Here is a 98,422-nt window from a genome sequence, read left to right on the forward strand (position 1 = left end):
CATCCGTGCGCAGATGCGCAACGACCGCCCACTCAAGCGCGAGGGCACCGTCGAAGACGTCGCCGAGGCCGCGTTGTACTTCGCAACTGACCGGTCCCGCTACGTCACCGGGACGGTGTTGCCAATCGACGGCGGGACCGTCGCGGGCAAGGTAATCGTCCGCAAACCGAAGAACTGACGGGCTGATCCCGCGTTCAGGGCGACCATTTGCGGGTAGCGATGACCCTCGGCGCAGGTTCAACACGAAGCGCACATCAGGCGCAGCAGATTAAATCAAGCACTTGACTTAAAGGGATTAAAGCGGTTGACTGACATGGTGACAGCAGTTCGCCCGCTCCGTACTGAGCGGGCCAGTAGTACACGTGAGGCGATTCTCGTTGCCGCCGAACGCCTTTACGCCGAGCACGGTGTGTTCGCGGTATCCAACCGGCAGGTCAGCGAGGCCGCCGGGCAGGGTAACAACGCGGCCGTCGGGTACCACTTCGGTACCAAGACCGACCTCGTCCGTGCCATCGAGCAGAAGCACCGCACGCCGGTGGAACTGCTGCGTGAGCAAATGGTCGAGCAGCTCGGCCGCGATGCCGGCCTGCGGGACTGGGTGGCCTGCCTGGTGCAGCCGCTCACCGAGCACCTGGCCCAACTCGGCAACCCGACCTGGTATGCCCGGTTCGCCGCGCAGGTGATGACCGATCCGGCCTACTACAACATCGTCGTGCGGGACGCGCTGAGCAGCCCGTCACTGGTCCAGGTCATCAACGGCATCAACAACAGCCTGCCGGATCTGCCCATCGAGGTGCGGATGGAGCGCAACATCATGGCCCGGAACCTGTTGATGCACAGCAGTGCCGATCGTGAGCGCGCCCTGGCACAGGGCGCGCCGGTGGCCCGCAAGACCTGGCAGGCCAGCGCCACCGGCCTGATCGACGCCATAGTCGGGCTGTGGCTGGCACCCGCCACCGCGTGAGGTTCAGCATGAAAGTGACTGTCGATCAAGACAAATGCGTGTCCTCGGGACAATGCGTACTCAACGCCGCCGAGGTTTTTGACCAGCGTGACGAGGACGGCGTGGTCGTCCTGTTGATCGCGGAGCCAACGCCCGACCAAGCCGACAACACCCGCCGGGCCGCAGCCGCCTGCCCGGCTCTGGCCATCCACATCGAGGAGTGAGCACATGACCCAGGCCCCTGAGGTGTCCACCGAGATCCCCGAGTACCCGATGGAGCGCGATCTGCGCTGCCCATTCGCGCCGCCGCCGCAGATGCTGGGCAATGCCAAAGGCCTGTTCCGGGTGAAGATCTGGAACGGCAGCACGCCATGGCTGATCACCGGCCACGCCGAAGCTCGCGAACTGTTCGCCGATTCGCGAATCAGCGTGGACGACCGCAAGCCGGGCTTCCCGCACTGGAACGAGCACATGCTGTCCACCGTCGACAAGCGGCCGCGCTCGGTGTTCACCTCCGACGCTGAGGAGCACACCCGATTCCGCCGGATGCTGTCCAAGCCGTTCACCTTCAAGCGCGTCGAGGGCCTGCGTCAGGCCATCCAGCAGGTTACCGACCAGTGCATCGACGAGATCCTGGCCGGACCACAACCTGCCGACCTGGTAGCCAAGCTGGCGCTGCCGGTGCCGACTGTGGTGATCAGCGAAATGCTCGGTGTCCCATACGAAGACCACGAGTTCTTTCAGGAGCACGCCAACGCCGGCCTGGCCCGCTACGCAGCTGCGGACGCCATGCAGAAGGGCGCGATGAGCCTGCATCAGTACCTCATCAACCTGGTGAAGGAAAAGCAGGCCAACCCGTCCGAGGATGCGGTGTCGGACCTGGCCGAGCGGGTCACCGCCGGTGAGATCGACGTCAAGGAGGCTGCCCAACTGGGCACCGGGCTGCTGATCGCCGGCCACGAGACCACTGCCAACATGATCGGCATCGGCATCCTGGCGTTGCTGGAAAACCCGGAGCAGGCCGACTTCCTGCGCGACACCGATGACCCGAAGGCAGTCGCCAACGCGGTCGAGGAGCTGATGCGCTACCTGTCGATCATCCAGAACGGCCAGCGTCGCATCGCCACCGAGGACATCGAGATCAGTGGCGAGACCATCAAGGCCGGCGACGGCGTGATCATCGACCTGGCTCCGGCCAACTGGGACGCCAACGCGTACCCGGAGCCGGAAAAGTTGGACCTTCGCCGAGATGCCGGGCAGCAGTTGGGCTTTGGTTACGGTCGGCACCAGTGCGTCGGGCAGCAGTTGGCCCGCGCGGAACTGCAGATTGTCTTCCAGACGCTGCTGCGCCGCATCCCGACCATGAAGCTGGCCATCCCGTTCGACGAGGTGCCGTTCAAGCACGACCGCCTCGCCTACGGGGTCTACGAACTTCCCGTTACCTGGTGATCCTCACCCCTGACTTTCTCAGCCCCCACAGCCCGATTGGAGTGTCGAAGTGACCACCGCGACAACAACGCTCTACCCGCCCGAAGGTTTCGGTGCCCCCAAGGACCGGCGCGGCCACGCGCACGGCATCCCCGGGTTGCCGGCCGGTACCACCATCTTCTCGGCTGACAACCACATCTCGGTAGCCGAGGACATCTTCTTCGACAAGTTCCCCGAGGACCTCAAGGGCGCGGCCCCGCGCATCTGGTACGAGGACGGTGCCTACATGGTGGGCATGAAGGGGAAGACCTGGGTCGGCGGCGATTTCGGCCGCGTGCTCATGCAGTACGACGACCTCGCCGGCGCGGCCACCAACAACATCGAAGCCCGAATCCGACAGCTCGCGGAAGACGGCATCGACAAGGAGCTGGCCTTCCCGAACGCGGTGCTGGCCCTGTTCCACTACCCGGACAAGGGTATTCGCGAGCGGGTGTTCCGGATTTACAACGAGGTCATGGCCGACCTGCAGGAACAGTCCAAGGGCCACTTCTACGGTGTCGGCCTGATCAACTGGTGGGACCCCAAGGGCTGCCGGAGCACGCTGGAAGAGCTGAAGTCGTTGGGCCTCAAGACGTTCCTGTTGCCGCTGAACCCGGGCAAGGACGACGAGGGCAACATCTACGACTACGGCAGCGCCGAAATGGACGCGGTCTGGGATGTGATCGAGGAGGTCGGCCTGCCGGTCACCCATCACATCGGCGAGACCCCGCCGAAGACCCCCTGCGAGAACAACAGCGTGGTGGTCGGCATGATGGTCAACGTCGACTCGTTCCGTGAGCAGTTCGCCAAGTACGTTTTCTCCGGCATCCTGGACCGCCACCCGTCGCTGCAGGTCGGCTGGTTCGAGGGCGGAATCGCCTGGGTGCCAACGGCACTGCAGGACGCCCAGCACCTGCTGGCTTCCTACCGGCACATGTTCAACCACGAGCTGGCCCACCCGGTGCGGCATTACTGGGACAACCACATGATGGCTTCGTTCATGGTGGACCCGCTGGGCCTGAAGCTGATCGACGAGATCGGCGTCGACCGGGTCATGTGGTCCAGCGACTACCCGCACAACGAATCCACCTACGGCTACTCGGAGAAGTCGCTGGCGACTGTGGTCGAAGCGGTCGGCCCGGAGGACGCGGTGAAGATCGTGAGCACTAACGTGCAGCGGTTCCTGGGGCTGCCCACGCGAGGAGCAATTGGGGAAAAGGAGTGACCACGTCGACGGATGCGGGCGTCACCCAGATCGCCCGGACCGGGTATACGTGGCTTGACATTCCTGCCGAGCCCGACCTCGGCCGGATGCGTCGGGAAGTCAGTGCGCGCTTGCGCGCCGCGATGGCCGATCAGTGCGTGGATGCCCTTGTGCTGCTGGGCAACAGCAACGTCATGTACGCCACGGGCATCGCCTGGCCGCTGGCGGATGCAGGACTGTCGCACGTGGAACGGCCCATCGCGATTGTGCTTGCCGACGACGAGCATCCGCATCTGTTCCTGCCGTTCCGTGAGGGCGCGGCTATGGAGTCGGACCTGCCGGACGATCACCTGCACGGGCCCGTCTACCTCGAATTCGACGAGGGCGTCACTGAATTCGCCAAGATCCTGGCCGGCTTGGTGCCGGCCGGTGCGACCATCGCGACCGACGAATTGACCGGGGCGATGCGGCGGGCCGGCAGTGCGCTGTTCCCCATCGCGCCGGTGGATGCCGCCCCGGTGATCGGTGCGGCGAAACTGGTCAAGACCATCGACCAGATCGCCTGCATCCGACGGGCCTGCCAGATCACCGAGCAGGCCATTGCCGAGATTCAGAAGTCGTTGGCACCAGGCGTGCGGCAGATCGATCTGTCTGCCGAATTCGTCCGCCGCACTTTCGAACTCGGCGCGACGACCAATATGTTCGACTCGATCTGGCAGGTCATGCCCGCCTCGCGGGCGGAGGGCACCTGGACCACCACCGGGGATTTGGCGCTTCCGCTGCTGACCTCCGAGCGTGAGCTCCAACAGGGCGATGTGCTGTGGACCGACGTGTCCATCGCCTATAACGGCTACTGCTCCGACCACGGGCGTACCTGGATTGTCGGGCAAGACCCGACGGCGGTTCAGCAACGGCAGTTCGACAAGTGGAGTCGGGTCGTCGACGGGGTGCTCGCGGTGACCAAGGCCGGTGCGACCTGTGGTGACCTGGGTCGCGCCGCGACCGCGGCCGCCGGCGGAGAGAAGCCGTGGCTGCCGCACTTCTATCTGGGTCACGGCATCGGCACCAGCGCGGCCGAAATGCCGATGATCGGAACGGATCTCGGTCAGGACTGGGATGACAACTTCGTCTTCCCGGCCGGCATGTTGTTGGTGTTCGAGCCGGTGGTATGGGAGGACGGCACCGGCGGCTATCGCGGCGAGGAAATCGTGGTGGTCACCGAGGGCGGCTGGATGCCGCTGACCTCATATCCGTACGACCCCTACGAGGTATCCAATGGGAATTGATATCGAGGCCGACGGCCGGGCACTGCGCTTCAGCCGCCGGGAGCGTGCGCTGGCGCAGATGGAGGAACACGACCTCGACCTGCTGGTTCTCGGCAGGCAGGCCAACGTCCGTTACGTCTCCGGTGCCCCGCAGCTGTGGGTGGTGGGTACGCGACCGTTCGGGCCGATCTGTACGTTCGTCCGGGCGACCGGTGAGATACACCTGAACAGCACATGGGACGAGGGCATTCCCGAGGAGATCCCGCACGAGAATCTCTACGGCTTTGCCTGGAACCCGATGACTCTGGTGGGCATACTGCAGAACATCAAGGGTGCCGATACGGCGAAACGAGTCGGAACCGATGCTCTGACACCGACTTTCGCCAAGCTGCTGGCCATGGCCTTCCCGAATGCCGAGTTGGTCGACGGTGAGCTGGCGATGCGCGCGGCCCGCCGGATCAAGACCCCGGAAGAGATCTCGGCGCTGCGGCGGGCGCTGGCGGTTGCCGAGCAGGGGCTGGCAAAGGGCGTCGCCGAGCTGACTCCGGGAACAACCGAGAAGAACCTCGCCGGTGCGATCCTCGAGGCCGAAGCTGCTGGAGGGGTGAGCACCCCGGCGACGCAGGACGCCGCCTGGGTTACCTCGAAGGACCATCCTTGGCGGCGAGCCGAAGGCGACGGCCGAGTGCAGGAGGGCGACCTGGTGGCTCTCTCGGCGGGTGTGCTTGCCGACGGTTATGTCGCAGAGGTCGTGCGCACGGTCTATGTCGGCGAGCCGACGGACGCCGTTCGGTCGTTGTACCGACGCCGGGATGACCTGTGGGACAGGCTGGTTGACGCCTGCCGCCCCGGCAAACCGACCAGTGCGCTGCTGGACGCATACGAGCAGGCGGGTGAACGGTTGCCGGCGATGCCGGTGGCGCACGGCCTCGGACTCGGATTCGACCCGCCGGTGGTGTCGCAGAACCTGCGGGCCACCGCAGAAGCGGAGACCCTCGAGGAGGGCATGGTCCTGGCCGTCACCGGCTACGTCTGGGAGCAGGGCGTTGGCGCGGTGTTCACCCGAGATGCCGTCGTCATCGGTGCGAGTGGTCCCGAAGTGCTGACCCAGGCCCCAGCGGGCAGTGGTGTCGTCGCTGCCGCCGGTTGACCATTCCTTTCGAGAACGCCACTGCTGCAAAGGAGCTGATTGATGGCGGACCGTCCGACCCCGGAAGAGATCATTCTCTACGAGAAGGACCCCAAGACCAAGATCGCGACCATCACGTTCAATCGGCCGGATTTCCTCAACGCGCCGACTTCGATGGCCCGGTTGCGGTATGCCGATATATTGCGCGCGGCAAATGCTGACAACGACGTCAAGGTGGTGATCATCCGCGGCGTCGGGGACAACCTGGGCAGCGGCGCGGATCTGCCGGAGTTCATGGAGGGCAACGACAATCCGGCGGTGCGACTGGCCGAGCTGCGACTGGAGGATGACGGCGTTGGCGAGGTTAGTTACCCCCCTAAGGGCACCTTCCGTAACGGCGCGACCATCAGCGCGTGGTACGCCAACTCCCAGGCCGGAAACCGGGCGCTGCAGGACTTCAAGAAGATCAGCATCGTGGAGGCCAAGGGCTACTGCTACGGCTGGCACTTCTACCAGTGCGCGGACGCTGATCTGGTGATCTCGTCGGACGACGCGCTGTTCGGGCATCCGTCGTTCCGGTATCACGGCTGGGGGCCACGGATGTGGACCTGGGTTCAGATGATGGGGCTGCGCAAGTTCCAGGAGATGGTCTTCACCGGCCGGCCATTCACCGCTGCCGAGATGTACGACAGCAACTTCCTGAACAAGGTCGTGGCCCGGGATCAACTGGAGGCCGAGGTGCAGAAGTACGCTTTGGCTTGTGCCCGGAACCGACCGGTGGACACCGTCTTTCAGCAGAAGATGTTCTTCGAGATCTTCAAACAGCAGCAGGGCGAGTACATGGGCAGCCTGCTCACCGCGTTCTTCGAGTCGATGGGCAACGGTGTTGCCAACGACAGCGACGACGACCTGGATATGTTCGAGTCGATCGATTCCGGGCTGTCGGCCGCAGTCAACGACAACGACAGCAAGTTCCCACCCGACTTCCGGTTGTCCAAGAAGAACCGGGCGAAACCTGAATAGGGATATGACAGCACCACTTGACGGCTACACCGTCATCGACTTGTCCAGCGGAATCGCTGGCGGCTACTGCACCAAGATTCTGGCCGACGGCGGCGCCGACGTGATCAAAGTCGAGGCACCGGAAGGTGATCCGCTGCGGCGGTGGTCGGCCTCGGGTGCCGATTTCGACGGTGACGGTGCGCTGTTCAATTTTCTGGCCGGCGGTAAGAAGTCGGTGGTGGCACCTGGCGGCCAGTCACTCGATCAACTGATCGCCGGTGCTGACGCGGTGGTGTGGTCCCCGGAATCTGCTGTCGCCCAGCAGGTATCGCCGACCGAGCTGTTCGAGCGCCATCCCCACCTGATCGTCACCGCCATCACCCCGTTCGGCCTGGACGGGCCGTGGCATGACCGGGCGGCCACCGAGTTGACCCTGCAGGCCTGGTCCGGCGGCGTGATCGGCATCGGCCGGGGCTGCCAGGACCGGGCCCCGGTATCCATCGGCGGGCAGGTGGGCAACTGGGTGACCGGTGCCTATGCGGCGGCGTTGACGCTGGCGTTCCGGACCCGCGCCCTGCGCGACGGACACGGCGAGCTGATCGACCTGTCCATGCTGGAAGCCGACGTCCTCGGTCTGACCTACTACCCGGTGACCTACTTCGAGATGCTGGGTCGGCCGTGGCGTACCGAACGCAAGCCCACCGTGCCCGGCGTCGCGGAGGCCGCCGACGGTCTGGTCGCATTGGGTTGCGGCACCGCGCAGCAGTGGTGGGACCTGTGTGCCATGTCGGGCCATGACGAGTGGATCGACGAGACCTCCGAGCTCACCATCACCGAGCAGGCCAATCTGCACGCCGAGGAACTCTACGAGTGGGTGCGGGCCCAGAATGTCGACGACGTCCGGGATCTGGCCTCGGCGTTCCGGATTCCCAACTCGCCGGTCGGCAACGGTGAAAACGTCACGACGATGGATCATTTCGTCGAGCGCGGTGCCTTCGTCACAAATCCGCATTACGGGTTCACCCAGCCGACCTACCCGTACCGACTGAGCGGTGTCACCCTTCGGGAACCGGCACCTGCGCCCCAGCTCGGCGAGCACACAGACGGCCTCGCGGTATCGCAGCCGCGCCCAGAGCCTGAGGGCAAGCCGGACCAGGATCGGTTGCCGTTCACGGGCCTTCGGGTGCTGGACATGACGACGTTCTGGGCCGGCCCGTCCGGCACCCATCTGCTGGGCATGCTCGGTGCCGATGTGATCCACCTCGAGTCGACCCCACGCCCCGACGGCACCCGGCTGATCGCTGGAATTCCGGCTTCGGTCGAGCAGTGGTGGGAACGCTCGCCGATCTTCAGCGCGCTCAACACCAACAAGCGTGGGCTGACCGTCGACTTCCAGACCGACGAGGGACGGGATGTGTTGCGGCGCCTGGTCGCAACCAGTGACGTGGTGGTGGAGAATTTCACCCCGCGGGTTATCGATCAGATCGGTATGGACTTCGCCTCACTGCGCGAGATCCGCGACGACATCATCATGCTGCGGATGCCCGGTTTCGGGTTGGACGGGCCGTGGCGGGACAACCCGGCATTCGCCTATGTCATCGAGGATGCATCCGGATTGAGCTGGCTCACCGGGTTTCCAGACCGCACACCCTTCGAGCCGTACTCGGTGGGTGACCCCAACGCCGGCATCCACGCGGTCAGTGGTCTGTTGCTGGCGCTGGAACACCGGCGCCGGACCGGTGAGGGGGTGCTGGTGGAGGCCTCGATGGTCGATGCGGCGCTCAACATCGCCGCCGAACAGGTCATCGAGCACTCCGCGTACGGCGCTCTGCTGCAGCGCGACGGCAACCGCGGACCGACCGCGGCACCGCAGAACATCTACCGCACCAACGAGATCGACGAGTTCGGCCGCGATGACAGCTGGGTGGCCATTGCTGTGCAGACCGACGCGCAGTGGCACGCGCTCTGCGGTGCGCTCGGTGATCCAGCGTGGGCGGTCACATCATGGGACGCCGCAAGCCGGCGGGCCAATCACGACCTGATCGATGAGAACTTGGCAGCCTGGTGCCGCGCGCGCTCTGGCGACGAGATCGTCGAAACTCTCTGGCCGGCAGGCGTTCCGGTGGCCAAGGTGATGCAGCCGCACCGCCAGACCGAACTGGCTCAGCTGGAGCACCGTGGATTCTTCGAGCACGTCGGCCACCCGGTCAACAGCCCCGCGTCGCACAGCACGCTTCCGGTGAACCTGGCCAACGGCCCGAGTGCCTTCCACCGGACGGCCGCACCGTTGCTCGGCGAGCACAACCACGAGCTGCTGGCCGAACTGGGCCTGTCTGACGACGAGATCGCCGTGCTGGCCGAAAAGGGCGTGATCGGCACCCAACCCAGGCGCTGATGCCGCTAGCGAACCGGCGGTAGCACGGCGCCGACCAGGGTGTGCTGCCACCGGTGAATTCTTCGAAATGTGTGACGGCGTAGACAGATTGGTTGGAGCGCAACGTGCCCCCGGGGCGGAAGGCCTGAGTTACAAAGCCTGAACCCCCGCGGAAAAGTTCCGCGGGGGTTCAGGGATATCCAATTGAATTACTTCAGGCAGCTACCTGCGTCGACCGGCAGCGTGACGCCGGTGACGTAGCGGGCCTCGTCCGAGGCCAGGAACAGCACCGCATTGCTGATGTCGATGGCGTCCACCCACGGGATGGGCAGGGTGTGGAACATCTGGCAGATGGGGGCCATGTCGTCCGGACCCGGGTTCTCCAGGTCGGGGCGGAACATCTTGAAGGTGCCCTCGTTGTGCAGCATCTGGGTGCTCACGTGCGTCGGGTGCACGCTGTTGCAGCGAATGTTGTGGTGGCCCAGCTCAACTGCGAAACCGCGCATCAGGCCGACGACGCCGTGCTTGGCCGCTACATAGTTGCCGCAGTGCGGGTAGGCCTTGAGGCCGCCGACCGAGCTGGTCAGGATGATGGAGCCGCCGCGGCCGCCGGCGATCACGTGGGGGACAGCGGCCTTGACGGACTTCCAGACGCCCGACAGGTTGATGTCGATCATCTCGTCCCAGTCCAGCTCGCTGGTCTCGTGCAGGACGTCGCCACCGTTGCCGATGCCGGCGTTGGCAACGATGATGTCAAGCCGTCCAAGCTGTTCCACGCCGCCGTCGACGGCGGCCTTCACGGCTTCGGCGTCGCGGACGTCGACCTCGGCGGTGACGATACGACGGCCCAGGTTCTTGACCAGGCTGGCGGTCTCGGCGAGATCATCGGGGGTGGAAGCCGGAATGGCGGTCTCCGTACCCGGGCGGATGGGCCCACAGATGTCGATCGCGATGATGTCGGCGCCTTCTTCTGCCAACCGCACCGCGTGGCTGCGACCCTGTCCGCGGGCCGCGCCCGTGACAAATGCAACCTTTCCTTCTACGCGTCCTGCCATCGTGGACTCCCTTGCTCCCTGCTGGTGATGGATGTGGCTGTTGCACACGCTTACGCACGTGCCGCTGAGCACATGCTCAGCACTCTGTCATCGGTGGTCCATTGTGTCAATGCCGACCGTCGATTGGGGTGGTTTGTACTGTTCGCTTAGAAATCGGGTGAGTGCCTGCGGTCTGGGCTGGTCCGCTGACTTTTATCGAAAGATGCACCGCGAGTGCAATTTTGAGCGAGCGTCACACGGTCGCCGCAATTAGAGAAGGTGAGGGACGAACGGCGGCAGATCCATGGTGGTGACGATTCCCGGGGCCGCCACACATACGTACGGCACCGCGTTGACCGCCCGGTTGGCCGTGTAGGCCGGGGATATCTCGGCCATCCGGTCCAACGGGATGGGCATGTGCAGGTCGACTTCCAGAGGTGCGTCTCCGGCCACCGAGATGTGCCAACCGGTGTCGTGCAGGTCCCAGTCCTGCTCTAGGTCGCGGGTGCAGCACCAGGTCGCGCGGAACCGCATCAGGGTGCGTCCGTCGCGTATACCGGAGATGGTTATCCGTTGTGCAGCAACAGTTCCAGCGGCTAGGGTTCCGGCGGCAATGGTGGTGTCGCGGGCTGCGGTGCCCAGCTCGCCGCCGGCCTGAACCGAATCCAGCGGCAGCCCAACGGCATCGGCGACCAGTTGCAGCGACGGTCCGAAGCTGCCTCGCAGATAGTCGGCCCGGAACTGCTCGAATGGACCGGCGGGCTTGCCGAATCCCATCAAGTCGAACAGTAGCTCGGGCGAATTACGTTGGGACAGATCGGCGTACTCGTCGATGAACAGGGCGTCCAGGCGCCGCTGTACGGAGGTGAGTACCAGCGGCACGGCCTCGGTGATGAAGCCAGGGCTGCTGCCGGTGCTGTGCACCGAGGTGCCCCCGGCCCGGCAGGCCGCCTCGACCCGATCGCGTACTGACGGGTCCATCGAAGCGGGATGGTGGAACAGTCCACAGGTGGTCACGACGTTGCTGCCGGACTGCAAGAACGCGCAAATCTGGTCGATGTCCGGGGCAGCCGGCATGTACAGGATGCAGTCTGCGGCCGCAGCCAGGATGCCTTCGACGCGGTTGGTGGCGAGGGTGCCCGTGTCGGCGACGTCGCAGATCGAACCGGCATCGCGGCCGACCTTTGCGTCTCCGTGTACGTACACACCGGCCAGCTGCAGCGCTGAATTCTCGATGACGGCACGTAGCGAGCGGGTGCCGATGGTTCCGGTGGACCACTGGACGACGCGCAGCGGTCGGACTTGTTCGACGGGTATGAGACCGGTCACTCGCCCAGTGTAATTAAAATTCTCGCTGACGAGAACGCGATTCTCGAGTTAGCTGTCGGCAAATCCGTGGGCACAGAAGTCCCACACTTCGTCCGAGGTGATCGGCTTGACAGTGGCGTCATCAGAGCTGCTGGACTGCGCGACGAACATGACTGTCTGCATGGTCATGGCTGCCATGCGCTTTGCGTTGATGCCAGGCCGCAGCACGCCGGCCTCGGAAGCCTCCTCCATCAGCTCGGTCAGCAGCGCCAGTAGCGGCGCGTGAGCCACCTTGACCTCGGAGGGGTGCGAAACCAGCAGACGGGGTGCGAAATCGGTGAACAGCGGCCGGCGGGCCATCGGATCTGGTCGCGACGACTCGAACAGCAACTGGATAGCCACCTTCAGCCGTTCGATCGGGTCGGTCTGGCTGGCGGTGGCCGCACGAATCTGGTCGGCCGAGCGACTGAGCGCATCCTCGAACAGCGCGAGCAGGAGCTCGTGTTTGCCGTCGAACTGCAGATAGAAGCTCCGCAGTGACTGCCGGGAGCGGTCGACGACCTCCTGGACAGTGAAATCCGTGCTGCCCTTCTCGATGATGATGGCCTGCGCCGCATCGAGGAATCGCTGCACCCGCTGCGCGGCGCGCAGCTTGGCGGTCTTGATGGAGCGTTCGACCGCGCGCTGCTTCCAGGCGGGCTCTTCGCTGGCGTTGCTCACCAGCGGCTCAGCTGCAGGTTGGTCGGGTAAAGCATGGATGAACTGTACCGGAGGACGCCTTGCCATAGGTGTGCCAGACCCCCTCGCGACCAACGTGTCTGAGATTGTAACTTTCTCATGCTGAGAATAGTATTCTCATTCACGTCATAACAGAAGGTTTGCGCGAATAAGGAAACTTCCGCATCGGGACGGTCTGACCGCTTGCCTGTCTGGGTAGGGCGACCGCACGTACGCGCGTCCCACGGGAGGATTCTGTGCAACTCACCTTCGATGCGGACGTTGAAGCCTTCCGGGCCGAGTTCGTGGACTTCCTGGACGAGCACCTGCCCGCTGACGCCGAGGCGGTGGAACGTTCCAAATCGACCGCCCACATCCCCGGCTGGGCCCGGCAGTGGCAGCGCACATTGTTCGACCACGGTTGGCTGCTGCCGGGATACCCGCCCGAGTTCGGCGGTCGCAACGCAAACATCCTGCAGCAATACGTGTATCAGGTGGAGTTGGCCAACCGGCGGATCAGCCACAGCTTCAACCCACAGGGCGTCGGCATCATCGCCGCCTCGCTGATCACGTTCGGAACACCTGAGCAACAACAGAAGTGGGCGGTGCCGATTCTGCGTGCAGAGTTGACCGCCAGCCTCGGCATGAGTGAACCGAGTGCCGGTTCGGACCTGGCATCGCTGCGCACGCGAGCGGTGCGGGATGGAGGCCACTTCGTGGTCAACGGTCAGAAAGTGTGGACCTCCGGCGCTAACGACGCCGATGTGATCCTGACCTTCGTGCGTACCGACCCAGACGCGCCGAAACACAAGGGAATCAGTGTGCTGCTGATCCCGACCGATCTGCCTGGCGTGGTACGACGGCCTTTTGCGATGGCATCAGACCGTGACGACCTTGACTTCAATGAGGTCTTCTTCACCGATGTCCGGGTGCCTGTAGAGAACCTGGTAGGCCCGCTCAACGGTGGGTGGACGGTGGCCAGCGGGTCGCTCGGACATGAGCGAAACATGTTGTGGCTCAGCTACGCCGACCGGCTGGACGACCTGCTCGCCGACTGGACACCGGAGACGGTGACGCACCTGGATCAGTACGCGACCTTGGTGATGGACGCCTACGCGCTGCGAGCGTTGGGTTCGTCTGTACTGGCCGCTGCCGCCCGTGGTGAAGAGGACACGGGCACGGTATCGGTGCTGAAATTGATGGGCTCAGAGGCCGGTCAAGCCGCCACCGAGCACGCGCTGGACGCTGCCGGTCTTGACGGCCTGACACATCCGGCACTGACGTCGCCCTACGTGCCGTTGAGCTTCGACGGGTACATGGGCAGTTGGTTCGACCGGTACGTCCGGACTTTCGCCGGGACCATCGCGGGCGGGACGTCTGAGATTCAGCGAAACATCATCGCCCAGCGGGTACTGGGGTTGCCGCGCTGAAGCTGCCAGTAGATGGCGCCGACTCCGCGGCTACGGCGCCATCCATTCGGAAGTGTGCACCGTAGCCGCAGAGTCAACAGGGTTTACAGCTGGACCAACCGTGGGGCTGAGCCGCGGGCCCGCAGGCCGGCGCCGGCCTTGCGAGTGAGTTCCTTTGAGCTGCCCAGCAATCCGTCGAGCACCAGGGCCCGCTTCACATGGACGTGCAGTTCATGCTCATCGGTGAACCCGATGCCGCCGAGCACCTGCTGGCAATGTTTGGCTGCGGTCAGCGCGGCCTTACCGGCGGCAGCCTTGGCCAGCATGGCAGTCAGGTCCGGGCTCTCATCACCGGGCAGCTGGAGCGTCGCCTCGGCGCCCTCGATGGCTACCAGGGTCTCGGCCAAGCGGTGCCGGATGGCCTGGAACGACGCGATGGGCTTACCGAACTGCACCCGGTCCAGCGCATGTTGCCGTGCCAGCGCCAGCATCGCCCGCGCCGACCCGACCAGCCACCAGCCCAGTGCGCGACGGGCCTCGCCCATCCGCATCAACTCGCCGTCAGGCACCTGCCGCAGCGGTAGCCCGCCCAGTACGGCGCTTGACTGAGTAGTGCTGCGTTCCCAAATGACCCAGCCACCACCGGCATACGGCATCGGGGGAGTGCCACCGGGCAGACCACCGATGGTCTCCAGCAACACGTCGTTTATGACCGAAGCGTGCGAACCGGTTTCGCCCAACAACCGGAACACCATTGGGATGGCGACGTCGGGCAGCTCGGACAGCATGTCGGCCCAGCCGAGGTCGGCCAGTGCCGCTTCGAGTTCGGCACCCGACGTCGACAGCATGGTCTTGCGCAGCGTGTCCTCGAGCAACTCGAGTGACTGGTTGTCCAGCGCCTCCATGGTCACTCCTTCCCCAGATCGAGCAGTCGACGGGCGATGATGTTGCGCTGTACCTCCGCGGTGCCGCCGTAGATGGTGGCCGCCCGCGAATACAGGAACTCGGTTCGCCAGTCGCCGTCTTCGAATTCGATGATGGCGGGCAACAGATCTCGAGCAGTGTCGTACAGCCGTTGCTCGGCGGTAGCCAGCAGCACTTTGTCGATCGAGGTATCCGGACCCAGCTTCTGGCCTTCAGCGAGCCGATTCTGGGTGATCCGGGACCGGCAGCGCAGGGTGTGCAGAGCCAGGAACGCCTCGCCCAGTTCATCGTCGATCACCTGGCCGTCGCCGCGCACCTCGCCGATCAGCGCGTCGAAACGGGAATACAGGTAGGCGATGCGCTGCCAGAAGCACGTGGACCGCTCGTAGGGCAGCAGGTCCATGGCCAATTTCCAGCCGTCGCCGGGCTTTCCGAGCATTCTGGAGGAATCGACCTCGACGTTGTCGAAGTACACCTCGCAGAACTCATCGACGTCGTGCATGGTGTGCAGCGGCCGCACGGTGATGCCGGGCGAGTCCATATCGACGAAGAAGGCGGTGATCGCCTCGTGGTTCGGCGTCGACGAGTCACCGGTACGCGTCAGCAGGATGCACCGGTGGGAGAACTGGGCGAAGCTGGTCCACACCTTCTGGCCGTTGATGATCCACTTGTCGCCCTGCTGAACCGCGCGCGTGGTGATGGACGCCAGGTCGCTACCCGAGCCGGGTTCGGAAAACCCTTGGCACCACTGCTCTTCGCCGCTCAGCAGTTTGGGCACCATCTCGGCAGCCAGTTCGGGACTGGCGTAGTCGATCATGGTGGGCGCCAGCACCTCGAGCATCGAGTAGGGCCCCGGCTCAGCCAGCCTGCGGCCCACCACTTCCTCGCCGACGATGGCCCGAAGCACGTCCGGGCCACCGAGTCCGCCGGCGTGCTCAGGCCAGCCGTAGCGGCTCCAGCCGGCGTCGTATAACGCCTTCTGTGCCCGCGCGAACTGACGCATGTGCCCTTCCAACGAATGATCTTCCGGGGGCGTCAGATCATTTTCGGCGAGCCAATCCCGAAGCGCGGTACGGAAGGTGGCGGGGTCATGCAGGTCGGTCATTTGTCTGCGGCTGCCTGGCCGGCAGGCCGGCCGATTGCATGCGGCTTGCCGTGATCGTGCGCTCCGCTGCGCCGGATGAACGTCATGGCGCGGGTTTTCAGCCGCCAGCCCGCCTCTGTGCGCAGGTAGGTGTCGCGGTAGTAGCCGATCCGCATGTCATGTGCCGAGTGCTCGATGAAGCACAGCGTCTGGGTGCCGGTGGCGGCATTCGGATCGTCGGCGTCGAACTCGACCAGCGGAGTGCCGGTCATGAACAGACCCTTGGGTGCGGCGTCGACCAATACCGGAAAGCGATCCAGAACGTAGGTATCGCCGAAGGCGCTGTAGGTACCGTCCGGGGTGAAAACACTGACCAGACCGTCGATGTCGCCCTGGGTGATGGTCACCGCATATTTGGCGAGCAGTTGCTGGATCTCGACCAGATCGTCAGTTCTTGTTGGCGTACTCATTCTTGTAGACCTTACCGCCCTTCATTACAAAATTCACGTGTTGTGTAACGGTTATGTCCTGTAGTGGGTCACCTGGGACCGCGATGATGTCGGCCAGCAGTCCCTCGGCCAACCGTCCTCGGTCCGTCGCGTTGATCAGATCAGCCGCGATGGTGGTGGCCGATCGCAGCACTGCGGCCGGCGGCATACCCCACTCGACCAGGGTGACCAACTCGTCGGCGTTCTTGCCGTGCGGGATGGCCGGCGCATCGGTGCCTACCGCGATCTTCACGCCCGCCTCGTACGCCGCCTTGATAGACGTCTCGGCCTTCGGGAACATCTCAGCGGCCTTGTCCTGCAACACCTTCGGTGCGTGTGAGACGTCCATGGCCTGAGCCAGCCGGCGAGTGGTGACCAGGAAGCGGTCGCCCGCGACCAATGCCTGGATGGCCTCGTCGTCCATCAGGAAGCCGTGCTCGATGCAGTCGATCCCGCAGGCCACGGCATGCTTGACGGCCTCGGCGCCATGGGTGTGGGCCGCTACTCGCAGTCCGCGCCGGTGTGCCTCGTCGACGATGACACGCAGTTCCTCGTCCGAATAGTGTTGCGCGCCGGCCTCACCCGTGAGTGACATGACGCCGCCCGAGCAGCACACCTTGATCAGCTGGGCACCGTGTTTGATCTGGTAGCGCACCGCCTTGCGGATCTCGTCGACCCCGTTGGCGATGCCTTCTTCGATGGTCAGCTCCAGCACGCCGGGCATGAATGCTGCGAACATGGTCGGGTCCAGATGTCCGCCGGTGGGCGTAATGGCGTGGCCCGCAGGCACTATGCGCGGGCCCTCGATCCAGCCCGAATCGATGGCCTTGCCCAGCGCCACGTCGAGCAGATAACCACCGGTCTTGACGAACAGACCGAGGTTTCGCACCGTGGTGAACCCCGCACGCAGGGTGCGCCGGGCATTGCCCACCGCGCGCAAGACGCGGGTCGGGGGATCGTCCTGCACCTGGGACAGCCCCGGGTTCTCACCGCGGCCACCCATGAGCAGGTTGACTTCCATGTCCATCAGGCCGGGCAGCAGGATCGAATCGCCGAGATCTATGACCTCAGAATCGTCAGGAATCGGGCCGCCTATGCCGACTATGCGGTCTCCGTCGATACGGACAATGCCGGGACGAATGATCGTCCCGGCATCGACATCGACCAGACCCGCGGCTTTGAGGGTCAGCACGATCAGACCACCGGCTCCTTGATGAGGTTGATGTAGGCCGCCCCACTGTCGAGGACCCGCGGTTGCTTCCACACCTCGACCGGGAAGCTGACCTGGACGATCGACTGACCCAGGTGCACAAGCGCTTTGGCGTCATCCGGCATGCTGGCGAGCGGGAAACGGGCGTCGACGTAGACCATGATGTCCTCGAGGCGCGCCAAGCCGGCGTCGTAGAGTGCCTGCATCTCGTCCATCGTCGAGCTGAGTCGCTTCTGGTAACGCTCTTCCTCGGTGGGCAGGCACCAGTCGCTGAACCGCTCCAGGTCGGCGAATTCTTCGGGCAGCTTAGACATTGACTTCATCCTTCGTTGCGGCCTGCTTGCGGTTGGTCGAACCGTTGCCGTTGGCCTGGGCTTCCTTGTACCGGTCCACGTACTTGTGCGCGGTGTGGTGCAGGTGGCGCAGCAAGATTTCCTGGTCGCAGAGCGGGAAGTCGAGCACGGCCCGGGTGCCGATCTGCGTCTGCGTGGCCTCCAACGTGTTGGCGTCCTGGAACGCGTACTCCTTGAACGTGACGGCGGCCAGTTCCTGCGAGAGGCGTTCACGCAGGTTCTTCGGCGGCACGAAGTACAGGTCGGCCTCAAATATATGGCTGTCCACACCGGTAGGCCAGTAGTTGTACGTCAGGTACCAACCCGGCGCCCAGAACAGCAGGGTGAAGTTCGGGAAGAACTCGAACGAGTCCTGGCCCCAAGTGCTGTGGCGACCAGGGTTGATGGCCGGTGGCAGCTCGTCGGGCAGGATGCCCTTGATATCGGGGCGGTCCCACGGCCCGAACAGGCCGCTGTGCAGGATGCGCTCGATGGGCTTGACCATCTTCAGGTCCTTCGGCGGGCTCATGCCACCCCAGGACGAGATCATCGAATGGTCGCCCTTGATGTCGTAGTGCAGCGCCTCGAAGCCGAACTTGGCCAGCTTCTCGGCCTCTTCCTTCTCCGCCTGCTTCATGTGCAGGATCGGCGCGTGGTAGAACTCGACAAACGCGTCGATGAACAGCTTCCAGTTCGAACCGACTTCCGAGCGGTAGCTGTAGTGCTCGGTCATCTCGTGGAAGGGATAACCCTTCAGGCCCTGGCCGAACTCGCCCAGATACTCCTCCAGCGAGACCGCGTCGTTGTCGAAGTTGACGAAGATGAAGCCTTCCCAGACCTCGCAGCGCACCGGCTTGAGCGGGTAGTCGGCCTTGTCGACGTCGAAGAACTCCTGCTCCTGCTGGATGAAGGTCAGGTCGCCCTGGAGGTTGTAGCGCCAGGCGTGGTACTTGCAGACGAACTGGCGGCAGGTGCCGGAAACTTCTTCGCCGGGGTAGTCGCTCCACACCAGCTTGTTGCCGCGATGGCGGCACAGGTTATAGAAGGCGCGGATCTGCTCGCCGTCGTTGACGATGACGATCGACGTGCCCGGGCCGACCGACGGCAGCTCACGGGTGATGTAGCTGCCCTTCTTCGGAATCAACTCCACGCGGCCCATTTGCAACCAGGTCTTGCGGAAAATGGCCTGCTGCTCCAGCTTCCAGTGCTCCGGATCAATCGAGTCCTCGTAGTTGACCGGTGCAGTGCCCAATTCGGGCCAGTTCTCGGTCCAGCTGCCCACGTCGGGCTTTTTGAAAAACGCCATCTGTCAGTTCTCCTGTTCCGGTACGACGCCAAAAGTGTTGAATGCCATGGCCAGAAGGCCGTAGCAACCGATCGTGAAGACGAGGTCCATCCGCTGTTGCTCGTCTAGGTGCTCCGACAGTGCCGCCCAGGTGGCGTCGGAGACGTTGGAATCCGTCTCGAGTTCGTCGACGGCCGCGATGATGGCGCGTCCCAATGCGTCGTCGGCCTCGCCGCGTTGCACCTGCTCGATGGCCTCGAGGGTGATGCCCTCGCGCTGCGCCATCTCCACGTGGTGCACCCACTCGTACTCGCAACCCCGACGGTGGGCCACTCGGAGGATGGCGAGTTCGCGCACGTCTGCCGGCAGCGTGGAGCTGAACAGCAGATAGCCGTTGAACCGCAAGAAGGATCGGGTCAACTTGGGGTTGCGGGCCATCGTGGCAAGTGCGGTGCCGGCTTCTCTGCGCTCCATCCGTTCCGGGGCAACGAAGCCAGACAGCGCCTTGATCACGTTGTCGTCCCACTCTTCTGGGAGTAGCGGCGCTACCCGCATCGGGCGATCCCCTCTCTTGACTCTCACTTGCGAGAATCACATTCTCATATTTGACCAATAGATTTCCACCTTTTACCCAAAACGTCAACGTTGCGGTGGTCTTCTGGTTCGATGAGATTGCCCGGTAGGGGCCCAAAACTGCAGGTATCGGGTTGGGGTTCCAGGGTTGGGATGTTGATTCTCGTCTGGTGAGAGTCTAGTTTCCTAAAGTAGAGAACCGGTTGTGGAGAAGGAGCTGTTGTGAACAAAGACGACATGATCCTGGTCAGCGTGGACGACCACATCGTCGAACCGCCTGACATGTTCAGGAACCATTTGGCCAAGAAGTACCTGGACGAGGCGCCGCGACTGGTGCACAACCCGGACGGCAGCGATACCTGGCAGTTCCGCGATGTGGTCATCCCCAACGTCGCGCTGAACGCGGTCGCCGGCCGGCCCAAGGAGGAGTACGGCCTCGAACCCCAGGGCCTCGATGAGATCCGCCCCGGCTGTTACAACGTCGATGAGCGGATCAAGGACATGAACGCCGGCGGCATCCTCGGCTCGATGTGCTTCCCGTCGTTCCCCGGCTTCGCCGGCCGCCTCTTCGCCACCGAAGACCACGACTTCTCGCTGGCCCTGGTGCAGGCCTACAACGACTGGCACGTTGAGGAATGGTGTGGCGCCTACCCGGCCCGCTTCATCCCGATGACCCTCCCGGTGATCTGGGACCCGGTGGCCTGCGCCGCCGAAATCCGTCGGAACGCCGCCCGCGGTGTGCACTCGTTGACCTTCACCGAGAACCCGGCCGCCATGGGCTACCCCAGCTTCCACGACTTCGACTACTGGAAGCCCGTGTGGGATGCCCTGGTTGACACCGAGACCGTGCTGAACGTGCACATCGGCTCGTCGGGCCGGCTGGCCATCACCGCCCCGGACGCCCCGATGGACGTAATGATCACCCTGCAGCCCATGAACATCGTGCAGGCCGCCGCGGACCTGCTGTGGTCGCGGCCGATCAAGGAGTACCCGACGCTGAAGATCGCCCTGTCCGAGGGTGGCACCGGCTGGATTCCGTATTTCCTTGAGCGCGTTGACCGTACCTACGAGATGCACTCGACCTGGACCGGACAGGACTTCAAGGGCAAGCTGCCCAGCGAGGTGTTCCGCGAGCACTTCCTGACCTGCTTCATCGCCGACCCGGTCGGCGTGGCCACCCGCGGTCACATCGGTGTGGACAACATCTGCTGGGAAGCGGACTACCCACACAGCGACTCGATGTGGCCCGGTGCCCCCGAGCAGCTCGACGAGGTGCTCAAGGCCAACAATGTGCCCGACGACGAGATCAACAAGATGACCTACGAGAACGCCTTGAAGTGGTACCACTTCGACCCGTTCAGCCACATGTCCAAGGAGCAGGCCACAGTCGGTGCGCTGCGCAAGGCTGCCGAAGGACACGACGTGTCGATTCAGGCGCTGAGCAAGCACGTGCACGGCCACGCCGACCTGGCGTCGTTCGCGGCCAACGCGAAGGAATTGACCGGCAACAAGGACTAGCCGTCCGACCAGACCGATGCGCCGGTGCGGCGATGCCCGCACCGGCGCCCTCGGTTGTGCATGAGATGAAATGAAGGAGCGCATCGTGTCCAACGCGTCCAGCGGCATGAACTTCGAACTGACCGAAGACCAGCAGCTGATCCGCAAATCCGTGGCCGAGCTTGCCGCCAAGTTCGACGACCACTACTGGATGCAGAAGGATCAGGCACACGAATTCCCGCAGGAGTTCTACGACGCCATCGCCGGCGGTGGTTGGCTGGGCATGACCATCCCCGAGGAGTACGGCGGTCATGGTCTGGGCATCACCGAAGCCACCATCCTGGCTGAAGAGGTCGCCCGCTCCGGTGGTGGCATGAACGCTGCCAGCTCCATTCACATGTCGATCTTCGGCATGCAGCCTGTCGTGGTCTTCGGCTCCGACGAGATGAAGGCCGAGACCCTGCCGCGGATCGTCAACGGCGACCTGCACGTGTGTTTCGGTGTCACCGAACCGACTGCGGGCCTGGATACTTCGCGGATAACCACGTTCGCCAAGCGAGACGGTGACCATTACGTCGTCAACGGCCGCAAGGTGTGGATCTCCAAAGCTCTTGAGTCCGAGAAGATCCTGCTGCTGACCCGCACCGAGAGCCGCGAGGACGTAGAAAAACGGGGCGGCAAGCCCACCGAAGGACTCACCCTCTTCCTCACCGACCTGGACCGCAACCACGTCGACATCCGGCCCATCACCAAGATGGGTCGAAATGCGGTGTCCTCCAACGAATTGTTCATCGATGACCTGCGGGTGCCGGCGGAACACCGCATTGGCGAGGAGGGCAAGGGTTTCTCCTACATCCTGCACGGACTCAACCCGGAGCGGATGCTGATCGCCGCCGAGGCCCTGGGCATCGGCCGCGTGGCGCTGGACCGAGCGGTCAAGTACGCCAACGAGCGGGTGGTGTTCGACCGGCCGATCGGCATGAACCAGGGCATCCAGTTCCCACTGGCCGACTCGTTGGCCCGGCTGGACGCCGCCGAACTGATCCTGCGCAAGGCAACCTGGCTGTACGACAGCGGCAAGCCCTGCGGCCGGGAGGCCAACATGGCCAAATACCTGTGTGCCGATGCCGGTTTCGATGCTGCGGACCGCGCGCTGCAGACCCATGGCGGCATGGGCTACTCGGAGGAGTACAACATCTCGCGGTTCTTCCGCGAGTCTCGACTGATGAAGATCGCCCCGGTGAGCCAGGAGATGATCCTGAACTTCCTGGGCGCCAACGTTCTCGGCTTGCCGAAGAGCTACTGAGGGGAATGACGTGACAACCGCTTCAACTTCACTGTTCGATCTGACCGGCCGCTCGGCGCTGGTGACTGGTGCCGGTTGCGGTATCGGCGCGGCGGTGGCAACGGCCCTGGCGCAGGCCGGGGCCGCAGTGCTGGTGACCGACATCAAGCCGGAATCGGCTGCCGCAGTGGCAGAACGCATTGTCGCCGCCGGCGGGAAGGCCGACAGCATGGCGCTGGATGTCAGTTCCCGCGACGCCGCCAACGCCGCGGCCTTGCGGGCCTCCGGGCTGGCCGACGGTGCCCTGCACATCCTGGTCAACAACGCCGGCGTCACCGCGCCGGCCATGTTCCCCAAGCTGACCGACGAAACCTTCCGGCTGACGTTCGACGTCCACGTGATGGGCACCTTCCACTGCGCCCAGGCCGCGCTGCCGTACATGCCGACCGACGGCACCGGCCGCATCATCAACGTGACCTCCTCGGCGGGTATCACCGGAACCCTCGGGCAGGTCAACTACTCGGCGGCCAAGGCCGGCATCATCGGCATCACCAAATCACTGGCCCGGGAGATGGCCAGCAAGAACATCCTGGTGAACGCGCTGGCGCCGTTGGCCGCCACCCCGATGACCGAAACCATTCGCACCAACGAGAAATTCGCGGCCAACATGATGAACCGTATTCCGTTGAAGCGCTGGGCCGAGGCCGAGGAAGTCGCCGGGCCGTTCGTGTTCCTGGCCTCTGATGCCGCGTCGTACATCACCGGGCAGGTACTGCCGGTCGATGGCGGCATGGTTATGTGACCTTGTGAGCGAAGTTTACGAGCGAACCATGGACCCGAGCAGCTCATCGTGTCTGCCGCTGGCCGGGATCACCGTCGTTGCCATGGAGCAGGCGGTGTCCGCGCCGATGTGCACCCGCGTGCTGGCCGATTTCGGTGCCCGGGTGATAAAGATCGAGAACCCCAACGGTGGTGATTTCGCCCGCGACTACGACGATGTGGTGCTGGGGCAGGCCGCGCACTTCGTCTGGGCCAACCGGGGCAAGCAGTCGGTCACGCTGAACCTCAAGTCCGACAAGGGCATGGAGGTGCTGCACCGGATGTTGGACGACGCCGACGCGTTCGTCTCGAACCTGGCGCCGGGCGCAACTGCCCGGCTGGGGCTCTCGTCGGCAGATCTGCGCGAACGTCATCCGCAGGTGATCCCGCTGGAAATCGACGGTTACGGACCGGGTGGACCCTTGTCGGCCAAGCGGGCGTACGACCTGCTGGTGCAGGCCGAATCAGGTTCGTGCGCGTCCACCGGCTACCCGGGTATGCCGGCCAAACCGGGTGCACCCGTTGCTGACATCACCACAGGGCTGTACTCGGCGCTGTCGATCATGGCACTGCTGTTGGGGCGTGCCCGTGGGGTATCCTCCGGCGCCATGCCCTCGGTGGCCGTCAGCCTGTTCGACACCATGACCGACATCATGGGTTACCAACTGACCTACACCCAGCATTCCGGCGTTGACCAGCAGCCCCTCGGCATGAGCTCACCCGCGGTCGCGCCCTACGGTGCCTTCGCCACCCGGGACGGGCAGACCGTGGTGCTGGGCACCACCAACGACCGGGAATGGCAGCGGCTGGCCCGGGAGATCATCGAGCGTCCCGACCTGGCTGACGATGCGCGGTTCGCCACCAACCCGGACCGCTGTGCGCACCGTGACGAGCTCAATGCAGCGATTGAATCCTGGTGCGCCCTACATGATCTCGATGAGATTCAAAAGGTGGCCGATGAGGCCGGCATCGGCAACTCCCGGTACAACCTGCCCAGTGAAGTCGTCGCTCATCCACACCTGAAGGCCCGCGACCGGTGGCGGCAGATCGGTACGCCTGCGGGCCCCATCGACGCGTTGTTGCCGCCGCCGGTGATCAGCGATTTCGAGATGGGCATGGGCGCGGTACCGGGGCTGGGCGAGCACACCGATGCGGTTCTGGCCGAATTGGGTTACAAGACTTTGGAAATCGCCGGGCTGCGAGCCGACGGCGTCATTGGATAGGAGTGCACATGCGCGAAGTTGTCATCGTCGAAGCTGTACGTACCGCCGTCGGCAAGCGCAATGGTGGGTTGTCCGGGCAGCACGCCGCCGACCTGTCGGCGGTAGTGCTCAATGAGCTGATGGAACGGGCCGGGGTGGCACCGGATCTGGTCGACGACGTGGTGTGGGGTTGCGTGTCCCAGGTGGGCGACCAGTCGAGCAACATCGGCCGCTATTCGGTGCTGGCCGCGGGCTGGCCGGAACACATCCCGGGCACCACGATCAACCGCGCCTGCGGATCGTCACAGCAGGCTTTGGATTTCGCGGTGCAGGCGGTCATGTCGGGCCAGCAGGACGTCGTGGTCGCCGGTGGCGTCGAGGTGATGAGCCGGGTACCGCTCGGTGCGGCCAGGTCCACTGGTGAACCGTACGGGCCGAAAGCCCTTGCCCGCTATGACGGTTTCGGGTTCAACCAGGGAATCTCGGCCGAGCTGATCTCGCAGAAGTGGAACCTGTCGCGCACCCGACTGGACGAGTACTCGGCGCGCTCGCATGAACTTGCCGCGGCAGCCCAGGACGCCGGGGCATTCACCACGCAGATCGTCCCGGTGTTCACCGAAGACGGTGGGGTGGTGCACGAAGACGAGGGCATCCGCCGCGGCACCACGCCCGAGAAACTGGCGGGGCTCAAGCCGGCGTTCCAAGAGGACGGCGTGATCCACGCCGGCAACTCGTCGCAGATATCCGATGGTGCCGCAGCACTTTTGGTGATGACCACCGAGAACGCGGTGCAACTCGGGCTGACCCCGCTGGTGCGCTACGTCGCCGGCGTAGTCACCGGCGCCGACCCGGTGCTGATGCTGACCGGCCCCATCCCGGCTACCGAGAAAGTGCTGCACAAGGCCGGTGTCGGCATCGACGAGGTCGGCGTGTTCGAGATCAACGAGGCGTTCGCCCCGGTGCCGCTGGCTTGGCTGGCCGAGACCGGTGCCGACGAGGCCCGGCTGAATCCGCTGGGCGGCGCCATCGCGCTGGGGCACCCGCTCGGTGCGTCGGGCGCGGTGCTGATGACCCGCATGATCAATCACATGCGGGACAACGGAATTCGTTATGGCCTGCAGTCCATGTGCGAGGGCGGCGGCACTGCCAACGCCACGTTGGTCGAGCTGGTCGCGTAGGAGTGTCGATGCAACGCAATCTGTTTGACGAGGACCACGAGGCCTTCCGGTCGCTGGCCCGGGATTTCGTCGAGAAGGAGGTCGTTCCGGCCTACCCCTCCTGGGAAAAGGGCGGGCGGATGCCTCGCGAGGTATTCGAGAAGATGGGCTCGCTCGGCATGCTCGGCATGGCCATCCCGGAGGAGTACGGCGGCGGGGGACAGCCCGACTACCGGTACAACGTGGTGCTGCAGGAGGAGGCGGCGCGGGCGCTGGTGACCCTGTCGACGGTGCGCACGCAACTGGAAGTGATCCTGCCGTACTTCCTGCACTACGCGAACGCCGAGCAGCGTGATCGCTGGTTCCCGGGCATGGTATCGGGCAAGTTGCTGACTGCTGTGGCGATGACCGAACCGGGCACCGGCTCAGACCTGGCGGGCATGAAGACCACTGCGGTGCGCGACGGCGACGACTGGATTATCAACGGCGCCAAGACTTTTATCACCGGGGGCATGCAGGCCGACCTGGTGATCGTGGTGGCCCGCACCTCGACCGACCCGTCCAATCGCCGTCGCGGTCTGACCCTTTTCGTGGTGGAGGCGGGCATGCCGGGCTTCACTCGCGGCCGCGAGCTGGAGAAGATGGGCTGCAAGGTGCAGGACACCGCCGAGCTGTCGTTCGTCGATGTGCGGGTGCCGGCCCGAAATGTGCTGGGGGAGGTCGACGAGGCGTTCGGCTATCTCGGCCACAATCTGCCGCAGGAGCGGCTCACCGTCGCTGTCGGTTCGGTAGCCCAGGCCCGCTCCGCAATTGGCGCGGCCATCGACTACACCCGGGACCGCAAGGCGTTCGGCACGCCGGTGGCGTCCTTTCAGAACACCAAGTTCGAATTGGCCGCCTGCTCAACGGAAGTCGAAGCGGCCCAGATGATGCTGGACCGGGCGGTCGCACTGCACGTCGACGGTGAGTTGTCCGCGCCGGATGCCGCCCGGGTCAAGCTGTTCTGCACCGAGATGCAGGCCCGGGTGATCGACCGCTGCCTGCAGCTGTTCGGCGGGTACGGCTACATGATGGAGTACCCGATCGCCCGGTTGTACACCGACGCCCGGGTCGCCCGCATCTACGCCGGGACCAGCGAAGTGATGAAGGTGATCATCGCCAAAGACCTGGGGTTGTAGCGGGCATTGGCGTCGCTGCCTCAAGAGTCACATCAGTCCCTCGTCCGGGGCCTGTACGTTGTGCCCGCCTCTATGCGACAACGTGGTTGGTGGTCGGTAGGTGCGGATGAATCTGCGGATTTGTCGCACAGAGGCGGGCAAAGTGCGATTCATCTGGGGGAGGGGCCATAGTGACGGGTGAGGTGCTCCGAACCGATGCTGCCCGAACCGATGATGGCGACGGGCCAATCGGTTCCCGTCATTCGCTGTTCCCAGCGATCATTCGGAGCGCCGTGTCATACACCGCCAGTGCGTGAATCTCGAACAGCGCCAACAGATCCACTGAGTCACCGCCGATTTCCTTGGCGATGAAAAGTCCGTCGGCACCGGCGATCGCATAGGTCACCAGCTGCTTGACCTGCGCGGCGTCAAGCCCAACGGTCATATCTGCAAGCGCCTCGTGCAAGGACTCCGCCGCCTGTTCGCGCGTCGACAGAAACATCTCGCGGGCCCGGGGCTCGACCGGTCGGCGCTCCAACGCCAGCATGAGGCCGAGACGCAAGAAGTCGGGGTTGTCCAGCAACGCTTTCGCGAGCTGCATGGCGAGAGTGATGACGCGTTCGCGTGGCTCGACGCCCGCGGGGAGCTGCCAGGCCTGCAGCCAGGCGCCGAAGCTGCGCTCGATGACGGCAGCGAGGAGGTCGTCCTTGTCTTTGAAATGCCAGTAGATGGAGCTGGCGGGCAGCCCGCACTTCTTGCTGACCAGCCCGATGCTGGTGCCCTCATAACCGCGTTCGGAGGCAATCTCGGTGGCGGCGTCCAGAATTCGCTCGCGGGACTGTTCGCCGTCGGCGCGCTTGCGGCGAGCCTTGGGTGCTTCGGTCATGTCCACTCCCAGCTCTTGACGCTGTAGTGATCGCTACATTACCGTAGCGATCACTACAGGACAAGCGGAGGCGCGGTGAGCACTCAGGAGACTTACGACGTAGCGGTCATCGGCTACGGCCCGACCGGTGCCACCGCGGCCAACCTGCTTGGTCAGCTCGGCTTGAAAGTTGTAGTGCTCGAACGGGATCCGGATGTCTACAACCGGGCCCGGGCTATCTCGACCGATGAGGAAGTGCTGCGGATCTGGCAGTCGATCGGGCTGGCCGAGCGGTTGCAGCGCGACATGCTCCCTGACCGACCGCTCGCATTTGTCGACGCCGCTGGCAGGCCATTCATCGAAACAGTGGTCACGGGCCGCGGCTCCGGGCATCCGCCCCAGCAGTTCCTGTACCAGCCGGCAGTGGACGCGGTCCTCCGCGATGGCGTGGCCCGCTTCGCGAACGTCGATGTGCTGCTGGAACACGAATGCCTACGAGTGGTCAATCGTGGCAGCGATGTCGAACTGATGCTCGCGGATCTGCGCACCGACACCTTCAAACGTTTGAGTGCCCGCTACGTCATTGCCGCAGACGGGGGGTCGTCGGCTACCCGTGGGCTGCTCGGCGTCGGTTACAGCGGACGCACATACAGCGAACGGTGGGTGGTCGTCGACACCAATGTGCTCAAGGAATGGGATGCGCACGACCGCTTGCGGTTTCACTGCAACCCACACCGTCCTACGGTTGACTGCCCGACCCCGCTGGGCCATCACCGATGGGAGTACCCGGCAATGCCGGGGGAGGATGAGAAGCACCTCGTCAGCGATGAAGCAGTGTGGCAGGTGCTGCGGGACCAGGGGATAACCGCCGAGAACGTCAAGATTCTGCGTGCCGTGGTCTACAGCCACCATGTCCGTATCGCCGACCGGTGGCGGGTCGGCCGCGTGTTCCTGGCCGGTGACGCCGCGCACGCCATGCCGCCGTGGATCGGCCAAGGGATGTCTGCCGGAGTCCGCGATGCGGCCAACCTGTGTTGGAAGCTGGCTGCGGTACTGCGTGGACAGACGCCGGAGACCCTGCTGGATTCCTATGTGGCAGAACGCAAACCGCATGTTACAGAGGTAACCCGACGCGCGGTACGGGTCGGTCGGCTGATCACCGAACGGCGTCCGCGGCTTGCCGCTGTCCGCAACCATGTGCTGCGTGCAGTGACCCGGCTACCGGGCGCGGATCATGCGGGGCAGCGGATGATCTGGATTCCCGACGCCCGCTACGCCGACGGCTTCTTCGCAGCGGCACACCCTGCGGTGGGTTGGCAGATACCGCAACCGAGTGTCGGTGGCATGCCCCTCGACGACCTGATCGGTGGTCGCTGGGTGCTTTTGCACACCGGCGCGGTGCCGCCGGGTGCCGGGGCCTGGTCCGACATCGGCGTGCAGAGCCTGTACGTCACCGAACCCAGCTTGGCGCGGTGGCTGCGCCGCCGTAGTGCCGACGCCGTGGTGCTCCGACCCGACGGATTCATCTATGCCGCAACCTCATCCGGAAGACCGATACCAGCGCCGCCGGTCGGGCTGGACGTCACCACGCTGACAGGAACCTACGCATGACCATCAGTCTGACCGAGCACACGGTCGCCGTCGGAGGCCGGGAGGTCTTTGTCGCCGAAGCGGGTGCGGGCCCTGCGGTGCTGTTGTTGCACGGCGGTGGGCCTGGTGCCTCCGGCGTTACCAATTACTCCCGCAATATCGATGCCCTCGCCGAGCATTACCGCGTCCTGGTGCCCGATATGCCCGGCTACGGGCGTTCCACCAAAGGGATTGACAAGTCCGACCCCTTCGGCTGCCTGGCCGATGCCATGCGCGGTCTGCTCGATGCGCTGGGTATCGAGACTGCGCATCTGGTCGGCAACTCGTACGGCGGCGCCGCGGCGCTGCGATTGGCGCTGGACACCCCACACCGGGTCGGCAAGCTGGTGCTGATGGGCCCCGGCGGTATCGGCACCACCCGCGCCCTGCCGACCGCCGGTCTTAACAGCCCTCCTGGCCTACTACGGCGGCGACGGTCCCAGTCGCGACAAGTTGGCCGCTTTCATCCGGAATTACCTTGTTTACGATGGTGATTCGGTTCCTGACGAGCTGGTCGACATCCGATATGCCGCATCCATCGACCCCGAGGTAGTCGCAAACCCTCCGCTGACCCGCCCTTCCGGTCCGCAGGCGCTGCGCATCTTGTGGCGCATGGACCTGACCCGCGACCCGCGACTGGCGTCGCTGCAGTCACCGACCCTGGTGCTGTGGGGACGCGACGACAAGGTCAACCGACCGGCCGGCGGACCCATGCTGCAGAACATCATGCCCAACGCCGAACTGGTGATGACCAGTCGAACCGGGCACTGGATGCAATGGGAACGTGCCGAGCTCTTCAACCAGCTGGTCGTTGAATTCCTCTCGGACAGAACGGTATTCCCCAGCGATGACCGTATTCGGTAACGTTCACCTCGGCTATCTGGTGGTCGAGACCCAGAAATTCGCCGACTGGCGGCGGTTCGGTCGTGACGCCATTGGCATGCATGTCGAAGACCTGGGCGCCGATGCCGCGCGCTTCCGGCTCGACGAACAGCAATGCCGCTTCCTGCTGCTGCGCGGGCCTGCCGAGGACGTCACCACGCTGGGCTGGCAGATCGAAGACCACGAGACCTTGGACGAAATACTGCGCCGGGTGCGCCGCGGCGGGGTGCCCGTCACCAACGGTTCTGACGAGGAGGCCGCGCTGCGCGGCGTCGAGCGGTTGGTGCGCCTGCCCGGCCCCAACGGCCTGACACAGGAGCTGTTCACCCGGGCCCATGCCGGCGGTGAATTCGAGATCGCCGGACGCGGTTTCGTCACTGGTGAGTTCGGTCTCGGCCACGTCGCCGTCGCCACCACCAAGCCACACCAAGTGCGCGGATACTACGACACGCTGTTCGACGCCAGACTCAGCGACTTCATCGACGAAACCATGAGCGGCGTCAAGGTCAAGATTCGGTTCCTGCGGGTCAACCGGCGTCACCACTCGGTGGCCATCGCCGCGGTTAATCGGCTGCCGATCAATCCGATCCGGACCCGGGTACAGCACCTCAACATCCAGGTCGCCGAGCTGGAGGATCTGACGGCGAGTTATCGACAGGTCCGCGAACTCGGGTTCGACCTGGCACTGGACATGGGGCAGCACACCAACGACAAAGAGCTGTCGTTCTACGCGGTCACGCCGTCGGGCTTCGAATGGGAAGTGGGGTGGAATCCGCTCGTCGTCGACGAATCGACCTGGCAGTCAACGACCCATCAGGGCATCAGCATCTGGGGACATACTCCCCGTCGGCAGAGCATTGGCGACAAGCTCGAACAAGTGAAGATCGTTGCGCGGTCCCTGCGGCACCACGAAGACACCGTCCCCGCGCTGGCCGGCGCGGGCATACCCGACTGACCCCGCGATTTGTGCACGATTTTGGGCGCTCAGCACACGTTTTCGTGCACCAATCACTACAAGGAGGCACTGTGAACCGGATTGACACCCACCATCACATGATTCCGGCGGACTACCGAAAGGTGTTGCAGCAAGCAGGTATTGACGACACGGGTGACCGGGCGCTACCGCGGTGGAGTCCAGAGGAATCGCTGCAGACCATGGACGAGCTCGGCGTCGCAACGGCGATCCTGTCGGTGTCGACTCCAGGTACCACCATCCTGCCCGCGGCCGCCGATGCCGCCGCGCTGGCCCGTGACCTCAACGACTACAGCTCTGAACTGGTTGCCGCCCAGCACGGTCGGTTCGGGTTCTTCGCCACCGTGCCAATGCCGCACCTGGACGAAGCGGTCACCGAGACGGTGCGTGTACTCGACGACCTGGGCGCCGATGGGGTGACGCTGCTGGCCAACAGCAGCGGCACCTACGTGGGGGCCGACGGCCAGGACGCGCTGTTCGCCGCGCTCGACCAGCGGGGAGCCGTGGTGTTCATCCACCCCGCCGAGCTTTCCGGCCCCGCGGTGCCCGGCGTGCAACCGTTCGCCGCCGACTTTTTACTCGACACCACCCGAGCTGCCTACCTGCTGGTGCGGAATGGCATCAGGCGGCGGTACCCGAACATCAAGTTCATCCTGAGCCATGCCGGCGGCTTCGTGCCCTATGCGTCGCACCGGATGGCGGTGTCCATCACCGGTGATGTCGGTGGCAGTCCGGCCGACCATCTCGATGATCTGGCCGGCTTCTATTTCGACACCGCGCTGTCGTCCAGCGCGGCGGCGCTGCCCTCGCTACTGGCGTTCGCCAAGCCCGGTCACGTCACATTCGGTTCGGACTTCCCGTTCGCGCCGGTCGGGGTGAGCAAACTTTTCGCTGCCGGGTTGGAGAACTACGGCGGATTGTCGGCGACCGAGCAGGACGCCATCGACCGGGCCAATGCGCTGCGTTTGTTCCCGAGGTTGGGCACAGCGCCGACGCTGCCGGAGCCGTCACTGATCGAGCAGGTCCGCCACACGGCCAGTCGGCTGGTGATGCGCGGGGTGGCCCGGCTCATGACGCCGTAGCTGCGGGAGTTCTGAGTTACTCCGGCGGTGGTGGGCGGCCGCCCCGATATGACCAGGTGGACATGTCGCCGGGCAAATGCGCACGGGCGTGATGTGAAAGCAAACCCACTGGGCTGAAAAAGTGAGGCTTGCCACATTCGTCAAACCAACCTACTGTGTGTTCGGTTGGTTGGTTCGAACGAGGGATTTTGCTTTGACTGAGCCGGATGCTCCGAGGCCTTACGCCTCGCTGCTGGCCAAGGGTGAGGACCGCAAGCAGCGGATTCTCGAGGTCGCGGAGCGCATGCTCGCCCGCAATGGCTGGCGCAGCACCTCGTTGGCGCAGATTGCGCGGGAAGCCGGCGTGAGTCCGGCCGGCCTGCTGCATCACTTCGAGTCCAAGGAAGCGCTGCTGGACGCCGTGCTGGATCTGCGCGACGACGACGACAACGCGCACGCCAATCTGTCGGGCGATCTGCCCCACGAGATCGGGCGGGTGGCCGAACGCTTCGTCCGCGCGCCGGAGCTGGTGGGCACCTTCACAGTGCTGCTGATCGAGAACATCGCCGCCGACGCGCCGTTGCACGACCGACTGCTTGGCCGTCAGCGCATGGCCAGCAGCATCGTCGCCGACATCATCCGCACCGGCCAGGACGATGGCCGCTACCGCACAGACATCGACGCGGCCGTCAAGGCCGTGGAAATCCTGGCATTTATCAACGGAATGGAGACCGCATGGCTACTCGACCCTTCGATTCCACTGGTCGCGGTGTTCAAGGGGTACGCCGACTGCCTAGCTCGCGACTTCGCCGTGGAGCAGGTGATCGCGTGACCGCGGTACCGGAGGCCGACATGCGGTACCGCCTCGACGTGGTGGCGCCCAGTGTGGCCGACGTGGTCAGTGCCGCCGGCGGCTGGTTGGTCGACCGGGTCATGGCCGGCTGGGACGTGACCGTGTTGATCCCCAGCGAGCGCTCCGCCGACGACCTGCGTCCGTTGCAGATCCTCGGCGTCGAGATCGGAGATTTGGAATCCGCAATGCAGGTGTGGGAAGAGCGGCCGCACCCGCAGACCGTTGCGGTGGCCGCCGACCTGTTCGCCAGCGACGAGCGGGTGCGCGACGGCGTGCTCGGCGCGTTGGAGCAGGGGCTGACCGAGGTGACGCTGTGGGGCGAGAGCTGGCCGGCTGAGCTGGATGCCACCGTTGACGTCGTGCAACACGAATTGAGCGCTGCGGCACGGGCTTTCAAAACCCAGGCGATGACTGCCATCGGGGCAGGCGGGGCCGTGGACGGTGTCGAGGTGTTCCGCTGCGGCGTCATGGCGTGTCCGTCGGTGGCCGCCGACCTGGTGCCGGCCAGCTAGGATTGGTACGCGCCGAACGTGCGCTCGGGTGCGAAGAACTCGTGAAAGTTCGCACCCAAGCGCACGGTCGGTGAGCTAGATGGTGACCAGAACCTTGCCGATCGCCTCGCCGTCGGCCACGTGTCGCAGTGCGGCGGCGGTGTCCGAAAGGGAGTACTGCTTTCCGATGTGAGGTGTCACCACTCCGGATGTCAGCAGTACCTGCAATTCGGTCTCGTTGCGGGTGAACTCCGCGGACGGGACGTCCTGGAACTGGAAGCCCAGGACGTGAATTCCTTTGACCAGCACCAGGTTCAGTGGAATCCGAGGAATGGTCCCGGACGCATAACCCACCGTCACGAACCGTCCACCGCGGCCCAGCGCCCGCAGTGCCGGTTCGGACAACTCACCGCCGACAGGATCGATCACGGCGGCGGCACCACCGGGCAGGGCCTCCTTCAAAGCAGCTCGCAGATCGACGTTGCGGTAATTGATCGTGGTGCCGGCCCCGTGTTGGATTGCCGCGTCCAGCTTTTCGTCCGACGACGCCACCGCGGTGACCCGGGCGCCCAGGGCGGTGGCCAGGGCCACGGTGGCCAGGCCGACGCCGCCACCGGCGCCGAGCACCACGACATCGTCGCCGGCGCAGACCCGGGCCATCGAACGCAGGCAGTGATACGCGGTGCGGAACGCCACCCCGCAGGCAGCCGCGGTGGCGTCGTCCAGCCCAGCTGGGATCGGTGCCAGCGCCGCAACTGGAACACACACATGCTCGGCGAACGCCCCGTACATCGCGGTACCGGTCACCCGGTCGCCGATGGCGAAACCCGTTGCACCGTCACCTAATGCGGTGACAACGCCGGCGAACTCGCTGCCCGGCACGAAAGGTGGCGGCACACTGACCTGGTACTGGCCGGCCACCAGCAGCACGTCCGGAAAGTTCACCGCCGCGACCGCCACCTGCACGCTGACCTGGCCGGGCTCCGGTGTGGGGGAGTCAAGCTCGCAGACCTGCACCACTTCGGGCGGGCCGTACTTCTGACACACCGCTGCGCGCACGGCTAACCCCGGTAGTCGGTCGAGGCAGCCAGCTCAGCCGCAGACGCCATCAACTCGGGCACGATCGGACCGAATGCCTGCAGCTTGATGTCATCGCCGGCCCGCTGGAAGCCCTGCTCCAGCACGATGGCCAGCTTCCACTTGGCCAGGATCAGGTAGTAGTCAAGGTCATCGACCTGACGCCCCGACACCGCGGAGTAGTGCGCCACCACCTGATCGCGGGTCGGCATGTAGCGCATGTCGACGTAGCCGGTATCGGAAGCCTCTGCGGCAGAAGGGTCCTCGGGCCAGCTCTGGACCATCCAGGCCAGGTCCAGCTTCGGGTCGCCGACGGTACCCATCTCCCAATCGACCAGTGCCGCCAACTGCGCCGGACCGCCGTGCCGGTACATCACGTTGGCGAACTGGTAGTCGCCATGCATGAGGCCGGGAATGAAATCCATTGGCGCGTGGTGGCGTAACCAATCGGTAGCCTCGTCCATACCCTCGATGTTGCGGCCCTTGATGCGGTCGAAGAAGCCGGTCCAACGCTGGACCTGGCGTTCGTGGAAACCTTCCGGGCGACCCAGATCCTGCAGTCCCTTGGCCTGCCAGTCCACCTTGGACAGCAGCGCGATGCCCTCGGCCAGTTGATAACTCAGCCCGGCGCGCAGCTCATGATCGGAATCGAACGGCTCGGGCCAGGTGCGGTGGTCCATCGGTGACCAGCCGTCTACGAAGCCCATGACATAAAACGGCCGCCCTAAAACCGAAGCATCCGAACAGACTCCGATGGCTTTGGTGTGCGGAACCTCGGTATCGTCGAGAGCCTCGATGATCCGCCATTCACGCAGGATGCCCTTGTCCCGGTCGGCCGGGGCGCCCGGGGGTGGGAGCCGGATCACACTGTGGTGCTCTCCGCGGGTGATCAAGTAGATGACGTTCTGGGTGCCGCCGGAGAGGAACTTGGCTTCGGTCACTTCGCCTTTACCAGGCAGGCCGGCGCCGTCCATCCAGGCGGTGAGCCGGGTGAGGCTTTCGGCGGTCAGGGTCTCGCTCACAGGTTTCCTACCTCAAGTTCGCTGCCGGCTGAGCCGGCGATCAGGCCGAGGTATTCGGCGTACTTTGCTTGCGCCGCTTCGCGTTTGCCGGGCAGCCATTCGGTGGGCCACTGCCCTTCGGTGCCGTGGTAGTCACGCAGCACCTGCTTGGCCACAGTGGTCTTGTGCACCTCGGTGGGTCCGTCGGCCAGCCCCATGACGGCGGCGCCGGTGACCATACCTAGCAGCGGCAGTTCGTTGGTGACACCCAGGGCACCGTGCACTTGCATTGCCCGCCAGGCGATATCGTGCAACACCGTCGGCATGACGACCTTGACCGCGGCGATGTCCTTGCGGACCTTCTTGTAGTCGTTGTACTTGTCGATCTTCCAGGCGGTGTGCAGCACGAACAGCCGGAACTGCTGCAGCTGTGCCCAGGAATCGGCAATGTAGCCCTGGATGGCCTGCTTGTCGGCCAGCAGACTGCCCGCGGTGTGCCGCGACAGTGCCCGCTCGCACATCATGTCGAGGGCCTTCTGCGCCAGCCCGATGGTGCGCATGGCGTGGTGAATGCGGCCGCCGCCCAGTCGGGTCTGTGCGATGACGAAAGCCTGGCCTTCGCCGCCGAGCAATGCCGAGCTCGGTACCCGCACATTGTCGTAGTGGATCAGCGCGTGCGAACCGTGCCCGTCGGACTCGCCATACAGCGCCGAATTGCGCACGATGTTCACCCCGGGGGTGTCGGTCGGCACCATGAACATCGACATGCCTTGGTAGGCACTGACTTCCGGGTTGGTCACCACCATGACGATCAGGAACGACGCGGTGGAAGCGTTGGAGGAGAAGAACTTGTAGCCGTTGATCACCCAGTCGTCACCGTCGCGCACTGCGGAGGTTGTGAACTGGGTCGGGTCGGCACCGCCCTGAGGCTCGGTCATGGAGTAGCAGGAGAAAACCTCACCGTCGAGCAGCGGGCGTAGGTACTGCTCCTTCTGCTCCGCGGTGCCGTAGTGCGCGATGATCTCGGCGTTACCGGTGTCGGGTGCCTGGCAGCCGAAGACGATCGGTGCCCACTGGCAGCGGCCCAGAATCTCGTTGAGCAGCGCCAACTTCAGCTGGCCGTGGCCCTGTCCGCCGAGTTCGGGGCCAAGATGGGTGGCCCACAAGCCTTTTGCGCGCACTCGATCCTTGAGCGGGTCGATCACCTTGCGGCGTGTCTCATCGAGTGGGGTGAACTGCAGGTGCGGCCAGATCAGGTCGAGCGGCTCGACCTCGTCGCGCACGAACGCGTCAGCCCAGTCCAGAAGTTCCTGAAATTCTGGGTCGGTTTCGAAATCCCAAGCCATGCGGCCTCCTTCAGTTGGGGTTGGTCTGGATACCGGTGATCAGGGTGGCGATGTCGGCGCTGACCACGTCGGCGAATGATCTGGCGCCGAATGAGCCGGCAGCCCAGTGCCGAGCGCCCTCGCTGACGAAAGTCATCGCCAGATATGTCAGGTGGTTGACATCGACGGAGGCCGGTAGCTTGCCGTCGTCGCGGGCGCGGGTGAACAGCTCGGTGAACATGCCACCGTCGAGGTCGGCAGGAGCGCCGTCTGTATCGGATTTGCCGGCTCGGCCGGCTGTGTCGGATTTGCCGGCTCGGCCGGCTGTGTCGGATTTGCCGGCTCGGCCGTCTGTGTCGGATGTGCCGGCTCGGCCGGCGGCGAGGATGCGGTGCTCGTGGCGGTAGCCCTCAAGGATGGTCTCGATGACCAGTTCGCGTGGGTTGCGGGTCATGGATTTCTCCATGCTGTGCAGTGCCGCGGTGATTACGTCTGCGATGTCGTAGTCGGGCCCGGCCAGCTGGTTGGCGATGGCGCGCTGGGCCGAGCGGGTCGACATGATGCCGACCTCGAACAGCACGTCCTCTTTGCGCGGGAAGTAGAAGTAGAACAGCGCTTTGGAAACGCCGGCAGCGCGGCAGATGTCGGCGACGGTGGTGTTGGCGTAGCCGTTGGTGCGCCACAGTGCCATCGCGGCCTGTACCAGCATCCGCTTGGTTTCCTTTGAGCGGGTCTGGCTCAGCGATGCCCGACGCTGACCACGGTCAGCGGTCATAGCGGCATCGTTGCTTTGCATAGTCGCACCGTATCGCGATTTTTAGAATTTGACCAGGGTCAACTATTCGCCCGGTGTCAACGGGTTCGGTGGACCCGGAGGCCGGGGGCGTTGACGAGGACCCAGCGGCTGTGAAAATCTGATGTTCAATAGTGAGAGTCGTGTTCTCCTATTGCGAGATCGCTGAAACGGAGCGCAGATGGCGGACAGCCTGACCGACATGGATTTCTTCCGGGACGACCGGCTGGTTGCCGATCCGTACCCGTACTTCGAGGCGCTGCGCAGCAAGTGCCCGGTGTCTCCGGAGAACCACCACGGCGTCACCATGGTCAGCGGCTGGGACGAGGCCGTGGCCATCTACAACGATGCCGACACCTTCTCCTCGGTCACCTCGGTGACCGGCCCGTTCCCCGGCTTCCCGGTGCCGCTGGAGGGCAAGAGCAAGGACGAGATCAACGAGCTGATCGAAAAGCACCGTCCCGAAGTGCCTTTCAGCGACCAGCTGCCCACGCTGGACCCGCCGACCCACACCAACCACCGTGCCCTGCTGATGCGGCTGATCACGCCCAAGCGCCTCAAGGAAAACGAGGACGCGATGTGGAAGCTGGCCGACGAGGTGCTCGACACCTTCCTGGAGACGGGTGAGGGGGAGTTCATCAAGGGCTTCGCCAGCCCGTTCACCCTGCTGGTGATCGCCGACCTGCTCGGCATCCCCGGGGAGGATCGGGACAGCTTCATCAACGGCATCAGCCACAACGCCGGCGGTGGCGTGGGTGGTACCGGCGAAGAGGCACTGGCACACAGCCCGTTGGAATTCCTCTATGACCTGTTCGCCTCGTACGTTCAGGACCGGCGCGATCACCCCCGTGACGACGTGATGACCGGGATGGCCCAGGCCACCTTCCCCGATGGTTCCACTCCGGACGTCGGGGACGTTGCGCGCGTTGCCACCAACGTGTTTTCGGCCGGTCAGGAGACCACGGTCCGACTGCTCGGCACGGCGCTGAAGGTGATCGGTGAGCATCCCGAGATTCAGCAGCGGCTGCGCGAAGACCGCAGCCTGATCCCGAACTTCATCGAAGAGTGCCTGCGCATCGAGAGCCCGGTGAAGGGCGACTTCCGGCTGTCCCGTTGCCCGGTGACCGTCGGTGAGACCGAGCTGAGCGAAGGCACCACGGTGATGGTGCTCAACGGCGCCGCCAACCGCGACCCGCGCCGCTTCGAGGATCCCGATACCTTCGATCCCGCCCGCAAGAACGCCCGTCAGCACCTGGCCTTCGGCCGGGGTATCCACAGCTGCCCGGGTGCGCCGCTGGCCCGCGCCGAGACCAAGGTCGCCCTGGAGCGGCTGCTGGACCGCACCACCGATATCCGGATCTCTGAAGCCAAGCATGGCTCCCCGGACAATCGGAACTACCGATACATCCCGACGTTCATCCTGCGCGGCCTGATCGACCTGCATCTCGAGTTCGACAGGGCGTGAGGTCATGAAAGCTGTTGTTGACGAGGACCGTTGCCGCGGCCATGGCATGTGCCTGACGATCTGCCCCGAGGTGTTCACCATCGGCGACGGTGGCTACGCCGAGGTTCTGGTCGACGAGGTACCTGCCGAACATGTTGCGGCAGTGGCCGAAGCCGTCAGTTGTTGTCCCGAGCAAGCCATCAGCACCGAAGGAGAATAGAAGTGGCCAAAGGCTACATCGTCATCACCGAGACCATCACCGATCCTGAGGGGATGAAGGAATACGGCAAGCTGGCCAGCCAGGCCATGGGCGGCGCCACCGTGCTGTCGGTGGATCAGACGCCGACGGTGCTCGAAGGTTCCTGGGAGTGCACCCAGACCGTACTGCTGGAGTTCGAATCTGTTCAGGCAGCCAAGGATTGGTACTACTCGGACGCCTATCAGGCTGCGGCCAAGTTGCGTCAGGCCGCCGCTGACTGCAACGGGGTCATCCTGTCGGGGTTCTGATCCAATTCGCGGGGCGGACGTACAGCGCCGGTCAGCCTCGCATGGCACCGTGCGGTTTCTGCGGCACCATGCGGTCATAGACCGACCAGACGATCGCTTCGTGCTCGGTCGCGTCGATCCGTCCAGCTGCGAGCGCTCGGTCTGCCATCACGAGTTTGGTGGCCAGGCAACGTATTTCGGTGAGTTGCCGCTCGCCGATCGGGTCCTCGACACCTGGCATCTGGAATACGGTGAGGACTCGGACCCGGCCACGATTGGCGCCGGCCAACGCTGCGACGGCGGCTATGGCCGCCAGGCATGTCCCGGTGGCCATAGCCACCGCCATGCCAGGTGAGGTGCCGGGCGCCAGCGGTAGTTGGATGAGCAGCCAGCCGGTGATACCCCACAGGGGCCACAATCGGTACAGCCGCAGCAGCACCCGCTCGTCACGCGAGATACCCGGCGCATACACCACGAGCGTGTAGCGGGTGACCCCGTACCGGGTAAGGCAGGTGCTCATCGACCCCCAACTGGGTCCGCGGTCGAGCAGCTGCAACCACCTCGGCGAGGAATCGGTATCGCCCATACATTCAGGTCTACTACGGTGTGGGCGTCGTGCCGAGGTTCCATACGACTTCTATACGGCCGGCGGTCTGATGTTGATGGTAGTGGCATTGCTAACACCTGCCGTGAATCCGAAGGGGCCCAATGAGTTTGCATTTTGATCTGTCGTCACGACGGGTGCTGATCACCGGCGCCGGACAGGGTGTCGGTAGGGGGCTGGCGCTGGCGTTCGCTGCCGCGGGCGCAGAGGTTCTGGTCAACGATCTACGGTCGGAACGCGCGACTGAGGTCGTCCAGGAGATCCAGACCGGCGGCGGTCGCGCGCAACCGCTGGCCTTCGACGTCACCGAGTACCACGCGGTCACTGCGGCGATCTCCGGCGTCGGCGCCGTCGACATCCTCGTCAACAACGCCGGCAATGCGGGTGCCGAAGGCTTTTCCACCAGGACTCCGTTCGCGCAGACCTCGCCCGCCGACTGGGCGCCGTTCCTTCAGGTGAACCTCTACGGCGTCCTGAATTGCACACGTGCGGTGCTACCGGCGATGGTCGACCAGAAATGGGGCCGCCTCGTGACGATCGTCTCGGACGCCGGCCGGACGGGCGACGCCAACGGCGCCGTCTACGGAGCGGCGAAAGCCGGTGCCGCGGGCTTGATGCGCTCGATTGCGCTCGAGGTGGGGCGCTACGGGATCACCGCCAACAATATTGCGCTCGGGACCATGCGGACCCCACTGACAGAGCCGCTGTGGGCGCAGATGGCCGATTCGCCGCAGGCCAAGGCGATCCTGCAGCCTTACGCGATCCGCAGGCCGGGGCTTCCGGAGGATGTCACTCACCTTGCTGTGCTGCTGGCCAGCGATGCGGGGTCCTGGATCACGGGGCAGACTATCCCCATCAACGGTGGTTACTCGTTCGCCCTTTAGGAACGATTGCCCCGTCCGCTGTGATTGCGTGCGATAATCGCACCATTTGTGATGCGGATTACCCAAAAGTTTGACCAGCTAGGTATATTACGCATGAAAGTACATATGTAATGCCGACGAGCTCGCTCTCCATTGGCATGTCGGGCTTGATCGGAGGGTGCCGTCGATGAGTGCCACCAACGCTGGGCGATCCAAGATCGGCCACCTCATCCGGGTGCTGGCGCTGCCCATTGTGCTGGGCTGGTTTGCGCTCAATATCGGCACCAGCACGCTGGTGCCGCCGCTGGAGAAGGTTGGCGAGGCGCATACTGTCGGCCTCAGCGCCAAGGATGCGCCGGCCATGATCGCCATGAAGCGGATCGGCGCAAATTTCGGTGAGTTCGACTCCGACAGCAACGCCATGATCGTGCTGGAGGGGGACCAGCCACTCGGCGCCGACGCGCACCACTACTACGACGGTCTGGTCGCGAAACTGGGTGCGGACACCGCACACGTCGAGCACGTCGCTGACTTCTGGAGCGACCCGCTGACCGCCGTCGGCTCGCAGAGCAGCGACGGCAAATCCGCCTACGTCCAGGTCTACCTACACGGTAACCAGGGCGAGACCCTCGCCAACGACTCCGTCGCCGCGGTGCGCGACACCATCGCGCACTCGAATCCGCCCGCCGGACTCAAGGTCTTCGTCGCCGGCGGCGCCCCGATCGTCTCGGACCAGCACCATGCGGGTGACAAGAGCATCGCCAAGGTCACCGCCATCACCCTGATCGTGATCGCCGCGATGCTGCTACTCGTCTACCGGTCCGTGGTCACCATGATCCTGATTTTGTTGATGGTGTTCCTCGAACTCGGCGCTGCCCGCGGCGTCGTAGCGTTCCTGGCCAACACCAACATCATCGGGTTGTCGACATTCGCGGTGAACCTGCTGACCTTGATGGTCATTGCGGCGGGTACCGACTACGCGATCTTCGCGATCGGTCGTTACCAGGAGGCTCGCGGTGCCGGCGAGGACCGGGAAACCGCGTACTACACCATGTTCCGCGGCACCGCACACGTGGTGCTCGGATCGGGCCTGACCATCGCCGGCGCCATGCTCTGCCTGAGCTTCACCCGGCTGCCGTACTTCCAGACCATGGGCGTGCCATGCGCGATCGGTACGTTGGTTGCGGTCATCGCGGCACTGACGCTGGGCCCGGCCGTCATCACCATCGGTAGCCGGTTCGGCCGATTCGAACCCAAGCGGGCGATCCGCTCTCGTGGTTGGCGTCGAGTCGGCGTCGTCGTCGTGCGCTGGCCCGCACCGGTGCTCGTCGGCACCATTGCGCTGGCGCTCATCGGGCTGGTGACCCTGCCGGGCTACAAGACCAACTACGACGCCCGTCGCTACCTGCCGGCCGACCTGTCCGCCAACGTCGGATATGCCGCCGCCGAACGCCATTTCAACGCCTCGCGGATGAATCCCGAGCTGTTGATGATCGAAACTGACCACGACCTGCGTAACTCGGCGGACTTCCTGGTGATCAACAAGATCGCCAAGGCCATTGTGCGTACGCCCGGAGTCGCGCGGGTGCAGACCATCACCCGGCCCGATGGCAAGCCCATCAAGCACACGACCATTCCGTTCATCATGGGCATGCAGGGCGTGACTCAGAAGATGAACGAGAAGTACATGCAGGACATGATGGCCAACATGCTGACGCAGGCCAATGACATGCAGGTCAGCATCGACTCGATGACCAAGATGCAGAGCATCACCACGCAGATGGCCGCCACGACACACGACTTGGTGACCAAGATGGTGGTCACGACCGCCGATATCGGCGATCTGCGTGATCACATCGCGGATTTCGACGACTTCTTCCGGCCGATCCGCAACTACCTGTACTGGGAACCGCACTGCTACGACATCCCGGTCTGCTGGTCCATCCGCTCGGTGTTCGACACCTTGGACGGCATCGACACGATGAGTGACGACATTCAGAACCTGATGCCGGACATGCTCAAGCTGGACAAGCTGATGCCGCAGATGGTCGCTCTGATGCCCGACATGATCGCGACCATGACCAAGATGAAGCAGTACATGCTGACCATGTACCAGACCCAGAAAGGTCAGCAGGACCAACGATCGGCTGCGCAGGACAACGCGTCGGCCATGGGTGAGGCATTCGACAACGCGCTCAATGACGATTCCTTCTACATGCCGCCAGAAGCCTTCGACAACAAGGACTTCAAGCGCGGCATGAAGAACTTCATCTCGCCGGACGGTAAGTCGGTGCGGTTCATCATTCAGCATGAAGGCGACCCGGCGACACCCGAAGGCATCGCCCACGTCGAGCCGATCAAACAGGCAGCCAAGGAAGCCATCAAGGGCACCCCGCTCGAGGGTTCCAAGATCTATCTGGCCGGGACCGCTGCCACCTACAAAGACATGCACGACGGTTCGCAATACGACCTCATGATTGCCGGAATCGCCGCGGTGTCACTGATATTCGTCATCATGCTGCTCATCACCCGAAGCCTGGTGGCAGCTGGGGTGATCGTCGGCACGGTGCTGCTGTCGTTGGGCGCGTCCTTCGGCATGTCGGTTCTGCTCTGGCAGCACCTGCTCGGTCTTGAGCTGCACTGGATGGTGCTGGCCATGTCGGTCATCCTGCTGTTGGCGGTCGGTTCCGACTACAACCTGCTGCTCGTGTCCCGCTTCAAGGAAGAGCTTCACGGTGGGTTGAAGACCGGGATCATCCGTGCCATGGCGGGAACCGGGTCGGTGGTCACCTCGGCCGGGCTGGTGTTCGCCTTCACCATGGCGTCATTCACCTTCAGTGATCTGAAGGTCATGGCGCAGGTCGGCAGCACCATCGCGCTCGGCCTGATGTTCGATACTCTGATCGTGCGGTCGTTCATGACGCCGGCACTGGCTGCGTTGTTGGGCAAGTGGTTCTGGTGGCCGCAGGTCATCCGCCAGCAAGCGTCCGATCGGCGGCTGGCGGCGGCAGGCATCGAGCCGGACCGCGTGGCTCGGTAGGAGCGCAGCGCAGGCTCTTTGACGCCCATGGTCGCGGGTCGGCCATCGGCGTCGTCCGTATTTCTGCTGGTTAGCGCACTCGGCGAGCTGTGTGCTGCGCCTGGGTCTAGCCATTGCCGACTAACCTACGGTACCGTAACTTACGGAATCGTAGGTTGGTCTTTATGTCGGGCCGGAGGCCCGGCGATCGTCGAGGGGGTTGACCCATGGACAAGCAAGTAGCCGTGCTGCACGAACTGGAACCTGTCGTCGCGCAGAACCTGGACCGCCATCTGTCGATGGCGCGGGAGTGGTTCCCCCACGATTACGTTCCGTGGAGTCGCGGGCGTGATTTCGCCTTCCTCGGCGGCGAGGACTGGAATCCCGAGGACTCGCCATTGGACCCGGTCGCGAAGGTGGCCATGACGGTCAACCTGCTCACCGAGGACAACCTGCCCTCGTATCACCGGGAGATCGCCACGCGCTTCTCCCGTGACGGCGCCTGGGGTGCCTGGGTCGGGCAGTGGACCGCCGAGGAAGGTCGCCACAGCATCGCCCTCCGCGACTACCTGGTGGTGACTCGCGGCGTAGATCCCGTTGCGCTGGAACGCCTTCGGATGGAGCACACGGTGGCCGGCTACGACTCGGGCGACAAGACCCCGTTGGCGGTGCTGGCCTACGTGTCCTTCCAGGAACTGGCCACTCGCGTCTCGCACCGCAATACCGGGCGTGCCTCGGGCTGCCCGATTGCCGACCAGTTGCTGGCCCGAATCGCGGCCGATGAAAACCTGCACATGGTGTTCTACCGAAACCTGATGGCCGCGGCGCTGGACATCATGCCGGATGCCGCGATGGCGGCGGTTCGCGACGAGGTGATCAACTTCGCGATGCCCGGCCAGGGGATGAGTGATTTTGCACAGAACGCGATAACGATCGCCAAGGCCGGCATCTACGATCTGCGCATCCATCATGACGAGGTGCTGATCCCGGTCCTGCGATTCTGGAACATCTTCGAGCGCAACGATTTCGGCCCGCAAGGCGAGAAAGCTCGCGAAGAGGTGGCGGGGTTCCTTGACCTGCTCGACGAGCGCGCACGGTATTACGAGGAGAAGGCCAGTCGTCGCACCGCGCAGGTGGCCGGGTAGTCCGCCATCGGCCGCATCATCGCCGGGTGCTGGCGATCAATTCGGCCACCATCGCGCGGGCCAAGGTGATCGGTGCGGTGGAGCGCTCCAGCTTCGATGCGGTCAGCGCGCCGTCGTAGATCAGTTGGACTTGTTGGGCCGCGGCATTGGGGTTGGATACTTCGGCTTCCCGCAGCAGCGTGCTCAGCTGGGTGAGCACCCATACGCGATGGGCCCGAACCGGTTCCAGGGTGTCGTCCGGAAATTCGGTGGCCGCATTGGCGTACAGACAGCCGCGGAATTGGCGCTTGCGCGCAGCGGCGTCGGCGAGGTCGAAGAACGCCAGCAGCTTGTCCACCGGATCATCGAGCCCTGAAGTCCGCGCTTCCCAGCGCTTGCGATCAGCCTGATCCAATTCATTCAGGTAGGCGATCACCAAAGCGTCCTTGGATCCGTACGAGCTGTACAAACTGGCCTTCGCAACCCCGGCCTCGCGCAGGATCTGATCGATACCGACAGCCCTAATCCCTTGGGCTGCAAACAGATTCGAGGCAGTCGCGAGGAGTCGCTGAGCCGGCCCGGTGCTGTCAGGTCGGGTCGTCGGCTGGTCGTGCGGTCGGGTCTGAGTCGCGCTCATATCTGCACCCTAACCGAGGTGGCATCGGTAGACAGACCGGTCTGTCCGTGCGAGTGTCACGGGTGTCACTGCCGCCGAAGACAGGAACACACCGTGACTCTGTACCTCTACGAAATCGCCGGACTGCCGGGCCGGCCCGAGGTCGACCAAGCCATCAAGACGGTCGACGCCGAAGTGCACCGGGCTGGCGGAGAACTCATCGAGGCCCAGGTGACAGGACAGCACCGGGCGTTCATCGTGGCCGAGTTCGGCTCTGGCCCAGCGGATATCGACGCTGCCACCGTCGGCGCTTCCGAACTCACCGGTCCAGCATGCATGGTCGCGCCACACATCTCCCAGGAAGGTGTGACTGCCGTGGTGCTGCCGGCGATTCGCGGGCAGGTGCAGACCGGTATCCGGGTCGCGCTCGGTATCGCCTGGGTGGTCCTGGTGCCGGCGGAAATGCTCGGTGTGCGTTCGGGTTTGGGCTACCAGGTGCTCAACGCCCGAGATCAGCTCGCCTACGACCAGGTAGTAGCGGTGATCGTGGTGATCGGCGCACTCGGTTTCGTGCTGGACCTCGCTGCCCGCTGGCTCGTCTCGCTTCGCGAGAGAAGCGCTAATGCGGGATGAGCGGGCCGATGGGCGTGGTGGTGGTCGCGTGCACCAGCAACTCAGCCAGCTCGCGCGGCTGGCTGAGGAACGGTGAGTGCGACGTGTCGATGCTCAGTTGCTCGACCCCGAGCCGGCGCGCCACGGTATCGGCCAACCAGCGCGGCATTGAGCGGTCCTGCTCGCACACGATGAAACTGCGCGGCAAATCGGCCGCCCAGAAGGCCGGCACCGACACCGGCGTAACCGTGGTATCGCCGAATCGCTCGGGGCCCAGCCGGTCGAAGGCCCAGCGGGCCGTCGCCTCGTCGCAGTCGTGGTAGAAGTACTTCCACGCACCCTCGAAGTCGGCGAACGTCATGGCGCCGGCCTCGTCAAAATGTAGGTACGCGAGCATCTCTCCGACATCGGCGTCGAAGCCTTCGTCCAACTCGGAGTCGTCGCGCATGGCCATGGCCTCGGGGTAGGTGCGCCCCTCCCTGGGTAGCGCCGCCGCCAAATAGGCTATGTGGCTTACCTTTTCGGGTGCAGCGTCCGCGGCCAGGGTTGCGTCGAACCCGCCACCGGAATGGCCAACCAGTACATCCCCAGGCTCCAGGACCGAGACGGTGGCATCACGCCGGTTGGCCAGCGTGGACTCCTGTTCTGCCAACGCCCCGTGCCCGGGCAGATCGACCGCAATGCCCTCATGGCCCAACGACTCCAACTCGGTGATCACCCGCTTCCAGCACCAGGCCGCGTGAAAACCACCGTGTACGAAGACAAATCGCACGTGGCTACTCCTCGATGGAGATGGCCTGGCGCGGGCACTGCCGGACGGCCTCGCGCACCGCGTGCTCGTTCTCCGGGGTCACCTCGTCGGTAAGCAGGTTCAGGTAGTCCTGCTCGTCCACCTCGAACACATCAGGGGCCAGCCCCATGCAGACCGCGTTGCTCTCACACAACTCGAAGTCCACCACGATTTTCTTGCTCACTTGAGAATCCTCACCGGCACGCGGGCATAGCCTGCGACGTTCTGCATGCGGACTCGCTCCAACCCGGCGAAGTCGACCTCGTAGCGCGGCATGAAATCGAGCAGCTTCTCCAGCGCGATGACGCTCTCCATCCGCGCCAGTGCCGCACCCAAACAGCTGTGAATTCCGTACCCCAGCCCCAGGTTCTGCGACTCGGTGCGGTCCCGCTCGATATCGAACGTGTCGGCATCGGTGAACGCATCGGGGTCACGGTTGGCGGCGGCGCTGATGAGGAACACCGGCTTGCCCGCTGGGATGACCCCGCTCGGGACGTGGGCCTCTTTGAGGGTGTAACGCACGTTGTACTGCACGGGCCCCTCGAACCGGAGCAGCTCTTCCACCGCGGCGGGGATCAGTTCGCGGTTGTCGAGCAGCTTTTGCCATTGGTCGGGGTGCTTGGCGAACAACACCACCGCGGTGCCGATGAGTTTGGTGACGGTCTCAGCCCCAGCCCCGCCGAGCAGGGTCGCGAAGCCGGTGATCTCGATGTCGTCGAGCTTGTGCAGCTGGCCGTCCTCGCGGGGGATCTCCGCGGCAATCAGCCGGCTGATCATGTCGTCCTGCGGGTTCTCGCGGCGCTTCTGCACCAGTGAGTAGTAGTAGATCCCGGTGTCGATGTTGGCCTGCATCCCGGCTTCGGAGTAGCCGATCTGGCCAGGCTCCCGGGACAGGCTGGTGTCGATCCAGTGCCGCACCATCTGCCGGTACTCGGGCTCGACACCGGCCATCCGGGTGATCACCTCGACCGGGAAGGGGCCGGAGAAATCGTGTACCACGTCGAACTCATCGGAGTCGATCTGGCCGAGGTAGCGGTCGATCTGCTCGATGATGGTGTCCCGCTGGGCCTGGACGGCGCGCGGGGTGAAGGCCTTGTTGAGCAGGCTGCGCATGTGCCGGTGGTCCGGCGGATCCATGAAGATGATGGACTTCTGCGGCGCTTCGTCGCTCTGCACCATGGCCAGGTCGCACCCGCGTGACGAGGAGAACGCGTCGTGGTCCTTGAGCGCCGCGGCGACGTCAGCATGCCGGGTCAGCGCGTAGAAGTCCTGATCGGCGCTGTAGTACAGCGGGGCTTCGTTGCGCATACGCCGGTAGATCTCGAACGGGTTGTTGAAGTACTCCTCGGAGAAGGGATCGAAAACGAGTTCGGCCGTTGTCATTCCTGGTCCTCCTTCGGGACTGGATTGCCGCCCCAGGCATTACGGAAAACTATCAAACTGTAACGGTGACAGTATGCCTCGTAGACGCCCGTCGCAAGGCCGAAACGAGGTCTGTTGTAACCGGCTTTTTTCAAGCTACGCCCATCCCGGTGACGCGGTTGAGCAGGGGATCGAGCAGTCCGAGATCGGTGTCCAGACCGCCTGCGGTTTCGCGAACCACCGCTACGTCTTTGCCTACGAACTCCCCGACCGCGGCGATGAATCCGTCGGCCGAACCAGTCCGGGCCACCATGTCCAGCACCTTGCTCGACGAACTGCCGTGCCCGAGGGCGGCCAGCAGATCAGCCTCAGCAACGCCGAGGGATTTGCCGATCCTGGCCCCCTCGGCGACCACCCCGATCTGCGCGGCGAACAACGCGTTGTTGATCAGCTTCACGGTCTGACCAGCGCCGCGTGGGCCGACGTGCAGCACAGGATCGCCGTAAGCGTCCAGTGCCGGTCGGGCTTTTGCGAACGCCTCGTCGGTGCCGCCGACGAACAATGTCACGTGGCCCGCCGCGATGTCGTGCGGGCCACCACTGACCGGGGCGTCGAGCACGTCCAGATGCGGGTGCTGCTCGGCGACGGTCTGCGCGGTGCGCGGGCTACCGGTGGTGTGCAGGATCAGGACGGCGCCGGCGACCATGGCATCGGGGAGCACCTGGCAGACCTGCTGGACCTGCTCGTCGGTGAACACGCACACCACGACGGCCTCGGCGTCCGCTGCGACTGTCGCGATGTCAGATGCCGGCTCAGCGCCCAATTCAGCAATGGCGGCGCGCTTTTCATCGGTGCGGCCGAGTGCGCGCACCTGGTGGCCGGCCGCGACCAGACGGCGCACCATAGGTGCGCCCATCCGGCCGGCACCGATGAACCCTACTTTCATCAGCGAGGGTGGTTCATGAGCGTCAGGGCCGCATCCGCTGTCCCGAACACCGCACCCGGAATGGTGCCGGGGGAGATGTCCACCGAATCGGTCTTGGCGAGGGACTCTGCGTGCCTGCAGTCTTTCTGCAACAGCGCACCGGCGATGGGCGCCAACGTGTCCAGAGTGCCGCCGAACATCGCGATGCTGCCCAGCGCCTTGCTGTTGGCCGAACCCTGGGTGAGTACCTGGCTCAGCCGGTCCCGTGGCACACCGAGTGCTTCGCCGAGCGCCAGCGTGCTCATCGCGGCGCCCAGGTTGGCGCTGAACATCAGGTTGTTCAGGATCTTGGTGACCTGGCCGCTGCCGATCGGTCCCAGGTGCACCACCGGGTTGGCGTAGGTCTCGAACACCGGACGGCACTTCTCGACGACGTCCTCCTCGCCGCCGACCATGACCAGCAGAGTGCCGGCCTCAGCGGCTGGCGAGCCGCCTGACACCGGGGCATCGATCACCGAAATGCCCTTGGCGGCAGCGAGTTCGGAGACCTCGCGGCAGGTGTCCGGGTGAATTGTGGAATGGATAGCGATGATGCCGCCGGGAGCCAGGCCCGCCAGCACGCCGGTATCGCCGCTGAGGACCTGCCGAACGTCGTCGTCACCGACGACACAAAGGCACACCAGGTCGCTGTCGGCAGCCATCTCGGCCGGCGTGGCGGCCGTCTTTGCAGCGGTATCGGCGTATGGCTCAAGGGATTCCGGCCGCCGAGCCCACAGAGTGGTGTCGTAGCCACCCTCGATGATGCGCCGAGCCATCGGCGCCCCTTGACTGCCCAGTCCGATGAAGCCGACGCGCATCAGCTCACTCTCCTCTTCGCGCAAGCGCTCATCAGTGCACTCTCCTCTTCGCGCAAGCGCTCATCAGCCAACCTGCCTTTCGTTCTCAATGTCCATACATTCGTTCGCAAAATCCAACACGGAGCAGTGATACCGGCCGGCGGCAAGTCCGACGCTGAGATTGTGTCCGCTGTCAGCGATCTCGTTGGTCACCACTCGCGGCGAGGAGGTGAACAGTGCAGTGATGGCAGCCAGCGCGGCGGGGGAGGACTCCCACACTGCTTCGTGCTGGGCCGCGCTGAACTGCACCGGCGCGGTGATGCCGGCGGCAAGCTGCGGGAAATCCCGACTGGCCCAGTTGGCGGTGACCTTGCCTTCGTACACCACGCCGGGCGCGGCCAGCGCCACGCTCGGCACCTCGGGTGGGTACAACTCGGTTGGCTCCCACAGCAATCCACGCAGACCGGCAGGTCGACGGGTCAGAGACGCCTGTTTGAGAAGCTCTGCCGCCACTGGGTGGTGGACCAGACCGGTGCCGGCCAGGGAAATGCCGGTGACGCTATCGGGCGAGTCCAGCGCCATCCGCAGCGCCAACTCACAACCCAAGGAATGTGCCAGCAGCAGGACCGGCGCGTCTGGGACGATCTTGCGTACTGCACCCCAGGCCAGGTGGACCCGCTGGGCCGGATCACCCATGGTGTCCTGGTACGGCGCAGATGCGCCGTAGCCGGGGCGGTCCAGTGCGATCGCGGTGTAGCCGGCGTCGGCGGCTTGCCTCAGCAGGGACAACTCGGGGCGTCCAGGGCAGTCGAAGTACGCCGAAGTCGTTGCGCCACCGTGGATTGCGACGATGATCCCGTGAGGTTCGGCAGCGGTCGCGACCAGTGCCGACATCGGCACCGCGTCGATCATGACGAGGCGGCGGCGCGGTTCGTTGGTGCTCATCTAGTCGTCGGTTCGCAGCAGCAGCACGCCGCTGGGGGTCAAGCCGCCGCTGCTGACCACCGCAACCTTGGCACCGGCCACCTGACGCTCACCGGCTTCGCCGCGCAACTGACTGACGGCCTCGTGCATCAGGCCCATGCCGTGGGTGCGGCCGTGCGACAGCTGACCACCGTGGGTGTTCACCGGGATGACGCCGTCGCGGGCGATGGCTTTGCCACCGTCCAGGAAGTCTTTGGCTTCACCGATGCCACAGAACCCGAGCGCCTCGAGCCAGGACAGACAGTTGAAGGAGAACCCGTCATACAACTGCGCGACGTCGACATCGCTGGGCCGCAACGAGGTTCGGGTCCACAGGTGTGCAGACTGGCCGAGCACCTGCGGCTCATGGGTCAACGTGGTCTGATCCCAGTCGGTGCGTTCGATGATCTGGGTGCCCACCGCCTCGATCTTCACCGGCTTCTTCGGCATGTCCTTGGCGACGTCGATCGCCGAGACGATCACCGCAATGGCACCGTCACACGGCACGTCGCAGTCATACAGGCCGAACGGCGTGGTGATCATCCGCGCGTTCAGGTAGTCGTCCATTGTCAGCGGATCGCGGTAGATGGCAGTGGGATTCAGTGCCGCATTGGCCCGCTGGTTCAGCGCGATCCAGCCCAGGGTCTCCCGGGTGGTGCCGTAGCGGTGAAAGTGCCGCTGCGCGTTGAGTGCCAGTGTGTGCGCGGCCGACATGGCGCCGAACGGCATCTGGAAGCTGTTGGTACGCACACCTCCCGGAGGGGAGAGCTTGCCTTCCTTCATCAACTGCTGGAAGGTGGCCTCCCACAGCGTCCGGAAACACAACACGTGCCGGGCCATCCCGTTGGCGACCGCCATCATCGCGGCGATCACCGAACCGCCGGGGCCGAACGTGTCCATGCCGCCGTTGATCCAGGTCGGCCGGATGCCGAGGGCGTTCTCCAGTGCGGTGCAACCACCTTCGCCCATGCCGACGGCATCGATCGCCGGATATGTCGAGAGCCCGTCGATGTCGTCCAGGGTCAGACCGGCGTCGGCGATCGCGGCCTCGCAGGCCTCGATGGTCAGCGCCAGCGGATTGACCATGAGGCGCCGGCCCATCTTCGACGCACCGATACCGGTGATGGCCGAATGGTCCTCGAACTTGTTGGTGGTCAACATCGGTCGAACAAATTTGCCGAAATCCTGCGGGGCGATCTCGTCCTCGGGCAGGGGTGCGGTCTCAGGCTCGTCGGTGAGCTTGAACAGCGGCAGCCACACATCGTCGTTCTGCTCGAAGGTGACCTCGACGACGCGACCCAACTCCAGTTCCTCGGGGTCGCAATCAATGATGTTGGTGGTCAGGCGAACCCGAGGGTCTTCCTCGATGGCAACCTGGGCTATGACATACGGCGCGGGCAACCCGGGCATGGAGAACCGGTGGTTGACGGTGAATGCCGACAACACGGCTCGACCGGACACCTCGTGCGGGGACACGTTGTGGCTCTTGCAGTAGCGGCACACCGGCTGAGGTGGGTGGATCAGCGACTTACAGTCGTCGCAACCCTGGATGCGCAGCTTGCCGTCTTCTCCTGATACCCAGAAGAACTCGTTGTCAAAGGTCAGCTGCGGCAGCGGAAGTCGACTCACCGGGTAAATCCCCATTCTGCTTCGTTGGTCATGGGCTCATTGTCGACCTCCGGCTTGGAGTCCGATTTACGGTCGCTGAGTTCGATGATGGCGTGCACCGGGCAGTCCAGGAGCGCCCGCAGCACCGCTGGCTGGTCCTGCGGCGGAATGTTGCCGTCACCGACCAGCACGGCATAGCCCCAGTCGTCCAGCGAGAAATACTCCGGCGCATGCTTGGCGCAGATACCGAATCCGTCGCACAGTGTGCGGTCGAGTTTGACCCTCATCTGGTCCTCGGAACTCACGATGCCTCCACCTCAAACGGCCGGTCAGCGGTGAAAACACCAGCAGTACATTCGGAACAGTTGCCCGCCAAGTGCAGCTGGACCTGGTCGGGGAATTTCGCCAGCAGGCTCGCCGCGATGTTGGTCGCGGCGTCCAGCGTGGCGCAGGCACCCCGGCCGCGTAGCACCACTGACCAACGCTCCAGCCGGGCCAGATCATCGGCGTCAGCCGTGCCGTCGCGCAGTGCCAGGGCTGCCGCCGCCATCGCGGCAGTGCCGTTGAAGCACGAACCGCACTGGCCGGCGTTCTCGGCGTCGAAATAGGCCAGCACCGCAGCAGCTACCGCTACCGGACATTCATCGGTGATGACCGAGACAGCTCCACAGCCCAGTCCGCTGCCTACGCTGCGGAGCGTCTCGTGATCCAGGGTCGCCGTCAATACGTCGGCGTTGAGCAGCCCGGCGAAGTACCCGCCCATCAGGGCGCCACGTACCCGATCAGACGAAACACCGTGCAGGGAAAGCAGTTCGGTGACAGAGACACCGAAAGGGAGCTCGTACAGACCAGCAGGGCGGCCGCCACCGGTGATGGTGGCCAGGAATGTCCCGGGAGAGCCTTCGGTGCCCTGGGTGCGGTAGTCGGCCGCGCCGTGACGCTGGATGTACGGCAGGTTCGCCAGGGTCTCCACGTTGCTCACCAGGGTGGGCAGGCCGCCAACGCCCTCTTCGAACACCCGCGGTGGCTTGTCGGTGGGTTTGGCCGGCCCGCCATTGATGGCCCGCACGGCAGCGCTTTCCTCGCCGGCGACGTAGCCGGCATCGACTTTGTGCACGCTGACGGTCAACCCGCCGAGGCCTTCTGGGCCGACCTCGGCCAGGGCCGTCTCGACGCTTCGAGCTGAGACTGGATCGGACACGTAGACATGCGCATGTGCGGCACCGACGATGCGGGCGGCCAAACGCAGGCCGTCGAGCACCAAGTGCGGTCGATTACGTAGCAGCCAACGGTCTTTCACCGACGCCGGCTCGCCCTCCTCGCCGTTGGCCACGGCCACCGTGTCGCGGCCGCTGCGTCCAGCGTCGCGTACCGAACGCAGCTTGACCGCCATGGGGAACGCCGCACCGCCGCGGCCGACCAGCCCCGACTGCTCGATCTGCTCCAGTAGCGCATCGGCGTCGGCCAATTTCTGGTAGCCACCGCAACTATGGTAATCCGCAAGGGTTTCCGGGCCAGTACGGAGTAGCCGGGGCGTCAGCTCGGGCCACGCCGATACAGTGAGATCGGTGCGGGCGGGGGCGTTCATGGCTGGCTCCTGCGCTGGTGGTGGACGGCGCTACGCTTGCGCCCATGCGGACGGCAGTGGTGCGAATCAAGGTGGACCCGTCGGGTCAGCTGACGGCCGATCAACTGACGGCCGGGATGGCCGAGCTGGCCGGACTGATCGGGGAGGCTCAGCTGATCGAGAACAACTTGGCGGCCCTGCCGCCGAGTCGACGCGAAGTCGAGATCCTGATGGACGGAACCGACGCGGTGCAGCTGCAGGCGACGGCTATCACCTGGTGTGCCCAGGCTTTTGGCAGTAACCCCGAAGCCGGGGTGCTGACCTTCGTCAGCCACGGCACCGACGACGACGCGCACGGCGTACTGGCCGGATTCGGACTGTCCGGCCAGATCGACCGTGTCGAGAGCCCTGACGGCTGGGACATCATTCACGTGACGCTGCGCAAGGACGACCTTGCGCGCATCCCGGAGAGCCGAATCCACACCGCATTGGAGGCCTCGACCAACTGCGAGGTGCACATCCGTACGGTGTGAGTGCGTAGTGCCGTTCATCGGTGTTGTCTGCTCTTCGCGCAAGCGCTCATCGGTGTTGTCTCCTCTTCGCGCAAGCGCTCATCGGCCGAGGAAGTCCAGGATCGGCGGCGCGGCCTGCACCCACGTGTCGAACATGTTGAAGTGCTTGACTTTCCCGGCGGCCCGGTCCTCGGCAGCCCGCTCCCAGGCGTCCTCCGGCCAGGGCGGGTCGATCAGCTTGGAACCCTTGATCAGGCAGCTGACCTCCAGCGAGGTGCGCTTGGGGTGGTCCAGATCGTTCTCGCCGCCGCGGATGATCAGGGTCGGGATCTTGATGTTGTCGAACATCTCGTCCTCGACGCCGGGGATGGTCTGACCGGGCTTGGGTACGAAGGCGTTCAGCCAGCGCATCATCAGCTTGAGGAACTCGTCCGGGTCCTGGGACAGGATTCTATCGAGATTCGCTGGATTTTCTGAGGCGCGCTCTTTCCACTCGGCAATGGCCGCAACGGCTTTCATGCCGGTTCCGCGGACCGCCAGGATGCTCGGCACGATGTAGTACGACCCCAGCACGAACTGTCCGTACACCCCGCCGACGATGTTCCACACCACCAGCTTGGTGACCAGTTCCGGGTAGAGCATGGTGGTCAGCATCGAGTCGCGCGCGCCGCCGGAACCGCCGGCCAGAATGCATGGCCCGATGTCGAGCTTGGTGATCAATGCGGCCAGTGTCTGCGCCCGCATGTGTGATTCGCTCTGGCCGTAGAACTGCACGTCCGATTTGCCGCAGTTTGGCCGGTCCCACAGCACTACCCGGTAGCCGCCCTCGACCAGAGCTTCGGCCAGCGGACGCAGGCCCGGAATGTCCTTGCTGAATCGGCCACCCGGGGTCAGGACGATGTAATCGCCACTGTCACCGAGGATTTCATAGACTACATTGCCACCGTTGATTTCGATGGACTGCTCGCCACTGCTGACTGTCATGCCGGCTGATTCCTCCAGTGTGGTCAGGCCTGAACCAGGACGTCGTTACCGACGACCCGGACCGGATAGGTGCGAATGCTCCACTCGGGTTTGACCGCCGTGGTGCCGGTGGCCAGTTCGAAACCCCATTGGTGCCAAGGACAGAAGATGTACTCCATGTCGCGCACCATCACCGCGTCGCCGGGCACGCTCTCATCGACGACGTTGCGTCCGCGGGCCCGGCCCGAGCACAACGGACCGCCCTCGTGCGGGCAATAATTGGCGATGGCGTAGAAGGTGCCGTTGACGTTGTAGACGCCTACACCGTGGCGACCGATCGGAACCAATTTGTTTGTGCCGGGCGGTATTTCGTCGACGGTGGCCACGATGTGTTCGCGCCCCTGCGCGAGGCGGGGCTGCTTGTCTTCAGTCAAGGTCAGAACACCCGCACCTGGCCCTCGAGCGCCGGAACGCTCTCGGGGAGTTTGTAGGTCTCGATTCCGTTGCGGAACATGATGCTTTCGCGTGCGTGTTCGGGCAGGTGCTTGACCAGCCAGCGGGGGTCGTCGAAGGTCCAGTGCGGGTAGTCGCTGGAGTAGAGCAGGATTTTCTCGCATTCCATCCACTCGAAGGCCCGGGTCAGTTCGGTCTTGTCTTCGGGGTAGTCCAGTGGCTGGGTGGTGAACTTGATGTGGTCTTTGACGTATTCGGAGGGCTTGCGTTTGATGTCGACCCAGTTCTTGCGCTTCTCGTAAATGGCGTCCATGCGCCACATCAACGGCAGGATCCAGGTGAAGGCGTGTTCGACGAACACGATGCGCAGGGTGGGGAAGCGGTCGAAGACGCCGTCGAATATCAGGCTCATGACCTGGTTGGCCGCCAGCAGTGAGTAGGTGACCATCAAATCGTGGTTGTAGCTGGGGAATCCGACCGGGGTCATCGGTAGCGTCTCGAACTGCCCGCGCGCCAGGTGGCAGGACACCGTGATGTCGTGCTTGGTGGCCGCCGCCCAGATTGGGTCGTAGATCGGGTTGCCCCAGGACGGCCGCGGCTCGGCCTTGATCAACACCTGCGCCATGTACGGGTGCTCGGCCCACTTCTCGATCTCGGCCACCGCAGAGTCCGGCTCCTCGATGGCGACGGTGATGGATCCGCGCCAGCGCTCATGCCAATTGTTGTGGCTGTCCAGCCAGTGATCGGCCAGCCAGTGGTTGGTGGCGGTGCAGAACGCGGCGGTAGCGCCGGGCAGGCGCATCTCGCCGTGGGTCGGTTCCAGGATCGCGATATCCGAGCCGGCCGCCATGATCAGCTGCTTGAACGCGAAATCGGGATCGCTGCAAGCGAAGTTGCCGTCCGGCGGGAACGAGTCGACCCGCATGGCTTTAGAGTGCGCATAGTCGGGAGCATCGTAGAAGATCGTCTCGCCGACCTTGTGGTTCAGGAAGTACTTAGTACGCCAGGGTTCGGGGATGTAACCCACCAGCTCACCGCGCCGGGGCGTGGGATGCACATCGGAGTCGACGCAGCGCACCGGGATACGTTCGGCCGGAGCCGTCCGATCAGTGACGCGTGTTGTTGCTGTGACGGTCATTTCGCAATCCTCCTTACTGCGTGACCAGGCCGGGCACCGTGATGCCGTAGAGCTCGGCGGCGTTGCGCCAGCAGAACTTGTCGCGCTGTTCGGCGCTGAACGCGCTCGGTACCGTCAGCTCGTTCAGGTTCCAGTGCGGGTAGCTGGACCCGTACATGGTCATGTCGTCCTTGCCGGTGAAACCGAACCACTCACCGGCGAATTCGGCGTCGCCCGGTCCGTCGAACTCACCCTGGACGAAGAAGACGTGGCCGGGCAGATAGTCGCTGGGCATCTTGGGCGCCCACGGAGTCTGTTCCAGATGCGGGCGGCCGAAGCAGTCCATCCGCCAGATGAACGGGGTCAGCATGTCACCGGCACCGTCCGACCAGATGAACTTCAGGCCGTCGAAGCGTTCGAACACGCCCTCGGCGATCATGTTCATCAGGTGATACAGGTAGTTCAGGCTCATGAACGAGAGGTACTGCTCATAGGTGAGTGTCTTGCCGGAAGGTGTTGGCGGGAAGGCGATTCCGGAACCGACCTCGATATGGGCTGCCACCGGTAGGCCAGCGGACACAGCGGCCTCCCAGAGCGGCCAGAACTGCGGCTTGCCGAACAGTTCGCGGGACTGCAGCGGGATGCCGAGCTGAACCACACGCGGGTGGTCCTTGTATTTGTCGATTTCGCGCAGCGCGCCAGGAATGTCGTCGGGGTTGACGCGAATGGTGCCGCGGAACTTCTCGCCGTGCTCATCGTGCTCAAGCCAGCGGGTGACCAGCATCTGGTTGTGCGCGGCGGCGATGGCGGTGCCCAGGTGGCGGTCGGGCATGATGCCACGGGTCATCGGGTGCAGCACGGCGATGTCCACGCCGCGGTCGACGAACAGATGCTGCGCCACGATGTCGACGTCCGAACCCGGGTACTGGCCGTCGGGGCCCTTTGTGCCCTTCGCGTATTCGCCGCCGGGCGCGCCGTACCAGTCCATCTCGTAATCGGGGAAGCCACGGCTGCGGAACGGTTCCTGCATGAAGTTCTCGCGCAGGTCTTGGTTGTTCTTGCAGAAGACGTGCACGCTGGCGTCGATGACGGGCGTCGTCGTCCCGTCACTGTGTTGTTTCACTAAACCGTCCTTTGGGCCTGTGCCTGAACCTCAGTGTAGATCGTTGTTCTTCAATGGCAAGAATATTGTTCTCCGATTCTTATGTGGATGATTGTGCTGGTAGACGTGTGTGCTGGTCAGTCGCGTAGCGCCACGGTTTCGGAAGTGGATAACCCGCCCGGGAGAGGCTGTTGATCGGTTTAAGAGAATGCTATTCTCGTCGCGACTCGGCGAGGTCTCGCATGGTCCCCTAGGAGGAGGCGCGGATGCTACTGGAGTTCGACGCTGATCAGCGGCTATGGCAGGAAACGGTGCGCGATGCCGTCACCAAACAGTGTCCGGCCACGCTGATCCGCAGCATTGCCGAAGACGGAGTGGACCCCACGCCGCTGTGGCAGACCTACCTGGATGCCGGTTGGACCGAACTGACGGATTCGGAGAACGCCGTCGAACTGGCCATCGCGCTGGAAGAGCTGGGCCGGGCCACCGACCCGACGCCATTCCTGGCGACCATGAGCCAGTACGCCCCGCTGGTTGGTGACCGTTTCAACCCGCAGCAGTCCGGCGCCGCGATCTACTCCGGCATCACCGCCGTTCGCGACGAGACGGGCTGGGTGCTCGACGGGACCGCGCGCTTCGTGCTCGACGGCGACCGCGCCGAGAGCCTGGCCGTGGTCACCGCGGCCGGAGTGTTCGTGGTCGACCCGACTGCGCACAACTCGATCTCGGTGCGCGAAGCGTCGGTGTTCGATCCGGTGCTGCATATCGCCGACCTGAGTTTCGCCGGCGTTCGGGTGCCCGATGCCGACCGCGTCGAGGTGGACACCGAGAAGGCCCACCACATCGCGCTGACCGGCATGGCAGTTCACATGGTTGGTGCCTGCCAACGGATTCTGGATTTGGCGCTGGAACATGTGAAGAGCCGCTACCAGTTTGGCGTGCCGATCGGATCGTTCCAGGCCGTGCAGCACAAGGCCGCCGACATGCATGTGGCTATCGAGCGAGCACGAGCGCTGTCCTACTTCGCCGCGTTGACCATCGCTGCCGATGATCCGCGCCGGAAGCTGGCTGCCGCGATGGCAAAGGCCTCGGCCGGTGAATGCCAGTCGCTGGTGTTCCGGCATGGACTGCAGCTGTTCGGTGCCATGGGCTTCACCTGGGAGAACGACCTGCAGTTTGCGCTGAAGCGAGCCAAGGCCGGCGAGCTGTTGCTCGGTGGCGCCGCAGAACATCGCGCGGTGGTTGTTTCGGAGTATGGGAGGGTTTGAGATGCAGCTGACTTTTGACTCTGACGTCGAGGAGTTCCGGGCCGAGTTCGTGGCCTTCCTGGAAGCGAATCTGCCCAGTGCCGCAGAGACTTTGGAGCGGCCGCGATCGGTGTCGCACATGCCGCAGTGGGCCCGCGACTGGCAGCGCAAGCTGTTCGACAACGGATGGCTGCTGCCGGCCCAGCCGCCCGAGTTCGGCGGACGCAACGCCTCGGTGCTGCAGCAGTATGTACACCTCGAAGAGCTCTGCAAGCGGCGCATCTACCACAGCTTCAACCCGCAGGGCGTCAATATCATTGCGGCGTCGCTGCTTTCGTTCGGCACCGATGAGCAGAAGCATCGCTGGGCGGTGCCGGTGCTGCGTGGCGAGATGACCGCGTCGCTGGGCATGAGCGAGCCCAGTGCCGGCTCGGACCTGGCCTCGCTGCGTACCCGGGCGGTACTCGAGGGTGATCACTTCGTGGTCAACGGCCAGAAGGTGTGGACGTCAGGCGCTCATGACGCCGACTTCCTGCTGACCTTCGTGCGAACCGATCCCGATGCCCCGAAACACAAGGGCATTTCGGTGCTGGTGATCCCGACCGATACTCCGGGCGTGGTCCGCCGTCCGTTCGCCGATCTGTGCGGTGAGGAAAACAAGGACTTCAACGAGGTCTTCTTCACCGACGCAGTGGTGCCGGCAGAGAATCTGGTGGGACCGCTGAACGGTGGCTGGGGCGTGGCCAACGGTTCGCTCGGCCACGAACGCACCATGATGTGGCTGGGTTTCGCCGACCGGATCGACAATCTGATCGCCGACTTCACGCCGCGTACGCCACTGGAGCGCGACCAGTACGCCTCCACCATCATGGATTACCAGGCGTTGCGCGCCTTGGGCTCAATCTCTTTGGCGCGCGCGGCCCGCGGTGAGCGTGATACCGCCTCGGTGTCGGTGCTGAAGCTGCTCGGTTCTGAAGCTGAAATGCACGCCATGGAGCGGGCTTTGGACGCAGCGGGCATTGAGGGACTGGTGCATCCGTCGACCACCGGTCCGTACGAGCACATGAACCTGGACCACTATTTCGCGTCGTGGTTCGAGCGCTACGCCCGCAGCTTCTCCGGGACGATTGCCGGCGGCACGTCGGAGATTCAGCGCAACATCATCGCCACAGCGGTGCTGGGACTGCCGCGCGGCTGAGGCTGGGCTGGGTTGTGGTCACCCGAAGGTGACCACAACCTTGTCGGCCGCACCAGGTGTCGCGGCAAGGTCGAGGGCGCGTGACACCTCGGCGAACGGCACAGTGTGGCTGACGATCAGCGCGTACTTCTCCCAGTTGTCGACGAGGTCGGCGGTCACCTGGAAGAACTCGTCGGGGTAGCCCATCGATCCCACGATGGTGATCTCGTTGCTCATCACGTTGGTCAACTCGATCGGTACCGGCTCCTTGTGCACGCCGACGATGCCCAGCGTCGCACCCTTTTTCGCTGCGGTCAGCGCCGTGGTCACCACCGCCGGTGCGCCCGCGGCGTCGAGATAGATGTCCGTGCCGGCCTTGCCAGGGAACATTGCCTCGCCCGGACCGTGCAGGTCGATCAGTCGGGCGACGACGTCCTCTTCGGTCGAGTTGATCACGGCGTCGGCGCCAACCTGGATCGCCTTGTCCAGCCGGGATGCGATCAGGTCGACGACCACAATATGGCCCGCCCCAAGGGATTTGAAGGCCAGCACTGCACCCAGGCCGACGGGCCCGGCGCCGAACACCACGACCTTGGCGCCCGGTGTGGGCTTGCACTGGTTGGCGCCGTGCCTGGCAACGGCCATCGGCTCGTTGAGTGCGGCTACCTGCCAGGGGATGCGGTCGGGGATGACTTCCAGATTGACGCCGCGACGGGCGTCCTTGATCAGCAGGTAGTCGGCCAACGCGCCCTGCGGCCCACCGTTTCCGATGATGCCGTCGGGGGCAGCCATCGGGTTGATCACCACGTGATCACCCACCGCAATGCCGCTAACCCCGGTGCCGACGGCGCAGACCTCTCCTGCGGGCTCATGCCCGAGCGGAGTGCAGCCCTGCCGCGGGGGGATGCCGCCGATGGCGACGTAGAAGGCGTCGGATCCGCAGATGCCGCAGGCGCGCATCCGGACCAGCACGTCGTCGTCGCCGATGGTCGGCTCTGGGGTATCAATCACTGCACTCTGGCCGGGACCGGTTACCAGCGTCGACTTCATGATTCGGCCTTCATCATGGCCAGGAAGCCGGGGAAGTCGGGAAACAGCGCGCGGTCAACGAGTTCGACCCGGATACCGGTGGGGCTGAGGAAGTACCCGAATGACGACAATTGCTCACCCGCGGGCCGTGCTTCCAACCGGTAGCCGGCGTCCTGTAGGCCTGCCGCGGCCGCGGCCAGGTCGTCGGCCCAGTAGCCGAGGTGGTGTGCCGCACCGTCTTTGGGAGCGGCCCAGATCGTGCCGGGTACCTCCTGGATCAGCTCCAGATGTGGTGCCTCGATGGAATAGACGAACTTGAACGGCACATCGACGTCGCCGTCATCGGTGGTGATCTTCAGAGTGGCCTCGACCGGCTTGGTCCAGGTGTAGCCACCGGCGGCGGTCATCTGAGCGATTGCGGTGTCCAGGTCCGGCACAATCAGGCCAACGTGGTAGCAGTCAGCGGGGGACAGTGGAGTCATTCAGCCACACTCTTTTCGATGTTCAATTCGACGTCCAATTCGATGTCAAAGGTGTCCAGGTACTCGGCGAACACCGGTTCCAAGTCTGCGATGGTCAGCCCGTACTCGTCCAGCGCGTACCGGTTGACACCGTAGGTGTCCTGCGGATGTTCCTTGAGCCACTGCATCATTCGGCTCTCGGTCTCCGGGGTCAGCGGATCGCCGGCCCAGTCGTAGATGCGGCGCATCACGTCGATGGGGTCGCGCATCAGCTCGTGGTAATGCATGTCGAAGAAGCGGTCATCGCCGATTCGCTTGCGCGCCTGTAGCGGACGGTTCACGTGGTAGGCCATCTGGTACGCCGCATCCCGGCCCAGCGCGTGTAGGTCGACAGCATCAGGGTTGAGGCACATTCCCTTGGGCAACCGCCACATGTTGGCCAACGAACCGGTCGCCTTGTACGGGTCGCGGTGTGCCCAGATCAGTCGGGCGTCCGGGAATACCTTCAACAATGGCTCGATATGCACCGAATGCGACGGCATCTTCAGGCTCCAGGTGCCCGGTGCCTGCGACTGCAGCACCTGCAGATATCGCTTTTGGTACTCGTAAGCGCTTGTCATGTCAGCTTTTTCCAACAGCCACTGCGAATAGCGCGGGGTGGCCAGGAAAGCGTCCCAGGACAAGCCCTTGAAGTCCTGGTTGTGGATGAACATGTCCTCGGTCGGCCCGTCGGCGTCCTCCCAGTGCGGCAACGACATGTTTGCACTACGGACCGCATTGAGGATGTGCTGCTGCTGCTCGAGCAGGGCCACGCATCGCGGGTCGGTGCGCAGGGTGTCGGTGGTGGCCGGCGGAATGGGATGCACGCATTCCCAATGCAACAGCGAGCGGCGGCCGGCGTCCTGGTCGAGCAGATAGCTGACCACGGTGGTCCCGGTACGAGGCATGCCGAGCACGATCAGCGGCCGCTCGACCGGCGCTTCGAGCACCTCGGGGTGGGTCTTGATGTAGTCGTTGACCTGCAGCCGGCGCGCGAGCGCGTCGACCGAGTCCGTGAGTATCTTGTGCCTGCCGCCCGGCGAGAATGCCGATGAGGTGTTCAGCTCATCGACGATGATCGCCAGGCCCTCGTGCCAGGAGTCGGAATCGATGTCGCTGAGCCCGGTCTGTTGTGACGCCAGTTCGAATACGTCGACGGCAGTGCTGACGTTGTCGTAGGTGTTCATCTGGGCGCTCCTATACAGTGAGGTAGCCGCCGTCGACGGCCAGCGTGGTACCGGTGATGTAGCCGGCGGAACTGCTGCAGAGGAACAGCACTGCGGGCGAAATCTCTTCGGGCTGGCCCATTCTCGCCATCGGCGTGTGCCGCATCTCCGGTTCGAGCAGCGCCGGGATGTCGAGCACCGGGTGGGTCATCCGGGTATCGATCAGCCCGGGTGCCACGGCATTGACCCGGATGCCGTCGTGGACCCAGCGACGGGCCAGGTTCTTGGTGAAGGCCACCATCCCGGCCTTGGATGAGCTATATGCCGGAACGTTGACCGCGGACACGAATGCAGACATCGACACAATGGTGATCACGCTCGAACCGCCCTGTGCACCACTGGCTTTGAGGAGCTCATGACAGCCCATGGTCAGTCGCATATGGGCGGCCATGTTGACCGCCACCGATGCGGCGTAGCCGTCGGGGTCCCATTCGTCCTTGCCGCCGGCGTACGGGCCGCCGGCATTGTTGACCAGGATGTCGAGGCCGTCGAGTGATCCGGGTAGCGCGTCGAGGGCTACGGTGTCCGACAGGTTGCACTGCCGGAAAGTGAACGCGCTCAGGTCGGTTTCCGGATAGACGGCAGCCGACTCACGGGTGCCGGTGACGGTGACGGCCGCGCCGGCCCTGGCGAAATCGTTCGCGATCGCGTAACCGATCCCGCTGGTGCCGCCCGTCACCAGCACCTTGGCGCCGGTGTAGTCGAAGCTCAGGGTATTCACTGCTCGGTCCTCAATTCGTTGATGCATTTGGTCAACCAGGCCTTCTCCCAGAAGTTTTGAGCGTTAGCCTGGAGGGCTTTGTGAGCCTCGACGGCGGCGGCGCGGGCCGCCTTGTTGTTGGGCTCGGCGGCCAGCACCAGGTCCAGCAGCTGCTGAGCCCGAAGGGGACTTCCTTCGCTCAGGTGTGCCCGGGCGGTGTCGATGAGTCGATCGGCGCCGGCTGCGGCCAGCACATCTGCAGCCACCGAATCCGGTGCGACGCCATACAGTTCGGTGGTGGAGCGCTGGTGGAACCACCCGGTGTACATCTCCCAGATGGCCCGCACATTCCACGACGTCTTGCCGTAGCCCTCGCCGACATCGAGATGCTCGGGGATGCGCACGCGGCTCATTGCCGTGTACACATCGGCCCCGGAGTTCATCAGCTCGATGGTCTGGTCGTGCACCGATTGCATGGCATCGCGCATCGCGGTGACCTCCTCGGCGATCCGGTCGGCACCTTCGATCGGGTCGAAATGACCGGTGATGAGCCGGCACGGGCCGTATTCCAGGACTGTGTTCAGCGACTCGATGTACTGAATCGGGTCGCGGTAGCGGTCACCGCGGATGGTGACCAGGTTGGGCACATGCCCGAACAGCGGGCCGAACAGATTGCCGGTGAACAGGATTCGATCCTGCGGCAGCCACACGACCAGGGCGTCGGTGGTTTCGCCCCCAGGCGTCCAGGCCAACTCGAAGTCGCGTCTGCCGACGCTGAGGCGGTGGGTGGTATCGAATGTGGTGGACGGCTCGGGGAAGGAGAAGTCGATTGTCGACGGGTCCATGTCTTTGAGATGTTCGGCGATGGCGTCGCTGAACTTCTTGAACGCAAAATTGGTTCGGGGCACCCGGTAACCGGCGAGTCGGGCATTGTCGTCGCGCCAGTAGCGATAGTTGCGGTGCATCACGACGTCGGTGTCGGTGTCCCGCAACATGGTTACCGCGCCCCAGTGATCAGGGTGTCCCTGGGTCAGGATGATCGCCCGGGTGGGGCCGGGGACGTCCTGAAAAGCCTTCTGGCGCAGCGGTCCTTCGAAGATCAGCCCGGCATTGATGATCACCCGGCCTTCATCGGTGGCCACCGCGTAGGCGTTCGACACCCCAGGTGACATCCAGAGGCCGTCGTCGATGTCGATGGCAGGAGTGTCCGTTGCTGCCGCGAGATCAGCGGCGCCGGGGCGATCGCGATGTATGCCGGCCATGTATCCCTTCCGAGCGGTGCGGAACGTGGTGGTTAGCTCTACCTCTAGAAACCTAGAGTTGATACTCTAGGCCTCTAGAGTTGATGTCAAGAGCGTTTCGGCGAGAAGAGGTCTTCGGAATGTCATTGCGAGGGTTGGCCGACCGTGTGGTCATCGTCGTCGGTGGTGCCACCGGTCTTGGAGCGGCCACCGCCGCCAGGCTGGGTACCGAGGGCGCCCGGGTTGTGTTGGGGGACATCGCCTTTGATGGGGCACAACGCACTGCGGAGGCGATTGTGGCCGCGGGTGGCACCGCCACTGCGGTCGAGTTCGACCTTGCCGATCCGAGCTCGGTGAAGGCGTTGGTCGACGCTGCCGTGCAGACCTACGGCGGCCTGGACGGGATGTTCAACGTTGGGGCCGACATGTCGACCATCCGTCTGGATACCGACGTCGTCTCAATTGATCTGGACGTGTGGGACCGGGTGATGACGGTCAGTCTGCGAGGTTATGTCTCGGCCATGAAATACGCCATACCGCACCTACTCACCCGGGGCGGCGGGGTCATCGTAAACATGTCGTCGGCCGCTGCCTTTCAAGGTGAACCGGCTCGGCCGGCGTATGCCACCGCCAAGGCCGGAATCGGCGCCCTGACAAGGCATGTGGCATCTCGATGGGGCAAAGACGGTATTCGGTGCAATGCCGTCGCGCCGGGATTCACCGCCACTGATGCCATCCGATCCGCGCCGCAGTGGCCGGATCTGGAGGCCTCGGCGCTCAAGCGAATCCGCGGCACCCGGGTTGGCGAACCTGATGACGTCGCGTCACTGGTGGCCTTCCTGCTGTCGGACGAGAGCGAGTGGATCAATGGGCAGATCATCAACATCGACGGTGGCACCGTCCTGCGCTGAGATGACCACTTCCACGCCCCGCCGCCGAGACGGCGACCAACGACGTCGAGAACTCTGTGACGCCGGAATCAGGGTGCTGGCCGAAAACGGTTCGCGAGGCTTGACCCATGCCCAGGTCGATCGCTACGCAGGTGTGCCCGATGGTACGACGTCGTACTACTACCGGACCCGCGACGCACTGCTGCGCGGCGTCGGCAACCGGGTGGCCGAAATCGATTCGGCCAACATGCTATCCGTGACCGACACACCGATTGACGCTCGGCATCCGTTCGACCGTTTGGCGCAGTTGACCTTGGACCAGTCAGATGGTTCGGGGTTGGCGTTGAACCGTGCCCGCCACGAGTTGTTGTTGTGCGCCTCGCGCGATCCCGATCTGGCCGAGGCGTCGAAATTGGCTGTCAGGCGAATCGGCGCGATGTGCCGTGAGGCCATCGCGCACCTACGGCCCTCGGTGGACGCGGAGTTGCTCGATGCCCAGACCACCGCAGTGATGACGTTCATGGCGGGCGTGTTCATCAGGTTGGCGGCAGGCGAAAGCGCGCTATATGACGTCCCAGGGCTCAGTGCCACGCTCGAAGCGGTGGCGGGTGCGGTGGGGCGGCCGACTACGTCAGATAGATCAGCAGAATCGCGCACCACAGCACGGTCAGCCACGCATCGGTGAACATCCGGAACCATCGTGGGGCGCTGTGGACCTCCATGAAGTTACGTATCACCGAGCGGCCCTTGATGAATCCCAGCAGGATCACCGCGACGGGGATGACTCTGCTGGGTTCTGCGGCATGTCCGGTGTACTCGGGCGCCAGCCGCCATGAGGCAAAGGTGATGGCGCACAGCGCGATCCATCCACAAGTCACCGATTGCCCGGATGCAGTCAGCCTGCCGGCAAGTGACGTCACGCCCTCACCCCATCAGTCGATGACGAATGAGCCCTCTCAGTCGCCCTCCTTTTCGTTGGCGACTGAACCGCCTTAGTCGATGACGACCTCCGCCTTGTGCTCGGTGATCGGCCGCGCCGGCAGCTGCTCATCGCAAATCCGCTGCAGGTTCTTGAGCGTCTCATCCAAACCGGGTCCGAGCGGCTTGCCCGGCGTGAACGTCGCCGGCAGGTGCTTCATGCCCTGGATGACGCCGATGGACTCGTAGTGCTCGGCGCCCGCCGGATCGCAGACGTAGTCGGGCATACGGTCGAGCACCGCGGTAACCATCGACTTGAACACCGTGCGGGCCACATTCGATCCGACACAGCGGTGTACGCCGAGGCCGAAGCTGAAGTGCCGGTTGCCCTTTCGGTCCAAGATGACCTCGTTGGGGCTTTCGAACACCGAGGGGTCCCGGTTGGCCATGGCCCACGAGATCCAGAGTCGTTCGCCCTCTTTGAACTTCGTGCCCTCGAACTCGACATCGCCGGAGAAGGTGCGGCCATCGCCAGGCGCCGGGGTGAAGAAGCGCAGAAATTCCTCGGTCGCCGGGTCGAGCAGGGTATCGCGCTCTCGGCTGAGTCGTTCGCGCTCGGCCGGGTTCTGCGACAGCCACTCCAGAGCGTGTGAGGTGAGCGCGGTGGTGGTGTCGAAACCGCCACCGATGATGAGGCCGAGATTGCCCAGGATCTCCAGATCAGGAGCCGGCTCGCCGTTAATCCGTAACTGCAGCAAGGCATTCACCAGACCGGGCCGCGGGTTCTCCCGGACCTCCATCATGGTGTTGATCATGTCGATGCCCATCTGCCGGTTCATCTCGGCGACGCGTGCGGCATCGGGCGAGTGCTCTGGCGTTGACACCGAAAGGTGGGCGGGCTCGCTGTAGATCATCCACCGTTCGAGCTTGATACCCATCATCGCCAGGGTCAGCACCGCCGGCACGATATTGGCCAGGTCATCGACGAAATCGATACGGCCGCTTTCGATCTTCTCGTCGATGGAGGCACGCACGATCTCATCGACGAAGGGCTTCCAGCGCTTGATCGCCGCGGGGGACAGGTACGGGTTCAACGCGCCGCGGTAGGTGCTGTGTTCGGGCTCGTCCATTTCCAGGATACCGCCGCGAACGACGGTGGCGCGCTGGGCTTTTGGAATGGTGATGCCCTGATACGGGGTTTCGCCGGTCAAGTCGTGGTGGTTGGACACCACGGGGCAGCGGGCCAGCTCGAACACGTGCTTGCTGTCGGCGGCCACCCAGTGACCGTTGTACGTGGGGCTCCACGCCATCGGGCACTTGGCCTGCATCTCGCTGGTGATCTCGACGAACTGGTCGCGATATTCCGGGGTGTGCCGATCGAAGAAGAAGGTGTTCTTCTTGCGATCGTCAGCTGAATCGTCCTGGCTGGTATCAGCCATGGAATCGTTGACGCTCAAGGAATTCTCCCTACTCATTCCTCGATGAGGATGGCTTGTTCGGGGCAGGAGTGGGCGGCCTCGCGCACGGCATCCTGCTGATCGACCGGAACCAACTCGGACACCGGCGACGAGCTGCCGTCGATGTCACTGAGCACGAAGGAATCCGGGGCGATCATCGAGCACAGCGTATGACCCTGGCAGCGCTGCCCGTCAACTGAAACCTTCACTGTCTCACTCCTTTTCATGATGATCTCGGCGCGCTCCGTCACTCTCGGCGATACGGAGCGCGCCGAAATCACAGGTCATCAGATGTGGTAGTCGTACCACTTGAGGTAGCCGCCGGCGTCCACGCGCAGCTGCATGCCGGTGACGAACCGAGCCTCGTCCGACGCCAGCCACAGCACTGCATTGCTGATGTCGACCGGCTCGACCCACGGCACCTTCATGGCCTGCTGGACGTAGAAGACCGGCTCGGCATCCTTGAGCTGAGGGTCTTCCAGGTCGGGACGGAACGACTTGTACATCGGCGAGCTCTGCAACATGTTGGTGTTGCAGTTGGTCGGGTGGATGACATTGACCCGGATGCCGCGCGGCGCCAATTCGGTTGCCGCGTCATGCGCGTACTGCGAGATCAGTCGCTTGGAGGTCATGTACGCCATGCCGCCCGGGTCGGCGCCGGGGTTGGGCTTGTTGTGGGCGTCCATCAGTGCCGCGGCCGAGGCGGTGGCGACGATCGATGCGCCTTCCTTCAGGTGCGGCAGTGCGACCTGGATGGCGTTGATGGTGCCGACCAGGTTGACGTTGATGACGTCGGTCCAGGCTTGAAGCGGCGGCTGGCCCTTCATGCCTGCGATACCGGCTTGCGCCACAACGATGTCGAGCTTGCCCAGTTCGGCGATGCCGGCTTCCAGGGCGGTAGCCAGCGCGGCGGCGTCACGGACGTCGGCCTGCGCGGTGAAGCAACGCTGTCCGGTCTTCTCGACGAAGTTCTTGGTCTCCTCGAGGTCCTCAAGAGTGGCCATCTTGTAACCGATGGTCTCGAAGTCGGTACAGAAATCGACTGCGATGATGTCGGCGCCCTCTTCGGCCAGCCGGACCGCGTGGCTGCGGCCCTGTCCGCGTGCTGCGCCGGTGATGAATGCGACTTTGCCCGCTACCCGTCCCACGTGATGTCCCTTCGACTGATCTGTGATTGCTCGGTTTGGCTTCGGATTGACTTAGGTGTTCTGGCCGCCGTTGACGCCCAGGATTTGGCCGGTGATGTAGCCGGCATCCTCGGAGGCGAGGAACGAGACCGCGGCGGCGATGTCTTCGGGCCGTCCGATCCGGCGCACCGGCGTCTTGGCGATGGTCTCTTCTACGCGGACGAAGCCGCGCTGCTCGGCGCCACGCAGCATCGGGGTGTCGATGAAGCCCGGCGGCACCGCGTTGACCGTGATGCCCTCGGGTCCGTACTCCAGGGCCAACGTCTTGGTCAGGCCGTTGACCGCGGACTTGGCGGCGACGTAGGCCGACATGAACTGCGCGCCCGAGTGGGTGCTGGACGACGAGATGTTGACGATGCGTCCCCAACCGGCGGCGCGCATGTCCGGCAGCGCGGCCTGGATGCAGTGGTACACGCCGTTGAGGTTGACGTCGACGACCTTCTGCCAGACCGCGAAGTCGGTGTTGTGGAACTTCTTGAAGGCGTCCAGTCCGGCGGCGGTGACCAGAACCGAGATCGGGCCCAGTTGCGCGCGGATTGCGTCGAACGCGGCAGTCACAGCCGCGACGTCAGTGACGTCTGCGGTGTAGGAGAACTCGTCGTCAGACGGGTTCAGGTCGATTATGGCAACGTTCAAGCCGTCTTTACGCAGTCGCTCCACAATGGCCGCACCGATGCCCGAGCCGCCGCCGGTGACGACGGCCGTCCTCGCAGATTCAGTCACTAAGAATCACCCTTCCGATTATGAGAACCGTACTCTCGTATTAGGTAACACCGCAAGACATGACGGCGTGCGATGTAGGGCCAGTTCATAGGTGTGTTCCGCGACGGCACCCCATGTGACTAGGTCGTCGAGCCTTAGTTGTCTTCTCTCGAGCCGAATGTATGATTCGCCGGTGATGAGAATGAAATTTTCATCACAGTGCTGCACGCCGAGGAGGATGGATGGCCCAGGTGACGGTTGACGTCGATAAGAACGCTGACAACAACGCAGATAAGAATGTGGGCGACGGGCCGGCAGTCGGCGCTGATCGTCGCATGCTGATTAACGGCGAACTCGTCGGTACGGCAACGACCTACCCCTCGATCAACCCGGCCACCGAGGAGGTGCTGGGCTACGCCCCTGAGGCCACTGTGGCCGATGCCGAGGCCGCCGTCGCTGCCGCCCGAAAGGCCTTCGACGAAACCGACTGGGCCACCAATGTGGAGCTGCGGATCCGCTGCCTCGATCAGTTCCACCAGGCGCTGATCGACCACCGCGACGAACTCGCGGCGTTGACCACCGCGGAGGTCGGCGCCACCGCCGCCCTGACCCAGGGTGCGCAGCTGGACCAGCCCATCGCGATCGTGCGGTACTACGCCGATCTGCTCAAGACGTTCCCGATGACCGAGGACCTGGGCAACGTCGAGGTCCGCGGCGCCCAGCACCACCGCTGGGTCGAGAAGGAAGCCGCCGGCGTGGTGTCGGCCATCATCGCCTACAACTACCCGAACCAGTTAGCGCTGGCCAAGCTGGCGCCGGCTCTGGCTGCCGGCTGCACCGTGGTGCTCAAGGCTGCGCCGGACACCCCGCTGATCACGCTGGCGCTCGGCGAGCTGATCGCCAACCACACCGACATCCCGGCCGGCGTCGTCAACGTCATCAGCTCGTCCGACGCGCAGGTCGGTGTCGCGCTGACGACCAGCCCCGACGTCGATGCCGTGACGTTCACTGGCTCCACAGTCGTAGGACGCGCAATCATGGCCGCGGCCAGCGCCACCCTCAAGCGGGTGTTCCTGGAACTGGGCGGTAAGTCCGCCGCCATCGTGCTCGACGACGCCGACTTCGGTATGGCCGCAGTCTTTTCTGCGTTCAGCATGGTCACCCACGCGGGCCAGGGCTGTGCGCTGACCAGCCGGTTACTGGTGCCGCGCAAGCACCACGACGAGATCGTCGAGATGATCAAGACCAACTTCTCGCACGTGCGCTGGGGCGACCCGACTGACCCCAAGACGTACATGGGTCCGCTGATCAGTGAGAAGCAGCGCGACAAGGTCGACGCCATGGTGCAGCGGGCGGTCGAGGCAGGCGCCACCCTGGTCACCGGCGGCGAGAAGAAGGGCCCCGGCTACTTCTACACCCCGACGCTGCTGACCAACGTCGACCCGGACAGCGAGATCGCCCAGGAAGAGGTGTTCGGACCGGTGCTGGCGGTGATCGCCTACGACGATGATGACCACGCCGTCGAGATCGCCAACAATTCGATCTACGGCCTATCCGGCGCGGTCTTCGGTGGCCAGGACCGAGCCATCGCGCTGGCCCGCCGGATCCGCACCGGGACGTTCTCCATCAACGGCGGCAACTACTTCAGCCCCGACAGCCCGTTCGGCGGGTACAAGCAGTCCGGCATCGGCCGCGAGATGGGTGCGGCAGGGCTCGAAGAGTTCTTGGAGCGCAAGACTTTTGCCACGGTCGTCGGCTGAACCACCGACCGCCATTCAGCTACGAGCGAGGGAGAACGAAACGTTGACCGGTAAGCCATTGGAGGGAGTCCGGGTCCTCGAGGTCGCCATGTACGGGTTCGTCCCGTCGGCCGGCGCAGTGCTGGCCGAGTGGGGTGCTGAGGTGATCAAGGTCGAGCATGCCGTCACCGGCGATCCGCAGCGCGGCCTGCGCCAGACCGGTCCGCTGCGGGTCGAGGGCGACCCCAACCCGAACATCGAGCACGCCAACCGTGGCAAGCGCAGCATCGGCCTGGATGTCTCGGTGCCAGAGGGCCGCGAGGTGCTGCTCGAATTGGCAAAGCGCGCAGACGTTTTCCTGACCAGCTTCCTGCCCGGACACCGCAAGAACTTCGGTATGGATGTCGACGACATCCGTGCGGTCAACCCGAAGATCATCTACGCGCGCGGTAGCGCGCTGGGCCCGCGCGGCCTTGAGTCGGAAAAGGGCGGGTACGACATGACCGCCTTCTGGTGTCGCGCCGGTACGGCGGCCACCATCACCCCGCCCGGGATGGACGGCATGGTCGGCCCGCCCGGCCCGGCCTACGGCGACACCATCTCCGGCACCAACCTGGCCGGCGGCATCGCCGCGGCGCTGTTCAAGCGCGAGCGCTCCGGTGAACCGTCGGTGGTCGACGTCTCGCTGCTGGGCAGCGGCCTGTGGGCGATGGGCCACACCATCGCACTGACCAGCCACCTCGACCAGCGTCTGGTCGCCCAGCCGCCGGGTGTGCACGGGTCACCGATCAACCCGCTGGTGGGTGTCTACGCGACAGCCGATGAGCGCTACATCTCATTTGTCATGATGCAGCCCACCAAGTTCTGGGCCGACGTGTGCAAGCACATGGAGTTGGACGACTACATCGACGATCCGCGCTTCGCGACGGCCGAGTCGTTCGCCGAGAACACTCCGGCCGCCGTGGAGATCCTGCGGGAGACGATGATCAAGCGGTCACTGCCGGAGTGGAGCGAGCGGTTCGCCACCCTGGCCGGGCCGTGGGCGCCGGTACAGGACACCCTGCAGGTCGCGCAGGACGCGCAAGTCCGGGCCAACGAATACATCGTGCAGGCCGGGGAATTGGAGCTGGTGGCCAATCCCGTGCAGTTCGACGTCGAGGCTCCGCAGACCGGGGGAGCACCCGCCTTCGCCGAGCAGACCGACGAGATCCTGCAGGAGCTGGGCCTGGACTGGGACCGCATCATCGAGCTCAAGACGGCCGGCGCCGTCACCTAGGCGCAGATCGTCCATGCCCACAGTCGTCGCCATCGGCACTTACCTACCGTGCTGGGGTACCTCCCTGCGCCGGATCGCCGGTGATGACGAGGACGCCATCACCATGGCCGTCGAGGCCGGCCGGGCCGCCCTGGGCTCCGGTGCCGGTGTCGAGCGCGTTGTGTTGGTCAGCCGTAATCTGCCGCTGACCGAAAGCAGCAACGCGGCGGTGCTTTTGGCGGGTCTGGGCCTCGACCCCGAGCTTGAGGTCGACGAGCGGCTCGGTGGTGCGCCGGCGACGTTGGACGCGGTCAGCTCAGCCCGGCCGCGAACGCTGATCATCGGCGTCGACCTGGAGCCGGCTGGGGCGGCTGCGCTGATCACCGCCGAAGGCCAGCAGGTCACCGGGCTGCAGGTGCGGACCGCCGCGCGAGTGGCTCGCAGCCTGCCGGTGCGGACCCGTAATGACGTTGGGACCGTTAGCGATTACGGTGATCCGCGGTTGCTGCACGAACGCGGACTGATCGCGTCGTTGGAAGCGGCGTGGCTGGACACCCCGGCCGCCATCGCCGGGGTCGACCACCACCGGACAGCCGACCTGTGTGTCGGCGACCCGCCGGCACTGCCGACTTTCGGCGCCAGTTCAAGCATTTTCGCGCTGGCCGGGATGGCCGAGAACGGCCGGACCGGCCCGCTGGTCGCCGTCGAACAGGCCAGCTTGTCGGGTATGACGGTCAGCGGCGGTGCGGCCAGGGTGTACCGGCAGGAACCGGTCGCACAGGCCATGCCGGCCGGCACCCAGGTGGCCGGTGGAGACATCCCGATTTCGCTGGCCGCCTACGAGCGGGCCTTCGAGGCCAAGACCCGTTGGGAGGCCGGGCGGTTCACCGGCTCCGACGATCTGGACTTCCCGCCGCGCTACCGGGTCGCCGACGACGGAGCCCTGGCCACCGATTACGAGATGGTGCCGTTGCCACGGACCGGCAGCATCTACACCGAGACCACCGTCCACATGCCGGTGCCGGGTCTGCGTACCCCCTATTCACTGGTCATCGTCGAACTCGATGAGGTCGGCATCCGCGCGCTGGTGAAGGTCACTGGCGCACAACCCGGCTCGGTCGGCATCGGCGACCGCGGCCGGCTCACCCTCCGTCGGGTAGCGGTGCGGTCCGGGGTGCCCGACTATGGGTACATGTTCGAGCCCGAGGCGGCGGCGTGAGGCGGGTGGCGATCGTCGGTGCCGGGATGACCGCGTTCGGCGAGCATTTTGCCTTGGGGCTCAAGGACTTACTGCCGATGGCGTTTGCCGACTGTGCGGCCAGCGTCGACAAGGGCATCGACAAGCATGAGTTGCACGCCGCCTGGCTGGGTGCCATGGGCACCACCGACGGGTTCCCGTCGGGCAACCTCGCAGACACCCTTGGGCTGCCGGACCTGCCGGTCACCAGGGTCGAGAACTCCTGTGCCACCGGCAATGACGCAGTGCGCAACGCGTTGTTCGGAGTGGCTTCGGGAGCTTTCGACATTGCTCTGGTGATGGGTGCGGACAAGCTGCGCGACACCACCAGCAAAGACATGCTCTGGCAATGGGAGGCCATGGCCCGGGACATGGCCTGGGACTACCCGCTGGGCCTGGTGTCGCCGGCGGGGTTTGCCCTGCACGTCGGGCGGTACCTGCACGAGTCACCGGCCACCCGGGAACACCTGGCCATGATCGCTGTGAAGAACCACCGACACGGCGTCAACAACCCCAAGGCCCGACTGCGATTCGAGATCACTGTTGAGCAAGCGCTCAGCGCGCCCACCGTGGTGACCCCGTTCGGGATCTACGACTGCGCGCCCCAGAGTGACGGCGCGGCCGCCCTTGTGCTGGCTGCCGAAGACGTGGTGGACCGGTTCACCGACCGGCCGGTGTGGATCCGCGGGGTGGGTCTGGGCCTGGATTCGGTTATGCACCAACACAAATCCGACATGACGACCTTCCCGGCGACAGTCCGGGCGGCCAAGCAGGCATTCGGCATGGCAGGGTTGACGCCTGGGGAAATTGATGTGGCCGAAGTTCACGATTTCTTCACGGGCATCGAACTGATCAGCTATGAAGATTTGGGTTTCGTCGACAGGTTCGGCGGACACAAACTGGTCGAGACGGAGGCCACCACGGTCGGCGGATCCCTGCCGGTCAATCCGAGTGGTGGGTTGAAGTCCAAAGGCCACCCGCCGGGGGCTACCGGTGTGGCACAGTGCGTCGAGTTGTTTCAGCAGCTGCGTGGCACGGCCAACAACCAGGTGGATGGAGCCCGCCTGGCGTTGGCGCACAATATTGGCGGTCCGACAGCAGTGTCGGCCGTCACGATTCTGGAAGGACCTGGCGCTGATGGCAGGTAAAGGGCCGGACCGGTGGTCGCCGGGTATTTCGTTTGGGCGTAGCGCGTCCGGGCCGATGCAGGCCATCGGTGGGTTGTTTGCCATGTCTGCCGATGCGGTGAAGTACGCGTTTCAGCGGCCGTTCCAGATGCGGGAGTTCTTGGAGCAGTCGTGGTTCGTGGCGCGAGTGTCGTTGGCGCCGACGTTGTTGGTGGCCATTCCTTTCACGGTGTTGGTGTCGTTCACCTTGAACATCCTGCTGCGGGAACTGGGTGCGGCCGACCTGTCCGGTGCGGGTGCGGCGTTCGGTGCGGTGACCCAGGTGGGCCCGATGGTGACGGTGTTGATCGTGGCCGGTGCCGGCGCGACCGCGATGTGTGCGGACTTGGGGTCGCGCACCATCCGCGAGGAGATCGACGCCATGGAGGTGCTCGGGATCAACCCGGTGGCGCGGTTGGTGACGCCCAGAATGCTTGCTTCAGGGCTGGTCGCTTTGCTGCTCAATTCGTTGGTCGTGATCATCGGCATCCTAGGCGGCTACATCTTCTCGGTGTTCGTCCAGGACGTGAACCCGGGCGCGTTTGCTGCTGGCATCACGCTGTTGACCGGGGTGCCCGAGGTGATCATCTCGTGCGTCAAGGCGGCGCTGTTCGGGCTGATCGCCGGCCTGGTGGCCTGCTACCGCGGGCTGACCATTTCCGGTGGTGGCGCCAAGGCCGTGGGCAACGCGGTCAATGAGACGGTGGTGTACGCGTTCATGGCGTTGTTCGTGATCAACGTCGTGGTCACCGCCATCGGTATCCGGATGACAGCTCGGTAAGGCGCGGGGGGCGTACTGATGGCGTTGAAGCAGACCTATCCGCGGTTGGCGCGGGAGTTGAGCCGGCCGGTCTCGTTCTTGAGCCGGATCGGTGACCACACCTTGTTCTACGGCAAGGCGTTGGCCGGGGTGCCGTTCGCTGGAAGGCACTACCGCAAAGAGATCATCCGGCTGATCGCCGAGATTTCCATGGGCGCTGGGACGCTGGCGATGATCGGCGGCACGGTGGCCATCGTCGGGTTCTTGACCCTGGCCACCGGTGGCACGCTGGCCGTCCAGGGCTACAGCTCACTGGGCAACATCGGCATCGAGGCCCTGACGGGATTCTTGTCCGCGTTCATCAACGTGCGCATCGCTGCGCCGATCGTGGCAGGCATCGGCCTGGCCGCCACCTTCGGAGCCGGCGTGACCGCGCAGCTGGGCGCCATGCGCATCAACGAGGAGATCGACGCGTTGGAGTCGATGGCGATCCGGCCCATCTCGTACCTGGTCTCGACCCGCATCCTGGCGGGCATGATCGCCATCACGCCGCTGTACTCCATCGCGGTGATCCTGTCGTTCATCGCGTCGCGGTTTGTCACGGTGGTGCTGTTCGGTCAGTCCGCCGGTCTGTACGACCACTACTTCAACACGTTCCTGAACCCCGTGGATTTGCTGTGGTCGTTTCTGCAAGCCATCTTGATGGCGCTGACCATCTTGTTCATCCACACCTACTTCGGGTATTTCGCCACCGGCGGCCCGTCGGGTGTGGGAGTGGCCGTGGGTAACGCGGTGCGGACGTCCTTGGTCGTGGTGGTGTCGGTGACGCTGTTGGTGTCGCTGTCGATCTACGGCTCCAACGGCAACTTCAACCTCTCGGGCTAGGGGAATCCGGCTGTGACAGAACATTTGGGCCCAGGGCCCATTTATCGCTCGGAGACCTCCAGCTCGGCGGCTCCGGTAGCCGCCAAAGGTGGCGGCGATTTCGGTGCGACCAATCTGGCCCGCCCGATCGCCGGGTTGGTCACCATTGTGGCCATCGCGGCGGTTGTCGGGTTGGCAGTCGCGCTGTTCTCCAGCGCGTTCACCAAAACCGTTCCGGTGACGCTCATTTCGCAGCGCGCTGGGTTGGTGATGAACACCGACGCCAAGGTCAAGATGCGCGGCGTGCAGGTCGGCAAGGTCGACTCCATCGAGCAACGACCCGACGGCATGGCTGTGCTGCATCTGGCCATGGACCCCGATCAGATGCACTTGATCCCGGACAACGTCCGCGCCGACATCGCCTCGTCGACCGTGTTCGGCGCCAAGTACGTCGAACTGCGGGTGCCCGAACAGCCGTCGTCGACTCCCATACAGGCCGGCAAGGTGCTGCAGGGTGATCACGTCACCGTCGAGATGAACACCGTCTTCCAGCAGCTGACCGATGTGCTGAACAAGCTCGACCCGGCCAAGCTGAACCAGACCCTGGCCGCCATGTCGACGGCGGTATCCGGCCGCGGTGAGCAATTCGGCCAGACCATGGTCGATTTCGACGCACTGCTGGCCAAGCTCAATCCGAGCCTGCAGAACTTCGGTCACGACATGAAGCAGTTGGCACCAGTGTCTCGCGCCTACGCGGACGCCGCGCCGGAACTGCTGCAGACCGTCAAGAACACCAACAGGATCAGTGACACCCTGGTCAGCCAGCAGAAGAGCCTGGACAACTTCCTGGTCAACTTGACCGGCCTGGCTGATACCGGCAACGACGTGCTGGGCGGCAATCGGGAACAGCTCAGCAATGTGCTGCACTTGCTGACCCCGACCACCGATCTGCTGCGTGAATACGCACCGGGTCTCAAATGTGCGCTGGCCGGCATGAACTTCATGGCGCACCAGCCGCCGCAGATGAATCCGGGTGTGGTGGTGAACGTGGCCTTCACTCTTGGTATCGACCGCTACCGGTATCCGGCCAACTTGCCCAAGGTGGCGGCCAAGGGCGGTCCCCAGTGCATGGGCTTGCCGTACATCGGGTTCGGTAACCGGTCCAAGTACCTGGTGACCGACACCGGCGCCAACCCGTGGGCCTACGGGAACCAGGGCATCCTGCTCAACTCCGACGGCCTAAAGCAACTGCTGTTCGGACCGATCGACGGTCCGCCACGCAATACCACTCAGGCGGGAATGCCCGGATGAAACGCTCAAACTCCACACTGCTCAAGTTCTCGACGTTCGCCGTGGTGATGATCGTGCTGACCGCCTTCCTGTTCATGGCGTTCGGTCAATACCGCAGCGGCTCCACATCGCAGTACACCGCGGTGTTCGGCGATGCCTCCCGGCTCAAGGGCGGGGACTCGGTCCGGGTCGCCGGCGTCCGGGTCGGCACCGTCAATGATGTTGAGCTGCAACAGGATCACAAGGTGTTGGTTACCTTTGATGCGGACAAGGACGTGGTGCTGACTACCGGGACCAAAGTCGCGGTCCGCTACTTGAACCTGGTCGGTGACCGGTTCCTGGAGTTGATGGATGGTCCGGGGTCCAGTCGGATCCTCCCGGCCGGTTCGACCATCCCGGAGGACCGCACCTCCGGTGCCCTGGACTTGGATCTGCTGCTCAACGGGCTGCGCCCGGTGGTTCGAGGCCTCAACCCGCAAGACGTGAATGCGTTGACCTCGTCGCTGGTGCAGATTTTCCAGGGCCAGGGCGACAACCTGGATTCGCTACTGGGTAAGACCTCGTCGTTCTCAAATGACTTGGCGGACAACGAGCAAACCATCGCGCAACTGATCGACAACCTGAATACGGTGGTGGGCACGCTGTCCAAGGACGGGGACAAGTTCTCCGGAGCCATCGACAAGATGCAGCAGTTGATCAGTGGCTTGTCCAAGGATCGGGATCCGATCGGCACCGCCATCACGCAACTCGACCAGGGCACTGCGTCGATCACCAGCCTGCTGACCCAGGCGCGGGAGCCGCTGAAGAACACTGTCGACGAACTGAGCCGGCTGGCGCCGTTCCTCAATAACGACAAGACGACCCTTGACCGTGGCCTGCAGAAGGACGTGGGTTACTACCGCAAGTTGGCCCGGCTCGGCTCGTACGGCAGCTGGATCATGTACTACATCTGTGGTCTGTCGCTCCGAGTAACTGACCTGCAGGGCCGCACCGCGGTGTTCCCGTGGCTGCAGCAAGAAGGCGGAAGGTGTGGTGAGCCCTGATGTTGAAATATCGTGGGGCACAACTGGTCAAGGCTGGATTCTTCGGAATCGTGCTGATCATTCTGGTCATCGCGATCGGTCTGCAGCCCGAGCGGATCACCCAATGGGCGACCTCTGTTCGGTACAAGGCCGAGTTCGCCGAGGCCGGTGGCCTGTCGGTCGGAAACCAGGTGACCATGTCGGGCATCAAGGTCGGCACGGTCAGCGCCATCGCGCTGCGTGACGGCAATGCGCTTGTCACCTTCAGCACGAAGGGGAAGTTCCCGCTGGGGTCGCAGACCACCGCGCACATCCGCACCGGTTCACTGCTCGGTGAGCGTGTGCTGACGCTGGAGTCGGCGGGCAGCGGAACCATGCGCCCCAACGACCTCATCCCGGCAACCCGGACCTCGTCGCCGTACTCGCTGACCGATGCGATCAGTGACTTGACCACCAATACGGCGGGCACCGACACCGCGTCGCTGAACCAGTCGCTGGACACTTTGTCAGCGACGCTGGATCAGATCGCGCCGAAGCTGGGGCCCACCTTCGATGGATTGAGCCGGCTGGCCCGATCGCTCAACAGCCGCAACGATAACCTGGGCGGGCTGCTCAAGAGCGCAGCCAACGTCACCGGGGTGCTGTCGCAGCGTAGTCAGCAGCTGAACACGTTGATCCTGGACGCCAACGACCTGCTCGGCGTGCTCAACGACCGCCGTGAGGCGATCGTCGCGCTGTTGGCCAACACCTCTGCGGTGTCCAAGCAGCTCAGCGGTTTGGTGAAGGACAACGAGGACAAACTGGCGCCGACCCTGAAGCGGCTCAACTCGGTGACCGAGGTTCTGGAGAAGAACCGGGACAACATCACGAAGTTGCTGCCTGACCTGCGCAAGTTCATGCTGGCGCAGGGCGAGACGCTGGCCAACGGCCCGTACTACAACGCCTACGTGCCGAACCTGAACCCGATGGAGACCATTCAGCCGTTCCTGGACTACGCGTTCGGCTTCCGACGCGGTGTCAACGCCGGTCAGCCGCCGGACAATGCCGGGCCTCGTGCTGAATTCCCCATCCCCTACAACGGGATTCCCGGAGGTTCGCGCTGATGACGCGCAAACGGATGACCACACTGCTCGCAGTCGCCATCGCCGCACTGCTGGTGATCGGCGCCGGATTCTTGGTGCGGAAGCTGTACTTCGCGCCGCAGACCTTCTCGGCGTTGTTCACCTCGGCCACCGGCGTCTACCCGGGCGACGACGTCCGGGTGGCCGGGGTGAAGGTCGGCTCCATCGACTCGATCACGCCGGAGGGCGCTCAGAGCAGGCTGACCCTCAAGGTCGACCGGGACGTACCGATCCCCGCTGACGCCAAGGCGTTGATCGTGGCGCAGAACCTGGTGGCGGCGCGGTACGTGCAGCTGACCCCGGCCTTCAAGCACAGTGGGGCCAAGCTGGCCGACAACGCCGTGATTCCGTTGGACCGCACCGCGGTTCCGGTGGAGTGGGACGAGGTCAAGACCCAGCTGACCCGGTTGGCGACCGAGCTTGGTCCTCGCAGTGGAGTCTCGGGTACCTCGGTGTCCCGGATCATCGACAGTGCGGCAAATGCCTTGGACGGCAACGGCCAGAAGCTGCACGACACCATTACCCAGATGGCCGGTGCGGCGCGGGTGTTGGCGAACGGCAGCGGCAATATGGTCGACATCATCAAAGGCCTGCAGACCTTCGTCACCGCGCTGAAAGACAGCAACACTCAGGTGGTCTCCTTCCAGAACCGGTTGGTCACGCTCAGTGGTGTGGTGGACAGCAGCAAGTCCGATCTCGATGCCGCGCTGAAGGACCTGTCGACCTCGATCAGCGAGGTGCAGCGATTCGTCGCCGGAAGCCGGGATCAGACCGCCGAACAGATTCAGCGGTTGGGGAACGTGACGCAGAATCTGGTGGATAACCAGATGCAGCTCAAGAACATCCTGCACATCGCACCCAACGAATTCATCAACGCGTACAACATCTACAACCCGAGCACCGGTAGTGCGGTGGGCCAGTTCGTGTTGCACAATCTGTCGTCGCCGGTCGATTTCATCTGCGGCGCAATCGGTGCGATCGAAAACACCACCGCGCCGGAGACCGCAAAGCTGTGCTCGCAGTACCTGGGGCCGGCACTGCGACTGACGAACTTCAACCACCTGCCATTCGGTATCGATCCGTACCTGATGCCGTCGGCCAACCCCGAGGACATCATTTACTCTGAGCCGGGTCTGGCTCCGGGCGGCGGTGGCGGGTCTCCCAGGCCGGCCGAGACTTCGCCGTCGCTGTCGGCGTACAACCCGGGACCCATACCCCCGCCGCCGTTCACCGGACGCGCGCCGGGTGAGACACCGCCAGGAGCCGACCAGCTGTTGCCGGGTGCGCCGCCCAACCCGGGGACCAACATGCCACCTTCGGTGTGGTCCATGCTGAACCCGGCCGGCCCGGCACCGGGTCCGGCACCCGCGCAGACACCACCGCTGGCTGCGGAAGTACAGGCGCCAGCTCCTGCTCCGGCAGGACCGGCACCGGCAGAAGGGACGCCACCAGCATGAGGGCAGCGAAAAACGTTGGGGTGAAACGTCGTTCACGCAGAGAGCGGACTGCCCGCGCGGTGGTGACCGGGCTCGCGGCCGGTTCGTGCGTACTGCTGACCTCAACAGGGTGTGCATTTCAGGGTGTGAACTCGCTGCCGTTGCCCGGTGCGGTGGGCCGCGGCTCGGGTTCGACGGTCTACCACGTCGAGATCGCGAATGTGGCCACGCTGGAGCCGAATTCGCCGGTCATGATGAATGACGTGGTGGTGGGCAGCGTGCGCAACATGACCGCAAAGAATTGGCACGCCGACATCGAATTCTCGGTGAAGCCGGGAGTTGTGGTGCCCGCCAATGCCATTGCCCGGGTGGGACAGACCAGTTTGCTCGGGTCGATGCACCTGGCGTTGGACCCGCCACTTGGGCAGGCTCCCAGTGGGGCACTGCCGCCTGGCGGAACGATCTCACTGAACAATGCGTCGACCTACCCGACCACCGAGCGGACATTGTCGTCGCTGGCAGCCGTGGTCAATGGCGGCGGACTGGGGCAGATCGGTGATGTGATCCACAACTTCAGTACTGCACTGAACGGTCACGAAGCCCAATTCCGCGATCTGCTAACACGTTTGAACGATTTTGTGGGCATCCTGGACGATCAGCGGGACGACATCGTCAACTCGATCCAGTCGCTGAACCGGTTGGCGTCGACCTTCGCCGGCCAGCGCGACGTGCTGACCGTGGCTCTGAACAAGATCCCGCCTGCCATCGATGTGCTGGTCAAGGAACGGCCACAGCTGACCACCGCTCTGGAGAAGCTGGGCAAGTTCAGCAACGTCGCGACTCAGTTGGTGCAGGACTCCAAGGCCGACCTGGTGAGCAACCTGCAGAACCTCACCCCGGCGCTGGAGGCGTTCACCGCGCTCGGTCCGGACGTTGACACGGTGCTGGAGTACCTGCCGCACTTCCCGTTCACCACCAGCTTCATCGACCGGGCCATCCGCGGCGACTACTACAACCTGTTCGCCATCGTCGACTTCACTGTCCCACGCCTCAAGCACAGCCTGTTCCTGGGCACCCGGTGGGGGCAGGAGGGCACCCAACTGGTGCCGGCGCCGGGCGACCCGGCGTACCTGAACTACACCTACGACCCGCTCAAGACCGGGGTCAACCCACCGCCACCGGGGACGTTTGTGCCGAGCTCGCCGCAGCCGCCGTGGGCTCCGCCGCCGGTAGCGACCAACGTCGGACCGATCCTGCCGGTGGTACCGCCGGCGACGGGTCTGTCGGGTGGACCTGCATCGGTCACCCAGCAGGGTGGGTCAAGTCCGATATTCGCTGGGCCGTACGGCAATTCGGCACCTGCAGCACCGCCGGCTCCAGACGGAGGACACTGATGCTCACCCGTTTCGTACGGACTCAGCTGATCATCTTCACCATCGCCTCGATCATCGGGGTGGCGGTGATGGTGTTCACCTACATGCAGGTGCCGACCCTGCTCGGCCTCGACCGCCTCACGGTGAAGCTGCAGCTGCCGGCCACCGGCGGCCTCTACCGGTTCAGCAATGTCACCTACCGGGGGTCGCAGATCGGCCGGGTTACCGACGTCAAGCTGACGCCCAACGGGGCAGAGGCCACCTTGTCACTGGACACCTCGCCCAAGGTCCCGGCCGATCTGAGGGCCGAGGTCCGCAGCATGTCCGCGGTGGGTGAGCAGTATGTGGATCTGTTGCCCAAGAACAACTCCGGTCCGTACCTGCAGAACGGCGCGGTGATCCCGGCTGCCAACACCAGCATTCCGCAGCCGGTCGGCCCGATGCTGGACAAGCTCGGCGCACTGGTCGATACCATTCCAGGTGACCAACTGAGCAAGTTGCTGGACGAGTCGTACACCGCGTTCAACGGCACCGGCTACGACTTCGGTTCGCTGCTGGACTCGGCCTCCAAGCTGACCCACGACGCCAACGGGGTGTCTGATCAGATGCGCAAGCTGGTCGACAATTCCGGGCCGTTCCTGGATGCGCAGGCACAGACCACCGATGCGACGCGGTCCTGGGCGTCCAGCCTGGCCGGCATCACTGGCACCATGGCCAACAACGACTCCCAATTCCGCCGGATTCTGCACGACGGCCCGGGTTTCGCCCAGGAAACCACCATGCTGCTCAACCAGATCAAGCCGACCCTGCCGATTCTGCTCGCAAACCTGAGCACCATCGGCCAGATCGCTGTCACCTGGCATGCCTCAGTTGAGCAGTTGCTGGTGTTGTTGCCGCCGTTCGTGTCTCAGATCGAGACCTATGCACCGGTCAACAACCCAACGGGTCTGCCCAACGGTGAGTTCTCGCTCGGCCTGGGTGACCCACCGTCCTGCACGGTCGGCTTCCTGCCGCCGTCGGCGTGGCGCTCACCGGCCGACCTCAGCGACGTCGACACGCCCGACAACCTGTACTGCAAATTGCCGCAGGATTCACCGATCGCAGTTCGCGGTGCGCGCAACTACCCATGCCTGGATCATCCTGGCAAGCGGGCGCCGACCGTCGAATTGTGTAACGACCCCAACGGTTTCCAACCGCTGGCCCAGCGTCAGCACGCATTGGGTCCGTACCCGATCGACCCGAACCTGATCGCCCAGGGCGTGCGCCCGGATGATCGGTCGTTGCCGGACAACAACATCTACGGTCCGATCGAGGGTTCAGGGCTGCCGCCGGGGGTAGCCGAGCGGCCGCAGGCTCCGCCACCGCCGCCACCGCCGCCGGCCAGTTTCCCGGGTATGCCGCCGGGTCCGCTGATGCCGTACCCGCCGCTGCACCTCGAGCCGCCGGTACCTGCGCCACCGGCCCAGCAGCAGGGTCCGATGGTTCCGGAACGCCCGGGGGATTTGCCGCGGGCGACCGACGTGCCGACAGTCGCGCCAGGGCCACCGGCTGCGGATGGTGCTGCGCCAGGCAATAATTCAGCGCCGCAGGCGGCACCGAGTGCCTTCAAGGGGCCATCGGGTGGCCCGTCAGTGGCGATCGCCCGATACGACCCGCACAGCGGGCAGTACATGAGCCCGGACGGGAAGCTTTATAAGCAGACCGATCTGGTCAAGCCGGCGGGCTCGTGGCAGCAGATGATGCCGAGCTGAGTTCGGTGAGTGGTGAACTGACCGGCCGTCGGGTCCTGGTGACCGGAGCGGCCGGCGGAATCGGGGCAGCTGCCGTCGAGGCGTTGACGGCAGCTGGGGCCCAAGTGGTGGCGACTTACCACCGCACCGAACCGCAGACTGACGTCGAGGTTGACTGGCTGCGCTGCGACGTCACTGACGAAGACAGTGTGGCGCAAGCATTTTCGTCGGTGGAGGATCGATTTGGCCGACTGGACGTACTGATCCATGCTGCGGGGCTGTGGACTCCCGGCATTCCCGGACAGGTCGCCACTGCCGACCTGGACGCGACGATGAAGACCAACTTCACGTCGACGGTGCTGACCAATCAGGCCGCCTACCGGCTGATGTGCCAGAACGGTGGGCAGATCATCAATTTCGGCTCGGCTGAGGGCGTAATGGGCAGCCCGGTTTCGGCCGGGTACGCGGCCGCCAAGGCGGCTGTCACCGCATGGACCCGGTCTATCGCCAAGGCCTGGGGGTCACAGGGCATCACCGCGAACGCCCTCGCACCTGCGGTGGACACCCCTGGGGCCCAACGGTTTCGAGACTTCCTGGGGCCGGCCGCGGCGCCGATCATTGACCAGCAGCTGCGCATCACCATCCCGTTGGGCGGCAAGTTGGGAAACCCCCGCGACGACATCGGGCCGATTCTGGTGTTCCTGTCCAGTGCCGGTGCACGCTTCATCACCGGCCAGCTGATTCCCATTGACGGTGGCCTGCTGATGCACTGACGCGCCCTGGTGCCTGGGCGGTGCCGTGGTGGCGCGCTGAGGTCGGCTAGCCAATCTTCTTCATGTAGAACGGCATCCGGACCACCGGCCACTGATTGCGACCGCAGGAGCCGCTGGGGCCGGTGGTGTGGTCCTCGCCGGTGAATTCATTGGACGGGTTGAGGTAGTGCGCGTCAGGGCCGACCGGATAGATCTTGATCTCCTGCAGCCCCTGGACCGGAGTGCCGTCGTCGCAGAAGCGCCAATTGGGCAGGACCCGCTTGACGTAGTACAAGCCGTTGGTGGTGTAGATGGGCGCGGTCCAGCCTGCGCTGCTCTTCACCGTGCCGGTGCACTCGGTGTTGGACACACAATTGGTCGAGATGGTCCAGGTGGACTGCTCTCCGGGTTGCGCCTCGTACCGCTCGTTGAGCTTTGCGTACACCCCGTTGGACGATGTGGCGAAGGTGCCGTTGAGACCCCAGCTGCTGGGGTCCTCATCGGCCAAAGCCGGTGTGGCGCTGACTAATACAGTCGTCGCGGTCAAGCCGGCAAGAATTGCGCCGATGCTCGACGCGGCGCGCAACGTAAGGGCCGGCATGGGTGCGCTCCTCTGCAGGTGATAGTCCCATTCTCGTTTCCGGAGAATATCACTGCCGCCTGCTCGCGCAGGCGGCAACTGCAGTATTCACCGAACGAGGGTCAGACGAAGGCAACCTGTGAAATCTTCAACCGGCCCTGATCTTTGGCGAGCGTCACAACAACCCGGAATCGCTTCGGCGGCTGCCGGGCGTTGGTGAGGTTCGTGGCCTGTGACGTCGCCGCGACCAGAACTACCGCGGAGTCAGCGGAGGCCGACTCAGTGGCCACCGCGGTCACGTCGACGTGGGTCACCACCTTGGACTTCTCCAGCTGCTTGACCAACGTGTACTGCTGGCCTTGGAACTCCTCCTTGAATTTGCCCGTGGCGTTGTCCATCACCCGCTGCATGTCCTCGTCGGCATTGATGAAGTTCAACGACATCAGATCGATTACGCCCTGGCGTGCCACCGCTGCGGCATCGGCTGCCCGCTGGCGCTGGGTTTGGGCTACGTGGTGCGTCCAGGACATCGCCGCGATCACCCCGAGGATAGCGCAGAACAGCAGCGCCGCCAGCCCGAGCGTGAGGTGGCGCAGGCTCAGCGTGCGACGGTGATCTGCGACAGCCGGTTCGGCTTCGGCAGCGGTCGCGGGAACGCCGGACGGGGCAAGCTCATCGGCCTTGCGGCGCAGTTCGGCGGCCCGGGCGCGGGCCGCCTTGGCCCGCTCTTCAGCGCGTGCGGCTTCGGCTTCGGCCGCGGCCGCGTCGTCTGCGTCGGCAGAGTTTGCCGAACCGTCAACGGCCGAAGGTGACATGGTGGAAACTTCCTTATGGTCAGTCGATGTTCGCCCAGGCTAGTCGCCCGGGGCCCCGGGGTTGGCATCCGACCAATCCATAGTAATAATCTTCTCTGAAACAGAGAATTTCGTTTCCGCCTATGCGAAAGTTGACGACGTGCGTTTGACCGTGGTGGCAGCTTCGGCGCTGGTGGCGGCCATGATGACCGCCGCGCCGCAGGCGTGGGATGGAGCTGCGCCGCAGGCGCATGCCGATGGTGTGACTTGTAACGACGCGTTCTGCGTTCCGGGCATCATCCCGCACCGGGTGTTGGGTGCGCCCTGCGACAACACCACCTACTACGTATTCGCGACCACCGACTGGGGTCGCTTGATGTTCTGCGGCTCTCCGCGGCGTTACGAGCCGCGCTGGTTCCGCTCACCACCGATGGCCGGTATCCGCGATGAGAACAGTGACTGCATCAGCGAGCAGAACATGGTCGCGCAGGCGCCGGATGGGCTGTTTCTCAGCTGTGTCGCGATGAACGGCGTCAGTCGGTGGATGCGCGGCGACACCTGAGTCACTGACCCCATACCCGCCTGAAACACCAGTGCCCCGGATGAATTCATCCGGGGCACTGGCGTTTTCGCTGTAAGGAGGGTCTACCAGTTGCGGATCGAACAGAGCGCGCCGTGCGGGCCGCTGTCCTGCTTGACTACCTGGCCATCGACCTCGAGTTTGCAATTGAACGCCGGCGTCTTGAAGTTCGGGGCTTCACCGGACTGCACCATGACGGTTGCCCAGAGGTTGGGGTCGTTCAAGGTGGCATCGAGAACCCACGGCTGGTTGGGGCCGACGGTGACATCGGCACGCGGGCTGTATTCGTATGGGTTGTGGCTGTAATCCGACCAGGTCGGTGGGTCGACGTCCCGGTAGTAGATGTGCGAGAAGATCGGGCCGGTCGCACTCACGGTGTACCGGACATGATGAGCGGCCGGTGGCGGGGGAGGCGGGGCGGCATCGTCGTCGGCCAGTGCTGGGACGGCCGACCACAACGTGCAACCCAGCAATGCGACAGCGGCGGTGACGGTCAGAGAAACGCGCATGGTCACATCCTGCTCAGGCTGAACGGGTAGGTCAGCGTGCCACCGGGCGCTCCGTCGCACCCGGCATCGAAGGTCGAGGTCATCTGGCCGCTGAGAGTGTTTGCGTCCCAGGTGTATACGTCATGCGTCGGGACGGTCGGGCCATAGTAGATGTCACCGCAACGCAGACCGAAGAACTCATCGATGGCCATGGTGTACTGGCCGTTGACCAGGTACGCATCGGCCGGGTTGCTGTCAGCCTTGGCGACCGGCTGCGGGATGGTCATGACGTGGATACAGTCGTCGAGACTCTTCTGATTGCCATCGGGCTTGTAGCACGGCGTCAGCGCCGAGAAGATCCAGGTGTGAAAGTCCCTGCGGTCCGGCATGTTCACTTTGTAGTTGCCCAGCCACATCGTCGCCGACGCGGGAGGAGCGAAAGTCATTGCTGCCACGGAGATTACCGCGGCGGCTGCCGCGGTCGTCTTCAACGCGACCCCCGCCGCGGTCGGCCTCAACGCGGCAATAGCCGCTGAAAACTTCATCAGGTTCCTCCACAGCTCCGTGCCGCAGGGTCGATGCTAGACCCCGTTTCGGCGAACGCCACGTAGCACGACCAGTGAGATTGGCATTCTCCACGGCGGAGAATAACATCTCCGGCCCCACTAAAAGACGAAACGGGTATCGGCAGTACTGCTGCCGATACCCGTCTCGATGACGGCCTTTAGGCCTCCTTGAACTTGATGTTCAGTTCGGTGAGTCCGCGCAGGATGAACGTCGGCTCGTAGTTGTAGCTGCGGTTGTCGGCCGGGCCGTGCTTCTCGGCGTCAATGGTGATGTCGGACAACCGATCGAGGATTCGCTCGATGGAAACGCGACCTTCGACGCGGGCCAGGGGGCCGCCGGGGCAGGAGTGCACGCCGCGGCCGAACGCGATGTGCTCGCGCACGTTCTTGCGGTCCAGGCTGAAGGTGTGCGGGTCCTCGAAGCGCACCGGATCGCGGTTCACCGCACCGGGGCACACCATCATGATGGTGCCGGGGGCCACCTCGGTGTCGCCGACCACGGTGCTTCTCTTGGCCAGGCGGAACTGGCTCTTGACCGGGGCATCCATCCGCAATGCCTCCTCGACGAACACCGGGACGCGCGAGCGGTCCTTGCGCAGCGCCTCCTGGATGTCCGGGCGATCGCCGAGCACTCGCAGCGACGCGGACAGCAGCTTGGTGGTGGTCTCCTGGCCGGCGGCAAAGAGGAAGGTCGCCGAGCGGACCACCTCGATGACCGGCGGCGTCGATCCGTCCGGGTACTTGGCGGTGGCGAGTGCGGTGAGCACGTCGTCGCGGGGCTCTTTGCGCCGGTCTTCGAGGTACCCGATGAACTTCTCGTCGAGCCACTCCAGTGGGTTCGCGCCCACCAGGTCGGTGTGATCAAGTGAGCCGACATTGGCACCCGGGCGAGGTGCGCCCAGGACAGTGCGGAACTCTTCGTGGTCCTCCTCGGGGACGCCGAGCAGGTCGGCGATCACCAGCAGTGAGAAGGGCTTGGCATACGCACTGAGGAACTCACACTTACCGTCGGCGACGAAGTCGTCGAGAACCTCGTCGGCGAGGCGCCACATGAAGTCCTCGTTCTCCTTCAACCGGCTGGGCGTGAGCAGCCGGTTGAGCAGGGAGCGGGCGTCGGTGTGGTCGGGCGGATCCATGGTCACCATGTGCTCGAACATCGGCATCTGCACCCGGTGCTCGGCGATCTGATCGCTGATGTCGTCGCCCTCGGGGGTGAACGGCAGCGGCGGGAACGGGCCGGCGACGGCGATGCACGACGAGAAGGTGTCGGAGTCCTTGAGGATAGTGGTGGCCTCTTCAAAACCGGTCACCGCCATCACTCCGTAGTGCGGTTCCTTGACCACCGGGCACTTGCTGCGCAGGTGGTCGAAGTAGGGGTGCGGATCGGGCACCAGCGACTGGTCGGTGAAGTAGTCGACGGTGTCGAAGTCGGTCATCTGCGGGAATCCTCCGAGCGGGCGGGCTGCCATACGGTACACGTGAACTAAGCGAAATGCTGTGCACCTGCTTAGCATGGGGCTATGGTCGTGGTCAAGGTCACACGGCAGGCCCGACGGTAAGATTTTCCGGTCCAGCCTGGTGTTTTGGGGTGGAATTCGACAAAGTGAGGAGGGGCATGGCATCGGCGCGACGCATCGGGGCTCCCGACGCGAAGAACCGTGGCGTCCTGCTGGACGCCGCCGAGCAACTGATGCTCGACGAGGGCTACGCCGCGGTGACCTCACGCCGGGTCGCGGACAAGGCCGGGTTGAAACCCCAACTGGTGCACTACTACTTCCGGACCATGGACGATCTGTTCCAGGCAATCTTCCGGCGCCGGGCTGAACAGGGTCTGGTAGCGCAGCAGTTGGCACTGCAGTCCGACCAGCCGCTGTGGAATCTGTGGCGGTTCAACACTGACCCGGCCGGTACTCGCTTGACCATGGAGATCATGGGTCTGGCCAACCACCGGAAGGGCTTGCGCTCCGAAATTGCCTACTACGCAGAGCGATTCCGCGAGCAGGAGACCAAGGCCTTCACCGCGGCGTTGGAGCACAACGGTTTTGCCCAAGAAGATGTGCCGCCGGTGGTGTGGGCGGTATTCGCCACCAGCCTCTCGCGGGTGCTGGTGATGGAGCAGGAAATCGGCATGTCTTCCGGCCATGAAGAGACCTTGGCTATGGTCGACACCTGGCTGCGTCGGCTTGAGGGTGACCCGCTGCCCATGCCGGACTTCGCGGCGTTGATGGCGGCCGCTGCGGTGGACTCCGAGGACTGAGCCGTTTCATGCCCGTCGACTCATGGGCGCTGCGAGATCCCGCAGGGCTGACATGAACAGCTGATCCATCACAGGGCTCAATTCCGAAAGTGTGGCCGCGCTGGCATGGCTGGCGGGTCCGAAGACGCGTTGGAGGACGTCGGAATCGCACTGTGCGCCGATGCTCAGGCACAGGCACGCGACACCGTCGAGGCGCAGCTCTTCGAGGGCTTTGGCGGAGTCTGCCTGGGCGTAACGCCCCTCATAGCCGTCGTCGTAGGGGAATCCGTCGGAAAGCACGAGAAGTAGCCGGTTCGGCGTTCCTGCTTGGGTTTTCAGGATTTCACCGGCGCCACGGATGCCGGCGCCCAGGCGGGTATAGCCGGACGGTTGGAGTTGGTCGAGACGTGCTCTTTCGGCGGCGCCGAAGCGGTGTTGGAAGCTTTTGACGGCCGGCAGGTGCACCGCATGTCGACCTTCGGATCGGAATCCGTAGACCGCGACGCGGTCACCGAGTTCATCCAGGGTTGTGGCCAACGTTGCGGCAGCCTGTCGTTGGTGTTCGTGCACAGCGTGGCCCTTGGCGTCGGTGTCGGTGGCCGATCCGGAGGTGTCCAGCAGGATCAGGACGCCAAGGTCGCGCCTGAGTTTGCGGCGTTCGGTATAGATGTGTTCGGGCGGTGAATACCCCGAACGCAGATCGATGAACAGGTCGACGAGGGCATCGGTGTCCAGTTCGTCGCCATCCGGTCGGCCACGCACCGCCTTGGGGCCCAGTCCGACACGCGAAAGTCGCTGGCGGAGCACGCTATCGGAGATGGCGCCGGTGGGTGTAACGCGTGAGGCAGGCAACGGAAAGTCGATGACGCGGCACCACTCCGGCCGGTAGTGATTGTTGTGGGCGTCCCATTCGGGATACAGCGCCCCGCCGACACCCATTGCAGCACCGGGTTTTTCGGCACCGGTGAACTGGATGGGGAGGGGAACGGGCCGGGCATCGGGTCCAGCACCGCGCCCGCGCCGGACAGTGCCCAGCTGCAATTCGACACCGCCGGAGTCTTCGCTGTATGACGGTGAACTACCGAGGAGTTTGCGAAGGAACTCAGACAGTGTTCGCGACGTGAAGGCGGGGGCTTCGAACAGCTTGAGGATCTTGCTTTCGCCGGATTGGCTGTCGTCGGCTTCGGCATCGGGGCCGGCGGGATCGGGTGGATCGAAGTGCAGATCATTGTCGGCGGGTGCGCGTGGGCCGCGGGTGCGGGCCAGAAGTCGAGGTGGTTTGATGACACCGAACCAGTCCGGCGGATCAGGAATGTGCCTGCGGCTCTTGGCGATTGCCAGGGATTCGGCCGCACCGGTACTGGCCGGTTGGTGTTCGGGACACAGTGTGGCAGCCAGCGGAACGCGGTCTGCGACTGCGCTGAGGGCCCGCTGGCCTTCCAGCCAGAGGTAGCGACGCGCCAGCCGCGGTCGTGCCTGCAAGGCTCGTGTCACCTGTGGCTGCAGGCTTCCCGCAGCCAGAAGCGCGCTTTGTACCACCACTTCACGGCGTTGCTCGGCCGATGTTGCGGCCGCGGTGACGAAGATGACCTGCCCATCGGTGTGGGCGCTGTGGCCGGGCGGCGCGTGCGTCACCTCGACGGCATGGCCGGCGATGAACGTTGCCAGGAGCTGGAACTGCCCGGCGTCCCGCGGGAGGTCTGTCACGTCAGATTCAGGACGGCATCAGCAAGTTCGCCCAGGGCCCGGACCACGTCGGGGTCGTCGGACAGCGCGCAGACGATCGCGGAGCGGACGGCACTGCGCAGCGACAAGCCTTCGGCGACAAGGCCTCCGGCGAGGATCAACATCCGGGTGGAGGACGCTTCTCGTAGCGGTGACCCGTCCAGGTTGCGGATGGCGTTGCCGAGCCGCACCAGTTGCGATGCGGTTTCGGTGTCGACCCCGGCTTCATGCGCGACCACGTCGGTTTCGATGTCGGCAGGCGGGAAGTCGAGCTCGATGGCCACAAAGCGTTGGCGGGTGGACTCTTTGATGTTCTTCAGAACGCTTTGATAGCCCGGGTTGTAGGAGATGACCAACTGGAATCCGGGTGCGGCGCGCAATGTGGTGCCCAGGCGGTCCAGCGGCAGTTCGCGGCGGTGATCGGCCAGTGGATGTATGACGACGGTGGTGTCTTGGCGCGCTTCGACGATCTCATCGAGGTAGCAGATGGCGCCGCTGCGTACTGCCCGCGTCAGCGGCCCGTCCACCCAGACGGTCTCGCCGCCTTTGAGCAGGAAGCGGCCGACCAGATCCGCCGAGGTCATGTCTTCGTGGCCCGCCACCGTGACCAGGTCGCGCCCGAACTGGTGGGCCATGGCCTCGACGAACCGCGTCTTGCCGCAGCCGGTGGGGCCTTTGAGAAGTACGGGTAGACCGCGGCGGGCCGCCGCGCTGAAAACGTCGACTTCGTCGCTCACCGGCCGGTAGAACGGCGCCTCTGTGTAGGCGGGTTCGGTGTCGAAGTGATTGGGGGACAACACCATTACTTGCCCGGCAGGAATGGCACGACTGTGGGCAGGTGCGAGCCCTCAGGGAGCACGAGCACACCGTCGGTGTTGACGAAGCCGGACCGTTTGGTCGGCATCGGCAGCACAGGGTTGGGGCAGGGGGTGTCGGTACCGTCACCGCAGATGCCGCCATTGAGGTATGAGCGCTTCTGAACGTCGTCAGGCCAGGGGTCGGCATGCATGGCAAGCCATTGTGCGGGGAGGTTGTAGAAGATGAAGAAGCAGGCGCTGACGGCAGCGAAGATCGCCAAGAACCGGGTGCCCTGAACTTTGGCGAAACCGCCTCGGACACGGTCCAATCCGCGCTCGACGATGGTGCGTCCGCGGTCGTCGGTGAAGAAGCGCAGGCAGCACAGCGCAGTCAGGACGCCGCCCCACATCAGCCCTTCATAGATGGGCCACTGGTAGTAGGTGCCGGCATTGACGGACACCGCGCGAATGGCACCGGGGTACACGTAGAACCCGATCGGCAGAAAGATCAAGCCCTCCATGACGAAGTCGAGCAGGATGTTGAACACGTATGTGACGCCGATCAATTGTGCATTGCTAAGGTGCGGCCAGCGGGTCTTGACCCGGCGCATCACCCAGCATCCGAGGATGACCATCAGCAGGTTGCCGAAGGAATAGCCGGGCACGTTGGTCAGCAGTGGCTCCACGACTTGGTGCCCCGGGACCTCCGGCGAGACCCACCCCGGAATGTTCGACGACCACGAGCCTCGGTTGGGCATCCAGGTGTTGTACGTGCACCAGGTGTTCAAATAGTTCAGCAGTGGATCCTGGAAGAACATCAAACCCATTGACACCATGAGCATTCCGTCGAGCGTGATCCGACGTTCCCGGAGCCAGGGCCGGATGAGGAACCACCACACTGCGATGGGCAGCCCGATCCAGGCGAACACCGCGTTCGCGATCAGGGGCACTTTCATGTACATCGGCGGGTCGTTCGGACCGCTGGCCACCGCGTGGAAGTAGGGACCCGTGATCCATCGGGTCCAAACGTACATCTGCAGGATGAAGAGTGCGCCACCGATGGCCGCCCAGATCTGGACGGGCTTGACCTTCGGGTCCCGCTGAGCGTCAAGCGAACTGGCACTGGGCAGCGGTTCGGAAATGGTTGATCTGCTCGACGACTCGCTCATCGACGGTGCCCTCCTGGATGGGTAGTCACAGGCCCGCGTCCATGGTCAGACGCGCATGCTGCCCGACGCATCAAGGTCCGCGCCGGGGTCGTTCGGGCGAAAATATACCAACTGGTATCTAAGAGTGGAATGGGTATCTGAGATTCCGTGTCAGAATTAGCGGTATGCCTGAGCGTTGGACGCGGGAACGCCGTCTTGAGCGCACTCGTTCGCTGCTCCTCGATGCCGCGGAAGAGGTGTTCGCCGAAAAAGGTTTCACTGCAGCCACACTCGACGACATCGCACATGCGGCCGGCTACACCAAGGGCGCGATCTATAAGCACTTCACCGCCAAAGAAGACCTCTTTCTGGCGGTCAGCGACCGCTACTGGCGTCGCTACTTCGACAACTTCGCCGAGGTGATGTCGGCGGCGACGCATGTCGGGCCTCACGAACTCGACGAGATCGCTGCTCGATGGCGTCAGTTGAGCCAGGATCGAGGAGCTGAGCAGGCGGCGCTCGGACACGAGTTCACCCTCTATCTGCTTCGCAATCCCGATGCCCGGGAGCGGGTGGCGGCCAAGCGGGCCGAGGTGGTCGACGCGTTGGCTGCATTCGTGGTCAAAGGCATGGACCGGCTCGGGGCCACCCTGTTGATGCCGCCTCGGGCATTTGCACATGTGCTCATCGCGACCAGCGACTCCGTCGTGCTGGGCAGCGAGCTGGACGACATGGACCTCTACCGGCCGATTGTGGAGATGTACATGTCGGCCATCAAGCTGCCCTGAATCGTTGTCCGGATTTACGATTATTCGAGATGTTGTAAACGTGGCGTCGCCACAGGCCGATGGGAAGACAATGACCGCTGAGGAGATTGTGCGCGCCGAGATTGCCGCATGGAGCCGCAACGACGTCGACGAAGTCATGAGCCACTTCGCCGAGGACGCAACCTTCGACATCGGCCCTGATTGGCCGAAACTGGCTGGGCACGAAGCGATCTACGAGATGATGAAGGTGTTCTTCGCCGGCGGGACGTGCGTCGATCTGGAGGTCCGCTACCTCGCCGTCGACGGGAACGTCGTGTTGATGGAGCGCCACGACCACTGGATAGTGAACGGAAAGCAGATGAGCTGGCCGGTCATGGGGGCCTACGAAGTGCAGGACGACAAGATCATCGCTTGGCGCGAGTACTTCTACCCGCCGAAGGAGTCGTGACGCCGGTCGGCGCGCCGGGCCCTTTGCTTGGGGTAACTCTCGTCCGAGGGCGTCAGCTCAGGAGATGAACGTCGGCATCGAGGCCCAGCCGCGGACTGCGGCGGTCTCCGACGGCACGGCGTTGGGCCAGTCGACCTCCCATTGCGGGAAGCGCTTGAGGATTTCCTCCAGTGCGATGCGGCCTTCCAACCGGGCCAGTGCATTGCCCATGCAGAAGTGTGTCCCAGCGCCAAAGGTCATGTGCGAGTGCTGTTCCCGGTGGATGTCGAAGACGTCCCCGTTCGGGGCGAACCTGCGGTGGTCGCGGTTGGCGGCACCGACCAGCATGAGCATCGCTGAGCCCTGCGGCACGGTCTGGCCGTAGTACTCGACGTCGCGGGTCACGTAGCGGGCGATCTGCAGGGCCGGTGGCTCCCAGCGCAGGATCTCCTCGATGGCCTGGGGAATCAGCGCCGGGTTCTCCACCAGCTCACGGCGTTGATCGGGGTAGTCCGCCAACGTCTTTCCCGCCCAACCGATCAGGCGGGTGGTGGTCTCCGATCCTGCGGTTGCGATGACGGTCAAGTACAGCAGCAGTTCGTCTCGGCGCAGCTTGCGGACGGTTCCGGTCTCGTCCTCGAACTCGGCGTTCAGCAGGTCGGTCATGATGTCGTCGGACGGGTGCTCGGTGCGCCAGTCGATGAACTCGGCGAACACCTCGCCGGTGGCCAGCCCTTCGAGCTTCTGGCCTTGCAGCGTTTCCTCGCCGTGTTCGGTGATCGCGCGTTGCCTGTCCTCGGGGATACCCAGCAGCATGCCGATGACGCGCATCGGCATCTGCTCGCCCAGGTCGTTGACGAAGTCGAACCGGTCCGACCCGACCAGGGGATCGAGGCAACGCGCGGTGAACTCGCGGATCTGCGGCTCAAGCGCCAACACCTTGCGTGGGGTGAACATCCGCGACAGCAGATTGCGGTGAATGTTGTGGATCGGCGGATCTTCGAAAATCAGTGTGCCCGGCGGGATTTCCATGCCGGACTTGATGATCTCGAGAACGGCTCCGCGGCCTGAGATGAAGGTCTCGTGGTCGATGACGCCTTTGTTGACGTCCTCATAGCGGCTCAGTGCGTAGAAGTCGTGCTGCTCGTTGTAGTAGAGCGGGGCCTCTTCCCGCAGGCGGGCGAACACCGCGTACGGGTCCATGTTCAGGGCGATACTGTACGGGTCGTAGTACAGGTCCGATTCGATGGACGCGGTCGAGGCGACATCGTAGTTGGACAAGGGTTTCTCCTGCCGGTCCGGTAAATCCTGGGCACTTGCTTAGCAGTTGAGCTGACACAGGGTCAAGGGGTAAGAGGGGGATTTGTACACGAAAACCCGCGCTAGCCGCCGGTTTTCGTGCACAAATCGCGGGCTAGCTGTACTCGGCAGGGACGTTGTTGACGATTCGGCTGTGAGAAGGGAGGACCTCCGGGCTTAGTGGAGATGTCTGACGTCTTCACACACTCGGAGGT

Annotated in this window: 97 protein-coding genes and 3 pseudogenes (1 of these 100 cut by a window edge); 51 read left to right on the plus strand and 49 right to left on the minus strand. The window is 64.4% G+C overall.

Annotated features, from left to right (window positions below; genetic code table 11):
- From M2432_RS14275 to M2432_RS14315, 9 genes are all read left to right on the plus strand, one after another.
- Positions 1-178, plus strand: the 3' end of a protein-coding gene (locus M2432_RS14275; RefSeq protein ID WP_280827468.1) for an SDR family oxidoreductase. Its footprint begins 638 nt before the window's first position; the window shows 178 of its 816 coding nt (coding positions 639-816); its start codon lies off the left edge, out of view; it ends in the stop codon at positions 176-178.
- A gap of 135 nt (positions 179-313) precedes the next feature.
- Entirely contained in the window at positions 314-964 is a 651-nt protein-coding gene (locus M2432_RS14280; protein WP_280827469.1) for a helix-turn-helix domain-containing protein, read from the plus strand.
- Between the two features lie 8 nt (positions 965-972).
- Entirely contained in the window at positions 973-1,167 is a 195-nt protein-coding gene (locus M2432_RS14285; RefSeq protein ID WP_280827470.1) for a ferredoxin, read from the plus strand.
- Between the two features lie 4 nt (positions 1,168-1,171).
- On the plus strand, positions 1,172-2,392 hold the full coding sequence (locus M2432_RS14290) for a cytochrome P450 (protein WP_280827471.1): 1,221 nt from the start codon (positions 1,172-1,174) through the stop codon (positions 2,390-2,392).
- Between the two features lie 49 nt (positions 2,393-2,441).
- Entirely contained in the window at positions 2,442-3,635 is a 1,194-nt protein-coding gene (locus M2432_RS14295; RefSeq protein WP_280827472.1) for an amidohydrolase family protein, read from the plus strand.
- Positions 3,632-4,900, plus strand: coding sequence for a Xaa-Pro peptidase family protein (locus M2432_RS14300; RefSeq protein WP_280827473.1), 1,269 nt, complete (start codon positions 3,632-3,634; stop codon positions 4,898-4,900). The genes M2432_RS14295 and M2432_RS14300 overlap by 4 nt, the downstream gene beginning before the upstream one ends.
- Complete coding sequence (locus M2432_RS14305; protein ID WP_280827474.1) at positions 4,890-6,029, plus strand: M24 family metallopeptidase; 1,140 nt, start codon at positions 4,890-4,892, stop codon at positions 6,027-6,029. The genes M2432_RS14300 and M2432_RS14305 overlap by 11 nt, the downstream gene beginning before the upstream one ends.
- Before the next feature lie 42 nt (positions 6,030-6,071).
- Positions 6,072-7,031 (plus strand): enoyl-CoA hydratase/isomerase family protein, encoded by a 960-nt coding sequence (locus tag M2432_RS14310; protein WP_280827475.1) that lies wholly within the window; start codon positions 6,072-6,074, stop codon positions 7,029-7,031.
- Positions 7,032-7,035: 4 nt separating this feature from the next.
- A complete protein-coding gene (locus M2432_RS14315) occupies positions 7,036-9,405 on the plus strand; it encodes a CoA transferase (RefSeq protein ID WP_280827476.1) in 2,370 nt (789 codons plus the stop codon).
- Positions 9,406-9,593: 188 nt separating this feature from the next.
- Here M2432_RS14315 and M2432_RS14320 read toward each other — a convergent pair whose 3' ends face one another.
- The 3 genes from M2432_RS14320 to M2432_RS14330 form a co-directional block, all read right to left on the minus strand.
- Entirely contained in the window at positions 9,594-10,439 is an 846-nt protein-coding gene (locus M2432_RS14320) for a mycofactocin-coupled SDR family oxidoreductase (RefSeq protein WP_280827477.1), read from the minus strand.
- A 249-nt stretch (positions 10,440-10,688) separates the two neighbouring features.
- Positions 10,689-11,747, minus strand: a complete 1,059-nt coding sequence (locus M2432_RS14325) for a dihydrodipicolinate reductase (protein WP_280827478.1) — start codon at positions 11,745-11,747, stop codon at positions 10,689-10,691.
- A 48-nt stretch (positions 11,748-11,795) separates the two neighbouring features.
- On the minus strand, positions 11,796-12,446 hold the full coding sequence (locus M2432_RS14330) for a TetR/AcrR family transcriptional regulator (protein WP_280827479.1): 651 nt from the start codon (positions 12,444-12,446) through the stop codon (positions 11,796-11,798).
- A 254-nt stretch (positions 12,447-12,700) separates the two neighbouring features.
- Here M2432_RS14330 and M2432_RS14335 point away from each other — a divergent pair, with 254 nt between their 5' ends.
- Positions 12,701-13,873 carry an acyl-CoA dehydrogenase family protein gene (locus M2432_RS14335; protein ID WP_280827480.1) on the plus strand — a complete coding sequence of 391 codons (1,173 nt, stop codon included), beginning with the start codon at positions 12,701-12,703 and terminating at the stop codon, positions 13,871-13,873.
- Positions 13,874-13,956: 83 nt separating this feature from the next.
- Here the strand turns inward: M2432_RS14335 and M2432_RS14340 are convergent, their stop codons facing one another.
- Genes M2432_RS14340 through M2432_RS14370 form a run of 7 tightly spaced genes read right to left on the minus strand, consistent with a single transcriptional unit; the run spans position 13,957 to position 19,730 of the window.
- A complete protein-coding gene (locus M2432_RS14340; protein ID WP_280827481.1) occupies positions 13,957-14,757 on the minus strand; it encodes an acyl-CoA dehydrogenase family protein in 801 nt (266 codons plus the stop codon).
- A 2-nt stretch (positions 14,758-14,759) separates the two neighbouring features.
- Positions 14,760-15,881 (minus strand): acyl-CoA dehydrogenase family protein, encoded by a 1,122-nt coding sequence (locus M2432_RS14345; RefSeq protein WP_280827482.1) that lies wholly within the window; start codon positions 15,879-15,881, stop codon positions 14,760-14,762.
- Entirely contained in the window at positions 15,878-16,330 is a 453-nt protein-coding gene (locus tag M2432_RS14350) for a nuclear transport factor 2 family protein (RefSeq protein ID WP_280827483.1), read from the minus strand. Before M2432_RS14350 ends, M2432_RS14345 begins: the two co-directional genes overlap by 4 nt.
- Positions 16,308-17,540 carry an amidohydrolase family protein gene (locus M2432_RS14355; protein WP_280827484.1) on the minus strand — a complete coding sequence of 411 codons (1,233 nt, stop codon included), beginning with the start codon at positions 17,538-17,540 and terminating at the stop codon, positions 16,308-16,310. Before M2432_RS14355 ends, M2432_RS14350 begins: the two co-directional genes overlap by 23 nt.
- Before the next feature lie 2 nt (positions 17,541-17,542).
- Positions 17,543-17,872 (minus strand): hypothetical protein, encoded by a 330-nt coding sequence (locus tag M2432_RS14360; RefSeq protein WP_280827485.1) that lies wholly within the window; start codon positions 17,870-17,872, stop codon positions 17,543-17,545.
- Complete coding sequence (locus tag M2432_RS14365; RefSeq protein ID WP_280827486.1) at positions 17,865-19,196, minus strand: aromatic ring-hydroxylating dioxygenase subunit alpha; 1,332 nt, start codon at positions 19,194-19,196, stop codon at positions 17,865-17,867. Before M2432_RS14365 ends, M2432_RS14360 begins: the two co-directional genes overlap by 8 nt.
- Before the next feature lie 3 nt (positions 19,197-19,199).
- Positions 19,200-19,730, minus strand: a complete 531-nt coding sequence (locus M2432_RS14370) for a carboxymuconolactone decarboxylase family protein (protein ID WP_280827487.1) — start codon at positions 19,728-19,730, stop codon at positions 19,200-19,202.
- Between the two features lie 240 nt (positions 19,731-19,970).
- Between M2432_RS14370 and M2432_RS14375 the strand changes: the two genes are divergently transcribed.
- The 6 genes from M2432_RS14375 (at position 19,971) to M2432_RS14400 (ending at position 26,886) form a co-directional block, all read left to right on the plus strand.
- The gene (locus tag M2432_RS14375; RefSeq protein WP_280827488.1) at positions 19,971-21,266 is read left to right on the plus strand and encodes an amidohydrolase family protein; all 1,296 of its coding nucleotides are present in this window, start codon (positions 19,971-19,973) and stop codon (positions 21,264-21,266) included.
- 106 nt (positions 21,267-21,372) lie between these two features.
- Positions 21,373-22,551 carry an acyl-CoA dehydrogenase family protein gene (locus M2432_RS14380; protein WP_280827558.1) on the plus strand — a complete coding sequence of 393 codons (1,179 nt, stop codon included), beginning with the start codon at positions 21,373-21,375 and terminating at the stop codon, positions 22,549-22,551.
- Positions 22,552-22,561: 10 nt separating this feature from the next.
- Complete coding sequence (locus M2432_RS14385) at positions 22,562-23,332, plus strand: SDR family NAD(P)-dependent oxidoreductase (protein ID WP_280827489.1); 771 nt, start codon at positions 22,562-22,564, stop codon at positions 23,330-23,332.
- 28 nt (positions 23,333-23,360) lie between these two features.
- The gene (locus M2432_RS14390) at positions 23,361-24,572 is read left to right on the plus strand and encodes a CaiB/BaiF CoA-transferase family protein (protein ID WP_280827559.1); all 1,212 of its coding nucleotides are present in this window, start codon (positions 23,361-23,363) and stop codon (positions 24,570-24,572) included.
- 8 nt (positions 24,573-24,580) lie between these two features.
- Positions 24,581-25,729, plus strand: a complete 1,149-nt coding sequence (locus tag M2432_RS14395) for a thiolase family protein (protein WP_280827490.1) — start codon at positions 24,581-24,583, stop codon at positions 25,727-25,729.
- 8 nt (positions 25,730-25,737) lie between these two features.
- Positions 25,738-26,886 carry an acyl-CoA dehydrogenase family protein gene (locus M2432_RS14400; RefSeq protein WP_280827491.1) on the plus strand — a complete coding sequence of 383 codons (1,149 nt, stop codon included), beginning with the start codon at positions 25,738-25,740 and terminating at the stop codon, positions 26,884-26,886.
- A 238-nt stretch (positions 26,887-27,124) separates the two neighbouring features.
- On the opposite strand, the gene M2432_RS14405 is transcribed toward M2432_RS14400, so the two are convergent.
- Positions 27,125-27,757 (minus strand): TetR/AcrR family transcriptional regulator, encoded by a 633-nt coding sequence (locus tag M2432_RS14405; RefSeq protein ID WP_280827492.1) that lies wholly within the window; start codon positions 27,755-27,757, stop codon positions 27,125-27,127.
- Between the two features lie 69 nt (positions 27,758-27,826).
- Between M2432_RS14405 and M2432_RS14410 the strand changes: the two genes are divergently transcribed.
- From M2432_RS14410 to M2432_RS14435, 6 genes and pseudogenes are all read left to right on the plus strand, one after another.
- The gene (locus M2432_RS14410; protein ID WP_280827493.1) at positions 27,827-29,341 is read left to right on the plus strand and encodes a bifunctional 3-(3-hydroxy-phenyl)propionate/3-hydroxycinnamic acid hydroxylase; all 1,515 of its coding nucleotides are present in this window, start codon (positions 27,827-27,829) and stop codon (positions 29,339-29,341) included.
- A pseudogene (locus M2432_RS14415) lies at positions 29,338-30,223 on the plus strand (alpha/beta fold hydrolase). The gene M2432_RS14410 and the pseudogene M2432_RS14415 overlap by 4 nt, the downstream one beginning before the upstream one ends.
- A complete protein-coding gene (locus M2432_RS14420) occupies positions 30,207-31,196 on the plus strand; it encodes a VOC family protein (RefSeq protein ID WP_280827494.1) in 990 nt (329 codons plus the stop codon). Before M2432_RS14415 ends, M2432_RS14420 begins: the two are co-directional and overlap by 17 nt.
- A 71-nt stretch (positions 31,197-31,267) precedes the next feature.
- Positions 31,268-32,296, plus strand: coding sequence for an amidohydrolase family protein (locus M2432_RS14425; RefSeq protein ID WP_280827495.1), 1,029 nt, complete (start codon positions 31,268-31,270; stop codon positions 32,294-32,296).
- Positions 32,297-32,489: 193 nt separating this feature from the next.
- Positions 32,490-33,107 carry a TetR/AcrR family transcriptional regulator gene (locus tag M2432_RS14430; protein ID WP_280827496.1) on the plus strand — a complete coding sequence of 206 codons (618 nt, stop codon included), beginning with the start codon at positions 32,490-32,492 and terminating at the stop codon, positions 33,105-33,107.
- Between the two features lie 20 nt (positions 33,108-33,127).
- Positions 33,128-33,640: a hypothetical protein gene (locus M2432_RS14435; RefSeq protein WP_280827560.1), complete on the plus strand. Its 513-nt coding sequence runs from the start codon at positions 33,128-33,130 to the stop codon at positions 33,638-33,640.
- A 75-nt stretch (positions 33,641-33,715) separates the two neighbouring features.
- On the opposite strand, the gene M2432_RS14440 is transcribed toward M2432_RS14435, so the two are convergent.
- Genes M2432_RS14440 through M2432_RS14455 form a run of 4 tightly spaced genes read right to left on the minus strand, consistent with a single transcriptional unit; the run spans position 33,716 to position 37,818 of the window.
- The gene (locus M2432_RS14440) at positions 33,716-34,678 is read right to left on the minus strand and encodes an NADPH:quinone oxidoreductase family protein (RefSeq protein WP_280827497.1); all 963 of its coding nucleotides are present in this window, start codon (positions 34,676-34,678) and stop codon (positions 33,716-33,718) included.
- A 2-nt stretch (positions 34,679-34,680) separates the two neighbouring features.
- Positions 34,681-35,670: a phosphotransferase family protein gene (locus M2432_RS14445; RefSeq protein WP_280827561.1), complete on the minus strand. Its 990-nt coding sequence runs from the start codon at positions 35,668-35,670 to the stop codon at positions 34,681-34,683.
- Positions 35,671-35,714: 44 nt separating this feature from the next.
- A complete protein-coding gene (locus tag M2432_RS14450; protein WP_280827498.1) occupies positions 35,715-37,043 on the minus strand; it encodes an acyl-CoA dehydrogenase family protein in 1,329 nt (442 codons plus the stop codon).
- Between the two features lie 10 nt (positions 37,044-37,053).
- Complete coding sequence (locus M2432_RS14455) at positions 37,054-37,818, minus strand: TetR/AcrR family transcriptional regulator (protein ID WP_280827499.1); 765 nt, start codon at positions 37,816-37,818, stop codon at positions 37,054-37,056.
- Between the two features lie 178 nt (positions 37,819-37,996).
- Between M2432_RS14455 and M2432_RS14460 the strand changes: the two genes are divergently transcribed.
- The 3 genes from M2432_RS14460 to M2432_RS14470 are packed head-to-tail and all read left to right on the plus strand — an operon-like array spanning position 37,997 to position 39,766.
- Positions 37,997-39,280 (plus strand): cytochrome P450, encoded by a 1,284-nt coding sequence (locus M2432_RS14460; protein ID WP_280827500.1) that lies wholly within the window; start codon positions 37,997-37,999, stop codon positions 39,278-39,280.
- Between the two features lie 4 nt (positions 39,281-39,284).
- Positions 39,285-39,479, plus strand: coding sequence for a ferredoxin (locus M2432_RS14465; RefSeq protein ID WP_280827501.1), 195 nt, complete (start codon positions 39,285-39,287; stop codon positions 39,477-39,479).
- 2 nt (positions 39,480-39,481) lie between these two features.
- Positions 39,482-39,766, plus strand: a complete 285-nt coding sequence (locus M2432_RS14470; protein WP_280827502.1) for a DUF1330 domain-containing protein — start codon at positions 39,482-39,484, stop codon at positions 39,764-39,766.
- 31 nt (positions 39,767-39,797) lie between these two features.
- On the opposite strand, the gene M2432_RS14475 is transcribed toward M2432_RS14470, so the two are convergent.
- Positions 39,798-40,331: a DUF6611 family protein gene (locus M2432_RS14475; protein ID WP_280827503.1), complete on the minus strand. Its 534-nt coding sequence runs from the start codon at positions 40,329-40,331 to the stop codon at positions 39,798-39,800.
- Positions 40,332-40,453: 122 nt separating this feature from the next.
- On the opposite strand from M2432_RS14475, the gene M2432_RS14480 reads away from it, so the two are divergent.
- The 3 genes from M2432_RS14480 (at position 40,454) to M2432_RS14490 (ending at position 45,376) form a co-directional block, all read left to right on the plus strand.
- Positions 40,454-41,233, plus strand: a complete 780-nt coding sequence (locus tag M2432_RS14480) for an SDR family NAD(P)-dependent oxidoreductase (protein WP_280827504.1) — start codon at positions 40,454-40,456, stop codon at positions 41,231-41,233.
- Positions 41,234-41,399: 166 nt separating this feature from the next.
- Positions 41,400-44,252 carry an MMPL family transporter gene (locus M2432_RS14485; protein WP_280827505.1) on the plus strand — a complete coding sequence of 951 codons (2,853 nt, stop codon included), beginning with the start codon at positions 41,400-41,402 and terminating at the stop codon, positions 44,250-44,252.
- A gap of 206 nt (positions 44,253-44,458) precedes the next feature.
- Positions 44,459-45,376 (plus strand): acyl-ACP desaturase, encoded by a 918-nt coding sequence (locus tag M2432_RS14490; RefSeq protein ID WP_280827506.1) that lies wholly within the window; start codon positions 44,459-44,461, stop codon positions 45,374-45,376.
- Between the two features lie 16 nt (positions 45,377-45,392).
- Here the strand turns inward: M2432_RS14490 and M2432_RS14495 are convergent, their stop codons facing one another.
- Complete coding sequence (locus tag M2432_RS14495; RefSeq protein ID WP_280827507.1) at positions 45,393-45,992, minus strand: TetR family transcriptional regulator; 600 nt, start codon at positions 45,990-45,992, stop codon at positions 45,393-45,395.
- A gap of 351 nt (positions 45,993-46,343) precedes the next feature.
- Between M2432_RS14495 and M2432_RS14500 the strand changes: the two are divergent.
- Positions 46,344-46,604, plus strand: a pseudogene (locus M2432_RS14500) (ABC transporter permease subunit); the annotation flags it as partial.
- Here the strand turns inward: M2432_RS14500 and M2432_RS14505 are convergent.
- The 9 genes and pseudogenes from M2432_RS14505 to M2432_RS14545 all read right to left on the minus strand — a co-directional run bounded on the left by M2432_RS14505 (position 46,591) and on the right by M2432_RS14545 (position 54,655).
- Entirely contained in the window at positions 46,591-47,355 is a 765-nt protein-coding gene (locus M2432_RS14505; RefSeq protein WP_280827508.1) for an alpha/beta fold hydrolase, read from the minus strand. The pseudogene M2432_RS14500 and the gene M2432_RS14505 sit on opposite strands and share 14 nt — an antisense overlap.
- A 4-nt stretch (positions 47,356-47,359) precedes the next feature.
- Entirely contained in the window at positions 47,360-47,557 is a 198-nt protein-coding gene (locus M2432_RS14510) for a ferredoxin (RefSeq protein WP_280827509.1), read from the minus strand.
- A complete protein-coding gene (locus M2432_RS14515; protein WP_280827510.1) occupies positions 47,554-48,756 on the minus strand; it encodes a cytochrome P450 in 1,203 nt (400 codons plus the stop codon). Before M2432_RS14515 ends, M2432_RS14510 begins: the two co-directional genes overlap by 4 nt.
- Before the next feature lie 130 nt (positions 48,757-48,886).
- Entirely contained in the window at positions 48,887-49,681 is a 795-nt protein-coding gene (locus M2432_RS14520; protein WP_280827511.1) for an NAD(P)-dependent oxidoreductase, read from the minus strand.
- A pseudogene (locus M2432_RS14525) lies at positions 49,681-50,556 on the minus strand (NAD(P)-dependent oxidoreductase); the annotation flags it as partial. The gene M2432_RS14520 and the pseudogene M2432_RS14525, both read right to left, overlap by 1 nt.
- A gap of 24 nt (positions 50,557-50,580) precedes the next feature.
- Positions 50,581-51,441 carry an alpha/beta fold hydrolase gene (locus tag M2432_RS14530; protein ID WP_280827513.1) on the minus strand — a complete coding sequence of 287 codons (861 nt, stop codon included), beginning with the start codon at positions 51,439-51,441 and terminating at the stop codon, positions 50,581-50,583.
- Positions 51,442-53,088, minus strand: coding sequence for an OB-fold domain-containing protein (locus tag M2432_RS14535; protein ID WP_280827514.1), 1,647 nt, complete (start codon positions 53,086-53,088; stop codon positions 51,442-51,444).
- Positions 53,085-53,354, minus strand: a complete 270-nt coding sequence (locus M2432_RS14540) for a ferredoxin (RefSeq protein WP_280827562.1) — start codon at positions 53,352-53,354, stop codon at positions 53,085-53,087. Before M2432_RS14540 ends, M2432_RS14535 begins: the two co-directional genes overlap by 4 nt.
- A gap of 14 nt (positions 53,355-53,368) precedes the next feature.
- Positions 53,369-54,655 (minus strand): NADH-ubiquinone oxidoreductase-F iron-sulfur binding region domain-containing protein, encoded by a 1,287-nt coding sequence (locus M2432_RS14545; protein WP_280827515.1) that lies wholly within the window; start codon positions 54,653-54,655, stop codon positions 53,369-53,371.
- Positions 54,656-54,699: 44 nt separating this feature from the next.
- Between M2432_RS14545 and M2432_RS14550 the strand changes: the two genes are divergently transcribed.
- Positions 54,700-55,167, plus strand: a complete 468-nt coding sequence (locus tag M2432_RS14550; RefSeq protein WP_280827516.1) for a hypothetical protein — start codon at positions 54,700-54,702, stop codon at positions 55,165-55,167.
- Positions 55,168-55,245: 78 nt separating this feature from the next.
- On the opposite strand, the gene M2432_RS14555 is transcribed toward M2432_RS14550, so the two are convergent.
- The 4 genes from M2432_RS14555 to M2432_RS14570 are packed head-to-tail and all read right to left on the minus strand — an operon-like array spanning position 55,246 to position 58,802.
- Positions 55,246-56,130 carry an alpha/beta hydrolase gene (locus M2432_RS14555; protein ID WP_280827517.1) on the minus strand — a complete coding sequence of 295 codons (885 nt, stop codon included), beginning with the start codon at positions 56,128-56,130 and terminating at the stop codon, positions 55,246-55,248.
- A 23-nt stretch (positions 56,131-56,153) separates the two neighbouring features.
- Positions 56,154-56,543, minus strand: a complete 390-nt coding sequence (locus M2432_RS14560; protein ID WP_280827518.1) for a Rieske (2Fe-2S) protein — start codon at positions 56,541-56,543, stop codon at positions 56,154-56,156.
- A gap of 2 nt (positions 56,544-56,545) precedes the next feature.
- Positions 56,546-57,700 carry an amidohydrolase family protein gene (locus M2432_RS14565; RefSeq protein ID WP_280827519.1) on the minus strand — a complete coding sequence of 385 codons (1,155 nt, stop codon included), beginning with the start codon at positions 57,698-57,700 and terminating at the stop codon, positions 56,546-56,548.
- A 13-nt stretch (positions 57,701-57,713) separates the two neighbouring features.
- A complete protein-coding gene (locus M2432_RS14570) occupies positions 57,714-58,802 on the minus strand; it encodes an amidohydrolase family protein (RefSeq protein WP_280827520.1) in 1,089 nt (362 codons plus the stop codon).
- A gap of 245 nt (positions 58,803-59,047) precedes the next feature.
- On the opposite strand from M2432_RS14570, the gene M2432_RS14575 reads away from it, so the two are divergent.
- Together M2432_RS14575 and M2432_RS14580 are read left to right on the plus strand one after the other, a co-directional pair.
- The gene (locus M2432_RS14575; protein ID WP_280827521.1) at positions 59,048-60,049 is read left to right on the plus strand and encodes an acyl-CoA dehydrogenase family protein; all 1,002 of its coding nucleotides are present in this window, start codon (positions 59,048-59,050) and stop codon (positions 60,047-60,049) included.
- A 1-nt stretch (position 60,050) separates the two neighbouring features.
- The gene (locus tag M2432_RS14580) at positions 60,051-61,226 is read left to right on the plus strand and encodes an acyl-CoA dehydrogenase family protein (RefSeq protein WP_280827522.1); all 1,176 of its coding nucleotides are present in this window, start codon (positions 60,051-60,053) and stop codon (positions 61,224-61,226) included.
- A gap of 18 nt (positions 61,227-61,244) precedes the next feature.
- On the opposite strand, the gene M2432_RS14585 is transcribed toward M2432_RS14580, so the two are convergent.
- From M2432_RS14585 to M2432_RS14605, 5 genes are read right to left on the minus strand one after another with little or no spacing between them, the layout of a single operon-like run.
- Complete coding sequence (locus M2432_RS14585; RefSeq protein ID WP_280827523.1) at positions 61,245-62,255, minus strand: zinc-binding dehydrogenase; 1,011 nt, start codon at positions 62,253-62,255, stop codon at positions 61,245-61,247.
- On the minus strand, positions 62,252-62,716 hold the full coding sequence (locus tag M2432_RS14590; protein WP_280827524.1) for a VOC family protein: 465 nt from the start codon (positions 62,714-62,716) through the stop codon (positions 62,252-62,254). Before M2432_RS14590 ends, M2432_RS14585 begins: the two co-directional genes overlap by 4 nt.
- Positions 62,713-63,921: a sulfotransferase gene (locus M2432_RS14595; RefSeq protein ID WP_280827525.1), complete on the minus strand. Its 1,209-nt coding sequence runs from the start codon at positions 63,919-63,921 to the stop codon at positions 62,713-62,715. The genes M2432_RS14590 and M2432_RS14595 overlap by 4 nt, the downstream gene beginning before the upstream one ends.
- A gap of 10 nt (positions 63,922-63,931) precedes the next feature.
- A complete protein-coding gene (locus M2432_RS14600) occupies positions 63,932-64,681 on the minus strand; it encodes an SDR family oxidoreductase (protein ID WP_280827526.1) in 750 nt (249 codons plus the stop codon).
- The gene (locus M2432_RS14605) at positions 64,678-65,922 is read right to left on the minus strand and encodes an alkyl sulfatase dimerization domain-containing protein (protein ID WP_280827527.1); all 1,245 of its coding nucleotides are present in this window, start codon (positions 65,920-65,922) and stop codon (positions 64,678-64,680) included. Before M2432_RS14605 ends, M2432_RS14600 begins: the two co-directional genes overlap by 4 nt.
- A 119-nt stretch (positions 65,923-66,041) precedes the next feature.
- Here M2432_RS14605 and M2432_RS14610 point away from each other — a divergent pair, with 119 nt between their 5' ends.
- Positions 66,042-66,812 carry an SDR family oxidoreductase gene (locus tag M2432_RS14610; RefSeq protein ID WP_280827528.1) on the plus strand — a complete coding sequence of 257 codons (771 nt, stop codon included), beginning with the start codon at positions 66,042-66,044 and terminating at the stop codon, positions 66,810-66,812.
- A 1-nt stretch (position 66,813) separates the two neighbouring features.
- Positions 66,814-67,476, plus strand: coding sequence for a TetR/AcrR family transcriptional regulator (locus M2432_RS14615; RefSeq protein WP_280827529.1), 663 nt, complete (start codon positions 66,814-66,816; stop codon positions 67,474-67,476).
- Here the strand turns inward: M2432_RS14615 and M2432_RS14620 are convergent.
- The 5 genes from M2432_RS14620 to M2432_RS14640 all read right to left on the minus strand — a co-directional run bounded on the left by M2432_RS14620 (position 67,418) and on the right by M2432_RS14640 (position 71,076).
- Positions 67,418-67,711 (minus strand): cytochrome C oxidase subunit IV family protein, encoded by a 294-nt coding sequence (locus tag M2432_RS14620; protein ID WP_280827530.1) that lies wholly within the window; start codon positions 67,709-67,711, stop codon positions 67,418-67,420. The genes M2432_RS14615 and M2432_RS14620 overlap by 59 nt on opposite strands.
- Before the next feature lie 72 nt (positions 67,712-67,783).
- A complete protein-coding gene (locus M2432_RS14625) occupies positions 67,784-69,148 on the minus strand; it encodes a cytochrome P450 (RefSeq protein WP_280827563.1) in 1,365 nt (454 codons plus the stop codon).
- Positions 69,149-69,180: 32 nt separating this feature from the next.
- A complete protein-coding gene (locus M2432_RS14630) occupies positions 69,181-69,375 on the minus strand; it encodes a ferredoxin (RefSeq protein ID WP_280827531.1) in 195 nt (64 codons plus the stop codon).
- Between the two features lie 78 nt (positions 69,376-69,453).
- The gene (locus M2432_RS14635; protein WP_280827532.1) at positions 69,454-70,314 is read right to left on the minus strand and encodes a mycofactocin-coupled SDR family oxidoreductase; all 861 of its coding nucleotides are present in this window, start codon (positions 70,312-70,314) and stop codon (positions 69,454-69,456) included.
- A 51-nt stretch (positions 70,315-70,365) separates the two neighbouring features.
- A complete protein-coding gene (locus M2432_RS14640) occupies positions 70,366-71,076 on the minus strand; it encodes an SDR family NAD(P)-dependent oxidoreductase (protein WP_280827533.1) in 711 nt (236 codons plus the stop codon).
- Positions 71,077-71,390: 314 nt separating this feature from the next.
- Here M2432_RS14640 and M2432_RS14645 point away from each other — a divergent pair, with 314 nt between their 5' ends.
- From M2432_RS14645 to M2432_RS14705, 13 genes are read left to right on the plus strand one after another with little or no spacing between them, the layout of a single operon-like run.
- On the plus strand, positions 71,391-72,815 hold the full coding sequence (locus tag M2432_RS14645; protein ID WP_280827564.1) for an aldehyde dehydrogenase family protein: 1,425 nt from the start codon (positions 71,391-71,393) through the stop codon (positions 72,813-72,815).
- 43 nt (positions 72,816-72,858) lie between these two features.
- Positions 72,859-74,070 (plus strand): CoA transferase, encoded by a 1,212-nt coding sequence (locus tag M2432_RS14650; RefSeq protein ID WP_280827534.1) that lies wholly within the window; start codon positions 72,859-72,861, stop codon positions 74,068-74,070.
- Between the two features lie 13 nt (positions 74,071-74,083).
- Positions 74,084-75,268, plus strand: coding sequence for an OB-fold domain-containing protein (locus M2432_RS14655; RefSeq protein ID WP_280827535.1), 1,185 nt, complete (start codon positions 74,084-74,086; stop codon positions 75,266-75,268).
- Complete coding sequence (locus M2432_RS14660) at positions 75,265-76,434, plus strand: thiolase family protein (protein ID WP_280827536.1); 1,170 nt, start codon at positions 75,265-75,267, stop codon at positions 76,432-76,434. The genes M2432_RS14655 and M2432_RS14660 overlap by 4 nt, the downstream gene beginning before the upstream one ends.
- Complete coding sequence (locus M2432_RS14665) at positions 76,424-77,233, plus strand: ABC transporter permease (RefSeq protein WP_280827537.1); 810 nt, start codon at positions 76,424-76,426, stop codon at positions 77,231-77,233. The genes M2432_RS14660 and M2432_RS14665 overlap by 11 nt, the downstream gene beginning before the upstream one ends.
- Positions 77,234-77,251: 18 nt before the next feature.
- Positions 77,252-78,097, plus strand: coding sequence for an ABC transporter permease (locus M2432_RS14670; RefSeq protein WP_280827538.1), 846 nt, complete (start codon positions 77,252-77,254; stop codon positions 78,095-78,097).
- A 12-nt stretch (positions 78,098-78,109) separates the two neighbouring features.
- Complete coding sequence (locus M2432_RS14675) at positions 78,110-79,387, plus strand: MCE family protein (protein ID WP_280827539.1); 1,278 nt, start codon at positions 78,110-78,112, stop codon at positions 79,385-79,387.
- Entirely contained in the window at positions 79,384-80,409 is a 1,026-nt protein-coding gene (locus M2432_RS14680; protein ID WP_280827540.1) for an MCE family protein, read from the plus strand. Before M2432_RS14675 ends, M2432_RS14680 begins: the two co-directional genes overlap by 4 nt.
- Entirely contained in the window at positions 80,409-81,491 is a 1,083-nt protein-coding gene (locus M2432_RS14685) for an MCE family protein (RefSeq protein ID WP_280827541.1), read from the plus strand. The genes M2432_RS14680 and M2432_RS14685 overlap by 1 nt, the downstream gene beginning before the upstream one ends.
- Complete coding sequence (locus M2432_RS14690; protein ID WP_280827542.1) at positions 81,491-82,966, plus strand: MCE family protein; 1,476 nt, start codon at positions 81,491-81,493, stop codon at positions 82,964-82,966. Before M2432_RS14685 ends, M2432_RS14690 begins: the two co-directional genes overlap by 1 nt.
- A complete protein-coding gene (locus M2432_RS14695; protein WP_280827543.1) occupies positions 82,963-84,339 on the plus strand; it encodes an MCE family protein in 1,377 nt (458 codons plus the stop codon). Before M2432_RS14690 ends, M2432_RS14695 begins: the two co-directional genes overlap by 4 nt.
- Entirely contained in the window at positions 84,339-86,069 is a 1,731-nt protein-coding gene (locus tag M2432_RS14700) for an MlaD family protein (RefSeq protein WP_280827544.1), read from the plus strand. The genes M2432_RS14695 and M2432_RS14700 overlap by 1 nt, the downstream gene beginning before the upstream one ends.
- Positions 86,070-86,074: 5 nt before the next feature.
- Positions 86,075-86,821 carry an SDR family oxidoreductase gene (locus M2432_RS14705; protein WP_280827565.1) on the plus strand — a complete coding sequence of 249 codons (747 nt, stop codon included), beginning with the start codon at positions 86,075-86,077 and terminating at the stop codon, positions 86,819-86,821.
- A gap of 46 nt (positions 86,822-86,867) precedes the next feature.
- On the opposite strand, the gene M2432_RS14710 is transcribed toward M2432_RS14705, so the two are convergent.
- Positions 86,868-87,401, minus strand: a complete 534-nt coding sequence (locus M2432_RS14710) for a hypothetical protein (protein ID WP_280827545.1) — start codon at positions 87,399-87,401, stop codon at positions 86,868-86,870.
- Positions 87,402-87,502: 101 nt separating this feature from the next.
- A complete protein-coding gene (locus tag M2432_RS14715) occupies positions 87,503-88,195 on the minus strand; it encodes a hypothetical protein (RefSeq protein ID WP_280827546.1) in 693 nt (230 codons plus the stop codon).
- A gap of 145 nt (positions 88,196-88,340) precedes the next feature.
- On the opposite strand from M2432_RS14715, the gene M2432_RS14720 reads away from it, so the two are divergent.
- Positions 88,341-88,736 carry a hypothetical protein gene (locus tag M2432_RS14720; protein ID WP_280827566.1) on the plus strand — a complete coding sequence of 132 codons (396 nt, stop codon included), beginning with the start codon at positions 88,341-88,343 and terminating at the stop codon, positions 88,734-88,736.
- Positions 88,737-88,819: 83 nt separating this feature from the next.
- On the opposite strand, the gene M2432_RS14725 is transcribed toward M2432_RS14720, so the two are convergent.
- The 3 genes from M2432_RS14725 to M2432_RS14735 form a co-directional block, all read right to left on the minus strand.
- Positions 88,820-89,263 carry a hypothetical protein gene (locus M2432_RS14725; RefSeq protein WP_280827547.1) on the minus strand — a complete coding sequence of 148 codons (444 nt, stop codon included), beginning with the start codon at positions 89,261-89,263 and terminating at the stop codon, positions 88,820-88,822.
- A gap of 2 nt (positions 89,264-89,265) precedes the next feature.
- Positions 89,266-89,688, minus strand: coding sequence for a hypothetical protein (locus M2432_RS14730; protein ID WP_280827567.1), 423 nt, complete (start codon positions 89,686-89,688; stop codon positions 89,266-89,268).
- Positions 89,689-89,966: 278 nt separating this feature from the next.
- On the minus strand, positions 89,967-91,244 hold the full coding sequence (locus tag M2432_RS14735) for a cytochrome P450 (protein ID WP_280827548.1): 1,278 nt from the start codon (positions 91,242-91,244) through the stop codon (positions 89,967-89,969).
- 179 nt (positions 91,245-91,423) lie between these two features.
- Between M2432_RS14735 and M2432_RS14740 the strand changes: the two genes are divergently transcribed.
- Positions 91,424-92,065, plus strand: a complete 642-nt coding sequence (locus M2432_RS14740; RefSeq protein ID WP_280827549.1) for a helix-turn-helix domain-containing protein — start codon at positions 91,424-91,426, stop codon at positions 92,063-92,065.
- Positions 92,066-92,071: 6 nt separating this feature from the next.
- Here M2432_RS14740 and M2432_RS14745 read toward each other — a convergent pair whose 3' ends face one another.
- Genes M2432_RS14745 through M2432_RS14755 form a run of 3 tightly spaced genes read right to left on the minus strand, consistent with a single transcriptional unit; the run spans position 92,072 to position 95,735 of the window.
- Positions 92,072-93,751, minus strand: a complete 1,680-nt coding sequence (locus M2432_RS14745) for a VWA domain-containing protein (RefSeq protein WP_280827550.1) — start codon at positions 93,749-93,751, stop codon at positions 92,072-92,074.
- Positions 93,748-94,572, minus strand: coding sequence for a CbbQ/NirQ/NorQ/GpvN family protein (locus M2432_RS14750; protein ID WP_280827551.1), 825 nt, complete (start codon positions 94,570-94,572; stop codon positions 93,748-93,750). Before M2432_RS14750 ends, M2432_RS14745 begins: the two co-directional genes overlap by 4 nt.
- The gene (locus M2432_RS14755; protein WP_280827552.1) at positions 94,572-95,735 is read right to left on the minus strand and encodes a spirocyclase AveC family protein; all 1,164 of its coding nucleotides are present in this window, start codon (positions 95,733-95,735) and stop codon (positions 94,572-94,574) included. Before M2432_RS14755 ends, M2432_RS14750 begins: the two co-directional genes overlap by 1 nt.
- Before the next feature lie 164 nt (positions 95,736-95,899).
- Here M2432_RS14755 and M2432_RS14760 point away from each other — a divergent pair, with 164 nt between their 5' ends.
- Positions 95,900-96,502, plus strand: coding sequence for a helix-turn-helix domain-containing protein (locus tag M2432_RS14760; protein ID WP_280827553.1), 603 nt, complete (start codon positions 95,900-95,902; stop codon positions 96,500-96,502).
- A 70-nt stretch (positions 96,503-96,572) separates the two neighbouring features.
- Positions 96,573-96,929: a limonene-1,2-epoxide hydrolase family protein gene (locus M2432_RS14765; RefSeq protein WP_280827554.1), complete on the plus strand. Its 357-nt coding sequence runs from the start codon at positions 96,573-96,575 to the stop codon at positions 96,927-96,929.
- A 57-nt stretch (positions 96,930-96,986) separates the two neighbouring features.
- Here the strand turns inward: M2432_RS14765 and M2432_RS14770 are convergent, their stop codons facing one another.
- The gene (locus M2432_RS14770) at positions 96,987-98,111 is read right to left on the minus strand and encodes a cytochrome P450 (RefSeq protein ID WP_280827568.1); all 1,125 of its coding nucleotides are present in this window, start codon (positions 98,109-98,111) and stop codon (positions 96,987-96,989) included.
- Positions 98,112-98,422 lie beyond the last annotated feature (311 nt).

It is taken from the genome of Mycobacterium sp. OTB74 (assembly GCF_029892685.1).
GTDB lineage: Bacteria > Actinomycetota > Actinomycetes > Mycobacteriales > Mycobacteriaceae > Mycobacterium.

Coding starts and splice junctions, on each gene's coding strand:
- M2432_RS14280 (WP_280827469.1), top strand. CDS start 314: ATGGTGACAGCAGTTCGCCCGCTCCGTACTGAGCGGGCCAGTAGTACA.
- M2432_RS14285 (WP_280827470.1), top strand. CDS start 973: ATGAAAGTGACTGTCGATCAAGACAAATGCGTGTCCTCGGGACAATGC.
- M2432_RS14290 (WP_280827471.1), top strand. CDS start 1,172: ATGACCCAGGCCCCTGAGGTGTCCACCGAGATCCCCGAGTACCCGATG.
- M2432_RS14305 (WP_280827474.1), top strand. CDS start 4,890: ATGGGAATTGATATCGAGGCCGACGGCCGGGCACTGCGCTTCAGCCGC.
- M2432_RS14310 (WP_280827475.1), top strand. CDS start 6,072: ATGGCGGACCGTCCGACCCCGGAAGAGATCATTCTCTACGAGAAGGAC.
- M2432_RS14315 (WP_280827476.1), top strand. CDS start 7,036: ATGACAGCACCACTTGACGGCTACACCGTCATCGACTTGTCCAGCGGA.
- M2432_RS14320 (WP_280827477.1), bottom strand. CDS start 10,439: ATGGCAGGACGCGTAGAAGGAAAGGTTGCATTTGTCACGGGCGCGGCC.
- M2432_RS14340 (WP_280827481.1), bottom strand. CDS start 14,757: ATGGAGGCGCTGGACAACCAGTCACTCGAGTTGCTCGAGGACACGCTG.
- M2432_RS14345 (WP_280827482.1), bottom strand. CDS start 15,881: ATGACCGACCTGCATGACCCCGCCACCTTCCGTACCGCGCTTCGGGAT.
- M2432_RS14350 (WP_280827483.1), bottom strand. CDS start 16,330: ATGAGTACGCCAACAAGAACTGACGATCTGGTCGAGATCCAGCAACTG.
- M2432_RS14360 (WP_280827485.1), bottom strand. CDS start 17,872: ATGTCTAAGCTGCCCGAAGAATTCGCCGACCTGGAGCGGTTCAGCGAC.
- M2432_RS14365 (WP_280827486.1), bottom strand. CDS start 19,196: ATGGCGTTTTTCAAAAAGCCCGACGTGGGCAGCTGGACCGAGAACTGG.
- M2432_RS14370 (WP_280827487.1), bottom strand. CDS start 19,730: ATGCGGGTAGCGCCGCTACTCCCAGAAGAGTGGGACGACAACGTGATC.
- M2432_RS14380 (WP_280827558.1), top strand. CDS start 21,373: ATGAACTTCGAACTGACCGAAGACCAGCAGCTGATCCGCAAATCCGTG.
- M2432_RS14390 (WP_280827559.1), top strand. CDS start 23,361: ATGGACCCGAGCAGCTCATCGTGTCTGCCGCTGGCCGGGATCACCGTC.
- M2432_RS14395 (WP_280827490.1), top strand. CDS start 24,581: ATGCGCGAAGTTGTCATCGTCGAAGCTGTACGTACCGCCGTCGGCAAG.
- M2432_RS14400 (WP_280827491.1), top strand. CDS start 25,738: ATGCAACGCAATCTGTTTGACGAGGACCACGAGGCCTTCCGGTCGCTG.
- M2432_RS14420 (WP_280827494.1), top strand. CDS start 30,207: ATGACCGTATTCGGTAACGTTCACCTCGGCTATCTGGTGGTCGAGACC.
- M2432_RS14435 (WP_280827560.1), top strand. CDS start 33,128: ATGCGGTACCGCCTCGACGTGGTGGCGCCCAGTGTGGCCGACGTGGTC.
- M2432_RS14445 (WP_280827561.1), bottom strand. CDS start 35,670: ATGGACGGCGCCGGCCTGCCTGGTAAAGGCGAAGTGACCGAAGCCAAG.
- M2432_RS14450 (WP_280827498.1), bottom strand. CDS start 37,043: ATGGCTTGGGATTTCGAAACCGACCCAGAATTTCAGGAACTTCTGGAC.
- M2432_RS14455 (WP_280827499.1), bottom strand. CDS start 37,818: ATGCAAAGCAACGATGCCGCTATGACCGCTGACCGTGGTCAGCGTCGG.
- M2432_RS14460 (WP_280827500.1), top strand. CDS start 37,997: ATGGCGGACAGCCTGACCGACATGGATTTCTTCCGGGACGACCGGCTG.
- M2432_RS14465 (WP_280827501.1), top strand. CDS start 39,285: ATGAAAGCTGTTGTTGACGAGGACCGTTGCCGCGGCCATGGCATGTGC.
- M2432_RS14475 (WP_280827503.1), bottom strand. CDS start 40,331: ATGGGCGATACCGATTCCTCGCCGAGGTGGTTGCAGCTGCTCGACCGC.
- M2432_RS14480 (WP_280827504.1), top strand. CDS start 40,454: ATGAGTTTGCATTTTGATCTGTCGTCACGACGGGTGCTGATCACCGGC.
- M2432_RS14485 (WP_280827505.1), top strand. CDS start 41,400: ATGAGTGCCACCAACGCTGGGCGATCCAAGATCGGCCACCTCATCCGG.
- M2432_RS14490 (WP_280827506.1), top strand. CDS start 44,459: ATGGACAAGCAAGTAGCCGTGCTGCACGAACTGGAACCTGTCGTCGCG.
- M2432_RS14495 (WP_280827507.1), bottom strand. CDS start 45,992: ATGAGCGCGACTCAGACCCGACCGCACGACCAGCCGACGACCCGACCT.
- M2432_RS14515 (WP_280827510.1), bottom strand. CDS start 48,756: ATGACAACGGCCGAACTCGTTTTCGATCCCTTCTCCGAGGAGTACTTC.
- M2432_RS14520 (WP_280827511.1), bottom strand. CDS start 49,681: ATGAAAGTAGGGTTCATCGGTGCCGGCCGGATGGGCGCACCTATGGTG.
- M2432_RS14530 (WP_280827513.1), bottom strand. CDS start 51,441: ATGAGCACCAACGAACCGCGCCGCCGCCTCGTCATGATCGACGCGGTG.
- M2432_RS14540 (WP_280827562.1), bottom strand. CDS start 53,354: ATGAGGGTCAAACTCGACCGCACACTGTGCGACGGATTCGGTATCTGC.
- M2432_RS14545 (WP_280827515.1), bottom strand. CDS start 54,655: ATGAACGCCCCCGCCCGCACCGATCTCACTGTATCGGCGTGGCCCGAG.
- M2432_RS14550 (WP_280827516.1), top strand. CDS start 54,700: ATGCGGACGGCAGTGGTGCGAATCAAGGTGGACCCGTCGGGTCAGCTG.
- M2432_RS14555 (WP_280827517.1), bottom strand. CDS start 56,130: ATGACAGTCAGCAGTGGCGAGCAGTCCATCGAAATCAACGGTGGCAAT.
- M2432_RS14565 (WP_280827519.1), bottom strand. CDS start 57,700: ATGACCGTCACAGCAACAACACGCGTCACTGATCGGACGGCTCCGGCC.
- M2432_RS14575 (WP_280827521.1), top strand. CDS start 59,048: ATGCTACTGGAGTTCGACGCTGATCAGCGGCTATGGCAGGAAACGGTG.
- M2432_RS14580 (WP_280827522.1), top strand. CDS start 60,051: ATGCAGCTGACTTTTGACTCTGACGTCGAGGAGTTCCGGGCCGAGTTC.
- M2432_RS14585 (WP_280827523.1), bottom strand. CDS start 62,255: ATGAAGTCGACGCTGGTAACCGGTCCCGGCCAGAGTGCAGTGATTGAT.
- M2432_RS14590 (WP_280827524.1), bottom strand. CDS start 62,716: ATGACTCCACTGTCCCCCGCTGACTGCTACCACGTTGGCCTGATTGTG.
- M2432_RS14595 (WP_280827525.1), bottom strand. CDS start 63,921: ATGAACACCTACGACAACGTCAGCACTGCCGTCGACGTATTCGAACTG.
- M2432_RS14605 (WP_280827527.1), bottom strand. CDS start 65,922: ATGGCCGGCATACATCGCGATCGCCCCGGCGCCGCTGATCTCGCGGCA.
- M2432_RS14610 (WP_280827528.1), top strand. CDS start 66,042: ATGTCATTGCGAGGGTTGGCCGACCGTGTGGTCATCGTCGTCGGTGGT.
- M2432_RS14615 (WP_280827529.1), top strand. CDS start 66,814: ATGACCACTTCCACGCCCCGCCGCCGAGACGGCGACCAACGACGTCGA.
- M2432_RS14625 (WP_280827563.1), bottom strand. CDS start 69,148: ATGGCTGATACCAGCCAGGACGATTCAGCTGACGATCGCAAGAAGAAC.
- M2432_RS14645 (WP_280827564.1), top strand. CDS start 71,391: ATGCTGATTAACGGCGAACTCGTCGGTACGGCAACGACCTACCCCTCG.
- M2432_RS14655 (WP_280827535.1), top strand. CDS start 74,084: ATGCCCACAGTCGTCGCCATCGGCACTTACCTACCGTGCTGGGGTACC.
- M2432_RS14665 (WP_280827537.1), top strand. CDS start 76,424: ATGGCAGGTAAAGGGCCGGACCGGTGGTCGCCGGGTATTTCGTTTGGG.
- M2432_RS14670 (WP_280827538.1), top strand. CDS start 77,252: ATGGCGTTGAAGCAGACCTATCCGCGGTTGGCGCGGGAGTTGAGCCGG.
- M2432_RS14680 (WP_280827540.1), top strand. CDS start 79,384: ATGAAACGCTCAAACTCCACACTGCTCAAGTTCTCGACGTTCGCCGTG.
- M2432_RS14685 (WP_280827541.1), top strand. CDS start 80,409: ATGTTGAAATATCGTGGGGCACAACTGGTCAAGGCTGGATTCTTCGGA.
- M2432_RS14690 (WP_280827542.1), top strand. CDS start 81,491: ATGACGCGCAAACGGATGACCACACTGCTCGCAGTCGCCATCGCCGCA.
- M2432_RS14695 (WP_280827543.1), top strand. CDS start 82,963: ATGAGGGCAGCGAAAAACGTTGGGGTGAAACGTCGTTCACGCAGAGAG.
- M2432_RS14700 (WP_280827544.1), top strand. CDS start 84,339: ATGCTCACCCGTTTCGTACGGACTCAGCTGATCATCTTCACCATCGCC.
- M2432_RS14710 (WP_280827545.1), bottom strand. CDS start 87,401: ATGCCGGCCCTTACGTTGCGCGCCGCGTCGAGCATCGGCGCAATTCTT.
- M2432_RS14715 (WP_280827546.1), bottom strand. CDS start 88,195: ATGTCACCTTCGGCCGTTGACGGTTCGGCAAACTCTGCCGACGCAGAC.
- M2432_RS14725 (WP_280827547.1), bottom strand. CDS start 89,263: ATGCGCGTTTCTCTGACCGTCACCGCCGCTGTCGCATTGCTGGGTTGC.
- M2432_RS14730 (WP_280827567.1), bottom strand. CDS start 89,688: ATGACTTTCGCTCCTCCCGCGTCGGCGACGATGTGGCTGGGCAACTAC.
- M2432_RS14735 (WP_280827548.1), bottom strand. CDS start 91,244: ATGACCGACTTCGACACCGTCGACTACTTCACCGACCAGTCGCTGGTG.
- M2432_RS14740 (WP_280827549.1), top strand. CDS start 91,424: ATGGCATCGGCGCGACGCATCGGGGCTCCCGACGCGAAGAACCGTGGC.
- M2432_RS14750 (WP_280827551.1), bottom strand. CDS start 94,572: ATGGTGTTGTCCCCCAATCACTTCGACACCGAACCCGCCTACACAGAG.
- M2432_RS14755 (WP_280827552.1), bottom strand. CDS start 95,735: ATGAGCGAGTCGTCGAGCAGATCAACCATTTCCGAACCGCTGCCCAGT.
- M2432_RS14760 (WP_280827553.1), top strand. CDS start 95,900: ATGCCTGAGCGTTGGACGCGGGAACGCCGTCTTGAGCGCACTCGTTCG.
- M2432_RS14765 (WP_280827554.1), top strand. CDS start 96,573: ATGACCGCTGAGGAGATTGTGCGCGCCGAGATTGCCGCATGGAGCCGC.
- M2432_RS14770 (WP_280827568.1), bottom strand. CDS start 98,111: ATGGACCCGTACGCGGTGTTCGCCCGCCTGCGGGAAGAGGCCCCGCTC.